111 protein-coding genes and 1 riboswitch (2 of these 112 only partly in view) are annotated in these 111,378 nt (G+C 68.6%); of the genes, 48 read left to right on the forward strand and 63 right to left on the reverse strand.

From position 1 onward, the window contains the following. The 3 genes from ACFVMC_RS00945 to ACFVMC_RS00955 all read right to left on the reverse strand — a co-directional run. Positions 1-1,086, reverse strand: partial view of a GMC family oxidoreductase N-terminal domain-containing protein gene (locus ACFVMC_RS00945; RefSeq protein ID WP_379205735.1) — the 5' portion only. Its footprint begins 870 nt before the window's first position; 1,086 of the gene's 1,956 nt are visible here — the first part of the coding sequence; it begins with the start codon at positions 1,084-1,086; the stop codon falls past the left edge of the window. A 117-nt stretch (positions 1,087-1,203) separates the two neighbouring features. After that, positions 1,204-2,046: an SDR family oxidoreductase gene (locus tag ACFVMC_RS00950; protein ID WP_379205736.1), complete on the reverse strand. Its 843-nt coding sequence runs from the start codon at positions 2,044-2,046 to the stop codon at positions 1,204-1,206. Beyond that, entirely contained in the window at positions 2,043-3,020 is a 978-nt protein-coding gene (locus tag ACFVMC_RS00955; RefSeq protein WP_379205737.1) for a patatin-like phospholipase family protein, read from the reverse strand. The genes ACFVMC_RS00950 and ACFVMC_RS00955 overlap by 4 nt, the downstream gene beginning before the upstream one ends. A gap of 68 nt (positions 3,021-3,088) precedes the next feature. Here ACFVMC_RS00955 and ACFVMC_RS00960 point away from each other — a divergent pair, with 68 nt between their 5' ends. Further along, the gene (locus ACFVMC_RS00960; protein WP_379205738.1) at positions 3,089-3,694 is read left to right on the forward strand and encodes a TetR/AcrR family transcriptional regulator; all 606 of its coding nucleotides are present in this window, start codon (positions 3,089-3,091) and stop codon (positions 3,692-3,694) included. On the opposite strand, the gene ACFVMC_RS00965 is transcribed toward ACFVMC_RS00960, so the two are convergent. Further along, complete coding sequence (locus tag ACFVMC_RS00965) at positions 3,695-4,240, reverse strand: histidine phosphatase family protein (protein WP_379205739.1); 546 nt, start codon at positions 4,238-4,240, stop codon at positions 3,695-3,697. Positions 4,241-4,297: 57 nt separating this feature from the next. On the opposite strand from ACFVMC_RS00965, the gene ACFVMC_RS00970 reads away from it, so the two are divergent. The 8 genes from ACFVMC_RS00970 (at position 4,298) to ACFVMC_RS01005 (ending at position 14,725) form a co-directional block, all read left to right on the forward strand. Further along, the gene (locus tag ACFVMC_RS00970; RefSeq protein WP_379205740.1) at positions 4,298-9,265 is read left to right on the forward strand and encodes a DEAD/DEAH box helicase; all 4,968 of its coding nucleotides are present in this window, start codon (positions 4,298-4,300) and stop codon (positions 9,263-9,265) included. A 24-nt stretch (positions 9,266-9,289) separates the two neighbouring features. Next, a complete protein-coding gene (locus ACFVMC_RS00975) occupies positions 9,290-10,069 on the forward strand; it encodes a DNA-formamidopyrimidine glycosylase family protein (protein WP_379205741.1) in 780 nt (259 codons plus the stop codon). A gap of 114 nt (positions 10,070-10,183) precedes the next feature. Continuing rightward, positions 10,184-10,366 carry a hypothetical protein gene (locus tag ACFVMC_RS00980; protein ID WP_379205742.1) on the forward strand — a complete coding sequence of 61 codons (183 nt, stop codon included), beginning with the start codon at positions 10,184-10,186 and terminating at the stop codon, positions 10,364-10,366. A 66-nt stretch (positions 10,367-10,432) separates the two neighbouring features. Next, positions 10,433-11,794 (forward strand): hydroxysqualene dehydroxylase HpnE, encoded by a 1,362-nt coding sequence (hpnE, locus tag ACFVMC_RS00985; protein WP_379205743.1) that lies wholly within the window; start codon positions 10,433-10,435, stop codon positions 11,792-11,794. Further along, on the forward strand, positions 11,791-12,411 hold the full coding sequence (locus ACFVMC_RS00990; RefSeq protein ID WP_379205744.1) for a TetR/AcrR family transcriptional regulator: 621 nt from the start codon (positions 11,791-11,793) through the stop codon (positions 12,409-12,411). The genes hpnE and ACFVMC_RS00990 overlap by 4 nt, the downstream gene beginning before the upstream one ends. 93 nt (positions 12,412-12,504) lie before the next feature. After that, positions 12,505-12,705, forward strand: a complete 201-nt coding sequence (locus tag ACFVMC_RS00995; RefSeq protein WP_379205745.1) for a hypothetical protein — start codon at positions 12,505-12,507, stop codon at positions 12,703-12,705. Between the two features lie 83 nt (positions 12,706-12,788). Next, complete coding sequence (locus ACFVMC_RS01000) at positions 12,789-13,463, forward strand: response regulator transcription factor (protein WP_379205746.1); 675 nt, start codon at positions 12,789-12,791, stop codon at positions 13,461-13,463. Next, the gene (locus ACFVMC_RS01005) at positions 13,460-14,725 is read left to right on the forward strand and encodes a sensor histidine kinase (protein WP_379205747.1); all 1,266 of its coding nucleotides are present in this window, start codon (positions 13,460-13,462) and stop codon (positions 14,723-14,725) included. Before ACFVMC_RS01000 ends, ACFVMC_RS01005 begins: the two co-directional genes overlap by 4 nt. On the opposite strand, the gene ACFVMC_RS01010 is transcribed toward ACFVMC_RS01005, so the two are convergent. Together ACFVMC_RS01010 and glpD are read right to left on the reverse strand one after the other, a co-directional pair. Next, on the reverse strand, positions 14,722-15,102 hold the full coding sequence (locus ACFVMC_RS01010; protein ID WP_379205748.1) for a VOC family protein: 381 nt from the start codon (positions 15,100-15,102) through the stop codon (positions 14,722-14,724). The two genes, ACFVMC_RS01005 and ACFVMC_RS01010, sit on opposite strands and share 4 nt — an antisense overlap. A gap of 13 nt (positions 15,103-15,115) precedes the next feature. Next, the gene (gene glpD / locus ACFVMC_RS01015) at positions 15,116-16,849 is read right to left on the reverse strand and encodes a glycerol-3-phosphate dehydrogenase (RefSeq protein ID WP_379205749.1); all 1,734 of its coding nucleotides are present in this window, start codon (positions 16,847-16,849) and stop codon (positions 15,116-15,118) included. A gap of 120 nt (positions 16,850-16,969) precedes the next feature. Between glpD and glpK the strand changes: the two genes are divergently transcribed. Beyond that, on the forward strand, positions 16,970-18,469 hold the full coding sequence (glpK, locus tag ACFVMC_RS01020) for a glycerol kinase GlpK (protein WP_379205750.1): 1,500 nt from the start codon (positions 16,970-16,972) through the stop codon (positions 18,467-18,469). Here the strand turns inward: glpK and ACFVMC_RS01025 are convergent. Next, on the reverse strand, positions 18,451-19,638 hold the full coding sequence (locus ACFVMC_RS01025) for a PLP-dependent aminotransferase family protein (protein WP_379205751.1): 1,188 nt from the start codon (positions 19,636-19,638) through the stop codon (positions 18,451-18,453). The genes glpK and ACFVMC_RS01025 overlap by 19 nt on opposite strands. A 215-nt stretch (positions 19,639-19,853) precedes the next feature. Here ACFVMC_RS01025 and ACFVMC_RS01030 point away from each other — a divergent pair, with 215 nt between their 5' ends. Together ACFVMC_RS01030 and ACFVMC_RS01035 are read left to right on the forward strand one after the other, a co-directional pair. After that, the gene (locus ACFVMC_RS01030; RefSeq protein ID WP_379205752.1) at positions 19,854-20,090 is read left to right on the forward strand and encodes a hypothetical protein; all 237 of its coding nucleotides are present in this window, start codon (positions 19,854-19,856) and stop codon (positions 20,088-20,090) included. A 254-nt stretch (positions 20,091-20,344) separates the two neighbouring features. Further along, positions 20,345-20,578 carry a hypothetical protein gene (locus ACFVMC_RS01035; protein WP_379205753.1) on the forward strand — a complete coding sequence of 78 codons (234 nt, stop codon included), beginning with the start codon at positions 20,345-20,347 and terminating at the stop codon, positions 20,576-20,578. Between the two features lie 593 nt (positions 20,579-21,171). Here the strand turns inward: ACFVMC_RS01035 and ACFVMC_RS01040 are convergent. The 3 genes from ACFVMC_RS01040 to ACFVMC_RS01050 all read right to left on the reverse strand — a co-directional run bounded on the left by ACFVMC_RS01040 (position 21,172) and on the right by ACFVMC_RS01050 (position 25,125). After that, positions 21,172-22,410, reverse strand: a complete 1,239-nt coding sequence (locus tag ACFVMC_RS01040) for a hypothetical protein (RefSeq protein ID WP_379205754.1) — start codon at positions 22,408-22,410, stop codon at positions 21,172-21,174. 73 nt (positions 22,411-22,483) lie between these two features. Further along, complete coding sequence (locus ACFVMC_RS01045; RefSeq protein ID WP_379205755.1) at positions 22,484-23,503, reverse strand: hypothetical protein; 1,020 nt, start codon at positions 23,501-23,503, stop codon at positions 22,484-22,486. A 218-nt stretch (positions 23,504-23,721) separates the two neighbouring features. Further along, positions 23,722-25,125, reverse strand: a complete 1,404-nt coding sequence (locus ACFVMC_RS01050) for an NAD(P)H-quinone dehydrogenase (RefSeq protein ID WP_379205756.1) — start codon at positions 25,123-25,125, stop codon at positions 23,722-23,724. 173 nt (positions 25,126-25,298) lie between these two features. Between ACFVMC_RS01050 and ACFVMC_RS01055 the strand changes: the two genes are divergently transcribed. Continuing rightward, positions 25,299-25,775, forward strand: a complete 477-nt coding sequence (locus ACFVMC_RS01055) for a gamma-glutamylcyclotransferase (protein ID WP_379205757.1) — start codon at positions 25,299-25,301, stop codon at positions 25,773-25,775. A gap of 64 nt (positions 25,776-25,839) precedes the next feature. Here ACFVMC_RS01055 and ACFVMC_RS01060 read toward each other — a convergent pair whose 3' ends face one another. From ACFVMC_RS01060 to ACFVMC_RS01070, 3 genes are all read right to left on the reverse strand, one after another. Then, positions 25,840-27,129 (reverse strand): M20 family metallopeptidase, encoded by a 1,290-nt coding sequence (locus ACFVMC_RS01060; protein ID WP_379205758.1) that lies wholly within the window; start codon positions 27,127-27,129, stop codon positions 25,840-25,842. Continuing rightward, on the reverse strand, positions 27,126-28,304 hold the full coding sequence (locus ACFVMC_RS01065; RefSeq protein WP_379207746.1) for a M20 family metallopeptidase: 1,179 nt from the start codon (positions 28,302-28,304) through the stop codon (positions 27,126-27,128). The genes ACFVMC_RS01060 and ACFVMC_RS01065 overlap by 4 nt, the downstream gene beginning before the upstream one ends. Positions 28,305-28,434: 130 nt before the next feature. Then, a complete protein-coding gene (locus ACFVMC_RS01070; RefSeq protein ID WP_379205759.1) occupies positions 28,435-29,139 on the reverse strand; it encodes an enoyl-CoA hydratase-related protein in 705 nt (234 codons plus the stop codon). 115 nt (positions 29,140-29,254) lie between these two features. Here ACFVMC_RS01070 and ACFVMC_RS01075 point away from each other — a divergent pair, with 115 nt between their 5' ends. Beyond that, positions 29,255-30,034: a purine-nucleoside phosphorylase gene (locus tag ACFVMC_RS01075; protein ID WP_379205760.1), complete on the forward strand. Its 780-nt coding sequence runs from the start codon at positions 29,255-29,257 to the stop codon at positions 30,032-30,034. Continuing rightward, positions 30,035-31,528, forward strand: a complete 1,494-nt coding sequence (locus tag ACFVMC_RS01080) for a phospho-sugar mutase (protein ID WP_379205761.1) — start codon at positions 30,035-30,037, stop codon at positions 31,526-31,528. A 2-nt stretch (positions 31,529-31,530) separates the two neighbouring features. Here ACFVMC_RS01080 and upp read toward each other — a convergent pair whose 3' ends face one another. Beyond that, the gene (gene upp / locus ACFVMC_RS01085; protein ID WP_379205762.1) at positions 31,531-32,154 is read right to left on the reverse strand and encodes a uracil phosphoribosyltransferase; all 624 of its coding nucleotides are present in this window, start codon (positions 32,152-32,154) and stop codon (positions 31,531-31,533) included. A gap of 160 nt (positions 32,155-32,314) precedes the next feature. Between upp and ACFVMC_RS01090 the strand changes: the two genes are divergently transcribed. The 5 genes from ACFVMC_RS01090 to ACFVMC_RS01110 are packed head-to-tail and all read left to right on the forward strand — an operon-like array spanning position 32,315 to position 35,750. Next, a complete protein-coding gene (locus ACFVMC_RS01090) occupies positions 32,315-32,635 on the forward strand; it encodes a hypothetical protein (RefSeq protein ID WP_379205763.1) in 321 nt (106 codons plus the stop codon). Between the two features lie 4 nt (positions 32,636-32,639). Further along, positions 32,640-33,770 carry a C40 family peptidase gene (locus ACFVMC_RS01095; protein ID WP_379205764.1) on the forward strand — a complete coding sequence of 377 codons (1,131 nt, stop codon included), beginning with the start codon at positions 32,640-32,642 and terminating at the stop codon, positions 33,768-33,770. Then, positions 33,767-34,111, forward strand: a complete 345-nt coding sequence (locus tag ACFVMC_RS01100; RefSeq protein ID WP_379205765.1) for a hypothetical protein — start codon at positions 33,767-33,769, stop codon at positions 34,109-34,111. Before ACFVMC_RS01095 ends, ACFVMC_RS01100 begins: the two co-directional genes overlap by 4 nt. Beyond that, complete coding sequence (locus ACFVMC_RS01105) at positions 34,111-34,458, forward strand: YbaB/EbfC family nucleoid-associated protein (RefSeq protein ID WP_379205766.1); 348 nt, start codon at positions 34,111-34,113, stop codon at positions 34,456-34,458. The genes ACFVMC_RS01100 and ACFVMC_RS01105 overlap by 1 nt, the downstream gene beginning before the upstream one ends. A gap of 26 nt (positions 34,459-34,484) precedes the next feature. Continuing rightward, on the forward strand, positions 34,485-35,750 hold the full coding sequence (locus ACFVMC_RS01110) for a primosomal protein (protein ID WP_379205767.1): 1,266 nt from the start codon (positions 34,485-34,487) through the stop codon (positions 35,748-35,750). Between the two features lie 61 nt (positions 35,751-35,811). Here the strand turns inward: ACFVMC_RS01110 and ACFVMC_RS01115 are convergent, their stop codons facing one another. From ACFVMC_RS01115 to ACFVMC_RS01125, 3 genes are all read right to left on the reverse strand, one after another. Next, positions 35,812-36,909 (reverse strand): adenosine deaminase, encoded by a 1,098-nt coding sequence (locus tag ACFVMC_RS01115; RefSeq protein ID WP_379205768.1) that lies wholly within the window; start codon positions 36,907-36,909, stop codon positions 35,812-35,814. An 84-nt stretch (positions 36,910-36,993) separates the two neighbouring features. After that, entirely contained in the window at positions 36,994-38,283 is a 1,290-nt protein-coding gene (locus ACFVMC_RS01120) for a thymidine phosphorylase (RefSeq protein ID WP_379205769.1), read from the reverse strand. 30 nt (positions 38,284-38,313) lie between these two features. Further along, positions 38,314-38,715, reverse strand: a complete 402-nt coding sequence (locus ACFVMC_RS01125) for a cytidine deaminase (protein ID WP_379207748.1) — start codon at positions 38,713-38,715, stop codon at positions 38,314-38,316. A gap of 292 nt (positions 38,716-39,007) precedes the next feature. Here ACFVMC_RS01125 and sdhC point away from each other — a divergent pair, with 292 nt between their 5' ends. The 4 genes from sdhC to ACFVMC_RS01145 all read left to right on the forward strand — a co-directional run bounded on the left by sdhC (position 39,008) and on the right by ACFVMC_RS01145 (position 42,467). Next, a complete protein-coding gene (gene sdhC, locus ACFVMC_RS01130) occupies positions 39,008-39,409 on the forward strand; it encodes a succinate dehydrogenase, cytochrome b556 subunit (protein WP_379205770.1) in 402 nt (133 codons plus the stop codon). 74 nt (positions 39,410-39,483) lie between these two features. After that, positions 39,484-39,915, forward strand: coding sequence for a succinate dehydrogenase hydrophobic membrane anchor subunit (locus ACFVMC_RS01135; protein ID WP_379205771.1), 432 nt, complete (start codon positions 39,484-39,486; stop codon positions 39,913-39,915). Positions 39,916-39,945: 30 nt separating this feature from the next. Beyond that, positions 39,946-41,697 (forward strand): succinate dehydrogenase flavoprotein subunit, encoded by a 1,752-nt coding sequence (gene sdhA, locus ACFVMC_RS01140; RefSeq protein WP_379207749.1) that lies wholly within the window; start codon positions 39,946-39,948, stop codon positions 41,695-41,697. Next, on the forward strand, positions 41,697-42,467 hold the full coding sequence (locus ACFVMC_RS01145) for a succinate dehydrogenase iron-sulfur subunit (protein WP_379205772.1): 771 nt from the start codon (positions 41,697-41,699) through the stop codon (positions 42,465-42,467). Before sdhA ends, ACFVMC_RS01145 begins: the two co-directional genes overlap by 1 nt. A gap of 58 nt (positions 42,468-42,525) precedes the next feature. Here ACFVMC_RS01145 and ACFVMC_RS01150 read toward each other — a convergent pair whose 3' ends face one another. After that, on the reverse strand, positions 42,526-43,425 hold the full coding sequence (locus tag ACFVMC_RS01150) for a phenylalanine 4-monooxygenase (protein WP_379205773.1): 900 nt from the start codon (positions 43,423-43,425) through the stop codon (positions 42,526-42,528). Between the two features lie 303 nt (positions 43,426-43,728). Here ACFVMC_RS01150 and ACFVMC_RS01155 point away from each other — a divergent pair, with 303 nt between their 5' ends. Next, the gene (locus ACFVMC_RS01155; RefSeq protein ID WP_379205774.1) at positions 43,729-43,935 is read left to right on the forward strand and encodes a type II toxin-antitoxin system VapB family antitoxin; all 207 of its coding nucleotides are present in this window, start codon (positions 43,729-43,731) and stop codon (positions 43,933-43,935) included. Positions 43,936-43,939: 4 nt separating this feature from the next. Here ACFVMC_RS01155 and ACFVMC_RS01160 read toward each other — a convergent pair whose 3' ends face one another. Continuing rightward, positions 43,940-45,463: an alpha/beta hydrolase gene (locus ACFVMC_RS01160; protein WP_379205775.1), complete on the reverse strand. Its 1,524-nt coding sequence runs from the start codon at positions 45,461-45,463 to the stop codon at positions 43,940-43,942. A 152-nt stretch (positions 45,464-45,615) separates the two neighbouring features. Here ACFVMC_RS01160 and ACFVMC_RS01165 point away from each other — a divergent pair, with 152 nt between their 5' ends. Both ACFVMC_RS01165 and ACFVMC_RS01170 read left to right on the forward strand, forming a co-directional pair. Then, positions 45,616-46,299 (forward strand): RadC family protein, encoded by a 684-nt coding sequence (locus ACFVMC_RS01165; protein WP_379205776.1) that lies wholly within the window; start codon positions 45,616-45,618, stop codon positions 46,297-46,299. Positions 46,300-46,352: 53 nt separating this feature from the next. Next, complete coding sequence (locus ACFVMC_RS01170) at positions 46,353-47,267, forward strand: alpha/beta fold hydrolase (RefSeq protein WP_379205777.1); 915 nt, start codon at positions 46,353-46,355, stop codon at positions 47,265-47,267. Here ACFVMC_RS01170 and ACFVMC_RS01175 read toward each other — a convergent pair. Then, on the reverse strand, positions 47,264-47,863 hold the full coding sequence (locus ACFVMC_RS01175; RefSeq protein WP_379205778.1) for a TetR family transcriptional regulator: 600 nt from the start codon (positions 47,861-47,863) through the stop codon (positions 47,264-47,266). The two genes, ACFVMC_RS01170 and ACFVMC_RS01175, sit on opposite strands and share 4 nt — an antisense overlap. After that, positions 47,853-49,373: an MFS transporter gene (locus tag ACFVMC_RS01180; RefSeq protein WP_379205779.1), complete on the reverse strand. Its 1,521-nt coding sequence runs from the start codon at positions 49,371-49,373 to the stop codon at positions 47,853-47,855. The genes ACFVMC_RS01175 and ACFVMC_RS01180 overlap by 11 nt, the downstream gene beginning before the upstream one ends. A 147-nt stretch (positions 49,374-49,520) precedes the next feature. Here ACFVMC_RS01180 and ACFVMC_RS01185 point away from each other — a divergent pair, with 147 nt between their 5' ends. Both ACFVMC_RS01185 and ACFVMC_RS01190 read left to right on the forward strand, forming a co-directional pair. After that, complete coding sequence (locus tag ACFVMC_RS01185; protein ID WP_379205780.1) at positions 49,521-50,792, forward strand: serine hydrolase; 1,272 nt, start codon at positions 49,521-49,523, stop codon at positions 50,790-50,792. A 172-nt stretch (positions 50,793-50,964) separates the two neighbouring features. Further along, on the forward strand, positions 50,965-51,609 hold the full coding sequence (locus tag ACFVMC_RS01190; protein WP_379205781.1) for a hypothetical protein: 645 nt from the start codon (positions 50,965-50,967) through the stop codon (positions 51,607-51,609). A 13-nt stretch (positions 51,610-51,622) separates the two neighbouring features. Here ACFVMC_RS01190 and ACFVMC_RS01195 read toward each other — a convergent pair whose 3' ends face one another. The 6 genes from ACFVMC_RS01195 to ACFVMC_RS01220 form a co-directional block, all read right to left on the reverse strand. Further along, a complete protein-coding gene (locus ACFVMC_RS01195) occupies positions 51,623-52,576 on the reverse strand; it encodes a hypothetical protein (RefSeq protein WP_379205782.1) in 954 nt (317 codons plus the stop codon). 5 nt (positions 52,577-52,581) lie between these two features. Next, positions 52,582-52,923 carry a WXG100 family type VII secretion target gene (locus ACFVMC_RS01200; protein ID WP_379205783.1) on the reverse strand — a complete coding sequence of 114 codons (342 nt, stop codon included), beginning with the start codon at positions 52,921-52,923 and terminating at the stop codon, positions 52,582-52,584. Next, the gene (locus ACFVMC_RS01205; protein ID WP_379205784.1) at positions 52,913-53,374 is read right to left on the reverse strand and encodes a YbaB/EbfC family nucleoid-associated protein; all 462 of its coding nucleotides are present in this window, start codon (positions 53,372-53,374) and stop codon (positions 52,913-52,915) included. Before ACFVMC_RS01205 ends, ACFVMC_RS01200 begins: the two co-directional genes overlap by 11 nt. Before the next feature lie 147 nt (positions 53,375-53,521). Further along, positions 53,522-54,532, reverse strand: coding sequence for an inner membrane protein YhjD (yhjD, locus tag ACFVMC_RS01210; RefSeq protein WP_379205785.1), 1,011 nt, complete (start codon positions 54,530-54,532; stop codon positions 53,522-53,524). Positions 54,533-54,575: 43 nt separating this feature from the next. Further along, positions 54,576-55,607 (reverse strand): tryptophan--tRNA ligase, encoded by a 1,032-nt coding sequence (gene trpS / locus ACFVMC_RS01215; protein WP_379205786.1) that lies wholly within the window; start codon positions 55,605-55,607, stop codon positions 54,576-54,578. A gap of 22 nt (positions 55,608-55,629) precedes the next feature. Further along, positions 55,630-56,577, reverse strand: coding sequence for an oxygenase MpaB family protein (locus ACFVMC_RS01220; RefSeq protein ID WP_379205787.1), 948 nt, complete (start codon positions 56,575-56,577; stop codon positions 55,630-55,632). A 129-nt stretch (positions 56,578-56,706) separates the two neighbouring features. Here ACFVMC_RS01220 and ACFVMC_RS01225 point away from each other — a divergent pair, with 129 nt between their 5' ends. Beyond that, positions 56,707-57,345 (forward strand): TetR/AcrR family transcriptional regulator, encoded by a 639-nt coding sequence (locus tag ACFVMC_RS01225; protein WP_379205788.1) that lies wholly within the window; start codon positions 56,707-56,709, stop codon positions 57,343-57,345. Here ACFVMC_RS01225 and ACFVMC_RS01230 read toward each other — a convergent pair. From ACFVMC_RS01230 to ACFVMC_RS01240, 3 genes are read right to left on the reverse strand one after another with little or no spacing between them, the layout of a single operon-like run. Then, positions 57,332-57,823 carry a barstar family protein gene (locus tag ACFVMC_RS01230; protein WP_379205789.1) on the reverse strand — a complete coding sequence of 164 codons (492 nt, stop codon included), beginning with the start codon at positions 57,821-57,823 and terminating at the stop codon, positions 57,332-57,334. The genes ACFVMC_RS01225 and ACFVMC_RS01230 overlap by 14 nt on opposite strands. After that, the gene (locus ACFVMC_RS01235) at positions 57,823-58,272 is read right to left on the reverse strand and encodes a ribonuclease domain-containing protein (protein WP_379205790.1); all 450 of its coding nucleotides are present in this window, start codon (positions 58,270-58,272) and stop codon (positions 57,823-57,825) included. Before ACFVMC_RS01235 ends, ACFVMC_RS01230 begins: the two co-directional genes overlap by 1 nt. Then, complete coding sequence (locus ACFVMC_RS01240) at positions 58,269-59,048, reverse strand: exodeoxyribonuclease III (RefSeq protein ID WP_379205791.1); 780 nt, start codon at positions 59,046-59,048, stop codon at positions 58,269-58,271. The genes ACFVMC_RS01235 and ACFVMC_RS01240 overlap by 4 nt, the downstream gene beginning before the upstream one ends. 51 nt (positions 59,049-59,099) lie before the next feature. Between ACFVMC_RS01240 and ACFVMC_RS01245 the strand changes: the two genes are divergently transcribed. Next, complete coding sequence (locus ACFVMC_RS01245; RefSeq protein WP_379205792.1) at positions 59,100-60,035, forward strand: alpha/beta fold hydrolase; 936 nt, start codon at positions 59,100-59,102, stop codon at positions 60,033-60,035. An 87-nt stretch (positions 60,036-60,122) separates the two neighbouring features. Continuing rightward, positions 60,123-60,626, forward strand: a complete 504-nt coding sequence (locus tag ACFVMC_RS01250) for a hypothetical protein (protein WP_379205793.1) — start codon at positions 60,123-60,125, stop codon at positions 60,624-60,626. Between the two features lie 44 nt (positions 60,627-60,670). Here ACFVMC_RS01250 and ACFVMC_RS01255 read toward each other — a convergent pair whose 3' ends face one another. From ACFVMC_RS01255 to ACFVMC_RS01275, 5 genes are read right to left on the reverse strand one after another with little or no spacing between them, the layout of a single operon-like run. Next, on the reverse strand, positions 60,671-61,933 hold the full coding sequence (locus ACFVMC_RS01255; protein WP_379205794.1) for an acyl-CoA dehydrogenase family protein: 1,263 nt from the start codon (positions 61,931-61,933) through the stop codon (positions 60,671-60,673). A 27-nt stretch (positions 61,934-61,960) separates the two neighbouring features. Continuing rightward, positions 61,961-62,839: an SDR family oxidoreductase gene (locus tag ACFVMC_RS01260; protein ID WP_379205795.1), complete on the reverse strand. Its 879-nt coding sequence runs from the start codon at positions 62,837-62,839 to the stop codon at positions 61,961-61,963. Between the two features lie 52 nt (positions 62,840-62,891). After that, the gene (locus ACFVMC_RS01265; protein ID WP_379205796.1) at positions 62,892-63,764 is read right to left on the reverse strand and encodes a MaoC/PaaZ C-terminal domain-containing protein; all 873 of its coding nucleotides are present in this window, start codon (positions 63,762-63,764) and stop codon (positions 62,892-62,894) included. Positions 63,765-63,789: 25 nt separating this feature from the next. Continuing rightward, on the reverse strand, positions 63,790-64,233 hold the full coding sequence (locus tag ACFVMC_RS01270; RefSeq protein WP_379205797.1) for an SRPBCC family protein: 444 nt from the start codon (positions 64,231-64,233) through the stop codon (positions 63,790-63,792). A gap of 23 nt (positions 64,234-64,256) precedes the next feature. Beyond that, the gene (locus ACFVMC_RS01275; RefSeq protein ID WP_379205798.1) at positions 64,257-65,462 is read right to left on the reverse strand and encodes a lipid-transfer protein; all 1,206 of its coding nucleotides are present in this window, start codon (positions 65,460-65,462) and stop codon (positions 64,257-64,259) included. Positions 65,463-65,773: 311 nt separating this feature from the next. Between ACFVMC_RS01275 and ACFVMC_RS01280 the strand changes: the two genes are divergently transcribed. Continuing rightward, positions 65,774-67,447 carry a purine-cytosine permease family protein gene (locus ACFVMC_RS01280; protein WP_379205799.1) on the forward strand — a complete coding sequence of 558 codons (1,674 nt, stop codon included), beginning with the start codon at positions 65,774-65,776 and terminating at the stop codon, positions 67,445-67,447. 66 nt (positions 67,448-67,513) lie between these two features. On the opposite strand, the gene ACFVMC_RS01285 is transcribed toward ACFVMC_RS01280, so the two are convergent. The 4 genes from ACFVMC_RS01285 to ACFVMC_RS01300 all read right to left on the reverse strand — a co-directional run bounded on the left by ACFVMC_RS01285 (position 67,514) and on the right by ACFVMC_RS01300 (position 70,539). Further along, the gene (locus tag ACFVMC_RS01285) at positions 67,514-68,095 is read right to left on the reverse strand and encodes a TetR/AcrR family transcriptional regulator (RefSeq protein ID WP_379205800.1); all 582 of its coding nucleotides are present in this window, start codon (positions 68,093-68,095) and stop codon (positions 67,514-67,516) included. Positions 68,096-68,208: 113 nt separating this feature from the next. Next, a complete protein-coding gene (locus ACFVMC_RS01290; RefSeq protein ID WP_379205801.1) occupies positions 68,209-69,441 on the reverse strand; it encodes an MFS transporter in 1,233 nt (410 codons plus the stop codon). A 65-nt stretch (positions 69,442-69,506) separates the two neighbouring features. Beyond that, on the reverse strand, positions 69,507-69,971 hold the full coding sequence (locus ACFVMC_RS01295; protein WP_379205802.1) for a tRNA (cytidine(34)-2'-O)-methyltransferase: 465 nt from the start codon (positions 69,969-69,971) through the stop codon (positions 69,507-69,509). A 28-nt stretch (positions 69,972-69,999) separates the two neighbouring features. Beyond that, complete coding sequence (locus tag ACFVMC_RS01300; protein ID WP_379205803.1) at positions 70,000-70,539, reverse strand: carboxymuconolactone decarboxylase family protein; 540 nt, start codon at positions 70,537-70,539, stop codon at positions 70,000-70,002. 101 nt (positions 70,540-70,640) lie between these two features. On the opposite strand from ACFVMC_RS01300, the gene ACFVMC_RS01305 reads away from it, so the two are divergent. Beyond that, positions 70,641-71,045 (forward strand): RidA family protein, encoded by a 405-nt coding sequence (locus tag ACFVMC_RS01305; protein WP_379205804.1) that lies wholly within the window; start codon positions 70,641-70,643, stop codon positions 71,043-71,045. Between the two features lie 119 nt (positions 71,046-71,164). Next, positions 71,165-71,410: a DUF3017 domain-containing protein gene (locus ACFVMC_RS01310; protein ID WP_379207751.1), complete on the forward strand. Its 246-nt coding sequence runs from the start codon at positions 71,165-71,167 to the stop codon at positions 71,408-71,410. A gap of 19 nt (positions 71,411-71,429) precedes the next feature. Here ACFVMC_RS01310 and ACFVMC_RS01315 read toward each other — a convergent pair whose 3' ends face one another. Together ACFVMC_RS01315 and ACFVMC_RS01320 are read right to left on the reverse strand one after the other, a co-directional pair. After that, positions 71,430-72,566, reverse strand: coding sequence for a homoserine O-acetyltransferase (locus tag ACFVMC_RS01315; protein WP_379205805.1), 1,137 nt, complete (start codon positions 72,564-72,566; stop codon positions 71,430-71,432). 76 nt (positions 72,567-72,642) lie between these two features. Next, positions 72,643-72,753: riboswitch (SAM riboswitch) on the reverse strand. 66 nt (positions 72,754-72,819) lie between these two features. Continuing rightward, positions 72,820-73,473 (reverse strand): TetR/AcrR family transcriptional regulator, encoded by a 654-nt coding sequence (locus tag ACFVMC_RS01320; RefSeq protein ID WP_379205806.1) that lies wholly within the window; start codon positions 73,471-73,473, stop codon positions 72,820-72,822. A 134-nt stretch (positions 73,474-73,607) separates the two neighbouring features. Here ACFVMC_RS01320 and ACFVMC_RS01325 point away from each other — a divergent pair, with 134 nt between their 5' ends. Beyond that, positions 73,608-75,116, forward strand: a complete 1,509-nt coding sequence (locus ACFVMC_RS01325) for an MFS transporter (RefSeq protein ID WP_379205807.1) — start codon at positions 73,608-73,610, stop codon at positions 75,114-75,116. 285 nt (positions 75,117-75,401) lie between these two features. After that, positions 75,402-76,622 (forward strand): NADP-dependent isocitrate dehydrogenase, encoded by a 1,221-nt coding sequence (locus tag ACFVMC_RS01330; protein ID WP_379205808.1) that lies wholly within the window; start codon positions 75,402-75,404, stop codon positions 76,620-76,622. A gap of 124 nt (positions 76,623-76,746) precedes the next feature. Here ACFVMC_RS01330 and ACFVMC_RS01335 read toward each other — a convergent pair whose 3' ends face one another. The 5 genes from ACFVMC_RS01335 to ACFVMC_RS01355 all read right to left on the reverse strand — a co-directional run bounded on the left by ACFVMC_RS01335 (position 76,747) and on the right by ACFVMC_RS01355 (position 83,032). Beyond that, positions 76,747-76,980, reverse strand: coding sequence for a DUF167 domain-containing protein (locus ACFVMC_RS01335; RefSeq protein ID WP_379205809.1), 234 nt, complete (start codon positions 76,978-76,980; stop codon positions 76,747-76,749). Next, the gene (locus ACFVMC_RS01340) at positions 76,934-77,941 is read right to left on the reverse strand and encodes a DUF4349 domain-containing protein (protein ID WP_379205810.1); all 1,008 of its coding nucleotides are present in this window, start codon (positions 77,939-77,941) and stop codon (positions 76,934-76,936) included. Before ACFVMC_RS01340 ends, ACFVMC_RS01335 begins: the two co-directional genes overlap by 47 nt. 38 nt (positions 77,942-77,979) lie before the next feature. Further along, positions 77,980-79,068, reverse strand: coding sequence for a M48 family metalloprotease (locus ACFVMC_RS01345; RefSeq protein WP_379205811.1), 1,089 nt, complete (start codon positions 79,066-79,068; stop codon positions 77,980-77,982). 66 nt (positions 79,069-79,134) lie between these two features. Then, positions 79,135-82,551: an error-prone DNA polymerase gene (locus ACFVMC_RS01350; protein WP_379205812.1), complete on the reverse strand. Its 3,417-nt coding sequence runs from the start codon at positions 82,549-82,551 to the stop codon at positions 79,135-79,137. Between the two features lie 13 nt (positions 82,552-82,564). Then, positions 82,565-83,032 carry a hypothetical protein gene (locus ACFVMC_RS01355; RefSeq protein WP_379205813.1) on the reverse strand — a complete coding sequence of 156 codons (468 nt, stop codon included), beginning with the start codon at positions 83,030-83,032 and terminating at the stop codon, positions 82,565-82,567. Positions 83,033-83,190: 158 nt separating this feature from the next. Here ACFVMC_RS01355 and ACFVMC_RS01360 point away from each other — a divergent pair, with 158 nt between their 5' ends. Then, entirely contained in the window at positions 83,191-84,138 is a 948-nt protein-coding gene (locus tag ACFVMC_RS01360) for an SDR family NAD(P)-dependent oxidoreductase (protein ID WP_379205814.1), read from the forward strand. 44 nt (positions 84,139-84,182) lie between these two features. Here the strand turns inward: ACFVMC_RS01360 and ACFVMC_RS01365 are convergent, their stop codons facing one another. The 3 genes from ACFVMC_RS01365 to ACFVMC_RS01375 form a co-directional block, all read right to left on the reverse strand. Then, on the reverse strand, positions 84,183-84,698 hold the full coding sequence (locus tag ACFVMC_RS01365; RefSeq protein WP_379205815.1) for a hypothetical protein: 516 nt from the start codon (positions 84,696-84,698) through the stop codon (positions 84,183-84,185). Positions 84,699-84,785: 87 nt separating this feature from the next. Then, positions 84,786-85,721, reverse strand: a complete 936-nt coding sequence (locus ACFVMC_RS01370; protein ID WP_379205816.1) for a sucrase ferredoxin — start codon at positions 85,719-85,721, stop codon at positions 84,786-84,788. Beyond that, positions 85,718-86,509, reverse strand: coding sequence for an alpha/beta fold hydrolase (locus tag ACFVMC_RS01375; RefSeq protein ID WP_379205817.1), 792 nt, complete (start codon positions 86,507-86,509; stop codon positions 85,718-85,720). Before ACFVMC_RS01375 ends, ACFVMC_RS01370 begins: the two co-directional genes overlap by 4 nt. Positions 86,510-86,649: 140 nt before the next feature. On the opposite strand from ACFVMC_RS01375, the gene ACFVMC_RS01380 reads away from it, so the two are divergent. Then, positions 86,650-87,366, forward strand: coding sequence for a class I SAM-dependent DNA methyltransferase (locus ACFVMC_RS01380; RefSeq protein WP_379205818.1), 717 nt, complete (start codon positions 86,650-86,652; stop codon positions 87,364-87,366). Here ACFVMC_RS01380 and ACFVMC_RS01385 read toward each other — a convergent pair. Further along, complete coding sequence (locus ACFVMC_RS01385; protein WP_379205819.1) at positions 87,357-88,934, reverse strand: DNA polymerase Y family protein; 1,578 nt, start codon at positions 88,932-88,934, stop codon at positions 87,357-87,359. The genes ACFVMC_RS01380 and ACFVMC_RS01385 overlap by 10 nt on opposite strands. A 126-nt stretch (positions 88,935-89,060) precedes the next feature. Then, positions 89,061-89,810, reverse strand: a complete 750-nt coding sequence (locus ACFVMC_RS01390) for a hypothetical protein (RefSeq protein WP_379205820.1) — start codon at positions 89,808-89,810, stop codon at positions 89,061-89,063. A 330-nt stretch (positions 89,811-90,140) separates the two neighbouring features. Between ACFVMC_RS01390 and ACFVMC_RS01395 the strand changes: the two genes are divergently transcribed. Further along, the gene (locus ACFVMC_RS01395; RefSeq protein WP_379205821.1) at positions 90,141-91,289 is read left to right on the forward strand and encodes a protein kinase; all 1,149 of its coding nucleotides are present in this window, start codon (positions 90,141-90,143) and stop codon (positions 91,287-91,289) included. Between the two features lie 37 nt (positions 91,290-91,326). On the opposite strand, the gene ACFVMC_RS01400 is transcribed toward ACFVMC_RS01395, so the two are convergent. Together ACFVMC_RS01400 and ACFVMC_RS01405 are read right to left on the reverse strand one after the other, a co-directional pair. After that, complete coding sequence (locus ACFVMC_RS01400; protein ID WP_379207752.1) at positions 91,327-91,962, reverse strand: response regulator; 636 nt, start codon at positions 91,960-91,962, stop codon at positions 91,327-91,329. 78 nt (positions 91,963-92,040) lie between these two features. Beyond that, positions 92,041-93,417 carry a PspC domain-containing protein gene (locus ACFVMC_RS01405; RefSeq protein WP_379205822.1) on the reverse strand — a complete coding sequence of 459 codons (1,377 nt, stop codon included), beginning with the start codon at positions 93,415-93,417 and terminating at the stop codon, positions 92,041-92,043. A gap of 271 nt (positions 93,418-93,688) precedes the next feature. Between ACFVMC_RS01405 and ACFVMC_RS01410 the strand changes: the two genes are divergently transcribed. Both ACFVMC_RS01410 and ACFVMC_RS01415 read left to right on the forward strand, forming a co-directional pair. Continuing rightward, positions 93,689-95,134: a PspC domain-containing protein gene (locus ACFVMC_RS01410; RefSeq protein ID WP_379205823.1), complete on the forward strand. Its 1,446-nt coding sequence runs from the start codon at positions 93,689-93,691 to the stop codon at positions 95,132-95,134. Next, positions 95,127-95,345 carry a hypothetical protein gene (locus ACFVMC_RS01415; RefSeq protein WP_379205824.1) on the forward strand — a complete coding sequence of 73 codons (219 nt, stop codon included), beginning with the start codon at positions 95,127-95,129 and terminating at the stop codon, positions 95,343-95,345. Before ACFVMC_RS01410 ends, ACFVMC_RS01415 begins: the two co-directional genes overlap by 8 nt. Positions 95,346-95,406: 61 nt before the next feature. Here ACFVMC_RS01415 and guaA read toward each other — a convergent pair whose 3' ends face one another. Next, a complete protein-coding gene (gene guaA / locus ACFVMC_RS01420; RefSeq protein ID WP_379205825.1) occupies positions 95,407-97,020 on the reverse strand; it encodes a glutamine-hydrolyzing GMP synthase in 1,614 nt (537 codons plus the stop codon). Between the two features lie 112 nt (positions 97,021-97,132). On the opposite strand from guaA, the gene ACFVMC_RS01425 reads away from it, so the two are divergent. Continuing rightward, the gene (locus ACFVMC_RS01425) at positions 97,133-97,927 is read left to right on the forward strand and encodes an alpha/beta fold hydrolase (protein ID WP_379205826.1); all 795 of its coding nucleotides are present in this window, start codon (positions 97,133-97,135) and stop codon (positions 97,925-97,927) included. On the opposite strand, the gene ACFVMC_RS01430 is transcribed toward ACFVMC_RS01425, so the two are convergent. Together ACFVMC_RS01430 and guaB are read right to left on the reverse strand one after the other, a co-directional pair. Then, the gene (locus ACFVMC_RS01430; protein WP_379205827.1) at positions 97,924-99,084 is read right to left on the reverse strand and encodes a GuaB3 family IMP dehydrogenase-related protein; all 1,161 of its coding nucleotides are present in this window, start codon (positions 99,082-99,084) and stop codon (positions 97,924-97,926) included. The genes ACFVMC_RS01425 and ACFVMC_RS01430 overlap by 4 nt on opposite strands. Before the next feature lie 68 nt (positions 99,085-99,152). Next, entirely contained in the window at positions 99,153-100,697 is a 1,545-nt protein-coding gene (gene guaB, locus ACFVMC_RS01435; RefSeq protein ID WP_379205828.1) for an IMP dehydrogenase, read from the reverse strand. Positions 100,698-100,924: 227 nt separating this feature from the next. Between guaB and ACFVMC_RS01440 the strand changes: the two genes are divergently transcribed. Then, positions 100,925-101,338: a DUF5319 domain-containing protein gene (locus ACFVMC_RS01440; RefSeq protein ID WP_036533470.1), complete on the forward strand. Its 414-nt coding sequence runs from the start codon at positions 100,925-100,927 to the stop codon at positions 101,336-101,338. 96 nt (positions 101,339-101,434) lie between these two features. Here ACFVMC_RS01440 and ACFVMC_RS01445 read toward each other — a convergent pair whose 3' ends face one another. The 3 genes from ACFVMC_RS01445 to ACFVMC_RS01455 all read right to left on the reverse strand — a co-directional run bounded on the left by ACFVMC_RS01445 (position 101,435) and on the right by ACFVMC_RS01455 (position 103,969). After that, entirely contained in the window at positions 101,435-102,535 is a 1,101-nt protein-coding gene (locus ACFVMC_RS01445; RefSeq protein ID WP_379205829.1) for an anti-sigma-D factor RsdA, read from the reverse strand. Next, positions 102,528-103,106 carry a sigma-70 family RNA polymerase sigma factor gene (locus ACFVMC_RS01450; RefSeq protein WP_379205830.1) on the reverse strand — a complete coding sequence of 193 codons (579 nt, stop codon included), beginning with the start codon at positions 103,104-103,106 and terminating at the stop codon, positions 102,528-102,530. The genes ACFVMC_RS01445 and ACFVMC_RS01450 overlap by 8 nt, the downstream gene beginning before the upstream one ends. 137 nt (positions 103,107-103,243) lie before the next feature. Continuing rightward, positions 103,244-103,969, reverse strand: coding sequence for a hypothetical protein (locus ACFVMC_RS01455; RefSeq protein ID WP_379205831.1), 726 nt, complete (start codon positions 103,967-103,969; stop codon positions 103,244-103,246). 709 nt (positions 103,970-104,678) lie between these two features. Between ACFVMC_RS01455 and ACFVMC_RS01460 the strand changes: the two genes are divergently transcribed. The 3 genes from ACFVMC_RS01460 to ACFVMC_RS01470 all read left to right on the forward strand — a co-directional run bounded on the left by ACFVMC_RS01460 (position 104,679) and on the right by ACFVMC_RS01470 (position 106,134). Further along, positions 104,679-104,972: a WhiB family transcriptional regulator gene (locus tag ACFVMC_RS01460; protein ID WP_379205832.1), complete on the forward strand. Its 294-nt coding sequence runs from the start codon at positions 104,679-104,681 to the stop codon at positions 104,970-104,972. A gap of 342 nt (positions 104,973-105,314) precedes the next feature. Further along, positions 105,315-105,890, forward strand: a complete 576-nt coding sequence (locus ACFVMC_RS01465) for a sigma-70 family RNA polymerase sigma factor (RefSeq protein ID WP_379207754.1) — start codon at positions 105,315-105,317, stop codon at positions 105,888-105,890. A gap of 1 nt (position 105,891) precedes the next feature. Then, complete coding sequence (locus ACFVMC_RS01470; protein WP_379205833.1) at positions 105,892-106,134, forward strand: hypothetical protein; 243 nt, start codon at positions 105,892-105,894, stop codon at positions 106,132-106,134. A gap of 214 nt (positions 106,135-106,348) precedes the next feature. Here ACFVMC_RS01470 and groL read toward each other — a convergent pair whose 3' ends face one another. Both groL and groES read right to left on the reverse strand, forming a co-directional pair. Beyond that, complete coding sequence (gene groL / locus ACFVMC_RS01475; RefSeq protein WP_379205834.1) at positions 106,349-107,959, reverse strand: chaperonin GroEL; 1,611 nt, start codon at positions 107,957-107,959, stop codon at positions 106,349-106,351. A gap of 90 nt (positions 107,960-108,049) precedes the next feature. Then, on the reverse strand, positions 108,050-108,349 hold the full coding sequence (gene groES, locus ACFVMC_RS01480) for a co-chaperone GroES (RefSeq protein ID WP_356973903.1): 300 nt from the start codon (positions 108,347-108,349) through the stop codon (positions 108,050-108,052). 564 nt (positions 108,350-108,913) lie between these two features. Between groES and ACFVMC_RS01485 the strand changes: the two genes are divergently transcribed. Next, positions 108,914-110,368: an Hsp70 family protein gene (locus ACFVMC_RS01485; protein WP_379205835.1), complete on the forward strand. Its 1,455-nt coding sequence runs from the start codon at positions 108,914-108,916 to the stop codon at positions 110,366-110,368. A gap of 3 nt (positions 110,369-110,371) precedes the next feature. Here ACFVMC_RS01485 and ACFVMC_RS01490 read toward each other — a convergent pair whose 3' ends face one another. Continuing rightward, positions 110,372-110,782, reverse strand: a complete 411-nt coding sequence (locus ACFVMC_RS01490) for a pyridoxamine 5'-phosphate oxidase family protein (protein WP_379205836.1) — start codon at positions 110,780-110,782, stop codon at positions 110,372-110,374. 66 nt (positions 110,783-110,848) lie between these two features. Continuing rightward, positions 110,849-111,378, reverse strand: partial view of a tRNA (adenosine(37)-N6)-threonylcarbamoyltransferase complex transferase subunit TsaD gene (tsaD, locus tag ACFVMC_RS01495; RefSeq protein ID WP_379205837.1) — the 3' portion only. It continues 514 nt past the right edge of the window; the window shows 530 of its 1,044 coding nt (coding positions 515-1,044); its start codon lies beyond the right edge, outside the window; it ends in the stop codon at positions 110,849-110,851.

A 111,378-nucleotide genomic window follows, 5' to 3' on the forward strand; every position in this document is an offset into this window, starting at 1 on the left:
CTCGATCCGGCGCACGTCCGCGCCGACCACCAGGCGCGCACCCTTGCCCTCGGCATCGGCGAGCCAGGTCTTGGTGACGGACTGCTTGGCGCCCAGGCGGCAGCCGTAGCCGCAACGGCCGCATTCCACGGCGGCATCGCAGGCGTCGGAAACGTTGCGGGGCAACGTTCCCAGATCCCAGCCCAGCTTCTGCACGCCGCGCTCGAGCACACCGTCGCGGCCCGACAGGGGGGATTTGTCGTAGGTGACTCCGAGCCGCTGCTCGACGACGTCCAGCGCGGCGCCGTACTCGTCCTCGGCGAATTGCGCGGCGCCCAGGCCCGCCCATTCGGCCCGCACATCATCGGGGGTACGCAGCGAGGTGCTCCAGTTGACCACCGTGCCGCCACCCAGGCAGCTGCCCGCGACCAGACCGAGCTGACCTTCGGCGGTGGCCGCCGGTCCGGCCGCGTACAGGTTCGCCAGCGCGTCGAGTTCGCCGTCGCCGAAGTCGCCGTCGTCGTAGTACTCACCGCGTTCCAGCACAACGACATTCAGCCCCGCTTCGGCCAGCACGGCAGCCGCCGCGCCACCGCCCGCGCCGGACCCAACGATCACGACATCGCAGTCCAGTTCGGTGTTCTCGGTGTACCGCAGTGGCGTCAGCGCGGGTTTCGGTGCGCTGTCCAGCTTTCCGGGCGGGCCGGGGTAATCCATGGCCTGCCACAACGGATTACGTCCCGTCGGGCCGGGGGTTCCGTAGTAGCCGAGCAGCGTCGCCTGCTTGAGCGCGGAGAAGATGGCGCGCTTGGGCGCCAGGCCGGAATCGCCGAGCTTCAACAGGAATCGCTCGCGCTCGGCCTGATCGCGGGCCGAGAAGCGGCGCAGGCCGGCGCCCGCGAGCAGGCTCATGAGCGGCGAATCCCACAGGCCCAGTAGGGTGGTGAGCTGCTTGCCCTCCTCCGGTCGCGGATTGCGGGCCAGCAGTTGCAGTACCGCGTCCGGCACGCCGAGTTCGCCCGCGGACGGCAGGCCCTGCCCGTCACCGGGGGCGAAGGTGTCGCAGATCAGCTCCAGGGCCGCCCGCTGGCGTGCCGTCAGTTCCATGGTCTCTCCAAACCGCGTGCGTAGCACCAGAATGGCGGCTCACATAGTGCCGCCGATCAGGGACCCTACTCGGGCTCGATTGATCCTGCCAGCCAACGGAATGCAAAGATCACGGGCTTACTTGTCGGTAATGGACCGCACCTGCTTCTCGTATTCGGCCCGGGTCGCGGTGTCGGCCGGATGCAGCGCGCGGTCACCGTCGAAGAGGCGGCGCACCAGTCGCACGGCGGACTCCGGCGCGGCGGCCAGCGCGAGGTCGACCGGACCGAGATAGTTCGGCACGGTCACCTCGGCGCGGCGACTGTCACAGGTGGCCACGACGGCGGCGGCCACGTCCTGCGGATCCACGGTCGGCATGCCCTTGCCCAGCGCCATCCCCGAGGACAGGCGGGTGCGCACCGCCGACGGGAGCACCGCGCTGACACTGACACCGTGCTCGGCGAACTCCAAACGCGTTGCGGCAGAGAGACCGACGGCCGCGAACTTGCTTGCGTTGTAGACGGCCAGCCCGGGCACCGGGATCTTGCCCGCCAGCGAGGCCACATTGACAACGTGGCCGTGGCCGCGCGCGATCATGCCCGGCACCGCCGCCCGCATGCCGTGGATCAGACCCCACACATTGATATCCATGGTGGCGTGCCCGACGGCTTCCGGTTCGTCGAGGAAGGCTCCGGCCGGCATCACGCCCGCGTTGTTGACCAGGATGTCGACCCCGCCCAGCTCGGCCAGCACCCGATCCCACTGCTCGCGGACGCGCACATCGAGTTCGTAGGCGCGAGCGCCGATCTCGGCCGCGGCCGCCGTGGCCGCGGCGGTGTCGACATCGGCGATCACGACATCGGCGCCGCGGTCGGCGAACAGATGCGCGGTGGCCTGCCCGATGCCGCGGCCGCCGCCGGTGATCAGCACCCGGGCCTGCTTCAGGTCGATGGCGGGGTAGCCGTGGCCGAAGATCTTCATGCGATAGCTCCTTGCGGAATGGAACCGGCCGAGTGGGCGCGGTGCGACTCGAGCTCGGCCCGAATGCTGTGCAGACTGTGCCGGAAGGTGTCCGAACGGCGGCTGCCGTCCATGAAATTGGGGCCCATCACCGCCAGATCCGCGGCGGTGGCGCCGAGCAACAGCACCTCGGTGCCCGCCGCGCGCAGACCGGCGATCTCGGCGGCGAGCTTGGCGCTCATGCGGTTTCGCAACTGCCGCTCCAGCAGGTGGCCGGGGCTGGTGGCGGGCACCCGCTCGGCCGAGGCCATCGGCGCGAGCACGATCAGTTCGTCCAGGTCCTGTGCCGCGAGCAGGTCCACCGAGGCGGTCGATCCCGCGCCGCCGTCGATGTATCGTCGCCCGCCGATGGTGACCGGCGGCAGCCAACCGGGAACCGCCCACGAGGCGCGTAGCGCCGCACCGAGCGACGCGGCCGGAGCGTGCGGCGCACCGAACGGAACCCGCTGTCCGGTGGCGTAATCCATGCTCACCAGCCAGGTGGCGGGATGCGGTACCCAGGCGCGGCCGGGATTCAGCCGATCGGCCAGGCGCTGCAACCAGTCGGCATCGCCGCCGCCGACCGGCAGTAGGCCGCTGCCCGCGGTGAGCAGCCGCTGCCCCGACGGTGCCCGCAGCGGCAGCAGCGGCGCACCCAGGCGCGGCCGCGGCAGCGGCGGGAATGTTCCCGGGCCGCACCGCAGATGCGCGGCCAGCACCGGATGCGTACTGCGGCCCTGCTGCATGGCGACGAGTTCGTCGACGGAGACGCCGCTGCCGAGCATGGTCACGTACTCCGCGCCCGCCGAGGTGCCGATCAGGATGTCCGCCTCGCGCGGATCCCAGTCCAGTACATCACGCACGGCGGCCAGCGCCGCGACGATCCAGGCGGCCCCGAGCGTGCCGCCGCAGCCGATGGCCAGACCACGCCGGTGTGGACTGTTTCTGTTACCCATGACTTCAGACACTAACAGAATTCAAATACCCACGGTATCCGGAATCTGCGAGTACGTAGACTCTGGGCATGGCCCGACTGACCCGCACCGAAAGCCAGGCGCGCACCCGCGCCGATCTGGTCGCGACGGCGCGAGACCTGTTCCTGACCGAGGGCTACGCGCGCACCAGCCTGGAACGAGTCGCCGAGGCCGCCGGGTACTCCAAAGGCGCGGTGTACTCCAACTTCCGCACCAAGAAGCAGCTGTGCCTGGAGGTCCTCGACCTCATTCACGAAACCAAATTCGGCGAGGTGACCGCACTGATCAGCACGGCGGACAGCCTGGAGAGCCGGCTCGGCAGACTCCAGGAATGGGCCGAGCGCACCCTCGGTGACGTCGGCTGGACCCTGCTGGAATTCGAGTTCGCGACCGTCGCCCGCGACGATCCGGATCTCCAGGCCGCGCTGGTCTCCAGTCTGAGCGCGGTGCGCGGCGCCGTCGCCGCACAATTGCAGACCCTCGCCGACTCGCTGGGCCTGGAACTGCCCATGCCCGCCGAGGACGCGGCCACCTCGGTGCTGAGCCTGGGCCTGGGGCTGGGCATCCAGCGGGCCATCGATCCGAGCATCTCGGCCAGGCTGATCACCGACGCCGTGCGCCTGCTGGTCAGCCTCGGGACGCCCGCTCGGGCCTGATCAGACCGAATAGTGCAGCGTCCACTCGCCGCGATAGTGCAGGCGGGTGACATGCCCCGGCGGAATATCGATGCGCCAGAACGACTTCGGCGGTGCGTCCAGCGTGACCAGCAGCGCGGCCCGGATCACAGCCGGATGGGTGACCGCGACGGTGGACATCCCCTCCGAGGCGATCTCGGCCATCCAGAACCGGGTCCGCTCGATCACCTCGCACACCGATTCGCCGCCGTGTCCCTTGAACGCGGGATCGGTGAGCCAGGCGTAGAGCTCGTCCTGCGCGACCGACATCAGCTCGCCGCCCCGCCAGGCTCCCGCGTCCAGATCGCGCAGGCGATCGTCCTCGTCGCCGGGCAAGCCCATGAGGGCGGCGGTCTCCACCGTCCGCCGTTCCGGTCCGGTCAGCACCCGCGCCGCCGTCAGCCGGGTGGTGGCGGAGATGGCGCGGCGGCCGGCCGCGGTCAGGGATTCATCGACTGGAAAACGTGCCTTTCGCATCGCCTCGGTCATGCCATGGCTGACCAGGTCGAGTCTGAGCACCTTTTGCACCCCTGGAAGCGTACGGCTAGCGGCTACCTGTCGGTGGCCGGGTGCAAACTGAGGTACATGGCCCCGTTCACCACCGCCGCGTTCTCCCCGGCGACCCGAGCCTGGTTCGACGGCGCGTTTCCCGCGCCGACGTCCGCGCAGCTCGGCGCCTGGCAGGCGATCGCGGCCGGGGAGCACACGCTGGTGGTGGCGCCGACCGGCTCCGGCAAGACGCTGTCGGCGTTCCTCTGGGCGATCGATCGGCTCGCCGGTCGCACCGAGCCGGTGCCGGGCACCTCGGTGCTGTACGTCTCGCCGCTCAAGGCACTCGCGGTGGATGTGGAGCGGAATCTGCGGGCGCCGCTGGTCGGGGTGACCCAGACCGCGAAGCGGCTCGGTCTCGATCCGCCGGAGATCACCGTGGGCGTGCGCTCGGGCGACACCAGCTCGGCCGATCGGCGCGCCATGCAGCGCACACCGCCCGACATTCTCATCACCACGCCCGAATCGCTGTTCCTCATGCTCACCTCGGCGGCGCGGGAGACGCTGCGCACGGTCGGCACCGTGATCGTCGACGAGGTGCACGCCATCGCCGGCGGCAAGCGCGGTGCGCACCTGGCCCTCTCGCTGGCCCGGCTGGACGAGCTGGCGGAGCGGCCCGCGCAACGGGTCGGGCTGTCGGCGACGGTGCGGCCACCGGAGGAGATCGGGCGATTCCTGGCCGGGAACGCGCCCATCACCATCGTGAATCCGCCTGCGCCGAAAACCTTCGACCTCTCTGTACGGGTACCGGTCCCGGACATGGCCCACCCGTCGCCCGACCACCACCCCTCATCGAATCGCTCCGCGATGCTGCGGCAACTCGGCGACGGGGACCAACCAGGTTCGATCTGGCCACACGTGGACGAATCGATCGTGGATCTGGTGCTCGAGCACCGGTCCTCGATCGTGTTCGCCAACTCGCGGCGACTGGCCGAACGGCTCACCGCCCGCCTGAACGAGGCGTATGCCGAGCGGCTCGGTGAGCCGGTCCCACTCGAGCACGCCCCGCCCGCGCAGCTCGGCGCCTCCACCGAGGTGATCCACGGCGCAGGCCCGCTGCTCGCGCGCGCACACCACGGATCGGTGAGCAAGGAGCAGCGCGCCCTCATCGAAGACGATCTCAAGAGCGGGCGGCTGCGTTGCGTGGTCGCGACCTCCAGTCTGGAGCTCGGCATCGATATGGGCGCGGTGGATCTCGTGGTGCAGGTGGAGGCGCCGCCGTCGGTGGCCAGCGGCTTGCAGCGGGTCGGACGCGCCGGGCACCAGGTCGGCGAGATCTCGCGCGGCGTCCTGTTTCCCAAGCATCGCACCGACGTCGTGCACTGCGCCGTCGCCGCGCAGCGCATGCTCACCGGGCAGATCGAAGAGCTGCGCATTCCCGCGCATCCGCTCGATATCCTGGCCCAGCAGACAGTCGCCGCGTGCGCGCTGGAACCGATCGATGTCGACACCTGGTTCGATACGGTGCGCGGTACCGGCAGCTATGCCGCACTTCCCCGCTCCGCCTACGAATCGGTGCTCGACCTGCTTGCCGGGCGCTACCCCTCCGACGAATTCGCCGAACTGCGACCGCGATTGGTGTGGGATCGGGACGCGGGCACGCTCACCGGGCGGCCCGGCGCCCAGCGGCTCGCGGTCACCTCCGGCGGCGCCATCCCCGACCGCGGCATGTTCGCCGTGTACATGGTGGGCGAAGCAGCATTACCGGGTCGCTCCGCAGGCTCCGCTCCGGGCTCCCGCGTAGGCGAACTCGACGAGGAGATGGTGTACGAGTCCCGGGTCGGCGATGTCTTCGCCCTGGGGGCCACCAGCTGGCGGATCGAGGAGATCACCTTCGACCGGGTGCTGGTCACCCCGGCGTTCGGGCAACCCGGCCGACTGCCGTTCTGGCATGGTGACGGGCTCGGGCGGCCCGCCGAATTGGGCGGGGCCCTGGGCGAATTCGTGCGCAAGGCCGGGAAGTCGGGCGATACGGGCGCGGCCGAGGAACTGGTGCGCACCGCCGGGCTGAACGACAACGCCACCGCGAACCTGTTTGCACTGCTGGACGAACAGCGCACCGCCACCGGTCAGCTGCCCACCGACAAGACACTGGTGGTGGAACGGTTCCGGGACGAACTCGGCGACTGGCGGCTGGTGCTGCACTCGCCCTACGGACTGCCGGTGCACGCGCCGTGGGCGCTGGCCATCGGCGCCCGGCTGCGCGAGCGATTCGGCGTGGACGCCGCCCCGAACGCCTCCGACGACGGGATCGTGGTGCGCCTGCCCGACACCACCGATGATCCGCCCGGGGCGGAACTGTTCGTCTTCGCCCCCGACGAGATCGACGAGATCGTCACCGAACAGGTAGGCGGCTCAGCGCTTTTCGCCTCCCGGTTCCGCGAGTGCGCGGCCCGAGCCCTGCTGCTGCCCCGCCGCGACCCCGGTAAGCGGGCGCCGCTGTGGCAGCAGCGCCAGCGCTCGGCACAGCTGCTGGATGTGGCGCGCAAGTTTCCCGACTTCCCGATCCTGCTGGAGACGGTGCGCGAATGCCTGCGCGACGTCTACGATCTGCCCGCGCTGGGCGAGCTGCTGGGCCGGGTGGCGCGGCGGCAGCTGCGCCTGGTCGAGGTCGAGACCGCGACGCCGTCGCCGTTCGCCAGCGCCCTGCTGTTCGATTACATCGGCCAGTTCATGTACGACGGGGACAGTCCGCTGGCCGAACGTCGCGCCGCCGCCCTGTCCCTGGATTCCAGCCTGCTCGCCGAACTCCTCGGCCGGGTCGAACTGCGTGAGCTGCTCGATGCCGACATCCTCGAGCAGACCGAACGAGAACTCCAGCGTCGCACCCCCGAACGCCGCGCCCGTGACCTGGAGGGCTTGGCGGACCTGCTGCGACTACTGGGCCCGTTGACACCGGCCGAAGCCGGCGCCCGCTGCGTCCTTGAAATCGGGAATCCAGCCGCTTCGCCGTGGTCGGACCAGGGTTCAGCCGCTGAACCGGACCGTCCACCGGTGGCGGAGACACCCACGCGGAACGGCACCACCGACGATGCCGAGATCATCGCCCACACGGGCACCACGGCCGAGGGGTCCGGTGACATTATCGACAGCAAATCCGGCCCCGACCTGGCCATAGCGGGCGCGCATCACGAGTGGTTCGCCGAGTTGCTGAAAGCCCGTCGCGCGCTGGAGGTTTCGTTCGCCGGGCGCACCTGGTGGGTGGCCGTGGAGGACGCGGCCCGGCTGCGGGATGCACTCGGCGTCCCGCTGCCGATCGGTACTCCGGCGGCGTTCATCGAACCGGTCCCCGATCCGCTGGGTGACCTGGTCGGCCGGTACGCGCGCACGCACGCGCCGTTCACCACCGAGGCCGTGGCACAGCGGTTCGGGCTCGGCACGGCGGTGGCCGCGGGAGCGCTGCATCGCCTGGTAGCCGAGAAACGAGTGGTGGAAGGGGAATTCACGCCTGCCGCGAGCGGCTCGGAGTGGTGCGACACGCAGGTGTTGCGGCGACTGCGGCGACGCTCGCTGGCCGCCGCGCGGCACGAGGTCGAGCCGGTGGCCACCGCCGCGTTCGGCCGGTTCCTGCCGTCCTGGCAGCATGTGGGCAGTGGCGAGCTGCGCGGCGTCGACGGCGTCGCCGCGGTGGTGGAACAGCTTGCGGGCGTGCCGATTCCGGCCTCGGCCTGGGAATCGCTGATCCTGCCCGTGCGGGTGCGCGACTACTCCCCCGCCATGTTGGACGAGCTGATGGCCACCGGCGAGGTGATCTGGTCCGGGCACGGCTCCATCACCGCCAAGGACGGCTGGATCGCACTGCACCTGGCCGACCAGGCGCCGTTCACCCTGGCACCGCCCGACCAGATCGAGCTCACCGAAACCCAGCTGCGACTGCTCAGCGCACTCGGCGCTTCGATACCGGCGTGGACTCCGCTCACCGAGCCGCCCGCACCACCGGGCCCGATCTCGCTGGACGCACCGGAACCCGGCCGAGGCACCGCGCCCGCGGCGGACGGTTCCGATCGAGCCGCAGTGGGCCGGGGAGCAGCGCGCGACGGTGGAGCACTGAACCTGCCGCCGGTGTTGCAGGGTGGCGGGGCGTACTTCTTCCGGCAGCTCTCCGATGCCACGGGTTTGCTCGATGACGCCACGGTGGCTGCGGCGCTGTGGGAGCTGGTGTGGGCCGGCGTGGTCGCCGGTGACACCTTCGCGCCGGTGCGCGCCCTGCTGTCCGGGACCACCCGCACCAGCACGGCGCACCGCACCCCGCGGCGCACGCCCCGCGGCCGCGCGTATCTGCCGCGGCAGACGCTGCCGACCCGCTCCGGTCCCCCCGCGGTGGCCGGACGCTGGTCGCTGCTGCCCGAACGCGTCGCGGACAACACCGTGCGCGCCCACGCTACCGCCGACATGCTGCTGGAGCGTTACGGGGTGCTGACCCGCGGATCGGTCCAGAACGAAGGCGTGCCGGGCGGTTTCGCGCTGATGTATCGGGTGCTGACCGAGTTCGAGGACCGAGGGCGCTGCCGCCGCGGCTATTTCGTCGACTCGCTCGGCGGCGCGCAGTTCTCCACCACCGACGTGGTCGACCGGCTGCGCTCCTTCGACACCGACCGAATCCGTCCGGCCGACGGCGGACAGCGGGCACCACAGGCACTGGCGCTGGCCGCCTGCGATCCGGCCAACCCCTACGGCGCGGCGCTGCCCTGGCCCAAGGGGGACGGCGCAAGCGGCCACCGCCCGGGCCGCAAAGCGGGCGCGCTGGTGGTCCTGCTGGACGGTGATCTGGTCCTGTACCTGGAGCGCGGCGGCAAGACCCTGCTCACCTTCAGCGAGGATCCGGACGCCCGCCAGGCCGCGGCGACCGCGCTGGCCGGGCTGGTCCGCACCCGCCGGGTCGATGCCCTGGTGATCGACAAGGTCGATGGTGAAACCGTGCACGGCAATACCTTCGCCACCTTCCTCACCGCCGCGGGCTTCTCCGCGACCCCGCGCGGGCTGCGGCTACGCGGTCAGCCGTGAGCCCGCCACGGGTACGGTCGTGCCATGCCTGAAGGCGATGCCGTATTCCTGACCGCCCACCGGCTGCGGCTGGCGCTGGCCGGGAAGACCTTGGTGCGCAGCGATTTCCGGGTACCCGGATACGCCACGGTCGACCTGGCGGGCGAGCTGATCGAGGAGGTCGGCAGCTACGGCAAGCATCTGTTCATCCGCACCCCGCGAGCGAGTATCCACACCCACCTGAAAATGGAGGGCGTCTGGCGCACCTACTGCACCGGCGAGCGGTGGACTCGGCCGCGTGTGCAGGCTCGGGTGGTCCTGGGCACCGACGACACCGAGGCCGTCGGATTCGCACTCGGCACGGTGGAGGTGCTACCCCGCGTCGAGGAGCACACCGTCATCGACCATCTCGGCCCGGATCTGCTGGGCCCGAACTGGGATGCCGCCGAGGCGGTGCGGCGGCTGGCCACACATCCCGAGCAGCCGATCGGGGTGGCCCTGCTGGATCAGCGCAATCTCGCGGGCATCGGCAACATCTACCGCAGCGAGGTGTGCTTTCTGCGCAAGGTGCATCCGGCCACCCCGGTCGCCGCGGTGCCCGATCTGCTCGCGCTGGTCAACGAGGCGCACCGGGTACTGGGCAAGGCCGCGCACGAGCCACCGTGGCGGCAGTTGGTGTACGGCAAGCAGCGGCGGCCCTGCCCACGCTGCGGCACCACCCTGCTCGTGCGCCTGCTCGGCGATTCCGATCCCGCCGACCGGATCACCCAGCGCGAGCGCGGTATCTATTTCTGCCCCCGCTGTCAGCCGGAGCCCGTGGGCTGAGTCCGGATCGCCGCAGCGTGCGATGCGATTTGCCATTGCATTGCTAACATCGGGCCGCCGCGTCCCGACAGCATCTGTGCCTATCGGAATTCGACAGCACAGGAGCAGGACGACATGTTGCGGCACACGGCGATCGCCCGGCGCATCGCGATTGCCGCACAGCTCGTCGTCGCCGTGCTCGCGATCGTCGCCACCGTGGTGTTCATCTATGTGCTGCTGCATACGCCGCCCGCGCCCGGCAGTTCGGAGCAGCCGCGGCCCGCGATCACCCAGGGCGAGGTCGACCGCGGTATGTGAAACCCTTGACGCCCTCGGCGAACCCGCCTAACTTCCAAGTTGTCAGTTACGACGAGGGAGCACGCCATGGGCGATCCGAGGCGGTATGTGGTGATCGGCGGCGGCCTGGCCGGGCTCGCGTCCGCGGTCTGGCTGGCCGAAGCCGGCAAACAGGTCACGCTGCTGGAACGTCGCGGACGGCTGGGCGGCCGCACCCACGCCATGAAGGCCGAAGCCGTCGAGGACCTGCCCGACAACGGTCAGCACGTGATCGCCTCGGGCTACCACCATCTGTTCCGCTACCTGGACAGCGTCGGCACCCGCCGCTTCGTCGCCTTCCCGCACCGCGCCACCCTGCGCTGGCCGGACGGGCGCAAGGTCACCATGCGCACCACCGGCGCGGGCGCCTGGCGCACCTTCACCGGCCCGCACCCCGACGCCACGCCGCTGGACCGGCTGCGCACCGCCCGCGCCACCGTGCGACTGGGCTGGCAATGCCTCAACCAGCCCGCCGACCTCGCCGACCTCACCTCCGAGCAGTGGTTCGACCGGATCGGCATGCCCGCCAAAGCCCGTGAGGCACTGTGGGACTGGCTCGCCCTCGGCGTCGCCGCCGAACCCGTCGAGCAGGAATCGGCGAAGGTACTGGCCGACGTGCTGGCCACCGGGATCCGCCTCGGCATCGCGCACCGCACCCCGGTCACCATCGGCTATCCCACCACCGATCTGGACACGCTCTACGTCACCGGCGCGCAGCAGGTCTTCGCCCGGCACGGCGTCGAGGTCCGCCATCGCGCGGTGGCGCGGCGCATCCATATCGCCGACGGCCGCGTCACCGGTGTGACGCTGGCCGACGGCTCGGTGGTCCCCGCCGACGCGGTGGTGTGCGCGGTGCCCAACTCCAATATCGGCGGGCTGCTCGACGACCTGCCCGAACACGCCGAAATCTACGCGGCCGCGCAGAAACTCGGCTACACCCCGATCGTCAGCACCAACCTGTACCTGGATCGCCCGCTGGGGACCGAGGCCGAATTCGAGGCACTGATCGGTGGCGGCGGCGTCATCGACGAGGTCTTCGACCGCCAGCGGATGACCGGGCGCAGCACCGAGCAGGCCTGGCTGTACTGCCTGACCACCAGCGGCGCCTACGCGCAGATCCACAAAAGTCACGAAGAGGTCGTCACCGAGCAGATGGCGCTACTGCGCCGCTACTACCCCGCCGCCGCGCACGCGAAAATCGTGCAGGCCCAGGTGGTTCCGATGCCCAAGGCGACATTCTCCCAGGTCGTGGGCACGCACGGCCTACGGCCCGCACAGCGCACTTCGATTCCGACGCTGGCGCTGGCCGGGGACTGGACCGCCACCGACTGGTCGGCCACGATGGAAAGCGCCGTGCAGAGCGCAGCGCGGGCGGTGGACCTGCTGCTCGAGTTACCGTCTGTGCCGTGACCACGCAGCGCGCCACATCAGTGCCCGCTAAGAAATCCGGTAAGCGCCGGATGCCCGCGGCCGAAAGGCGTTCCCAGCTCTTGGACGTGGCGCGCGATATCGCCGCCGCGGACGGGTTCGCCGCGGTCACCATCGAACGTGTCGCGCGGCAATCCGATGTCGCCCGCGCGCTGATCTATCAGCAGTTCAGCGATCTGTCCGGCCTGCTGACCACCCTGCTGGACCGCGAGATGGGCATCGCGCTGGCCGGAGTGAGCAGTGTCGATCTCGACATCGACGACCCGGACGCGCTCGCCCACGGCATGCTCAGCTACCTGCACGCCGCACCGACCAGCTGGCGGATCATGCTCAGCCCGCCCGACGGCGGACCGCCGGGCCTGCGCGAACGACTCGAGCTGGGCCGCAACTACGCCCGCCAGATCGGGGCGCGGCACCTGTCGCGCTTCGCCGGGGTGCCCGTCGACCCGGACGGCGCCACCGAACGCGTCATGCTGTGCGCCATCGAAGAACTCGCGCGCCTGCACCTGGCCGACCCGGACCGCTACCCCGACGACCTGTTCCGGTCCTACGTCCGCTCGCTCACCGACTGGGCCACCGGCCTGGAATCCCAGCGCTGACCAGCACTTTCACTGCCCTCACGAAATTCTCACGGTCGAGTTGATGTGCTGTTTCCAGCGCGGAGGCACCGCGCCCGACCGAGAGGAAATCCTATGAAGCTCGAGACCGCGATCGTCGCCGGAATGTTCGCCCTGGGCGCGGTGGCCGCGAGCACCGGTGTCGCGAACGCCGTGTTCATCGGCAACTACGCCACCTACGAGGGCTGTGTCGCCGATGGCAACTCGCCACTCACCGGCGGCACCCAGTGGGAGTGCGTGCCGGTCGGCGACGGCTGGGACCTGCACACCTACTGATCCGCCCGCGCCGAGTGGCTGACGGGGGTCGAGCCACTCGGCCGCGCCGGGTGCCCGTCCGAGATGTCCTATTCTCTGGTCTCGTGCGAGTACTGGTGGTGGAGGACGACGAAGGTCTGGGACTGGAGATCGCGGCGGGCCTGCGTTCGGCCGGATTCGCCGTCGACCTCGCCGCCCGGCTCGCGGACGCGGATTTCAAGATCTCCGTCAACGGCTACGACTGCCTGGTCGTCGACCGCGGCCTGCCCGACGGTGACGGCCTGGCCCTCGTCGCGGCCCACCGCGACCGGGGCCTGCGGGTACCGGTGCTGATGCTCACCGCCCGCGACGGCATCGCCGACCGGGTCGCCGGATTCGAGCACGGCGCCGACGACTACCTCGTGAAACCGTTCGCCCTGGCCGAACTCGCGGCCCGGGTGCGCGCCCTGTGCCGCCGCCGCGAGCAGCCCGCCCCGGCCCGAATCGTCCTGGGCGACATCGATATCGATCTGCCCCGCCGCCGGGTGCAGCGCGCCGGCATCCTGCGCTCGCTGAGCCCCAAGGAATTCGCGGTGCTGGAACTGCTCGCCACCCGGGCAGGCAGTGTCGTCTCGCGCAGCGAACTCATCGAATGCTGCTGGGACGAGATGGCCGAGCCCGCCTCCAATGTGGTCGACGCGGTGATCGCGCAGTTGCGCCGCAAACTCGGCGCGCCGCCGGTCATCGAGACGGTGCGCGGCACGGGTTTCATGATCGGAAGTGAATCATTCGCACGTTGAGTCCGCCCGCTGCCGCGCGCCCCGCGGTCGCGCGCATGCGGCGCACCCGTTGGCAGCTGACGGTACTGATCACCGCGATCAGCACCGTCTGCCTGATCGTGCTCGGCCTGGTCGCCGCGGTCATCGACGCCAGGTCCCGGGACCGCGTCGTGGACGAGGCGATCAGCCGGGTCGCCACCGGCGTCGCCGGCAGCATCACGCTCGACACCGACGAGGTACTCGATCTCACCGACGTCAAGTCCTACGACCTGGCCAACGGCGAGACCGCGGTGCTCGTGGTGAGCAAGTCCGCCGACGGCACCTGGACCGAGGCGTTCGGCCACCTGCGGTCCTGGCTGCCCGGCAAAGAGGTCGCCGCGGGCATCGTCGACGATGCGATCCTGGCCGAGGACAGCGTCTTTCGCGACGGCACGGACAGTCAGGGCCGCTCCGTCCGCCTGGTCGCCCAGCCGCTGTTCTGGGAGGATTCCGAGGTCGAGGTGGTGGTCTTCGCGGGCACCAACCCGCAGACCTTCGGTCCCGAACGCGCACTGCTGATCTGGAGCCTGGTGATCGGCGGCCTGCTGCTGGTGCTGTGCTCGGCCCTCGCCGCGTACTGGCTGTCGGGGCGCAGCATGCGCCAGGTCATCGTGCTGCTCGACGAGCAGGAGAAGTTCCTCGGCGACGCGGCCCACGAACTGCGCACGCCGCTGTCGACACTGCGCCTGGTGACCGCGCCGCGCCACCGCAACCCGCACGAGATCGACCGGGCCCTGCACGAGGCGCACGGGCTCGGCGACCGGATGGAGCGCATCGTCTCCGGGCTGCTGGCCCGGGCCCGCATGCAGTCCGGCCTGGCCGAACCCGAACGCGTGCAGCTGCTGCTGGATCAACTCACCGAATCCGTGATCGAGGGGTTCGGACCGGCGAATATCCTGGTCGAGACGGTTCCGTGCGTCGTGATCGGCGATCCGGGGCTGCTCGGCCTGGCGATCCGGAACCTGGTGGAGAACGCCATCACCCACGGTGCGGTCAATCGCGGCGCGCCGGTCGAGGTGCATGTCGCCGACGGCCGGGTCAGTGTGCGCGACCACGGCCCCGGCCTGAACCCACAGGTGTCGAGCAACCCGTTCGATCGCGGCGTCAGCGCGGGACGTGGCAGCGGCATCGGTTTGGCGCTGGTGGCCTGGATCGCCGATCTGCACGGCGGCTCCGCGGGCATGGAACCCGCGGCGGGCGGCGGCACCATCGCCACCCTTACACTGCCGCGGCCACCGGCCTAACCAGCGAGCTGGATGAGGTTTCCGCAGGTGTCGTCGAAGACCGCCGTGGTTACCTCGCCCATGTTCAACGGCTCCTGAGTGAATCGGACACCGAGCCCGCGCAGCCGCTCGTATTCGGCCCGCACATCCTCGACGCCGAACTGGATGCACGGCAGCCCGGCCTCGCGCAGGCCGGTCTTGTAGGTCTTGGCGATCGGATTCTGGTCGGGTTCGAGCAGCAGCTCGGTGCCCTCGGGCGCCTCCGGCGCGACCACTGTCAGCCACTTGTATGCACCCACCGGGACGTCGTGCTTCTTCTGGAAGCCGAGCACCTCGGTGTAGAACGCCAGCGCCTTCTCCTGGTCGTCGACGAAAACGCTGGTCACTGCGATACGCATGGCAAGTATCCTCTCAGCCGTCCGAGGGCACCGGTTCCAGGATCTCCGGACGCGGCTCCGGGGCCGCGATCCGCAACGCGTCGGCCGACGCGTCGTCGGGTTGGGTCTGCGACTCGATCTCGGCGTCGACCCGCGCCAGATAGGTGCGGATCTCCCGGTCGATATCGGCGTCGTCCCAGCCGAGTACGGGCGCGACCAACTGCGCCACCTCCTCGGCACAGTCGCGACCCCGATCCGGGTATTCGATGGAGATGCGGGTGCGGCGGGCCAGGATGTCGTCGAGGTGCAGCGCGCCCTCGGCGGCGGCCGCGTACACCGCCTCCACCCGCAGATACGACGGCGCGTCGGTAATCGGTTGCAGCAGTTCGGGATAACCGTCGGCGAGCGCGATCACCTCGTCGATCAGCGAGCCGTAGCGGTTGAGCAGGTGCTTGATCCGGTACGGGTGCAGGCCGTACTCCTCGGCCAGCTGCACCGTCTGATTGACCAGCGCGTAGTACCCGTCCGCGCCCAGCAGCGGCACCTTCTCGGTGACCGACGGCGCGACCTTGTCCGGAATATCCTGCGCCGCTTCATCGACCGCGTCGTAGGCCATCACCCGATAGGTGGTGTACTTGCCACCCGCGATCGCGACCAGACCCGGCGCGATCCGCGCGACCGCGTGCTCGCGCGACAGCTTCGAGGTCGAATCGCTCTCCCCCGCCAGCAGCGGCCGCAGCCCGGCGTACACGCCGTCGATGTCCTGATGGGTCAGTGGAGTGACCAGCACCTGATTCACATGGTCGAGCAGGTAGTCGATATCGGCCTTGGTCGCCGCCGGATGCGCGAGATCGAGATTCCAGTCGGTGTCGGTGGTTCCGATGATCCAGTGCGCGTCCCACGGGATGACGAACAGCACCGAGGTCGGCGTGCGCAGGATGATCGCCGCATCGCTGACGATCCGATCCCGGGGCACGACGATGTGCACGCCCTTGGACGCCCGCACATGGAAGTGCCCGCGCGCGTGCGCGAGCGCCTGGAGCTCGTCGGTCCACACGCCGGTCGCGTTGATCACCACATGGGCGTGGATCTCGCCGGTCGCGCCGTCGTCGCTGTCGCGGACCTTCACGCCGGTCACCCGGTCGGCCTCGCGCAGGAAACCCACCACCTGGGTGGAGGTCCGGATGACCGCGCCGTAGTGCGCCGCGGTCCGGGCCACGGTCATGGTGTGGCGGGCGTCGTCGACCACCGTGTCGTAGTAGGTGACCCCGCCGATCAGTGCGTCGCGCCGCATACCGGGCGCCAGCCGCAGTGCCGCCGAACGGGATAGGTGATGCTGTCCCGGAACGGATTTCGCGCCACCCATACGGTCGTAGAGCACCAGCCCCGCCGCCACGTACGGCCGCTCCCAGACCCGATGGGTCAGCGGGTACAGGAACTTCAGCGGCTTGACCAGGTGCGGCGCCAGCGACGACAGCGCCAGCTCGCGCTCCTTGAGCGCCTCGCGCACCAAACCGAACTCCATCTGCTCCAGATAGCGCAGCCCGCCGTGGAACATCTTCGAGGACCGGCTCGAGGTGCCCGAGGCCAGATCCCGCGCCTCCACCAGCGCCACCCGCAATCCGCGCGTCGCCGCGTCCAGCGCGATACCCGAGCCGACCACACCACCGCCCACTACGACGACGTCGAAATGCTCCTTGCCGAACCGCTCCCACGCCTCCCGGCGCTGGCGCGGGCCGAGGAACTGGGTTTCCGGTTTCTTCGTCATGCTCGGCTCCTCGTTCTGCTGTCAGTGCACAAGATCGAGCTCCGGCTACAGGCTAAGCGAGGAACCCGTGTCGTCACGATCTTGACGCGCGGACTCCGGAACGTTTAGTAACCTGCACCAATGCGTCGCTATGTGGCCGCCATCGATCAGGGCACGACATCGTGCAGGTGCATCGTCTTCGACCGGCAGGGCCGGGTCGTCGGCGTCGCCCAGCGAGAGCACGAGCAGATCTTCCCGCGGCCCGGCTGGGTCGAACACGATCCGGAGGAGGTCTGGCGCAACACCGGCCACGTCATCGACGCGGTACTGAAAGAACACGATCTGTCCGCCGGCGACATCGCCGCGGTGGGCGTCACCAATCAGCGCGAGACCACCGTGGTGTGGGAGCGCGACACCGGCAAACCTGTCTACAACGCGATCGTCTGGCAGGACACCCGCACCGGCAAGCTGGTCACCGAGCTCGGCGGCGCGGAAGGGCCGTCCCGGTACCAGGACCGCACCGGGCTGCCGCTGTCCACCTACTTCGCCGGGCCCAAACTGCGCTGGATCCTGGACAATGTCGAAGGGGTCCGGGCGCGAGCCGAGGCGGGGGAACTGTGCTTCGGCACCATGGACAGCTGGGTGCTGTGGCACCTGACCGGCCTGCACATCACCGATGTCACCAATGCCTCGCGCACCATGCTGATGGATCTACGCACCCTGCAATGGGATTCGCGAATCTGTGCGGAGTTCGGCATCCCCGAATCGATGCTGCCCGAGATCCGCAGTTCCTCCGAGGTCTACGCCGAGATCAGTTCGGGTGCGCTGCAAGGCATTCCGGTGGCGGGCATCCTCGGCGACCAGCAGGCCGCCACCTTCGGCCAGGCCTGCCTGTCCCCAGGTGAGGCCAAGAACACCTACGGCACCGGCAATTTCATGCTCCTGAACACCGGCACCACACCGGTGTTCAGCAGGCACGGCCTGCTCACCACCGTCTGCTATCGGCTCGGCGCGCAGGACGCGGTGTACGCGCTGGAAGGGTCGATCGCGGTGACCGGCTCGCTGGTCCAGTGGTTCCGCGACAATCTCGGCATCATCGCCTCCGCCGACGAGATCGAGCCGCTGGCCCGCAGCGTCGAAGACAACGGCGGCGCGTATTTCGTGCCCGCCTTCTCCGGACTGTTCGCGCCCCGATGGCGGCCGGACGCGCGCGGCGTCATCGCCGGGCTGACCCGGTTCGTCAACAAAGCTCATCTGGCGCGCGCGATCCTGGAATCCACCGCCTTCCAGACCCGCGAGGTGGTCGACGCCATGCGCGCCGACGCCGAATCCCAGCGCCTCGACCTGGAATTGACCACCCTCAAGGTGGACGGCGGCATGACCGACAACGACCTGCTCATGCAGTTCCAGTCCGACATCCTCGATGTCCCGGTCGTGCGCCCGGTGGTCAAGGAGACCACCGCGCTCGGCGCCGCCTATGCCGCGGGCCTCGCGGTGGGTTTCTGGGCCGACACCGAGGAGATCCGCACCAACTGGGCCGCCGACAAGACCTGGCAGCCGACCATGTCCGACGCGGATCGGCAAGCGCGCCTGCGGGAATGGAACAAAGCGGTGGAACGCACCTACAACTGGGCGGACTGACCCGCACCGGCCAGCCGGTCCACCGCCTCGGTCAGAGTGGCCGCGTCCGAGGTGGAGAAGCACAGGCGCATCGAGTGCCGATAGCCGCCGTCGACGGCGAACGCCGAACCGGGCACGTAGGCGACACCCGCGTCCAGCGCACGAGGCAGCAGTTCTTGCGCGTCGGTGCCGTCGGTGAAATCGGCCCAGACGAACATGCCGCCCGTGGCATCGGTACAGGTGAGCCGGTCACCGAAGCGGTCGCGCAGCGCGTGCACCAGCGCCTTGGCCCGAGCACCGTAGGCGGTGCGGACGGACTCGATATGGCCGCTGAGCCAGGCGGCGTCCGCGAGCAGGTCGGCGGCGATCTGCTGGGTCAGGGCCGAGCCACACAGATCGGCGCCCTGCTTCAGCAGCTCCACTCCACGAAAGACGCTGGGCGGGGCGGTCATCCAGCCGACGCGCAGCGTGGGCGCGATGATCTTCGACGCACTGGATAGGCGAATCACGTTGCGGGAGTACGCTGCCACGGGTGCCGGGGCGGGCGCGTCGAAGTAGAGCTCGCCGTACGGGTCGTCCTCGATCACCCAGAAGCCGTGCGCGTCGGCGAGTTCGGCGAGCGCGCGCCGGCGCTCGGCACTCATGGTGACGCCGCCCGGGTTATGGAAGTTGCTCACCGTGTGCACCAGCGCGGGACGCTCACCGGAGGCCAGCAGCTCGGCGAGCAGGTCGACACGCAGCCCCTCGGAATCCAAGGGCAGCGCGACGATTCGGGCGCTCGCAGCCCGGAACACTTGCAGCGCACCGACATACGCGGGATTCTCGACAACCACCAGCGCGCCGGGATCGAGCAGCACTTCGGCCAGCAGGGACAGCGCCTGCTGCGAACCGTGCGTCACGAAGACCTCGTCCACACCGACGGCCCGGCCGAGCCGGGCCGATTCACGAGCGGCCAGCACCTCCCGCAGCGGCGCCCATCCGGGCGACTCGGTGTATTGCAGGCACCCCGGCCCGGACAGCGCGTCCGCCGCCGCGGCGGCGATCCGGTCGCGGGGCATCAGCGCGGCATCCGGCAACCCACCGGCCAGGCTGATGACCTCGGCGCGCGCGGTCAGCTTCAAGAGGTCGCGAATCGCCGAGCTCTGGAGGCCGCTCAGCTTGCCGGCCAGCGGCGGGATAGTCGATGACATGGGAACCTCCGAGAAACGCCGGGTACGCGGTGCCTATGGTCGCACAATATTGACCAGAATGTGAAATTTAAATCCTATATAGCGAGATCGTCGCCAGGTTCGACCGGCAGCGGCCGATGATTTCAGGGGTGATCTGCATCACTCGACAGAACCGAGCTGGAGTCAGCGGCGTCCAACTCTTCGTAGACACCATCGACACGAAGGAACGAAAAGCCATGAAGCGCATCGCCTCTGCACTTGCAATCGGCGCAATGACCGTGGGCGCCATCGCCCTTGCCTCGCCGGCTGCGAACGCAAACGTCAAGACCGGAGACGCGTGCAACGCCCCCGGCGCCACCCTGGAACAGTTCCAGCCCGAAGACAACCGCGTGGCGGTGTACAAGTGCATCAGCCCCGTCGGCAGTTTCTACATCTGGGAGTTCAAGACCTTCAAGCAGCCGGGCGTCAACTAGCCACAAGAGCCGACAGCGGAACTCCTGGTCTGGTCCGATCGGCCCACTCGGCAACCCGAACCAGCAGGAGTTCACCTGCCCCACAGGCTGATTCCTTCAGGAAATCGCATATCGCCGAACTCTGGAGATCTTCGGTGAAGATAAGACATCCGGCTCCCGAGTCTCATGTGACCAGCGACACAGAGGGGATCCAAACATCAACTGCCTGCGTCCAATTCGGTGATCGGTACGAATCACGACGAATTGGAGTAACCATGAAATCCATCGCGCGCGGTCTCGCTGTCGGCGCTCTGGCCGCCGGTGCGCTGCTGCTGTCGGTCCCCGCAGCACACAGCTCTCCGGACTTCCCCAACGTCGGCGAAGGATGCGGCACCGTCGGCCTGCGCAAGTCGGGCCACGATCGGGCAGGCAACGAAACAATTCTCATGTGCACGCTCAACGCGCCCGGTGTGCAGCCCGGACTCATGACCTGGCAGGTCGCCCCGTAATCGCAAGCATTACGAAACGCAGTGAACTCCTGGCCGGATCACGACACCGACCAGGAGTTCATCTGCTAGCGCACTGATTGCATTGCATCGCTCAGTGATTCAGCTCAGCGTCTGACATCGCCTCGTGAGCGATTCCTCAATTATCGGATCGAATCACGACGAACGGAGTGGAAATGAAACGCATCGCACGTGGACTCGCTGTCGGCTCGCTGGCCGTCGGCGCACTACTGCTGACCATCCCTGCGGCATCGGCCGAAGGGTACGTCTACCCCACTGAACCCTGCATTGAAGGCAAGGCGGCACAGGCGCGTCAACCGTCCGGAGAAATAGTCACCTTCTATTGCTCGAGCGCTCCGCCTCCAACTCAGCCAGGAATCCTGACCTGGATCCCCCGCCAGCCCGGAATCGGGTGACACAAGTAGGCACAGGGCCGCGACCGTAACGGAACTCCAGGCGCATCAGCGCTCGGTAACACCGATCCGCGAGTCCGGACTCACGACCTTGCAGGTCGCCCCGTAATCGCAAGTACTGCAAAACAAATGAACTCCTGGTTGGAATCATGACGCCGACCAGGAGTTCATCACTGTGTCGGGCTAATGCCCGGCGCGCTTTTCGATGGTGTAGACCAATGTCTTTCCATCCCGGATGACCGTGGTGACCGTTTGTGGGTAGACGATCGGCTGGTTGGAATTCGGGTGAACCGTGGTCAAATCCACCGAATAAGTGTCCGGCCCGACGGCCAGGATCCGCAGACAATGAGTGGTACCCCGGGGGATCTCGTTGTTGATCGCCGTCTGCATATGATCCGCGGTCGCGATCAACGGCGCGTCCGGCGCGACATATTCGCGCGCCTTCTCACCGCTCCGCTCGACATAGAAACCGTACTGGAATCCCAGGATCGCGCCGGTGCCACTGGTGGTATTGCCCACGCCGTTGCCGGTCGTCAAGTCGCCATTGGTAGTGGCGGGGCAGTTCAACGCAGCCGTTGTCGACGGCAGCGGCGGCGCGGCCGTCGGCTTGCCGTCCTCGTCGCCGCCGGGATTGCGGTTCAGCGCGATGACGGTGGCGACCAAGCCGATCACGACCGCGAGGATGCCTGCGGCGCCGAGCATGATCCAGCGGCCTCGGCCATTCTTGGCGGGCGGCTTGGTCGTGGACGCGCCCGGCGCGAGGCGCTGCGCGATCGGATCGTCGTCCCACGAGATCAGCGACGACGATGAGGACGCGCGCGACGGCGCCGGCTCGTCGTCATCGAGGTTGTAATCGTCACGGCCCGACCAGCGCGGCTCGGGCTCGTCGGCGGGCGCGGCCTGGTAGCGGGTGGTCGAGGCGTCCGCGGGCGGAGCGGTCTGGTAGCGGGTGGTCGCCGCGGTCGAGGTGTCCGTGGGCGGAGCGGTCTGGTAGCGGGTGGTCGCGGCCGAGGAAGCATCGGCGGACGGGCTCGCGACCGGCGGTGTCTGGTAGCGGGTCGTGGCCGCCGAGGACGGCTCCGCGGTCACTTCCGGACCGAAGTCGGCGGGCGCCGGCTGTTGCGGGCGCTGCGGCTCCGGCGCGCGGTAGGTCGGCGTGGACGGCGGCGCTACCTCACCGGCGGGCCGCCAACCCAGATCCGGCTGATCGGGTGCGGACGGCACACTCCAGCCGGGACCGGTGCGATCCAGCGGTGGACCGCCGAAATCGTCCACCGGCGGGCCGAAATCACCCACCGGAGCACCGAAATCGTTGACAGGTGCACCGAAATCACCGACGGGCGGGCCGAAATCACCCACCGGCGGCCCGAATTCCGACCGGGACTGGCCGGACTCTTTGTCCCTATCATCCTCGGAGCCCACTACCGATCCTTTCCCCAGGACACACGTGTGGGGCGGTCGAAAACGACCGCCCCACCCGTTGAAACAGCTCGGCTCAGTACTGGACCGAACCACCCCACTGGGTGGTGATTCCACCGACGTTGACCGTCTGCGGCGCCACATCGCCCGCCGGGATAATCGACGGCAGTGTAACGCGCGCGGCGGCTTCGAGTGCAGCGGCGCCACCCGGCTGAGCGGCGATCCACTGCTCGACCGCGGCCTTGGCGGCATTCGCCTGGGTGGTATCCAGCACGAACGAGTTCTTGTTGTCGGCCAGACCTTCGCCACCGGTGTAGCTACTGATCTTGATGCTGTTCGGCGTCAGGTACTCCACCGCCACACCGGCCTCACCCGCGCCGGTGGGCGTGCGATAACCGATGGTGCCGACGTAACCGGCCTCGTTGTTGAAGTGGTGGGTATTGGCCACGAAGCCGGGCAGCACCGGGCCGCCGTCGACATTCGCCGAAACCTCGGTGCGCGGGCCCTCCATCTCCACGACCGGGGCCGCGGGCGCGGCCTGCAGTCGCGGCGCCTGCCAGCGCGGTGGCTCCTGCACCAGGTTTTCCTGTGCCTCAGGCGATTGCGGCGCCGTCGGCGTACCCGGCTCGGCGGGCTTGTCGGCACTCGGCGGCTTCGGCGCGACGGTGCCGGGCTGGACCGGGGCGTCCGATTCCGGATCGGTGGCCACGGCCGGCTTGTCCCCGGCCTGCTGACCCGGAACCGGAAGGGGGGCGACGCGCGGGCTGGTGACACCCGGCTGTGTCGGCGGCAGCTTGGGATCCTTCTTCGGATCCGGCTTCACCTGATCGGGATCCGGCGTGGTGATACCCGGCTGGCTCGGCGTCGGCTGACCCGGATCCTGCTGCTCACCCTGCTCCGGAGCGGTGGTCTCCGGGGTCTCCTCCGGGGTGCCCGGCTGCTGCGGTGCGGGCGCGGGCGTGGTGGGAGTGGTCGGCTCGTTCGGAACCGCCCCAGCCGGAGCTGCGAGAAGTGTCGCCACGGCGGCAGCTGCCGCCAGCGGCATCGTGGTCCCCGCCACCGCCCGCTGCGCCCGGTTCGGCTTACGGTGTTTCACTGTCGTCCCTTTCACGCACGTTCCCCGACGACCCGTGGGCCGTTCGCCGTTCCTGTGCTGAAAGGACTAGCTCCCCCGACAACAGCAACTACGCGACCGCCCGCCGATCGCATCTCCTTCGGGGAGTCAACCACAAGTTCGCGGTATCGGCAACGCGGCGAAAACCCCGCCCCGCCAACCATACTGGCGAACGTGCCGGGAATCACCTCGGGCGGCGGTCAGTCCAGGTCGTCGTGGCGCATGAGCTGGCGGGCCGCCTCGGTGACCGAGCCGGTCAGCGAGGGGTACACCGAGAAGGTCTGGGCCAGATCGTTGACGGTCAGATTGTTCTGCACCGCAAGGGCGATCGGCAGGATCAGCTCCGAGGCGATCGGCGCCACCACGACCCCGCCGATCACCACACCGGTCGCCGGACGGCAGAAGATCTTGACGAAACCGCGCCGCAGCCCGGACATCTTGGCGCGCGGATTGGTGTTCAGCGGCAGCATCACCGTGCGCGCGGGCACCTCGCCGTTGTCGATGGCGGTCTGGCTGACCCCGACCGTCGCGATCTCGGGGCGGGTGAACACGGCGGAGGCAACGGTTTTCAGCCGGATCGGCTGCACACCCTCACCGAGCGCGTGATACATCGCGATCCGGCCCTGCATCGCCGCCACCGAGGCCAGCGGCAGCAGGCCGGTGCAGTCACCGGCGGCGTAGATGCCGGGGACGGTGGTGCGCGAAACCCGATCCACCCGAAGGTAACCGCCGCGATCCAGTTCGATGCCGACCCGCTCCAGCCCGAGCCCCTCGGTATTGGGGGTGGAGCCGACCGTCATCAGCGCGTGCGTGCCGGTGACCGTGCGCCCGTCCGACAGCTTCACCACGATCCCGTCCGCCGTGCGCTCCACGGCGTCCGCGCGCGCGTGCTTGACCAGCTCGACACCGCGCTCGGCCAGCGCCTCCTCCAGCACCAGCGCCGCGTCGGCGTCCTCACCCGGCAGCACCCGATCCCGGCTGGAGACCAGCTTCACCTGCACGCCCATCTCGGTATAGGCCGAGACGAATTCGGCGCCGGTGACACCGGAACCGACTACCACCAGCGTTTCCGGCAGCTCCTGCAGATCGTAGAGCTGACGCCAGTTCAGGATGCGCTCGCCGTCGGGCTCGGCGCCCGGCAGCACCCGCGGGCTGGCGCCGGTGGCGATCAACACCACCTCGGCCTCGATGATCTGCTCGGCGCCGGTGGCCAGCTTGGCCAGCACGCGGTGCGCGGCCAAAGGCCCACCGGCCTCCAGGATCTCGCCGCCGCCCTGCAGCACCGACACCCCGGCGGCCTGCAATTTCGAACGGATATCGGCGGACTGGGCCAGCGCCAGCGCTTTCACGCGAGCATTCACCTCGGGCATGTCCACGGTCGCCTGGCTCGCCTCCAGCGTGATGCCCAGGTCCTTGGCGCGGCGCAGCGACGTGCGCACGCCGGTGGAGGCGATGAAGGTCTTGGAGGGCACACAGTCCCACAGCACGCACGCGCCGCCGATGCCGTCGCAATCGATCAACGTCACCGAGGCGCCGTGCTGCGAGGCGACCAGCGCCGCCTCGTACCCGGCCGGGCCGCCCCCGATGATGGCAATGCGGGTCATGGGTACCTCCGCTCGAGCTGTCGACCGGGATCTCCGGCGCTGACGCCTACGAGGTTATCCGCACGGCGGCAAACCACACCCAAGGACCCAACACGCCGCGTTCCGTGCCGGAAAAAACACAGTCTGGGCCGGATATGGACGGCAGGGGTCGGTCATTGGCTACCCTTTGCTACGTGCCGATCTACGCCGCCTACGGGTCGAACATGGACTCGTCCCAGATGCTCGAGCGCTGTCCGCACTCCCCCATGTCCGGAACGGGCTGGTTGGAGGGCTGGCGGCTCACGTTCGCCGGCGACGATATCGGCTGGGAAGGACCGCTGGCCACCGTCGTCGAGGATCCGGGCTCGCGGGTGTTCGTCGTGCTCTACGACGTGTCCCCGGAGGACGAGGAGCGCCTGGATCGCTGGGAGGGTTCCGATTTCGGGATACACAAGAAGATCCGCCTGCGCGTCACCCGCAACCCGAACAACAACGCCGAGACGGTACTGGCCTGGCTCTACGTACTCGACGCCTACGAGGGCGGCCTGCCCTCCGCGCGCTACATAGGCGTGATCGCCGACGCGGCCGAAAAAGCCGGCGCCCCCGAGGATTACGTGCACGCCCTGCGCACCCGCAACAGCAAGAACGTCGGCCCCGGCACCTTCGGCTAGCCCATCGACCACCGAAGGCCACCTTCCGAAATCCGGAGGTGGCCTTCGCTGTAGGACAGGCGGGTTATCCCGCGTGCAGGATGATGTTGCTGAGCACTCGGACGCCGACCGCGAGCGCGCGCTCATCCAGATCGAAGGTCGGCTGGTGCAGGTCCAGCTGCTCCCCGTGACCGGACCAGACGCCCAGGCGCGCCATCGCGCCCGGCACCTCCTCCAGGTACCAGGAGAAGTCCTCGCCGCCGCCGGACTGCGGGGTGTCGGCCAGCGCGTCCGGGCCGAGCGCGCGGATCGCCGACTCGAACATGCGGGTGGACTGCTCGTCGTTGACCACCGGCGGCACACCGCGGCGGTAGTTCAGCTGGTAGCGCACCCCGGTCGGGGCCAGCAGGCCGTCGACGATCTCGTGCACCATCGGCTCCAGCAGCGACCAGGTCGCGTGATCACCGGTGCGGACCGTGCCGGTGAGCATGCCGGTCTGCGGAATCGCGTTGGGCGCCTTGCCCGCCGACACCGCACCCCACACCATCACGGTGCTGGTGCGCGGATCGATCCGGCGGCTGAGCAGACCGGGCAGACCGGTGATGACGGTGCCGATCGCGTACACCAGATCGCTGGTCAGATGCGGTCGCGAGGTGTGCCCGCCGGGTGAGTCGAGCACCAGCTCGACGGTGTCGGCGGCCGAGGTGATCGCGCCGACCCGGATTCCGACCCGTCCGACCTCCAGGCGCGGATCGCAGTGCAGCGCGAAGATGCGGTCCACACCCTCCATCGCGCCGGCGGCGACCATGTCGATCGCGCCGCCGGGCATGACCTCCTCGGCGGGCTGGAACACGAAACGCACGCCGACCGGCAGGTTCATCTCCGCCAGTGCCAGCGCCGTGCCCAGCAGGATGGTGGTGTGCGCGTCATGGCCGCAGGCATGCGAGACGCCCGGCACGGTGGACGCGAACGGCAGCCCGGTGAACTCCTGCAGCGGCAGCGCGTCCATATCGGCGCGAAGGCCGATGCGCGGGCCGTCGGCGGGTCCGATATCACAGATCAGGCCGGTGCCGCCGGGCATCTTCTGCGGGTTCAACCCGGCCTTGGTGAGCCACGAGGAGACGAATTCGGTGGTTCCGAACTCGGTGCGGGACAGCTCCGGATTGGCGTGGATGTGGCGTCGCCAGCCGACCAGGTCGACGGCGTGTTCGACCAGCCAGGCGTCGACCGCGGCGCGGCCGGCGGCCACGGTATCGATGACGGCGCGCGGCCCCTGCGTGCGTAGCAACGTCTCCGCGGCGTCCACCCCGGCCACCATTGCCTCGTGGTCCGCCGCGGTGCCCGTCGCCGGGGTCGAACCGCCGGTACTACTCACCGAATGTCCTCCTGTCGTTGAACCAGCCGCTGCAACAACCTGCCTCTATGTACGTCATCGCGAGCTATCGCCACCGCGGTACGCGCGAGCGCCAGCGCACCGTCGACGACGGCGCGATCCGCCGAGGCCGTGATGCTCGCCGCGGCGAAACCGGGCTGGTGGGTCACCGCCCCGCCGGCGTCGATGCCGATAACCGGATGGATGCCCGGGACGATGTTGGTGACATTGCCCATATCCGTGCTGCCCAGCGGTCGCTGCGCCTCGAGTTCCGGTGCGATCGGCACCCGGCCGAGGTCGGCGATCTGCTCGCGATAGGCACACAGTAACGCCGGATCGGGCGTCAGCTCGGTATATGTCGGTGCGAGCGTCCGGATTTCGTGGGTGCAGCCGGTCGCGAGGGCGCCCGCCTCGAAACAAGCCGACGCGCGTCGCATCAGTTCGTCGAGGGATGCGGAGTCGACTGCGCGTAGGTAATACAGCAGTTCCGCACGTCCGGGCACGATGTTGGGGGCTACGCCACCGTCGCCGACTATACCGTGCAGTTGCTGGCCAGGCCGGATATGTTGTCGCAGCAACCCGATCGCAACCTGGGCGACGGTGATCGCGTCGCCCGCGTTCCGGCCCTGTTCGGGCGCCGCGCTGGCATGGGCTTCGCGCCCGTGGAACACCACCTCGATATCGGCCAGCGCCAGCGAGTGCGCGTCCACGATGTCGACCGGGCCCGGGTGCACCATCAGCGCCATCGCGACCTCGTCGAAGATGCCGCGCTCCAGCATCAGCACCTTGCCGCCGCCGCTTTCCTCGGCGGGGGTGCCCAGCACCTGGACGGTGAGACCGAGTTCGTCGGCGACCTCGGCGAGACCGAGGGCCGCGCCGACCGAGCTGGCGGCGATGATGTTGTGTCCGCAGGCGTGCCCGAGTTCGGGCAGCGCGTCGTATTCGGCGCAGAGCGCGACGGTCAGTTCGCCGCTGCCGTAGCTGGCGCGAAAGGCGGTGGGCAGCCCGGCGACGCCGGTTTCGATCTCGAAACCGCGTTCGGCCAGCGGTTCGATCGTCTTGGCCGCACTGCGGTGTTCCTCGAAGGCCAGCTCCGGTTCCGCGTGTATTCGATGTGAGAGATCGATCAGCCGCGGCGCGGCGTCTCGAATGGCCCGGTCGGAGCGGGTGCCGTGCATCGACGGGCGCCCGGCGCGGTGGGCGCCGGGCGACTCGGTCGGACCGCTACGCGGTGGTGGCATGGAACACAGTGTCGCACTGACGCGCAAATCGAGCACGGCGTGCGTCCCGGCCCGGGACGCGGCGGAGTTATCCGGCGGCGAACGCCAGGTTCTCCGGGGTGGTCGGCACCGCGAGCCCGGCAAGCGCCTTGGCGTGCAACGCCTGCTTGATCACCGGCAGGTTCGGCTTGCGGTTGCCCGCCAGTGCCGCGGCGCGGGCCACGGCGGTGCTCAGCAACGACTCGGCATCGGCCTGATCGTCCACGATGCCCGCGGCGATGGCCGCCTCGGCCGGGAAGCGATGGCCGGTGGTCATGGCCTGCACGCACACCTGGTTGCTCAGGCGTTCGGTCAGCAGCGCGTTCATGCCGACGGTGAAGGGCATGCCCAGGTTCACCTCGGGCAGGCACCAGAAGCCGCGATCGGCGCGCATCACCCGGAAGTCGTTGCTGGTGGCCAGCATCGCGCCGGCGCCGAAGGCGTGGCCGTTGAGCGCGGCGACGGTCGGCATCGGGAAGGTCAGCAGCCGGGTGTAGAGCGAGTGCACCCGATCCAGGTACCAGTGGATGCGGTCCAGGTTGCCGAACAGCCAGTCGGTGTCCAGGCCGTTGCTGAAGAATTTGCCCGTCGCCGTGGTCACCAGCGCGGCCGGGCCCTCGGAGGCCTCCACCTTGTCGAGCAGGTCGTGCACCTGATCGATCCAGTCCGGGTGGAAGCGGTTCTCGTTGTCGGTCTGGCCCTCGACTCCGAGGTACAGGACGAACACATCACCTTCACGTTCCAGGTAGGGCATGCGTGCAGCGTATCCCCCCGCGCGCGGCTTTCCTACCGACGGGTAGCAACTTCCCGGGCAGTGGGGAGCCGACCGCCCCCGGCGGGTGCGATACAACCCGACTATCGTGAGGTTCATGCTTGCCGAAAAGGCCGCTGAGGCTATCGCCGAACGAACTGGAGTCCGACGTCACCGGATCGCGGTGGTGCTGGGATCGGGCTGGCAGGAGGCGGCCGCGGAGATCGGCGCGCCCGGCACCTCGATCCCGATGCCGGAGCTGCCCGGATTCGGCACCCCGAGCGCGCAAGGCCATGTGGGGATGGTGCATTCGGTCCCCGTGGACGACAAGGACGTGCTGCTGCTGATGGGCCGCCAGCACCTCTACGAGGGCTACCAGCCCGCCGAGGTGGTGCACCCGGTGGCCGCGGCCGTCGCGGCCGGCGCGGAGATCGTGCTGCTCACCAATGCCGCGGGCGGTATCCGCGGCGACCTGAACGTCGGTGAGCCCGTACTGATCAGCGATCATCTCAACCTCACCGGCCGCACCCCGCTGGCCGGCGCCACCTTCGTCGACCTGGTCGACGCGTGGGATCCCGAATTGCGCACGCTGGCAAGGGAAATCGATCCGAGCCTGACCGACGGCGTGTACGCCGGACTGACCGGCCCGCAGTACGAGACCCCCGCCGAGATCCGCATGCTGCGCACCATGGGCGCCGACCTGGTCGGCATGTCCACGGTGCTGGAAGCCATCGCGGCCCGCGCGCTCGGCGCCCGGCTGCTCGGTATCTCGTTGGTCACCAACCTGGCGGCGGGCATCTCCGGCGCGCACCTCTCGCACGCCGAGGTGCTGGCCGAGGGCAAGGCGGCCGCACCGCGGCTGGGCAAACTGCTGCGCGGCGTGCTGGAACGGTTGTAGATGCTGCGGTTCGGCACCGCCGGTCTGCGCGGACCACTGCGCGACGGGCCGGACGGCATGAATGTGGACACGGTGTCGCGAGTGACCGCGGGCCTGTGCGTCTGGCTGCGCGGGCGCTGTCTGGGCGGCGGCACGGTGGTGGTGGGCCGCGACGCCCGGCACGGATCCGCCGAGTTCGCCACCGCCACCGCGGAGATCTTCGCGGCGGCCGGGTTCCCGGTGTTGCTGCTGCCCGAACCGGTGCCGACGCCCGTGGTCGCCTACGCGGTCCGGGAATTGGGCGCGGTGGCCGGCGTGCAGATCACCGCCTCGCACAATCCGCCCGCCGACAACGGCTACAAGGTGTATCTCGACGGCGGCTCACAGCTCATCGCACCCGCCGACACCGAGATCGAACGCTGCATCGAGGCGGTCGGCACACCCGTGGAGCGCTTGCCCGTCGTCCCCGCCGACAACGATCTCGTGCGCCGCTACCTGGATCGGGTCGGCCGGCTCCGCGATCTGATCGGCGGTTTGGGCGAACGCGCCGATATCCGGATCGCTCTCACGGCGCTGCACGGCGTCGGCGGCGCGGTGGCCGTACGCGCCCTGGCCGCAGCGGGTTTCACCGATGTGCACGTGGTGGCCGAGCAATTCGAACCGGACCCGGACTTCCCCACCGTCGCGTTCCCGAACCCCGAGGAGCCCGGCGCCACCGACCTGCTGCTCGAACTGGCCGAACGGGTCGAGGCCGATATCGCGATCGCGCTCGACCCGGACGCCGACCGGTGCGCCGTCGGGGTGCGCGGCGCCGCGGGCTGGCAGCTGCTGCGCGGCGACGAAACCGGTGTGCTGCTCGCCGACTGCGTGCTCGGGCAGGCGCCACCGGACGCGCTGGTCGCCACCACGATCGTGTCCTCGCGGCTGCTGTCGAAGCTGGCGCCCGCCCGCGGCGCCCGCTACGCCGAGACGCTCACCGGCTTCAAATGGCTGGCGCGCGCGGGCAACGGCCTCGTCTACGCCTACGAGGAGGCGATCGGCCACTGCGTCGACCCGGCGGCGGTGCGCGACAAGGACGGCATCTCCGCCGCCGTGGTCGCCGCCGATCTGGTGGCCCGGCTGAAAGCGCGTGGACGCACACTGCTCGACGAACTCGATGACTACGCCCTGGAATTCGGCCTGCACGCGGGCGCGCAGGTTTCGCTGCGCCTGGCCGACGCGGACGCGGCCGCCGCCGTGGTGGACCGGCTGCGCGGCGCACCGCCGGAGCAGATCGCGGGCGAACCGGTGAAGTACACCGATCAACTCCAGGTACGCGGCCGGATGCGCACCGACGCGCTGATCTTCGAGGGCACCGGGCTGCGGGTGGTCATCCGCCCATCGGGCACCGAGCCGAAGCTGAAGTGCTACCTCGAGGTCGTCGAGCCGGTCGCCGACCGGGCCGGGCTGGCGGCAACGCGGACCGCCGCCGCGCACCGGCTCGCCGAGATCGCCGAGTTCTGCCGCCGGCTGTAGCGCTAGCGCGGCCCGAACTGCCGATCGCCCGCGTCGCCCAGGCCCGGGACGATGTAGGCGTTCTCGTTGAGGCCCGCGTCGACCACGGCCGTCACCAGCCGCACCGGAAGACCTGAATCTTCCAGCGCGGCAATGCCTTCCGGTGCCGCGACAACGCATACCGCGGTGATGTCGGTGGCGCCGCGAGCCGCCAGCAACTCCAGCGTGTGACGCATCGACCCGCCGGTGGCCAGCATCGGGTCGAGCACGAAGACCGGCAGCCCGGCCAGATCCGCGGGCAGCGACTGCATGTACGGAACCGGCTGATGGGTGTCCTCGTCCCGGGCGATGCCGACGAAACCGACCCGGGCGTCGGGGATCATCTCCACGGCGGCGTCGATCATGCCCAGCCCCGCCCGCAGCACCGGCACCAGCAGCGGCGGCTGCGCCAGCCGCACCCCCTCGGTGGCCCGCACCGGCGTGGCGATCTCGAATCGGGTCACCGGCGCGTCGCGCAGCGCCTCGTAGATCAGCACCCTGGTCAGATCGCGCAGCGCCGCGCGGAACGCCGCGTTGGGCGTGCGCGCGTCGCGCATGGTGGTCAACAAGGCGGCGGCGAGTGGGTGGTCCACGCTGTGCGTACGCATTCCGAAACGATAAGGTCGAAGCCGAGCTCGACGCGAGCGTTCTTCAGGTGGGGTCATCGAGAATGTTTTTTCGGCGAGCTGGAACCGAATCACGACACGGCGCGTCGAAGTCAGTGGATGGATTACGCTGCCTGGGAACACACGGATGGGGGAAGCACCAATGGCACGGAAGTTTTCGGCCGACGCCGAGGGCATCGCCACTTACAGCGCCAGCGCCGAGGTGATGGCCACCGAGATGGCCGCCGCGGCCACGAGTGCGGCGGGCGGCAATCCCGCCTTACTCGGACCGATCATGGGGTTGATCGGCGGTGATTTCATGGCCGCCTACTCCGCGGCGCACGCCGGGCAGGTCGCGACCATCGCGCAGCTGTCGGCGGTGCTGTCGAGCATGGGCCTGGCCACCGGCTCCGCCGCCACCGCGATCGCCGAACAAGACCTGAGCACCGCGGTCGCGTTCAAGTCCGCCGACCAGGACGGATGAGCCGGTGATCGATATCAATCTGCTGGCCCAGCCGCTGCTCAGCCTGCTGTCCAGCTTCGGTTCCGGAGTGATCCCCTCCGGCGGCGCCTCCGATTCGCTGACCTCGGCCTCCAGCGCGCTCGAGGCGCTGCACACGCTCGGCAAGAGCAGCATCAACCAGCTCAACACCGCCCTGGACGGCATGACCGCCGACTCGGCCACCGCGAAGGCACTGCGCGTGCAGTCCTCCTCGGCGCAGACCTCGGACGCGCTGACCGAGATGGCCGCGGTCGTCAATCAGGCTGCCGCACAGATCGAGACGGGCCAGAAGCAGCTCGACACGGTCGTACAGTCGTTCATCAGCGACGCGACCACCCTGCTGCCCAACATCACCAACCCGGTCGGCCTGACCGCCCTGGTGAGCACCGCGATCGATCACCTGAATCAGGGCATCGCCGTGGTGAACAAGACCCAGACCGAGCTCAGCACCTCCACCGCGAGCATGAACGAGCTGACCCCGGCGCCCTCCACGACGCCCGCGTCCACCGGCACCAACCTGCTCACCACCGCGAAATCCGCCTTGGACAGCCTGACCAGCGGTACCGGTGCCAGCCTGGCCTCCACCGCGCTCAGTACCGGCGCCTCCCTGGTGAGCAGCGCCACCAGCCAGGTCTCGGGGACCAACAAGAACACCACCTCCAGCCCGAGCAGCTCGCTCAAGGCGAACAACGAGGTCAAGACCGAGAAGACGGAGAACGGCGGCGTGAAGGTCACGCTGCCCGACGGCAGCGTGGTCGAGGCGCCGAACGAGAAGGCCGCCAAGGCGGTCACCTCGGCGCTCTCGGCGGTCGGCACCCCGTATCTGTGGGGCGGCAACGACCCCAAGAGCGGCATCGACTGCTCCGGCCTGACGAAATGGGCCTACAGCGAGGCCGGCGTCGAGCTGCCCCGCCTGGCCCAGGAACAGCACATCGGACACCAGCAGATCTCGCCCGGCGATCTACAGCCCGGCGACCTGGCCGTATGGGACGGTCACGTCGCCATGGTCATCGGCAACGGGCAACTCGTCGAGGCCGGCGATCCGGTCTCGGTCAGTTCCATCCGAACGGAGAACATTGGTATGGAGTTCTACGGCTTCTACAGGCCGACGTCATGACCAACCCGCAGGAGATTCCGAACGTCACCCTGGCGGTCAGCCAGAACCGGTCCGGCACCATCGCGGTACGCGCCACCGATCAGGGCATGCCGGTCGAGATCAAGTTCGAGCGCAGCGAATACCGCTACGGCGCACAGGCTCTCGCGGCCGAGATTCTGCGCCTGACCAAGCGCTCCGCGATCGCCGCCCGGGCTCGCCGCCGCGAGGTGCTGGCCGAGACGGGCATGTCCGCCGAGGTGCTGGACAAGCTGGGGCTGCCGACCCGGCAGCAGGCGGTCGACGAACTGGACCGCATCGATGACGCCGACACAGGGCAAACGAGCTGGATGAGGCCGGTCTGATGAGTGCCGAAATGGACGCGCTGGTCGCCAACGCGACGGCGAAGCTGGAAGCCCTCGAGGCCGCGCTGTACGGCCTCAAGCAGGTGCGTGGCGCCTTCACCACCGAGGACGGCGCGGTCAGCGTCGAGGTGGACAGCGACGGTGCCCTGGTCGCGCTACAGCTCTCGGAGACGGTCACGTCGATGGCGCCCGCCGACGTCTCGCAGCTGATCGTCTGGGCCTGTCGGCAGGCCGCGGAGGACGCCGGCGGGCAGCGCTCGAACGTCATTGCCGCACTGAACGAGTCGTTCGTTCCGGCCGGAACGGACGCTTCGGGCACCGTTGGGGGCGGGCCGGATCGTGCCTGACTCGGCGAGTCGTTAGGCTTCCGCTCATGGCTTCTGGAGACATCGTCCCGATCGAGCTCGGCCTGACCGACGGCGATCTCGTCACACTGTGGGCACCGCGCTGGCGAGACGGTGACGACGAGTGGGAGGCGTTCCTCGGACACGAGGATTCGCTCTATGGTTTCGAGTCCGTCGCGGAGCTGGCCGCGTTCATCCGGACCGACTCCGACAACGACCTCGTCGACCATCCCGCGTGGAAGGTCGTCGCGGGTCTGTCGGCGGCGGAACTGGAGCCCGAGGACGCCCACTCCTACGATCTGGTCGCGGTGCCGGAGCTGGCGGCCGGTGATCCCGACGTGGACACCGTCGCCGAGCTCGAGGAGACCCTGTCGATGGTGCGCAATATCGGCGAGGTGTGCGAGCTCCAGGTGGTCACCAAGTTCTTCGGTTCGCATCCCTCGCTCGGTGCGCTCGCCGCGGGCGCACGGTTCTTCGAGGACCGTGAGGGCGAGGAGATCTGGGATCAGATCGGCGCCGCCATCATCAAGGACTGGGACGACGTGCTCGACGCCGTCGATTCGGTGGTGTCCACCCCCGAGGTGGACAAGGCCGCCGTGGCCGTCGCCGAGGCCGAGTTGCTGGCCGCCGAGGAGAACGTCGTCGACGCCGACGACGCGGCCGACAGCGACGAGGAAGAGGAGTTCGAAACCGTCGACCTGAAGAAGGACGACGAGGACGACGAATCCGAGGACGACGAGGACGATTCGTTCTGGCACGAGGTCGGCATCGACCCGGTCAAGATCATCACCTCCGAGGGCACGCACTTCACGCTGCGCTGCTACCTCGACGACGAACCGATCTTCCTCGGCAAGGACGGCACCATCACGGTGTTCGGTTCCGAGCGGGCGCTGGCGCGTTACCTGGCCGACGATCACGAACACGACCTGGCCCAGGTCAGCACCTACACCGAGGTGCAGACGGCGGCGGTGGACGGTTCGCTCGAGGTCGAGGTGACCGACGAGAACGTCTACGTGCTGCCCGGTCTGACCGAGGATCTGGCCGAGGGCCCGGACGCGGTGGATTTCGAGCAGCTGGAGCTGGCGGTCGAATTGTTCACCGACGCCTCCGATTACGCCGACGACGACGCGGTCGAGCAGGCGCTGGCGGTGTCCACACCGCTGGGCTGGTATGTGTCCTATCTGCTGAACCCGGATCCGAGCCGGATGGCCCCGAATCCGCCGTTCGGCGCGGAATCGCAGGCCTGGCGGGAACTGGAGCGCAATTTCGAGGCGCGGCTCGACCAGCACAAGTAGCACGGTGAAAGACCCCGGCCCGCAGCGGTTTCCGCCGCGGGCCGGGGTCTTTTCCGTTCGATCAGCCGAGCAGCACGGCGTAGCCGGGCTTGATGATGTCGTCGATGATGCGCAGCCGCTCCGGGAACGGGATGAACGCCGACTTCATCGCGTTGATGGTGAAGCGCTCCAGATCCGACCAGCCGTAGCCGAAGGTCTGCACCAGCTTCAGCATCTCCTGACTCATGCTGGTATCGCTCATCAAGCGATTGTCGGTGTTGACGGTGACCCGGAACCGCAGCTGCGCCAGCAGGTCGAACGGGTGCTTGTCCAGCGACGGAACCGCGCCGGTCTGCACGTTCGACGACGGGCACAGCTCCAGCGGAATCCGTTGGTCACGCACATAGTTGGCGACCAGGCCCAGCTTCGCGTCCGCGATCGCGCCGGGCACCTCGATGTCGTCGGTGATCCGGACACCGTGGCCGAGCCGGTCGCAGCCGCAGAATGCCAGCGCCTCGTGAATCGAGGGCAAGCCGAACGCCTCGCCCGCGTGAATGGTGAAGTGCGCGCTGTTGGCTCGCATGTACTCGAAGGCATCGAGGTGCCGGCTGGGTGGGAACCCGGCCTCGGCGCCGGCGATGTCGAATCCGCCGACGCCGCGATCACGCCACCGGACGGTGAGTTCGGCGATCTCGCGGGAGCGGGCCGCGTGCCGCATCGCGGTGAGCAGACAGGTCACCACGATCGGGTGGCCCTCGGCGGCCGCGAGCCGCTCGCCCTCCCGGAAACCGGCGAGGGTGTGCTCGACCACCTCGTCCAGGCTCAGTCCCTGTTGCAGATGCTGTTCGGGTGCGAAGCGCACCTCCGCGTAGACGACGCCGTCGGCGGCGAGATCCTGCGCGCATTCGCGGGCGACGCGGCGCAGGCCCTCCGGCGTCTGCATGACCGCGACGGTGTGGTCGAAGGTTTCCAGATATCGCTCCAGGGAACCGCTGTCGGCGGCGTCGCGGAACCAATTGCCCAGGGTGGCGGCATCATCGGCGGGTAGTTGGTCGTAACCGCAATCGGCGGCGAGCTCCAGCACGGTCGCGGGCCGCAGACCACCGTCGAGGTGATCGTGCAGCAGCGCCTTGGGAGCTTGGCGGATCGAGGCAAGGGTCAAAGGCATCGGTCCTGTCATGAACCCACGCTAGCCCCAGATCCGCGCCGCGGCACCTCGGTTGGGCGAGCTCGCACCGCGGCGCCGACTGTGATCCGGCTCTCGTCAGCGGGCGATCCGGCCGAGCAGCAGTGGCGGCGCGGACCATTGGTCCGCGACGCCGATGTCGAACGCCGAGCCCAGCGCCGCGAGCGCGCCGGGGAACGCCTCGGGTGTATCGGTGTGCAGGGTGAGCAGCGGTTGCCCGGCGGTGACGGAATCGCCCGGCTTGGCGTGCATTTCGACGCCCGCGCCGAACTGGACCGGGTCGCCCTGGCGGGCCCGGCCCGCGCCGAGCCGCCAGGCCGCCAGGCCGACGCCCATCGCGTCCAGCCGGGTGAGCACACCGGTGTGCGGCGCCCGCACGGTTTCGGTGTGCCGGGCTACCGGCAGCGCGGCATCCGGGTCGCCGCCCTGCGCGCGCACCATGGCCCGCCAGTGGTCCATGGCGCGACCGTCGGCCAGCACCTCGGCCGGATCCACGTCGAGCCCGGCCAGGCGCACCATCTCCCGCGCCAGCGCCACTGTGAGCTCGACGATGTCGGCCGGGCCGCCGCCCGCCAGCACCCGCACCGATTCGGCGACCTCGAGGGCGTTGCCCGCGGTGTCCCCCAGCGGGGTGTCCATGGCGGTCAGCAGGGCCACCGTGCGGACACCGGAGTCGGCGCCCAGTTCGACCATGGCGGTCGCCAATTCACGGGCATCGTCGATCGACTTCATGAACGCGCCCGCGCCGACCTTGACGTCGAGCACCAGCGACGCGGTGCCCTCGGCGATCTTCTTGCTCATGATCGAGCTGGCGATCAGCGGGATGGACTCGACGGTCCCGGTGACGTCCCGCAGCGCGTAGAGGCGTTTGTCGGCCGGGGCCAGGTCCGCGCCCGCCGCGCACACCACCGCGCCGATCGCCGGATCGGCCAGGATCTCGCGCATCCGGGCGATCGGCACCTCGGCCCGCCAGCCCGGAATCGACTCCAGCTTGTCCAGCGTGCCGCCGGTGTGGCCGAGCCCGCGGCCCGAGAGCTGCGGCACCGCGGCACCGCACGCCGCCACCAGCGGCGCCAGCGGCAGGGTGATCTTGTCCCCCACCCCGCCGGTCGAATGCTTGTCCACCGTCGGCCGGGACAGGCCGGTGAAGTCCATGCGGCTGCCGGAGGCGATCATCGCGGCCGTCCAGCGCGCCGTCTCCCGCCTGCTCATCCCGCGCAGCAGGATCGCCATCGCCAGCGCGCTCATCTGCTCGTCGGCGACTTTGCCGGTGGTGAAGCCGTCCACCACCCAGTCGATCTGCGCGTCCGACAGCTCGCCGCCGTCCCGCTTGGCCGTAATGATCGAAACCGCGTCCAGTGCCGTCACATTCGCCAGTCTCGCACGCGCGACGGCCGGTCAGAGCTGTCCGGCGTCGAGATCCTCGGGGCCGAACGCGTCGGGCAGCAGCGTGGCGAGCGGGCGTGGACCCGCCCGATGATCGACCAGCAGACCTCCGCCGCCGTGTTCGTGCAGGAGCTGACGGCAGCGGCCGCAGGGCATCAGGATTTCGCCGCGAGAATCGGCGACCGAGACGGCAAGCAGCCGTCCCCCACCCCCGGAATGGAGGTTACCGATGAGTACACATTCGGCACACAGGCCCAATCCATATGAGACATTTTCCACATTGCAACCGCTCACAATTCGGCCGTCCGCGGTGAGAGCGGCGGCGCCGACCGGATACCGTGAATACGGCGCATAGGCATTGCGCATGACTCGGATTGCATTGTCACGCAGCACATTCCAGTCGATTTCCGGCACGGGACACCTTCCGTTTACCGCACCGGAGACACCCACGACGCAACCGCGGCGCACCCCGAAACGCAGTGAATGAGGTAAACCTAACTCGGCCCAATGTAGCGCAACGCACGGCACGCCGAATTAGTTCCGGCATTAGTAGGGGATTAGAGTCCACAACAGATCGGTTCAGGTTCCCGGCGGCGGGTCCGCGCTTCAGGAACAAAGCGCGGCCACCTGGGCATTCGCTCCCTCCCGCAGTCGGAAACAGGGCCTGCGACCGGGTCCATCAACGACGTTGGAGGCACCGCACTCTATGACCACGATAGAAGCTCCGGCTCCGCCGAAGCGGAAGTTCACGCTGTATCGAGGCGACCCGGGTATGTGGTCCTGGGCGCTGCACCGGATCACCGGTGTCACCATCTTCTTCTTCCTCTTCGTGCACGTCTTGGACACCGCACTGGTCCGGGTCGACCCCAACACCTACGACCAGGCCATCGCGACCTACAAGAACCCGCTCGTCGCGCTGATGGAGATGGGTCTGGTCGTCTGCGTGCTGTTCCACGCGCTCAACGGCGTTCGCGTGATCCTGGTCGACTTCTGGTCCAAGGGCCCCCGGTACCAGACCAAGATGCTCTGGGTCATCCTCGCGGTGTGGGCCGTGCTGGCCGTGCCCGCCATCGGCCGCATGTTCTTCTACCTGTTCACGGAGCACTGATACATGAGCCTGCGAATCAGCAATTCAGCCGCAAGTGCGGTCATGCCGGAACCGAGCGCCAGCGAGGTGGAGGCATGAGCGCACCTGTCCTTGGGAAGTCCTACGACCGCCCTGCGAGCCTGGACCTGCCGCGCACGCCGCGCGCCCGCTCCAACAACAACTTCGAGAAGTACGCGTGGCTGTTCATGCGCTTCTCCGGCCTGCTGCTGATCGTGCTGGTCCTCGGCCACATGGCGATCATGCTGCTGCTCGACGGTGGCGTGAAGCGCCTCAACTTCGCCTTCGTGGCGGGCCGCTGGTCCTCCCCGTTCTGGCAGATCTGGGACCTCACCATGCTGTGGCTGGCCCAGCTGCATGGCGGCAACGGCCTGCGCACCGTCATCGACGACTACTCGCGCAAGGACTCCACCCGCTTCTGGCTGAAGACCGCGCTGGCCGTCTCCATGATCCTGGTCATGGGCGTCGGCACCTACGTCATCTTCACCTTCGACCCCAACATCAGTTAGGAACAGGCACCCCTCGTGAGTGAATCGCGGATTCAGGAGCATCGCTACGACGTCGTGATCGTCGGCGCCGGTGGCGCCGGCATGCGCGCGGCGATCGAGGCCGGGCCCCGGGCGCGCACCGCCGTGCTGACCAAGCTGTACCCGACCCGCAGCCACACCGGCGCGGCCCAGGGCGGCATGTGCGCCGCGCTGGCGAACGTCGAAGAAGACAACTGGGAATGGCACACCTTCGACACCGTCAAGGGTGGTGACTACCTCGTCGACCAGGACGCCGCCGAGATCATGGCCAAGGAGGCCATCGACGCGGTGATGGACCTGGAGAAGATGGGCCTGCCGTTCAACCGGACCCCCGAAGGCAAGATCGACCAGCGGCGCTTCGGCGGCCACACCCGCGATCACGGCAAGGCCCCCGTCCGGCGCGCCTGTTACGCCGCCGACCGCACCGGTCACATGATCCTGCAGACGCTGTACCAGAACTGCGTCAAGCACGACGTGGAGTTCTTCAACGAGTTCTACGTGCTCGACCTGGTCATGACCGACACCGACCGCGGCCCCGTCGCCACCGGTGTGGTCGCCTACGAGCTGGCCACCGGCGACATCCACGTCTTCCACGCGAAGTCGATCGTGTTCGCCACCGGCGGCTCGGGCCGCATGTACAAGACCACCTCCAATGCCCACACCCTGACCGGTGACGGCATGGCCATCGTCTTCCGCAAGGGTCTGCCCCTGGAGGACATGGAGTTCCACCAGTTCCATCCGACGGGCCTCGCGGGCCTGGGCATCCTCATCTCCGAGGCGGTCCGCGGCGAGGGCGGCATCCTGCGCAACGCCTCCGGCGAACGCTTCATGGAGCGCTACGCCCCCACCATCAAGGACCTCGCGCCGCGCGACATCGTCGCCCGCTCGATGGTGCTCGAGGTGCTCGAAGGCCGTGGCGCCGGGCCGAACAAGGACTACGTCTACATCGACGTGACCCACCTCGGCGAGGACGTGCTCGAGGAGAAGCTGCCCGACATCACCGAGTTCGCCCGCACCTACCTGGGTGTCGACCCGGTGCACGAACTGGTGCCGGTCATGCCGACCTGCCACTACGTCATGGGCGGCATCCCGACCCGGATCCGCGGCGAGGTGCTGCGCAACAACACCGACGTGGTGCCGGGCCTGTACGCCGCCGGCGAGTGCGCGTGTGTGTCGGTGCACGGCTCCAACCGTCTCGGCACCAACTCGCTGCTCGACATCAACGTGTTCGGCCGCCGCGCGGGCATCGCCGCCGCGGAGTACGCGCAGCGCACCGAGTTCGTCGAGATGCCGGAGACCCCGGCGCGGATGGTGCAGGACTGGCTGGCGCTGATCCTGTCCGACCACGGCAACGAGCGTGTCGCCGACATCCGGACCGAACTGCAGTACACGATGGACATGAACGCCGCCGTGTTCCGCACCGAGGACACCCTCAAGCAGGCCCTGACCGATATCCACGCACTGAAGGAGCGCTACACGCGGATCACGGTGCAGGACAAGGGCAAGCGCTACAACAGCGATCTGCTCGAGGCCGTGGAGCTGGGCTTCCTGCTGGAGCTGGCCGAGGTCACCGTGGTCGGCGCGCTCAACCGCAAGGAATCGCGTGGCGGCCACGCCCGCGAGGACTACCCGGACCGCGACGACACCAACTACATGCGCCACACCATGGCCTACAAGACCGGTCCGGAACTGATCTCCGACATCCGGCTGGACTACAAGCCGGTGGTGCAGACCCGTTACGAGCCGATGGAGCGTAAGTACTGATGACTGCTGTAGCGGAACCCACCACGCAGAAGCCCGCTCCGGTTCCCGAGGGCTCGGTCATGGTCACCGTCAAGGTGGCGCGGTTCAACCCGGAGGACGGCCAGGGCGCGCACTGGGAGTCGTTCCAGGTGCCGGTCCTGCCGACCGACCGCTTCCTGAACGTGCTGATCTACATCAAGTCCTACCTGGACGGCACGCTCACCTTCCGCCGGTCCTGCGCGCACGGCGTGTGTGGTTCCGACGCGATGCGGATCAACGGTGTGAACCGGCTGGCCTGCAAGGTCCTGATGAAGGACATGCTGCCCAAGAACGGCAAACCGCTCACCATCTCGGTCGAACCGATCCGCGGCCTGCCCGTGGAGAAGGACCTCGTGGTGAACATGGAGCCGTTCTTCGACGCGTTCCGCGCGGTGAAGCCGTACCTGATGACCTCCGGTAACGAGCCCACCCGCGAGCGCATTCAGAGCCAGGCCGATCGCGCCCGGTTCGACGACACCACCAAGTGCATCCTGTGCGCCTGCTGCACCACCTCCTGCCCGGTGTACTGGAGCGACGGCAGCTACTTCGGCCCGGCCGCGATCGTGAACGCGCACCGCTTCATCTTCGACAGCCGTGACGAGGGCGCCCGCGAGCGCCTCGACATCCTCAACGACGTCGAAGGCGTCTGGCGCTGCCGCACCACCTTCAACTGCACCGACGCCTGCCCCCGCGGCATCGAGGTCACGAAGGCCATTCAGGAAGTCAAGCGCGCCCTGCTCTTCACGCGCTAGACCTCGCACCACGAAGGCCGCCCCTGCTTCGGCAGCGGGCGGCCTTCGTCGTCGAAAGCTACTGCGCTCCGGCGGTTTTGGCGTGGGTGGCGCGGAGCGGGGTGTCGTCGTCCATGGTGGCGAAGAAGGCGCCGACGACGTCTTCGATCTCCGAGATCGATTCCGCGCAGTAGAGAATCGGCTGGTAGTGGGTGATGTCGTAGGTGGCGGTGCCCATGGCCACGACGTCGAGCGGGCGGAGGTCGGCGTCGCGGAATTCGGTGATCTCGCCGAAAGAGGAGAGCAGGCCCGCGCCATAGCAGCGGACTTCGCCGCGTTCGCGGACCACACCGAATTCCAGCGAGAACCAGAAGACATCGGCGAGGAATTTGAGGGCGCGGTCGGTGCTCAAGCGGGCGACGGCCTCACCGACGGTCTGATAGATCGCTGCGAAACGCGGGCTGGCGATCTGATTGGCGTGCCCGATGATCTCGTGAATGGCGTCGGGTTCGGGGGTGTAGAGCGGCGCGGAATGGTGGCGGATGTACTGGGTGGAGTGGAAGACCCGGTCGGCGAAGGAGCCGAAGAATTCGCGCAGCGGCACCAGCCCGGCGGCGGGCACATAGCGAAAACCGCTGAGCGGGAACAGTTTCTCGGACACTTCGGCCAATTGCGGAATGTGGTCGCCGGGCAGATCCAGCCGGGCGGCCGCGTCGAGCACCTCCTGGCACGCGTACGTCTCGTGCTTGCGCGCGAGCTCGTAGGAAACCGTGCGCCACACCTGTTGTTCTTCCTCGGTGTAGGCGATGCTGGGCAACGGCCGGCCGGGTGCGTACTCGAGCGCCAACTCCGCGATGGCGTTGCGGCGGGCGCGGTAGTCGGGATCGCCGACACCGGGGTGCTCGTCGCTGAGATGCACCGTCACATCGCCGTCGCCGCTGCGGGTCACGGGCGAGTACAGCTGAGCTTCGGTGAACATACCTCGATGCAAGCACCGCCCGACCGCCGCGACAACGACAGCCCGTCCAGCTGCGCAATCTGCCTAGTTCCGTTCTCGATCCGACGGGATTACCGGCGGGTACCCGGCCGCGAGCCGAACAGATCCGCGACAACGCGTTTGCCAGCCGCGGGCCGGTCACTGCGTAGCGTGTGCGCGGTGACCGCACCGAGGGTGCTCCCGACACCTTCGCAACCTTCACCGACCGATTTGCCGCGTATGAGCGGGCCCATGCCGGAAGATGACGATCAGTCCTGTGGCGAAGCCACAACGAAGGAGGACAGCATGCGCACCGTACGAATCGATCTCGACCACAAGCTGCTGGCCGCGGCGGCCGCCATCATGGGCACCGACGCCACCGACGCCACCATCAACGAGGCCCTGCGCCGCATCGTGGTGCACGAACGACAGCTGCACACCCTGGAGCGCATCGCCTCGGCGGCCCTGTGCCCGCTGCCGGCCCTGGACACCGGCGCCATGGTCGACGGCTAGCGCGCTATCCGGCGGGTTTCGGCGCCTCGGCGGGTTGCTGCGCCACCGGCTTGGTACAGCGGAGATCGCCCGGTACGACCAGCTCGTTGAGATATCGCATCACCGGCTCGTCGACGCAGGGCACACCGTCGAACACCGCGCCGTGCTGCACCCCCTCGTAGGTGATCAGCGATCCGCCGAGCGCCCGGGCGAGATTCACCCCACCTTGATAGTGCGTGGCCGGGTCGCCGGTGGTCGCCACCACCACGGTTTTCGGCAACCCGGGCGCTTGCAGCCGATGCGGCTGGGTATTCGGCGGCACCGGCCAGAAGGCGCAGGCGTCCAGCGGAATCTGGTCGACGGCCTCGCCTGAATCGAAGATCGGCCCGGCGGCCCGGTAGCGGCGCTCCAGGTCGGTCGCGGTCACCCGGTCGGTCACCCGGACCTCCTCCAGGCACAGCACCGCCTTGTGCACGAAATCGCCGGTCTCACCGCCGAGTTGGAGCGCGCCCTCCGCGATGGCGAACGAGGCGCCGGTCTTGACGGCCGTCAGCAATCGGGTCAGGTCGGGCCAGAAGCGCGGGTGGTACAGCGAATTGATCACTATGGGCAGCACATCGAAGTAGGTGAGCTTCGAAGGATCGGCGAACACCTCGGGCGCCAGCAGCGGGCGGGTCAGCCCGTGGAACGCCTCGGTGGTGCGCGCCGGATCGGTGCCGAGCGGACAGTCCGGCGCTTTGGTGCAATCCGCCGCATAAGCGTCGAAGGCCTGCTGGAACGCCGCGCCGTCGATGACCGGGTCGGCGATGTTGAGCGCCGGGTCGATGGCGCCGTCGAGCACCATGGCCCGCACCCGGGTCGGGAACATCTCGGCGTAGGTGGAGCCGATCCGGGTGCCGTAGGAGACGCCGAAATAGGTGAGCTTCTCGTCGCCGAGCACCGCGCGCAGCACGTCGATATCGCGGGCGACATCGACCGTGCCGATGTGGGCGAGCAGGTTCACACCGGAGCGCTGCACGCAGGAGTTGACGAAGCCCTCGTTCTCCTCCTCGACCTGATCGATCTCCCCCCAGGCGTGGCTGAAGCCGAGTAGTTGCCGCTCGACCGCCAGCTGTTCGCTGCTGCGGCAGTCCAGGCGGGGCAGCGAGGCGCCGAGGCCGCGCACGTCCATGCCGATCACGTCGAAACGGTCGGCCAGCGGGCTGTCGGCCAGCACGGCCGGCATCTCGAGGCCGGGACCGCCGGGACCGCCGGGATTGGTGACCAGCGACCCGATCTTGGCGCCCCGGGAGCGCTGGCGCGACAACGCGATCCGGGCGGTATCGCCGTCGGGCCGGCCGTAGTCGATGGGTACCAGCATCCGGGTGCATTCCATCCCGGCCTTGATGGCGGCCTCGGCGCCCGCGAAGTCGGCGCAGGAACCCCAGGTCAGCTGCTGCTGATAGAAACGGTCCAGCGTCGGCTTCGGCGGTTCGGCGACGGGCGCGCTGGTGCAGGCGGCGGCGAGCAGTGCGGCCGCGACGACGATTGCCTTGCGGCGTTTCAACATTCGCTTATCCCTCAGATCCGGCTGTGCTCAGTCTGCCCGACGGCTCGCGCGGCGCAATCGGAAGGCCCCGCCGGACCGTTGGTTCGCCGGGCCCGGGGATGTCGGTGGAGCCTGGCATCATTCGGGTCGTCCACTACGCGAGGGGGTTTGCGATGTCGGTGCCGATTGCGAATCTGCCGTTCCGGCAGCGGCCACGCGAGCGCCTGCTCGAGCTCGGCCCACACGCGCTCACCGACGGCGAGTTGCTCGCGCTGCTGCTGGGGCAGGGGCGGCGCGGGGCGAGCGTGCTCGAACTGGCGGCCGAGCTGCTGGCCGAGCACGGCGGGGTCGGCGGGCTGGCGGCCGCGCGGCCGGAGGAACTGGCTCGGCGCACCGGCATCGGCCCGGCCAAGGCGGCCACCATCATCGCGGCCTTCCACCTCGGCGCGCGGGTCCGGCACAGTGTCGACACCGCGGTCCAGCTCGAGAGCGCGTCCGATGTGGCGAACGCGGCCCGGCCGCTGTTCGCGGGAGCCCGGGTGGAGCGGCTGCTGGTGCTGGTCTGCGACGCCCAGAATCGGTTGCGGCGCAGCGTTTTCGTCGCCGAGGGCGCCATCGATCAGGTGGCCGTCCCGGTCCGCGAGATCCTGAACACGGTGCTGCGGCACGACGGCCGGGCCTTTGCCATGGTGCACAACCATCCCTCCGGCGACCCGTCCCCCAGCCTGGACGATCGCCGGGCCACCGCGCTGCTGATCGATGCCGCGAACACCGTCGGCCTGCGCTTTCTCGACCATGTCGTGCTCGCCGGCGAGCAGTGGGCGTGCGCGGCGCCGCTGCTGCGGGTGGCCGATTGAGCGACCCGCGTCCGTAGACTGCTGCTGCGCCCAGGCCGACAGGAGAGGTGGTCATGAAACAACCCGAGGGTTCACGTGAGCTCGGCCCGGTGGGCGCCCCACCGATCGGGCAGCGCGTCGACCTCGCGGACCGGCGGTTGTTCCTGCACAGTTCCGGCAGCGGCGGTCCCGCAGTGGTGTTCCTTCCCGCCGCCGGCGCGGTCGGGCTGGATTACCTCCGAATCCACGAACAAGTCGCCGAATTCGCCTGCTCGGTGCTCTACGACCGCGGCGGCACCGGCTGGAGCGATCCGATTACCCTGCCGCGCACCGCCGCCGAGGTCGCCACCGAATTACACGCGCTGCTGCGCGTAGCCGCCGTCCCCGGGCCGTATGTGCTGGTGGCGCACGGGCTGGGCGGAGCGTATGCCCGCCGTTTCGCCCAGCTCTTCCCCGATGACTTGGCGGGCCTGGTCGCCGTGGAGTCCTTCCACGAGGACTGGGACGACTACATGCCCGAAACCCTGCATCTGGACCGGACACCCACCGCGCTGCCCGGCCGCGTCCAGACCACCCTGATCCGCACGCTGTCGAAACCGTTCTACCGCAAGATGTTCGCCGCGTGGCCGCCGGAGGTGCGCACCGCCCTGGTGGCAGGTCACGTGCGGCCGGCCTGGATGGTCAGTGGCGCCCGGGAGCGCCGCAGCCTGCCCGCTCTGGCCACGGAACTGCGTGCGGGCGGCCCCTTTCCGGATGTTCCGGTGATCGCGCTGGGTGCGCTGGCCAGTGATCCCGGGCAGCGCGGCGGCTTCTCCAAACAGGCCGCGCGCGAACTTTCCGTGAGCAAACACCGGATGTACACCGCACTTGCCGAGTCGGTCTCCCACGGTGAATACCGGGAGCTCCCCATCGCCCGGCACAGTACCGTGCACCTGGACGCACCCGAGGAGATCGTGCGAGCGATCCGGGAGGTCAGCGCCCGCGGCTAGCCGTCCAGCGGCATCCCCCGGTCCAGGAATTCCAGTGCACGCCCGACGTTCTCGTCGTTGACCGGAGTGGTCATGGCCACGGCCAGACCGGCGCCGGCCAGCGCACCGGCGGCCACCCGGATCTCGAAATCGTCGACCGAGCGCCCGGTGCGTTCGGCGAGCATCCCGGCGATCATGTCGATGCCGCGCTCGAGTTCCATGCCGATGGCCGGGCGCAGCTCGGGCACGTGATAGAGCAGGGCCTGGCGTTCCTGCTCGAACGCGATCTCCTCGGGAGACAGCGTGGCGTAGACGATGTCGATCGCGTTCCGCAGGGCCAGGAACGGGCTGACCTCCGGCGGCTGAGCGCGGAATTCCGCGAGCATCGGCGGGTCGAGATCGTCGGCGACGACCAACTGCTCCTTGCTCGGAAAGTAGCGGAAGAAGGTGCTCGGCGATACCTCGGCGGCCGCCGCGATCTGCTCGATGGTGGTCTCGCTGTAGCCCTGCTCGCGGAACAGGCGGAAGGCCTCCGTGCGGATGGTGCGCCGGGTGCGCTCCTTCTTGCGTTCGCGCAGGCCCGGCGCCGCGGGGGTCTCGCCTGGTTCAACCGACATACGTCGATTCTGACGCATCGGGTGCGTCACGGGTCGCATCGTCGGCCCGACTCGACCGCCGCGGCAGCACCCACAGCGCCAGCGGCGCCGCGACCACGCAGATGGCCGTGCATAGCCACAGCATCAGGCTCATACCGCTGACGAACGCCGACCGCACCGCGTCGAGGGTCGCGGCGTCACCGGCGGCGGCCGCCACACCGCTGCTCACACCGTCATCGAACGGCGCGCGGTCCAGTGCGCCGAGTTCGCCGCGATAGCGGGTGGCCAGCACGGTGCCGAGCAGGGCGACGCCAATGGTGCCCGCGGCCTGGCGCAGTGCCTGCAGCAGTGCCGAACCGACGCCCGCGCGGTCGACCTCGAGGTCGTCGACGGCGACGGACAAGCCGACCGGCATGGCCAGCCCCATGCCCGCGCCGACCACGGTGATCCAGCAGGCGGTGAACCAGTACGGGCTGTCCACCCCGGTGAGCGCACCCTGGCCGAGCCCGAGCGCCAGCACCACCAGCCCCAGCGGGAGTACCACGCGCGCACCGGCTTTCGGCAGCAGCCGATCGCTGATCCGCGCGCCGAGGATCAATCCGCCGATCATCGGGAGCAGGCGCAGACCACTGCCCAGCGCGTCGACGCCGAGCACCGCCCGGAAGTACTGCGGCACCGTGAAGAACATGCCGAACATGGCGAAGGTGATCAGCACGGTGAACACCGTGCCCCAGCGGAAGCCGGGCCCGGCGAACAGGGCCAGGTCGATGAGCGCGGACCGGCTGCGCCGCTGCCAGATCAGGAAGACCGCCAGCAGCAGCACACCGGCGGCGAGCAGCAGCCAGCCGCGACCGTCGTCCCAGCCGACCTCGCCGAGGCGGATGAATCCGTAGGTGAGCGCGGACATTCCGGTCATCGACAGCACCACCCCGGCGAGGTCGATGCGGCGGCGGATCGGATTGCGGGATTCCGGGACCAGCAGCGCGACCGCGACCGCGGCCAGGACCGCGATCGGCACGTTGATCAAGAACACCGACCCCCACCAGAAGTTGTCGATCAGCCAGCCGCCGAGCACCGGGCCCAGCGGCAGGCCGAGGGCGGTGGCGGTCACCCAGATGGTCATGGCGCGGGCGCGCTGATCCTTGTCCGGGAACAGGATCGGCAGTACCGCGAGCGATAGTGGCGTCATGGCCGCGGCGGCGATGCCGAGCACCACGCGGGCGGCGATCAGCTGACCGGAGGTCGTGGCGAAGGCGCACGCGAGCGAGGCCGCGCCGAACAGCAGGAGCGCGCCGAACAGGAGCTTCTTGCGGCCGTAGCGGTCGCCGAGCGCGCCCGCGGGCAGCATGACGGCGGCCAGGGCCAGGGTGTAGGAGGTGCTGAACCATTGCAGCGCAGCGGTATTCGCGTTCAGGTCGAGCGCGAGTGTGGGCAGCGCGATGGTCAGCACGGTGATGTCGAGGCCGATGACGAGCATGGCGAAGGCCAGGGCGCCCAGGGCGAGCCAGCGCCGGGTGGTTGCGGGTTCCATTACCCCTCCAGAAATGAAAGCTACTTTATTTTGATAGTAACCACCATTTTGGAGTTCATGTCAATATCTCCGGATGCGGCTGTGGCGCGCCGGAAGCCACCGCGCAGCACAGGCCCACGCACGCTCGGGCCGTTAGGCTCGCTACCGATGAAGATCCAGGGCACCTCTCTCCTCACCGCGCTGTGTGTCGGCGCCGCCGTCCTCGCCGGCAGCGGCGCAGCTGTCGCGCAGCCGGCGCCGCCGAGCTCGGTGACGAGCACACCGTTCACCACACCCGATACCGACCGCTGCCCACAGCAGACGACGCCGCCCGCGGCGGTCGACTCCTCGGAGGTGCCCGCGCCGGGCTCGACCACGCCCACACCGCTCGCGGTCCCGACCCCCGCGGTCGGCGGCACCCGGCTCGCGGAATGCGGTCTGGTGCTGCCGAACGGCGCTCCCGCTGTCCCACAGGACATCTCGTCGACCGCCTGGCTGGTGTCCGACCTGGACACCGGAGCGGTCCTCGCCGCCAAGGACCCGCACGGCCGCTACCGCCCCGCCAGCACCATCAAGGTGCTGCTCGCGATCGTCGCGCTGCGCACCCTGAATCTGGACACCGTGGTCACCGGCACCCAGGCCGACGCGAATGTCGACGGAACCCGCGTCGGTATCGGGCCGGGCGGCCGCTACACCAACCGCCAGCTCATGCAGGCCCTGATCATGGCCTCCGGCAACGACGCCGCGCACGCCATCGCCGCGCAGCTCGGCGGTGACGACGGCGCGGTGGCGAAGATGAACGAGCTCGCGAAATCGCTGTACCTGCTCGACACCCGCGTCGCCACCCCGTCCGGCCTCGACGGCCCCGGCATGAGCACCTCCGCCTACGACCTGGCCGCCGCCTTCCGCGAAGCCATGACCATCCCGCTGTTCGCCGAACTCGTCCACACCGAGCAGGTCGACTTCCCGGGCTACCCCAAGGATCCCGAGATCCCGGACGACCAGGACCATCCCGGTTTCGTCATCGCCAACGACAACCACCTGCTCTACAACTACGAGGGCGCGATCGGCGGCAAGACCGGCTTCACCGACGACTCCCGGCACACCTTCGTCGCCGCCGCCGAACGCGACGGTCGCCGCCTGTGCATCACCCTGCTCGCGGGCGAGGTGAAGCCGATCCGGCCCTGGCAGCAGGCCGCGCGCCTGCTCGACTACGCCTTCGCACTCCCCCGCACCGCCGAGGTCGGCGACCTGCCCAGCCGCAACGGCCACGCGCCCGACCCCACCGCGGCGCTGGCCTCTCCGCCTCCGAAGCACGAGGCCGCCCCCGAGGGCGACTCCGGCGGTTCCGGTCTGCGCACCGTCCTGCTGGCCGCGGGCATCCTCGCGGTGCTGGCCCTGGTGCTCTACGTGCATCGGCTGACCAGCCGCCGCCGCTGACCCCCGCGCGGTCGGTGTCCACCCTGCTCCGGACACCGACCGCCTCCAGACGCCGACGACTCCGACCAACCTCGAAGCGCGGCGTCACAGGATTGGACGCACCCTGCGCCCTTCCGGTTCCATCGAATTCCGCTCGAGCACAAACACTTCCCGCTGTGCCATGCTGACCGGTGTGAGCTTCCGAGAGTGGGCCCAGCGCGTCCGCGACCCCGACCCGCAACCTCGCTACCACGGTGACGACCGCGACCCGCGCTACCCGTCGCCGCGCGAGCTGCGCAAGGTCTTCGCCTACCTTGCCGACGTAGCGCTGCATCTCGCCGTCGCGTTCGCGGTCTTTCTCCAACTCGACGACCGGGGAACGCTGCTCGCGATCGGCGCGACAGTGCTCGCCTACCTCACGGCATCGTTCACCAACCGGGTCGTCGTCCAGCGAATCCTGCACGGCACCATCGGTAAAGCCCTGTTCGGCCTGGTGCTGATCCGCCGCGACACCGGCGGCCGGGTCCGGCTCGGCCAGCTCCTGGGCATGTTCTTCGTACGTGGACTGGTCACCATCGTTGCCGTAATCGTCCTTCAAGACGTGCCCGATGCCGAAGACGAATCGGACAACACCTCCGTTGTCCGGCGCCGCGACGTCACAGCGCTCCGACGGACCGGTCGCACCGGCCAGCAACCTCCCGCACCCCCGCAGCCGCAGTACCCGCCGCCGAATCAGCATCCACCGCAGCACTACTCACCACAGCACCGGTACCTGCAACAGCAGTACCCACCACAGCACCGGTACCCACCACAGCAGTTCCCGCCCCGCGGCCGGTGACCGTCTCGAACACCTACTTCTGCACCGGTAGATCCAGACTCGACCCCTGATCCGCAGTCGACGGCTTTTGCGAGTTGGGCTGGGCCTGATTCGACTGCTCGGTCAATTCCTCGACGATCTCCTTACGAATCACCTTGGTCCCCACCTCCTTCGAACGTTCAGCGATCCCTTCGTCTTCCCAGACCGTACCGACGACTTTGTTTCCGATCGTCTTCGCAATCATGGCGGTCGGTCCGAAAGTGTCACCGACCTTCCAACCGATGTTGTCACCAGGGAGATTTCCCAATCCCTGGTTCTTCAGCATTTGCTGGACTGGAGCCGCAATGGCACCGACGACCGCGCCGCGAACGGAATCGGATGCGAGCTCCCCCCAGTCGTAGCCATCACGCACGCCGAGAAACTTCTCCAGGCTCTGGAAGCCGAACTCCTTGCCGAACCCAACACCCGCGCCGAATACCGCGCCCTTGATGATGGTCCACTTGGTGATGTTTTCCAGCAGCTTCTTCAATGCTTGGGTAATCATGGTTCGCACCGAGACCTGCACCGCGGCGCCGGCAGCGGCGCTGGTACCGCCGGAGGGAATCGCGGCCGCCGCCGCGATCGCCAATTGCACAACCAGATAGACCAGCATCGAGATGATGAAGAGCTTGACCGCAAGCACGAGCGCGGCCATGATCCGCAACGCCGTCGCCAAGTTCTCGCAGAATTCCTGTAGGTCCGCGAGAGCTCCGTCGTCCCCACCGGCTTTGTTCCAGAACTGCTCGATACTGTCGTGGGTCTCGCCCTGGGTGTTCGCGAGCACGACTTTGACGACATCGCCGCCATAGTCGTTGACCTGCCCTATCAGGGACGCCATCTCGTCCCACTTATCCGCCGCTTCCCAGAGGCTGGTTTCGTCGGTCTCCGGCCACTGATAAACGACCAGCGAAGCAACGGGTTTCAGCGCATCGGGTATTTCGATTCCCACCCCGGTCAGTCCTTGTCGTCGATCTTGCTGGTGATCTTCGTGATTGCGCTCTGGAATTCCTCGTCTAGATTCTCGAACGTCTTCCCCGTGGTATCGACGCCCTTTTCCAAGAACTGGAACATCTGCACCGCACCCTCGATCGCGCTGAGCGCGTCGGCAGCCTTCGAGGTGTAGTTGGCGGCGAACCGCTGGCCGAATTCATCATCGCCCCAGGCATTTCCGATGCTGTCCAGCCCGGACCTCAACGCGGACAGCCCAGTGGATAGATCGGTTGCCAACTCGGCGAGCTTGGGCGCCTGCGCCTTGACCTGCTCGGGATTGATCTTGAAGTCGTCGTTACCAGCCATTGTTCGATCCCAAACCCTTCCAGTGCGGCCCTTCGTCCTCATCGAGCAACGGCACGGGCTCGGTTACACTCGGCGCATGGCCGACCTCGGGTTCCGGCGGGGGCGGCAGGATGTCCCCGATGGGTTGGCCCATGAACGGCAAATCCTCGAACACATACTCCTGCGGAGCGAAGTCCGCGGCCGCGGCAGTGACCGGACCGAGCACGGCTTCGATCTCGGATTTCGCTGCACGCGCGGCAAACTGAGCCGCCTGCAGGAACGACTTTGCCAACTTCTCCGGGGCTGACCGCCGGAAAGCGCCCGAATCGACCCAGACATCGATCGGCACGCCCGCCGAATTCGTGGTGACCCGGACCAGACTGTCATCCGACCAGCCCTCAGCCGTCGCGGTCGCCAGCGCATCCCGCGCCTTGCCGATATCCCGCATCTGCTGCTCGTAGGTGGAAAGCATGGTGTCGACCTGCCCCTGCAGCGCCGCGGCGCGGGCTTGTAACCGGTCCTGCTCGTATGAACTCACACCGAATCCTCAGATCGCAAATTGTCCCGTTAGTTATTGGACGCTACAAGTGCGATCTCGGTTCCGTCGAGTTCGGATAGATCAGCGGCGGCGGAGGGCGGATACCAAGGTGGTGGTGAGTGCACCCGCAGTGAAAAGAACGACGGCGGTCATCTTGGGGAAGGGCGGGGTGACGACGCGGGGGCGGATGATGGCCGGGGGTGTGGGGTGGGGCGCGGGGCGGGCGGATTCGCTGGCTTCGGCGGCCCAGGCGGTGGCGAACAGGACAATACGGTAGGTGATGTAGCTGAACACCATGAGGCCGATGATGGAACCGAAGGTGGCGCCGGCCGGCGTGCGCAGCACCATCTGCAGGTAGAACGACGCCACGTATTTGAAGAGTTCGAAGGCGACGGCGGCGAGCAGTCCGGCCTTGGCGGCACTGGCCAGCGAGACCGGTTCGCGGGGCAGACGCGCGATGATCCAGGCCATGACCGCCCAGGTGGCCAGCAGCGCGACCAGGGCCGATACCACGATCAGGACGAACCGCGCACCCGGAACATGCGACAGCCCCACCGCGTTCAGCAGGCGTGCGCCGAGCGTGCTCGACGACAGCGCGGACAGTCCGAGCGACACCAGGAACGCCAGCGCCAACCCGACCAGCCCGCCGAGATCGGAGAGCTTGCTCGTGAACCAATTCGCTTCCCGGACAGGCTGTTCCCACTGCTCGGTCAGCGCGGCCCGCAAATTCGCCATCCAGCCGAGCCCCGCGTACAGCGCGCCCAGCAAACCCAGCACGCCGACCGTGCCGCGCGCGTCGATGGCCTGATCGATCAGCTGATTGACCTGCCCGCCGAGTTCACCGGGAATCGCGTCGACGATCTTCTGCTGAATCTCGACGAGCAGATCCGGGTGACTGCTCAACACGAACCCGACGATCGCGAAGGCCACCATCAGCAGCGGAAACAGGGACAGCACAGTGAAGTAGGTGATCCCGGCGGCGTAGTAGTCGCCGCGCTGCCGGGTGTAGCGCCCGCCCGCGCGGACCAGGTGGTCCAGCCACGGGCGGGCCTGAATGCGCTGTTCGATACCGGCTTTGAGAGTCTCGAGCACCAGTCCGCCTCCGCCTGTCGCACGCGGCAGGTGCTGTCGCGAGCTAGCGGGTCAGGAACCCGACCCGCTCGTAGACCTGCGCGAGAGTGTTGCCGGCGATCTCCCGCGCCCGCTCGGCACCGGCGGCGAGGATGCGGTCGAGTTCGCCCTGATCCGCCAAGTACTCTTCCACCTTCGCCCGCAGCGGCGTGACAAATTCCACCAGCGCGTCGGCGACATCGGATTTCAGGTCGCCGTACCCCTTGCCCGCGTAGTCCTGCTCCAGCGTGACGATCGGGGTCCCGGTCAGCGAACTCTGGATCACCAGCAGATTACTGACGCCCGGCTTGGTTTCCGGGTCGTGGCGGATCTCGCGTTCGGTGTCGGTGACCGCCGACTTGATCTTCTTGGCGGTGATCTTCGGATCGTCGAGCAGGTTGATCAGGCCGGCGTCGGAGGACGCCGACTTGCTCATCTTCGAGGTGGGGTCCTGCAAGTCGTAGATCTTCGCGGTGCCCTTGACGATATGCGGCTCGGGCACGACGAAGGTCTTCTTGAAGCGGGTATTGAAGCGCTGCGCCAGGTTACGGGTGAGTTCCAGATGCTGGCGCTGATCCTCGCCGACGGGCACCTGCTGCGGACGGTAGAGCAGGATGTCGGCGGCCATCAGCACCGGGTAGGTGAACAGGCCGACGGTCGTGTTCTCGGCGCCCTGCTTGGCGGACTTGTCCTTGAACTGGGTCATCCGGCTGGCTTCACCGAAACCGGTGATGCAGGACAGCACCCAGCTCAGTTCGGCGTGCTCGGGCACCTGACTCTGCACGAACAGCGTCGACTTCGTCGGGTCGATACCGAGCGCGAGCAGCTGGGCGGCGGCGGCCTTGGTCCGTGCCCGCAACGTCTTCGGATCCTGCGCCACGGTGATGGCGTGCAGGTCGGGGATGAAGTAGAGGGCGTCGTAATCGTCCTGCAAGGTCACCCAGTACTGCAGCGCGCCAAGGTAGTTGCCGAGGTGGAAGGACTCGCTGGTGGGCTGGATCCCGGAGAGCACGCGCTGCTTGCGTTCAGCGGCCGGGGCCTGTGCAGGACTGGACATACCCGCGATCTTTCCATGCCGATCAAGCGGAATTTCGCGCCGCCCAGCTCTGCGGGTCCACCCCGGGCATGCTCGGCAGGCCGGCGCGGGCCAGTTCACGTTCGCGGTCGGCGACGAGTTTGTAGAGCGGCGCGCTCGGGCCCGCCAGGTGACCGCGCAGCAGCGGCGGCAGCAGCGGCAGGTCGACGTGGGCGGTCCGCAGGCCCTGGGCGAGCGTGCGGAACGCGCTCTCCTCGACCAGGCTCCAGCGCATGCCGTAGATCTCGCGCACCCGCTGCGGCAGGCTGCCCTGGACCAGCAGGTAGAACGCGGACAGCACCTGTTGCAGCGGCGCGCGCTGCGGATACGGCACCCGGGATCCGGCCAGGTAGGAGCCGACCAGGCGCGCCTCGTCGGTGAGGAAGGGTTCGTCCGAGGCCAGGTAGTCGTCGAAGTAGCGGCGGAAGGCCGGGTAGTCGGCGGGCGCGGCCGTGGCGGGCATGCCGAACAGCTCGCCCCAGCGCACGTAGTCCTGATACAGGCCCTCGCGTTCTCCCGGCGTGAGCTTGCGGACCAGCAGGTCGTGCATGACTTCGGCCGAGTCGAAGGTGAACGCCATGGTCATGAACATCAGGTGCGGATCGCGCGCGGAGTAGGCGGTGCCCGCCGGATTGTGGGCGCCCGCGTCCTCAGGGAGCGCGCCGTGTACGGGTTCGTGCCGCTTGCGGGTGAACTCCAATGCGCGGTCGGCCTCGTCGCGGCTGCCCAGGAAGACGGCTTCGAACAGCTTGCCGGTCAGCGCGAGCCGGGTGTACGGGGTCATCCGGTGTGCGGAGTTCTCGGCGGTGCCGACGTAGAGCAGCGGATGCACAGCCCCGATGACCAGCGCGCGCTGGCCGTAGGTGAGTCCGACCGCGCGTTTGCGCATGACCCGCCGGATCATCGAATGGTCGTCGAAATATCCCGGAGTGGCCATGGCTACGTCCCTCATCAGTGGAGTCTCCGCATCGAGACCCGCTGTCATCAGGATCGCCCTCCGGACACATTCTGGCAAGAGGCAATGCCAGAATTCTGCCGAGGCCCTCGCCCAGAACCCGGCCCGCACTGCGACAATCGAGGCGTGGCAGCCCGGACCTACGGTGGAGTCTCCGCCGACGAGCGACGCGCCCAGCGCCGCACCGCCCTGATCGACGCCGCCCTCGAACTCATCGGTACCCAGGGGCTGGCCAAACTCACCGTGTCCGGCCTCTGCGCGCAGGCCGGACTGAACGAGCGGTACTACTACGAGAACTTCGACAGCCGCGACGCCGTGCTCACCGCCCTGATCGACCGGGTCACCGAGGAACTCGCCGTCGCCATCGCCGAGGGTCTGCGCACCGCGCCGCCGGATACCCGGGGCATGGCGCGCTCGGCCATCACCGCGGGTCTGCGCCTGCTCACCGACGATCCCCGCAAGGCGAAGGTCGCGCTGGTCGCCGGGCAGGCGACCCCCGAACTACGCGCTCGGACCACCGAGTCCATCCGGCTGTTCGCGCGCATGGTCGCCGCGCAGGGCATCGACTTCTACGGCCTGACCGACCGGCACCCGGACCCGGTGATCGACTTCCGGGCCACCTACCTGGTCGGCGGCCTGGTCCAGACGCTCGCCGCGTGGTTGCAGGGCGAACTCCCGATCACCCGCGACGAACTGATCGAGCACACCACCGACGTCTTCGTGCTGCTCGGCGAGGACCTGGCCGGTCGGCTCAGCCCGGGCTGAGCCGAACCACCCGCGCGGCCTCCGAAGCGGGCGCGCTCGGCGCCTGCCCCTGGAGCACCACCCGGAAGCTGACCCCGTGCCGCGCCCAATATCCGGCGCAGTCGGCGATCGCGCCTGTGAACCACTCCCGCTCGCGTGGCTCCGCGGCCAGCAGCTCGGCCGAATCCCGAACCACCGCGACATATCCCGGCGCGTCACCCACGAATTCGCCCAGATCACGCAGGCATTCGTCGAAGGCGTCCTTGTTCTCGCCGAAGTAGTACGGGAATTGGAAGGCGGCCGCGAACTCGTCGAAAACGCCCGCGGTGGTGCGCATCTTGCTTCCGCGCAACTCCCGCACCACGTAGCCCGGCGGCGCGTCGTAGCGGAGGCCGCTGAGCTCGGCGGCGTCGACCGGGAGCGCGCCCAGCGCGGGTGCGGACGTGGGCGGTCGGGTGTCCGGCGCCAGGAAGCGCGACAGCGGGATCGGTGCGGGCATCAGCGCATCCTCGTGAAAGTCTTGTAGTGATCGCCGGTATACCAGGCCGTTCCGTCGCTACCGGTGACGATGCGCTCGGCATCACGAGACCGGTTGCGCTGCTTGGGATTCACATCCCACTCCTGATATGTGATGGCGCCCCCCGCCGCATCGGTGCGGGAGAGCTGGTTGTCCCGGTTCATCCATTGCTCGCCGCCCTTGGTGCCCGGCGAGTTCGCCGACTTCGGCCAGCGGCCGGCATCGATCTCGCGCAAGGTCGCGTAGGCGCGATCGGGCACGCCGGCGACCTGGGTCGGCCCGGCCGACGTGGACGTGGCCGTCCGCGCCGCGGTGGTACCAGGCGCCGAGGCCGGTGTGGTGTCGGTGCCGCGCGCCGCGAGAATCCCCAGCAGCACGACGACCACGATCGCGGCCAGTGCGCCGAATGCCCGAACGGGCGTAAGTCTCATCGGTACTGCACCGTCACCGGAGCATGATCGGACCAGCGCTGATCGTAGGCGGCCGCCCGCTCCACCACCGCCTGCTTCGCCCGCTCGGCCAATCCGCCGCGCGCCAGCTGAAGATCGATCCGCCAACCCGAATCGTTGTCGAAAGCGCGGCCGCGATAGGACCACCAGCTGTAAGGGCCATTGACGCCGGGATGCAGCTGCCGCACCACGTCGGTGTAGCCCGACGCCAGCAGATCGGCGATCCAGGCTCGCTCCTCGGGCAGGAAGCCGGCCGACTTCAGATTGCCCTTCCAGTTCTTCAGATCCAGTTCGGTGGGAGCGATATTCCAGTCACCGCACGCGACGTACGCATCGCCGCGCGACTTCAGGTAGGCGCCGAACTCGGCCAGGAAACGGTACTTCTCATCCTGGCGCGCAGTGTTCTCCTCACCCGAGTGGACATACACGCTGGCCACGGTGGCGTCCTCGAAATCGGCTTCGAGATAACGGCCGGAGGCACCGAACTCGGCGCTGCCGAACCCGATCCGCACCTCGCGCGGCGGGCGCCGCGAGAGGATGCCGACCCCGGCCCGGCCCTTGGACTCCGGCTCCGCGTGCGCGAGGAACCAGCCGCTGTCCAAGGCGGGCGCCAATGCCGCCCGGGTCTGCTCGTCGGTCGCGCGCGTCTCCTGGACGCAGACGATGTCGGCCTCGGTGACCGCCAGCCATTCGAGCATCCCCTTGCCCGTGGCCGCGCGGACACCATTCACATTCACGCTCGAGATGATGTACGGCACTTGTCGACCGTACAATGCTGGTCAGACGAAACTCCCGAAAGGGCGACGACGATGATGTCGGATTCCACCGAGCCCCCGCAGCGCCATGGCGCCGAAGTTTCGCGCATCGGACAATCCGCGCGCATCGAGCCGGAAAAACCCGCACCGCCGCGCACATCCGCCCGGCCCGAGCCGATCGAAGCGCTGCACCTGGGTTCCGGTGATCCGCTACTCCTGCTGCACGGGTTCATGCTCTCGCCGCACTGCTGGGAGCAGACCGCCCACCGCCTGGCCGCCCGGTGCGAGGTGTTCGCTCCCGCGTTCGCGGGCCACTGGGGCGGCGCGCCGAGCAGGGGCTGGTCCACCGATATCCACACCCTGGCCGACCGGATCGAGGAACAGCTCGACGAAATGGGCTGGCGCACCTGCCATATCGCGGGCAATTCACTCGGCGGCTGGGTGGGCATCGAGCTGGCGCGCCGCGGGCGCGCCCGGACGCTCACCCTGATCGCGCCCGCCGGTGGGTGGAACGCGCCCTCGTTCACCCAGGTGCGGATCGGCCTGAAATTCCTGTCCCTGGTGCCGATCATCGAAATCGGTAAGCGCACGGGCAGATTCGTCCGGCACAATCCGCTCACCCACCGGCTCACGAAAATGCTGCTGGTCAAGAATTCCGCCGCGGTCGCGCGCGCGGACACCACGGCGGTGGTCGAGGCGGCGCTGCACTGCCCGGTGATGCTGCCGCTGATCTTCGGCGCCATGCGCGCCCCGGGGCTGTCCCCGCTGTCGGACCTGTCCACGCCCGTGCGCCTGCTGCTGGCCGAGCACGACCGGGTCATCCCCAATCGCGTCTACGCTCGCCGGTTCCTGCGGGAACTCCCCGAGTCCGCGGACCGCATCCTGGTCAACCAGGTCGGGCACGTCCCGATGCTGGAGGCCCCCGACCGGATCGCGACTCTCATCGCCGAACATGTCTACGCCAGCCGCGGCCACCTCCGCGCCATCTGAATCAGCCAATATCCACAGCTCAGCGAGTTATCCACAATACGCATGAGAGGTCTGGCGGGTCTCGGTGCCGACTTCTACTGTGGCCGCATGGAAACCGAACAGAGCGCGCTCACCCTGCGGCGGATCTGCAAGGACGTCAACGGCATCTACGAGATCGTGGGCGACGTGCGCAAACACGCCAGGGCAACCGATGGCACCACCACCGAGACCTATCGCCGCCTCCGCCAGGGCCAGCGCGCCACCGGCCGCATGCTCGGCATCCTGCTCACCAATCACCACACCATCATGGCGAACCAACACCGCCACGAACACCAACTCAACGCCCTCACCGGCAAGGTCGATGCCCTCACCGGCAAGGTCGGCTCCATCGATGCCGACGTCGAAACGCTCAAAACCAACGTCGAAACGCTCAAAACCGACGTCGCCACACTCAATACCGACGTCGCCGAACTCAAAACCGACGTCGCCACACTCAAGGAGGATGTGCGTGTACTCAAGGAGGATGTGCGTGTCCTCAAGGAGGACATGGGTGGGGTCAAACAGCGGCTGGAGGATATCGTCGCACTTCTGCAGGTGCGGCAGGCCGGGTGATCGGTTGTGCCCGTGCGGAGTTCGCGCGGGCACAACCGGGATCATCACTGGCCGAGCAGGCCCTTGGCGATGTGGGTGACCTGGATTTCGTTGCTGCCCGCGTAGATCATCAGGGATTTGGCGTCGCGGGCCAGTTGCTCGACGTGGTATTCGGTCATATAACCGTTGCCGCCGAAGAGCTGCACGGCTTCCATGGCGACCTCGGTGGCGGCCTCGGACGCGTACAGCTTGATAGCGGAAGACTCGGCCAAGCTGGGTGGCTTGCCCGCCCGGCTCCGCTCCAGCACGTTGAACACCATGTTCTGCACGTTGATCCGGGCGATCTCCATCTTCGCCAGCTTCAACTGCACCAACTGGAAGCGGCCGATCTCCTGCCCCCACAGCTTGCGATTACGCGCGTAGTCCAGACACAGCCGGTGACATTCGTTGATGATGCCCAGCGCCATGAACCCGACGCCGATCCGCTCGGCGGTGAAACTCGCACGGGCGCTTTCACGTCCGTCACCGCCCCGATGCTCCTCGGTCTCACCGAGCAGCCGGTCCCGGCCCAGACGCACATTGTCGAAGAACAATTCACCGGTCGGCGAGGAGTGCAGGCCCATCTTCTTGAAGGGCTTGCCCTGGGTGAGCCCGGGCATGCCCTTGTCCAGGACGAAGGTCAGTACCTTGCGCTCGCGCCGGTCCGCGCCGTCTCCCTCGTCGAGCTTGGCGTACACCACCATCACATCGGCGAACGGACCGTTGGTGATGAAGGTCTTCTGCCCGTTGAGGATGTAGTCCGCGCCGTCGCGCCGGACGTAGGTCTTCATGCCGCCGAACGCGTCCGAGCCGGAGTCGGGTTCGGTGATCGCCCACGCCGCGATCTTCTGCAAGGTCACGATGTCTTTCAGCCAGCGTTCCTGCTGTGCAAGCGTGCCGCGCGAGAGGATGGTGGTGGCCCCCAGCCCGATCGACACCCCCATGGCGGTGACCAAACCCATACAGACACCGGACAATTCGCCGACCAGCACCGCCATCAGCGATTCCTGCCCCGCGAACGGCCCGCCACCGGACGACTTCGCCTTGCGCTCCGGTTTCGGCTCACCGGCCGCGACGGCATCTTCGATCGTGCGCCGCCGGCTCAGCAGCTTGTCGACCGCCTCCCCGCCCATGGCGTCGATCCCGAACTCGCTGAACAGCTTCCGGATGACCGGGTACGGCTGCATCTCGCCGCTGTCGAGCGCCTCGAGATGGGGTCGGACCTCCTTGTCGATGAACGCCCGCACGGCGTCGCGGATCAGCACATCGGTCTCGGACCATTCGAACATCGTTGTTCTCCTACCTGTCTCGGCGCTTCAGGGCAGCCGGGCCGCGATGTCGTCGATCAGCCAGGGCCCTTCGGTCTCGATCGTCTTCACGTCGTGCCAGCCGGCCAGTTCCGAGATCGCACCACCCTGCACGGCGAACACCTTGCCGGTGATGGCGCACTTGTCCGAGGCCAGGTAGGCGACCAGCGGGGAGATATTGGCGGGGCTGAACGCGTCGAAGTCGCCCTCCTCGAGGTATTCGGCCTCGGCGGCCATGATCTCGCCCATACCGGGGGTGGCCAGGGTGAGCCGCGTGCGCGCGATCGGCGCGATGGCGTTCACCCGGACCCCGTAGCGCTGTAGTTCGTCGGCCGCGACCAGCGTCAGCGCGGCGATGGCGGCCTTGGCGGCACCGTAGTTGGCTTGGCCCGCGTTGGGCACGGTGACACCGGACGCGGAGGAGGTGTTGACGACCGCGGCGTTGGGCTGGTTGCCCGCCTTGCTCTGTTGCTTCCAGTACGCGGACGCGTGATGCAATACCGCGGCGTGCCCTTTCAGGTGCACCGCGACGACCGCGTCCCACTGTGTCTCGTCCATGCCCGCGATGAACGCGTCCCGCAGAATGCCGGCGTTGTTGATCACGATGTCGAGGCCGCCGAACTCCGAGACAGCCTGATCGACCAGTTTCTTCGCGCCGTCCCAGTGCGCGACGTTCTCGGTGTTCGCGACCGCCCGCCCACCCGCGGCGATGATCTCGTCGGCGACTTCCTGGGCCGGGCCGACATCGGATCCCTCACCGGCATTGCTGCCGCCGAGATCGTTGACGACGATCGCCGCGCCCTCACGGGCGAACAGCAGCGCGTGTTCCCGGCCGATACCGCGGCCCGCGCCGGTGACGACGGCGACTTTTCCTTCGAGAGCACCCATGGTGTGCGGCTCCTCTTGCTGTGGATCCCGGTTGTGCGCCGGAATGTGTTGGTCAGTCGGCGATTTCGGCTAGGCCGTCGCTGAGCACGATGTCCGCGCCGCGCGCGGTCTCGAAGACGTAGGTGGTGACGCCGTTCTCCGATCCCACCTTCCAGATGCGGGTCTCCAGGTCGTCGCCGGGAAAGACCATTTTCGCGAAGCGCACCGCGAACCGCCGGAGCCGGTTGACGTCCGATCCGCCGACGGCGCCGAGTACCGCCCAGGAGGCGAACGCCTGGGTGCACAGACCGTGCGCGATGATGCCGGGCAGCCCGGCGTCCTTGGCGACCTGCTCGTCGAGGTGCAGCGGCACCGGATCGCCGGAAGCCGGTGCGTAACGGTAGGTCTGGTCCAGGTCCACGTGCTGCGGCACCACGGCCACCGGATCCTGGTGCCGTAGCGCCTCGTCGAACTTGTGCGCGGGCGCGGGCGCGCCCACGGTCCGACCCGCGTCGATGCCGCGGAAGAAGGCGGTCAGGTACTGCTCGTTGACGAGTTCGCCGGCGTCGGTGCGGCATTCGACAAGAATGGTGATCGTGCTGCCGTTGGACCGGCTGGTGTAGCCGATGCCCTTGGCTCGCGACACCAGCCGCTCGCCCGGCCGAATCGCGCGGTGGAAGTGGAAGTCCTGCTCTCCGTGCACGACTCGGCCGAAGATGTCCATCGGCGCGATGTCGATCACCGGCATCATCATCGCCTCGAACACCGGGACGATGGCGAATACCGGGGGGGCGAGCCTCCCAGCCAGGTGGGCTTCGATGGGATCGTTGGTCGCCGCCGCGTATTCGGCGATCCGTTCCCGGGTGACCTCGAAATGCTCGTCGTCGCACCAGGTTTCCAGCCCGGAGTCGTCGAACTCCACCGGGCGTGCGGTCGTTTCGGTCATCGCGCGCTCTCCTCGGCTGGGACGGTCAGGCGGCCGTGGCGGCCAGGGCGTCGAGCTGTTCGAGCGACTTGTCGAGCTGCTTGAGCCCGTCCTTCTCGACCGCTTTGCCCAGCGCCCCCTTGATCAGCGCGCCTTCGAAGTCACCGGATACCTTCACCACCGAGCCGCCCTCGGCCTTGGGCTGGATGTCGAAGGTGAACTCGGTCTTCACTCCGGCCATGCCGACACCGCCGAGGGTGAGCGTGTTCGGCGAATCCACCGCCACCACAGTCCATTCCAGTTTGTTGGCCATGCCGAGCATGACGATCTTGGCGACCAGTTTCGAGCCCGCGGTCAGTTCGGCCGGCGGTTCCTCCATGAAACGCTCGTGGATGGTGAACCACTTGTCCCAGGTCTGTGGGTCGGCGACGACGGCCCAGAGCGCCTCGGGCGCGGCGTTGACGTCCTTGGTGGCTTCGATATGTCCCATGTTGTTCTCCTTCGGTTGCTGGTTCAGCGGTCGGCGCGCTGGTAGGCGGTGACGACCGCGGCCCCGCCGAGTCCGATGTTGTGCTGTAGAGCGGCGGTGACGTTGTCGACCTGCCGCCGCTCGGCGGTGCCGCGCAGCTGCCAGGTGAGTTCCGAGCACTGGGCCAGGCCCGTCGCGCCCAGCGGGTGTCCCTTGGAGATGAGCCCGCCGGACGGGTTGACCACCCAGGTACCGCCGTAGGTGGTCTGGTTCGTGTCGATGAGCTGCCCGGCCTCGCCTTCGCCGCACAGACCGAGGGCCTCGTAGAGCAGCAGTTCGTTGGCGGAGAAGCAGTCGTGCAGTTCGATGACCTGGAAGTCGCCGGCGCCGAGCCCGGCCTGTTCGTAAACCCGCTGGGCGGCACGGACATTCATGTCGTAGCCGATCAGGTTCTTGGCGGTGCCGTCGAAGCTGGAGGCGAAGTCGGTGGTCATGGCCTGGCCGACGATCTCCACCGCCTGGCCCGCGAGGTCGTGCTTGTTCACGAAGTCCTCGCCGGCCAGGATGACCGCCCCGGAGCCGTCGGAGGTGGGCGAGCACTGCAACTTGGTCAGCGGGTCGTAGATCATGCGTGAGCCCAGGATGTCGTCGAGCGAATACTCGTCCTGGAACTGCGAATACGGATTGTTGACCGAGTGCTTGTGGTTCTTGTGGCCGATCTTGGCGAAATGTTCGGCCGTGGTGCCGTACTGCTTCATGTGTTCACGTCCGGCCGCGCCGAACATCCACGGCGCGACCGGGAACAGCACCTCGGAGATTTCGGCGAGCGCCATGATGTGCTTGGCCATCGGCTGTTCGCGATCGTCCCAGGTGGATCCGAGCGATCCGGGCTGCATCTTCTCGAAGCCGAGCGCCAGGGTGCATTCCGCGAGACCGCCGCGAATCGCCTGGGCCGCGAGGTAGAGCGCGGTGGATCCGGTGGAGCAGTTGTTGTTGACATTGACGACCGGAATGCCGGTCATGCCGAGTTCGTAGACCGCGCGCTGGCCGGAGGTGGACTCGCCGTACACGTATCCGACGTAGGCCTGTTCGACCTCGCGATAGTCGATCCCGGCGTCGGCGAGCGCCTTGGTGCCGGACTCGCGCGCCATGTCCGGGTAGTCCCAGTCGGTGCCGTCCTCGTTCTTGCGGCGGCCCGGCTTCTCGAACTTCGTCATCCCGACGCCGATCACATAGACCCTGTTCGTCATCGATCTCCTCAGAGTTCTCTCGATCCGTGCGAACTGACACAAACATACAGAGATGCATGTAACTCCACAAGAGTTCGGTGGCGGCGTAACGCAGATGGGCCGTATAGCCAGGCAGTAGCCACACTCGACACATACAGCTGATCGTGTATGTAGATCAATACAACCGGTCGTCATGCTGTCGAAACGCACCCGACCCCACCTCGCAAACCGCGATCGTGTGACCTCACTCACGACCGGACTCGATTAACAGATACGTAATAGTTCGGAAATTCCACGTCCACATCGGCACGCGAAGTTCACAGGGTTGCTTCATGTTTGGTGAGGAGAAGAACGTGGTCGATGTCGACACCCGCTCGACGAACGCGGATGGAATAGCGGCGGCGAAGGAGACACTGGAGGACTACACACTCCGTTTCGCGCCGCGCAGCTATCGGAAATGGAGTCCGGCGGTCGTCGGCATCTCGGCCCTGGGCGGCATCGCCTACCTGGCCGATTTCGCGATCGGCGCGAATATCGGAATCGCGCACGGCACCGGGAACGCGCTGCTCGGCATCGCCATCTTCGCGGTCGTGGTCATGCTGACCGGATTTCCGCTCGCCTATTATGCGGCCCGCTACAACATCGATCTCGACTTGATCACGCGCGGTAGCGGATTCGGCTATCACGGCTCGGTGATCACCAATATCGTATTCGCGTCGTTCACGTTCATCTTCTTCGCGCTCGAAGGTTCGATCATGGCCCAGGGCCTGGAACTCGGGCTCGGAATTCCACTGTGGCTGGGTTATCTGCTGTCCACGGTGCTGATTTTCCCGCTGGTCATCTACGGCATGAATACGCTGGCCAAACTCCAGGTGTGGACCACCCCGCTGTGGCTGTTGCTGATGGTGCTGCCCTTCGGCTTCCTGGTGGTGCGCCACCCCGATTCGGTCGACGCGTTCTGGTCCTACGGCGGCAAAGACGGTGCGGGCGTGAGCATTTCCGGCACGCTGCTGGCCGCCGGCGTGTGCCTGTCGCTGATCGCGCAGATCGCCGAGCAGATCGACTACCTGCGCTTCATGCCGCCGCGCACCCCGGAGAACTCCCGCAGGTGGTGGACCTGGATGCTGCTGGCCGGCCCGGGCTGGGTGCTCTTCGGCGCGATCAAGCAGGTCGTCGGCCTGTTCCTGGCGGTCTACCTGATCGCGAATCTGCCCGCCGCCCAGGACATCGCGAATCAGCCGGTGCACCAGTTCCTGGAGATCTACCGCGATATGGTGCCGGGCTGGCTGGCCATGACGCTGGCGGTGGTGCTGGTGGTGATCAGCCAGATCAAGATCAACGTGACCAATGCCTACTCCGGCTCGCTGGCCTGGACCAACTCCTACACCCGGGTCACCAAGACCTACCCGGGCCGGTTGATCTTCCTGGGCGTGAACCTGGCGATCGCGCTGATCCTGATGGAAGCCAACATGTTCGACTTCCTGAACAACATCCTCGGCTTCTACGCCAACTGCGGTATCGCCTGGATCGTCACCGTGGCCACGGACATCGCGATCAACAAGTACGTCCTGAAGCTCTCGCCGAAGGTGCCGGAGTTCCGGCGCGGCATGCTCTACGACTTCAACCCGGTCGGCCTGGTCGGCTTCGGCCTGTCGGCGGTGCTGTCGATCATGGCCTTCTTCGGTCTCTTCGGTGAGCTGCTGAAGCCCTACTCCCCGATCGTGGCCGTGCTGGTCTCGTTCGTCGCGACACCGCTGACCGCGATCCTCACCAAGGGCAAGTACTACCTGCGCCGCACCGACGACGGCATCGACCTGCCGATGTTCGACGAGCACGGCAATCCGTCGGGCGCCACGCTGACCTGCGCGGCGACCGGAATGGAGTTCGAACGTCCGGACATGATCGCCTCGGCGGCGCCGGGTCCGGAGGGCGAGATCCAGTACATCAGCTCGCTGGCGCTGTCCACGGACAAGCACGGCGTGCATATCCTGCCGCCCCAGCGGTAGACCCCGTTCAGCACGAAGGCCGCGGCAGGCGAACAGGATTCGCCCGCCGCGGCCTTCGTCGTCGGATCAGTCGAGCCGGATGCCGGGCAGCGACACCTTCGCGGCCGCACGCAGGTGCCCGCAGGCACGCCGCCAACGCCGGTGCGCGCGTTCGGGATCGGAGTCGATGAAGCTGGACACCAGGATGCCGCGCAGCGCGTCCATGGCGGTATAGACGAAATCCCGGGCGTCCCTGCGGGTCACCTCGTCCGGCACATAATGGGCCAGGGCCATCAGCACGGCATTGTTGACGAACGGCTCGACCTTGCCGGCCGCGGCGGCCAGCACCGGGTCGGTCCGCCCGGCTACCCAGAGTTCGATGGCGGCGATGAACAGCGGGCCCTGGTGCAGTTCCCACAGGAAGTCCAGCACGGTGGCGATAGGATCCGCACCGACCTTGATCCGGCCGATCTCCCGCATGGCGGCCTCGGTGCGGCGCTGGGCGAGATGACTGATCGCGGCGATGACCAGGTCGTTCTTGGATCCGAAATGATGCACCTGGGCGCCGCGGGTGACACCGGCGCGCTCGGCGACCCGCGGTGTCGTGGTGCCCGCGTAGCCGAATTCGACCAGACAGTCGATGGTGGCGTCGAGCAGCCGGGTGCGCATCTCGCTGCTACGCTGCTCCTGCGTCCGGCGCGGTCGATTCTCGCCACCCAAAGTCCTGGGCCCGCCCGTCGCCCGACCACCACCCCCCACGGAATCGCTACGCGATGCTGTCATCATGGAATTCTAGCATTTACATACACACCTGTATGTTCTCGGCGTCCCGCCCACACCGTCACGGCGAACAGCAGCACACCGGCCACCGCCAGCCCCGCGCCCACCAGCGCGGGCGCGGTGTAACCGAGCCCCGCGGCGATCACCAGACCACCCAGCCAGGCGCCCGCCGCATTGGCGATATTGAGGGCGGCGTGGTTGAGCGCCGCGGCCAGTGTCTGCGCGTCGGCCGCGACATCCATCAGCCGGGTCTGCAGACCGGGCGCCAGTGCCGCACCGGAGGCGCCGACCAGGAACGCGCCCACGCCCGCGGTGATCGGATGGTGCGCGGCGGCGACGAACCCGGCCAGGATCACCGCCATCGCGACCAGCGCCAGGAAGATCGAACGGTCCACGCCCCGATCGGCCAGCACGCCCCCGGCGATATTTCCCGCGATCATGCCCAGGCCGAACAGCATCAGCACAATCGGAACCAACCCGGCCCGCAGGCCCGCCACATCGGTGAGCGTGGTGGTGATGTAGGTGTACACGGCGAACATGCCGCCGAAGCCGATCGCGCCCACGGCCAGGGTCAGCAGCACCTGCGAACGTCGCAGCGCGCCGAGTTCGGTGAGCGGACTGGTGGTCTTGAAACCGGTGAGTTCCGGGACGACCGCGAGAATAGCGCCGATCGTGGCCAAGCCGATCACGGTGACCACCAGGTAGGCGTCGCGCCAGCCCAGATGCTGGCCGAGCCAGGTGGCCCCGGGAACGCCGACGACATTGGCGGCGCTCAACCCGAGCATAACCGCGGCAACCGCCTTGGCGCGCTGGCCCACCGGCGCCAGGCTCGCGGCGGCCAGCGAGGCGACACCGAAGTACGCGCCGTGCGGCAGCCCGGACACGAACCGGGCGGCGAGCAATGTCTGGAAGGTCGGCGCGACCACTGTGGCCGCATTACCCAGGGTGAACGCCACCATCAACAGCACCAGCAGCCGTTTGCGCGGCACCCGCGCGCACAGTGCCGCGATGATCGGTGCGCCGACCACGACACCGAGCGCGTAGGCCGAGACCGCGTGCCCCGCGGTCGGCTCGGACACGTCCATGGCCTCGGCGATATTCGGCAGCAAACCCATGGACACGAACTCGGTGGTGCCGATCCCGAACCCGCCCAGCGCCAGCGCCAGCATGGCGGGCACGTGCCAGGTCGTCCGCTCGGCGTGCGGCGAAACGGTGGCTGCGGTCGGCGTAGTCACACCGTGGTCAACTATCCGGCGGCCGGATTCCCTCCCCACCCGGCGGTGAGCTTGCCCACGCGTTGCTAGCGGCCGCCGGGAAATCCGTGCTGCCGCCAGGCCTCGTAGACCGCCACGGCCGCGGCATTGGACAGATTCATCGAGCGCCGCCCGGGCAGCATCGGAATGCGGACCTGCGTGGTGAGTCGCGGATCATCGAGGACTTCGGCGGGCAGACCGGTGGGCTCGGTGCCGAACAGCAGGACATCGCCCGCGCGGTACTCGACCTCGGTGTAGTGCGTGGCCGCCTGGGTGGTGAAGGCGAAGACCCGCTCGGGCCGCAGCGCCGCCCACGCGGCGGCCAGGTTCGCGTGCACCGTCACCGAGGCCAGGTCGTGGTAGTCCAATCCGGCCCGGCGCAGCTTCGACTCCGACAGATCGAACCCGAGCGGTTCGATCAGATGCAGTTCGCAGCCGGTCCCCGCGACCATCCGGATCGCATTGCCGGTATTCCCCGGGATCGCGGGCTCATGGAACATCACTCGAAACACAACGCACCAGTCAACCAGGGCGCTGCGGTTACGACCGCTCCGGGAGCGCGCAGGCCCCGCCTTCACTCATCCCCGTGGGGCGTACTCCCAGGCCCTGGTTGATGCGGGCACGCTGGTTCTCCCAGGCTATCGCGGCGGCCAGTTCGGCCAGCTGCGCCTTGGACAGGTGCACGAGCAGGTCGGCGCGCACCTGATCGAGGTCGACCGCGGGGGTGACGGTCATGGCTTCGGCGAAGGCGAGTACCGATTTCTCCAGCTCGCTGTAGGCACTGCTGGCCCGGTAGCGCGGCAGGTCGGCGAGCTGCTGTTCGGTCAGCCCGGCCGAACGGGCCAGCGCCGATCCGATGTCGAGGCAGAACTCGCAGTTGATCAGCCCCGCGGTCTTCAGCTCGGCGAGTTCCTTGAGTCTCGGGTCCAGCTGATTGCTCAGCACCAGCACGCTCTCGTAGACGGCGACGCCGAACCCGATCAGGGGCCGGCGCAGCAACCAGCCGGGCAGGTCGGATCGATGCCGCTTTGCTTGTCTAAAAGCGTTGATGTAGTGACGAATTCGGGTGATTGCACGCATGGCCGGTACCCCTTCCATCGGTTTCCTGTTCCCACCGTACGCCTTAACTACGCTTTGTAGTAGCACTGCGCCGCCACGCCTTCTCGAATAGGGTTTCGACCATGACGAGCACTGCGCACAATCCAGCCGGATCCGAACCGCCCGCACCGGGTTTCGCGCACGCCACGGTCGCCACCGGTAGCCGGATCGTGCACCTGTCCGGGCAGGTCGGGGTCGACGAAGCGGGGCAGGTGGTGCCCGGGGGCCTGGCCGCCCAGACCACGCAGGCGCTGATTAATCTCGGGCGCGCACTCGAAGCGGCAGGTGGCAAGGCCGCGGATCTGGTGAGTGTCCGCTTCTATGTGGTGGATTGGGATCCCTCGAAGTTCGAGGCGCTCGGCGCCGCGGGCCTGGCGGCGCGCGAACACTACGAATTCCCGGAAACCACTGTCACTTTGGTGGGTGTGGCCGCGCTGTTCACCCCGGAGCACCTGATCGAAGTCGAAGGCGTCGCCGTCCTGGACTGACGCGGGGGCGCTGGCCGCGCGCCGGGTGCGCCTGCAAGAATCGGTGCGTGAACGACGTCGACTCCGCCGAACGGCAACCCAGCAGCGCGGGCGCGCAATTCCTGCGCGTGCACCTGCCGATGGTGGCGGTCGCCGTGGTCGTCGTCATCGCCGTGGTGTTCGTGGCCGGTGATCGATGGCGGCGCGGCGCGTTCTTCTTCGGCGGCGCCACCCTGCTGGCGGCCGCGCTGCGCCTGGCCCTGCCCACGGCGCGAGTCGGCCTGCTCGCGGTGCGCGGCAAGCCGTTCGACGTCGCGGCGCTGACCCTGCTCGGGTCGGCCATTCTCTTCATCGCCGCCACCATCAGCAGCCTCGGCGTGCAGTAGCGCGCCGAGTTCCGGTGCGTCAGCGGTTCTCCCGCGCCAGCCGCATGGTCTCGATGAGCAGCTTGGATACCGCGGCGGCCTCGGTGAGGAAGCCGTCGTGGCCGTCGCGGGAATGCACGACCTCGAGTCGCGCGCAACCGGGCAGCCCGTCGGCGAGCTCCTGCTGGGTACGCAGCGGGTAGAGCCGATCGGAGTCGACGCCGCCGACCACGCACGGCACCGGGGTCGACGCCAGCGCCGCCGCGATCCCGCCGCGACCGCGGCCGACATCGTGACGGTTCATCGCCTCGGTGAGCAGCACGTAGGTGGCGGGATCGAACCGGCCGCACAGTTTGCGGGCCTGATGCTCCAGGTAGCTCTGCACCGCGTAGCGACCGCCGCGCCACGGGTCCTCATCGCCCTGCGCGTGGTTCTCGAAACGGTGGTCCAGTTCGCCTTCGGTGCGGTAGGTCAGGTGCGCGATGCGCCGGGCCAGCCCCATGCCGCTCATCGGCGCCCGGCCGGTGCCGTGGTAATCACCGCCCTGCCAGTCGGGGTCGGCGGTGATCGCGGCGATCTGGGTGGTCTGGGTGCCGATCTGGTCGGCGGTGGCACGGGCGCCGACCGCGAGCACGAGCGCCGCGGACACTCGGTCCGGCGCCCCGATCATCCACTCCAGGACCCGCATGCCGCCCATCGAACCGCCGACGACCGCGGCCAGGCGGTCGATGCCGAGCAGGTCCATCAGCGCGACCTCCGCGGTCACCTGATCGCGAATCGAGATCTCGGGAAACCGCGAACCCCAGGGCTTTCCATCCGGAGCCGGCGAGGACGGGCCGGTGCTGCCCTTGCATCCGCCCAGCACGTTGGCCGCGATCACACACCACTCGTCGGTGTCGATGGGCGCGCCGGGACCGACCATGCCGTCCCACCAGCCGGGCAGCCGATGCAGGGTGTCGGGGGCGCCGACCACGTGCGAGTCACCGGTCAGGGCATGCTCGACCAGCACCACATTGTCCAGCGTGGGCGAGAGCTCACCCCAGCGCTGTACCGCGAGATGCACATCCGGGACCACGGCGCCGTTCTCCAAGCGCACGTCCCCGATCGGAACGGTGCCCAGACGGCCGTCCGGCGCGGGTAGTAGGCAGCGGGCGCTCGGTTCGGTCTCCACGGTCACGCCGGTCGGCCGATCACGGGGGAATACGCCGCTACCGCACCGCGGTGAAGATTTGCACACATGGGGGACCTCCTGAACAGCGCGCTTGCCCTCGTCCCTCGAGAGCCGGGTCATCACCCGGAGCACCCCACCGCTGCTGGAGGGTTGCCGACCAGCGAGCCGGGGCTTCGCGCTGGCACTCATGACCTAACGAACATGGTAACCGGCGGTCGGTCGACGTTTGAAATCACGTCGATCCGATTGGCGGGCGGGCTCAGTTCGCCGATGTCGCGCCGCAGATCCGACGCAGTTCGGCGAGGGCGCCGAGCACCGTCGCCCGGGTGGCGCGGGCGGCCTCCTCCGGATCGCCGGTCAGGATCAGTTCCTCGTCGGCGGCGAAGGCGATATGGCACATCATCTGCCAGGTGCCGATCGCCAGCCGCACGGTGAGCGAATCCGGTGCGACGCCGAGGCGATCGGCCAGGGCTCGCATGAGCGCGGCGGACTTGCGGTCGCCGTATTCCATCGCCCGGGTGTTGACCGCCGGGCTGCTGCGCGCGATGCGCTGCATCTTCTGGAATCGGCGTAGTGAGATGGGCGCGTCGGCGTCGGCGTGCGCCCCGGCCTCGACCATGTCCAGGAAGGCGGTGCACAGCCCGTCCAGCGGGTTGACGACCTCCGGCAGGTCGCGGAGCCGGGCCGCGACGGCCTGACCGAAGTCCTCCACCGGGCCGAGAATGATGTCCTCTTTGATCTCGAAATACCGGTTGACGGTGCGCGGCGAGACATCCGCCGCGTCGGCGATCTGCTCGACGGTCGTCGCCTCGAAGCCCTGCTCGTCGCACAGGTCCAGCGCCACCTTGATGATCCGCAGCCGGGTCTGCTGCTTCTTGCGTTCCCGCAATCCGGTGGGCGCTGAGTCGAACATGCCGCCACCTTAACGCAAGCCCGACATAGTCATGGCCGAATGAGTCAAATGTCGCATCGCGACATTTTTCTCTTGACGACAAAAGTCGTGCGATGCCAGGATCGACCTCGTCCTTCCGAAACAGCTCGTCCCAGATGAGGGAGAATCCCGTGACTCAAACTGCTCCTGCGGTGGACGTCCCCGAAAAACAGAGCGGTTCGGCACGGTGGTGGGCGCTCGGCGTGATCGCGCTGGCCCAGCTGATGGTGGTGCTGGACGCCACCATCGTCACCATCGCGCTGCCGTTCGCCCAACGTGACCTGCACATCAGCGACAGCAACACCCAGTGGATGCTGACCGCCTACACCCTGATCTTCGGCGGCCTGCTGCTGCTCGGCGGCCGCCTCGCCGACTACATGGGACGGCGCACGATCTTCATGGTCGGCCTGGTCGGCTTCGCCGCCGCCTCGGCCCTGGCCGGCCTGGCCCAGAACGGCCCCCAGCTGTTCGCCGGACGCGGTCTACAGGGCGCCTTCGCCGCGCTACTCGCCCCGGCCGCGCTGTCGCTGCTGTCGGTGACCTTCACCGAAGCCAAGGAACGAGCCCGCGCGTTCGCGGTGTTCGCAGGCATCTCCGCCGGCGGCGCGGCGATCGGCCTGATCGCGGGCGGCGCGCTCACCGAGTACGCGTCGTGGCGCTGGACGCTGCTGGTCAACACCCCGATCGCGATCCTTGCCCTGATCGGCGCGGTCGGCGTCATCGCCAAGGATGTGCCACTGCCCCGCACCGGCGGCTACGACGTGCCCGGCGCGATCACGGTCACCCTGGGCCTGATCGGCATCGTGTTCGGCTTCAGTCGCGCGGCCGAGCACGGCTGGACCGACATCACCACGATCCTGCCGCTCGGCGCGGGCGTCGTGCTGCTCGCGGCCTTCGTCGCCATCGAACGGTGGGTCGCCAATCCACTGCTGCCGCTGCGTATTCCGGGTGAGATCAACCGCGGCGGGGCACTGCTGGCGGCCCTGCTGATCCCGATCGCAATGTTCGCAATGTTCCTGTTCCTGAGCTTCTACTTCCAGAACGTGCTCGGCTACTCGCCGCTGAAGGCCGGTATCGCGTTCCTGCCGTTCCCGGTGGGCATCGCGATCTCGGCGGGCGTGACCAGCGCGCTGCTGCCCAAGCTCGGCCCGCGGCCGCTCATGGTCGCCGGCGCCGCACTGGGGGTGCTCGGCCTGCTGTGGCTGGCACAGCTCGGCTTCGGCGACAGCTACGCCGTGAGCGTGCTGCCCGCCCAGTTGCTGATCGCGCTCGGCATGGGCCCGCTGTTCGTCGGCATGCAGGCCGTGGCGCTGCACCAGGTGGAGGAGGCGGACTCCGGCGTGGCCAGCGCGCTGCTGAACGCGGCCCAGCAGGTCGGCGGCGCGGTCGGCACCGCACTGCTCACCACGATCTCGGTGCAGGCGGCCAAGGACTACGTGGCGGCGCATCCCGGCATCGACGATCTGGTGGCCCGGGCCTCCATCCACTCCTACGATGTCGCGTTCTATGTCGGTGCGGGCTTCTTCGCGGCCGCCATCCCGGTGATCGCGCTGATGATCCGGGACAAGCCGGAGAACCTCATCGAGGGCGCGGAGGACGAGGTGAAGATTCCGGTCGGAGTCTGATCCGGTTATTCGGTCCGCGTATCGTCGAGAACTCGCGATACGCGGACCTTGCCGTTCTCAAATAATGGACAAAAATACTGCTCAGTAACCTTTATCACGATTCTCACTGGGGGGTACTGACGCGCGGTGAGATCGTTAGCAGCAGTACGCTTGTTCTGTTTGACCACATGACCCGCCGACAACGCGGGGCATATACGTTGTCTGTTGGAACAGCTGGGGTCCGCTCACAAGCGTGTTCACCTGGCCGTGCAATGAGGGCACCATCCTAGGAGGACACGAAGATCCATGTCCAAGATCAAGGTTGAAGGCACCGTCGTAGAACTCGACGGCGACGAGATGACCCGGATCATCTGGCAGTTCATCAAGGACAAGCTGATCCACCCGTATCTCGACGTGAACCTCGAGTATTACGACCTCGGCATCGAGTACCGCGACAAGACAGACGACCAGGTCACGATCGACGCGGCCAACGCCATCAAGCAGCACGGCGTCGGCGTGAAGTGCGCCACCATCACCCCCGACGAGGCGCGGGTCGAGGAATTCGGGCTGAAGAAGATGTGGCGGTCGCCCAACGGCACCATCCGCAACATCCTCGGCGGCACCATTTTCCGGGCCCCGATCATCATCTCCAACGTGCCCCGCCTGGTGCCCGGCTGGACCAAGCCGATCATCATCGGCCGCCACGCCTTCGGTGACCAGTACCGCGCCACCGACTTCAAGGTGCATCAGGCCGGCACCGTCACGCTGACCTTCACCCCGGAGGACGGCAGCGAGCCGATCGTGCACGAAGTCGTGAAGATGCCCGAGGACGGCGGCGTCGTCATGGGCATGTACAACTTCAAGAAGTCCATCGAGGACTTCGCGCGCGCCTCGTTCAACTACGGCCTGCAGCAGAACTACCCGGTGTATCTCTCCACGAAGAACACCATCCTGAAGGCCTACGACGGCATGTTCAAGGACACCTTCCAGGACATCTTCGACGCCGAGTTCAAGACCCAGTTCGACGCGGCCGGGCTCACCTACGAGCACCGCCTGATCGACGATATGGTCGCCTCCTCGATGAAGTGGGAGGGCGGCTACGTCTGGGCCTGCAAGAACTACGACGGCGACGTGCAGTCCGACACCGTGGCCCAGGGCTTCGGCTCGCTCGGCCTGATGACCTCGGTGCTGCTCACCCCGGACGGCAAGACCTGTGAGGCGGAGGCCGCGCACGGCACCGTCACCCGGCACTACCGTCAGCACCAGCAGGGCAAGCCGACCTCGACCAACCCGATCGCGTCCATCTTCGCTTGGACCCGTGGGCTCGAGCACCGCGGCAAGCTGGACAACACCCCCGAGGTGATCGGCTTCGCCCAGGCGCTCGAGGACGTCGTCATCAAGACCGTCGAGGGCGGGCAGATGACCAAGGACCTCGCGCTGCTGGTCGGCGGCGATCAGGGCTACCTGAGCACCGAGGAGTTCCTCGGCGCGCTGGACGTCAATCTGGCTCGCGCGCTGCGTAAGTGAAGTATTCGCCGGGCAGAGCTGAGACGCTCGCCCGGCACCCCGGCGCTGGGATCACCCAGCGCCGGGTCGAACGGCTGACGTTCGAGCCACGGGCACCCGCTGACGGCGGGTGCCCGGACTGTTTTCAGCGGTCTACTTCGAAGCGTTTGAAACGGGATGTGGTGCCCGCGGCCAAGCGCACCGAACTCTTCGGGACATCGAAGTGCGCGGCGAGCAGTTCGATGGCAGCCCGGTTGGCTTTGCCTTCGACGGCGGGGGCGCGGACGAACAGGATGAGGGTGCCGTCGTCGGCGGTCTCGACCAGCGGTCCCTTACGACTGTTCGGCTTGATCGTCGCCCTTACTACCGTCGGGGGCACTGGACTCTCCTGTCGCGACACTGGATTCGGCCGGTTCGGCCGTTGGCTCGGCGACCGTATGCCGGGGCCGATGCAGCAGTGTCACCAGCCCCCACACCACGGCCCCGATCACCGCCAGGAAGCCCAGCCACGGAATCGCCTTGCCGGCGAACACCACCGCGTCCTGCAACCAGTCGACCAATGAGTTCCAGCCGTCGACGAGGCCGTCCCAGAAGTTGCTCGGCCCGTCGTCGGAGTGCTCGGCGTCGGTGCTGATCGAGATGGTGAGTGTGGACAGCGCGACCTGATCGTCGAGCCTCCGCTTCTGCGCGGTGAGACTGTCGAGTTCGCCCTGGCGGCCCGACAGCGCCTCCTCGGCGGTGATGAGATCCGCGGTGTTGGTCGCGCCGGCGATGAGGGCCCGTAGGCGATCCACCGAGGCCTGTAGCGCCTTGATCCGGGCGTCGAGATCTTCCCACTGCATGGTGACGTCGTCACGCTCGGTGGTGATCTCGGCGAGTTCGCCGATCGAGCCGAGACCGTCGATGAACGCGTCGGTCTTGTCGGCGGGTACCCGCACCGTCAGCCGGGCGCTCGGGCGTTTGCCGTCGTCCTTGGTGCCGGGTTGTTCGGTGCGCGAGTCGATTCGGCCGCCCGCGGCGATCACCTGGTCGGCGACCGCACCCGCCGCGGCGACCGGGTCGGCGGCGACCACCTTGACGCTGCCGGTGACAACTTCCTTGCGGGACAGCGTTTCTCCGCCGGGCTGTTTCCCGTCACCTGGCGACTGCTCCCGGAAACCGGGCGCGATTGCCGGTGCGGGCGCGTCGGGCGCGTAGGAGGCCGACGCACCCCGGCTCTTGGAAGCCGCGGGCTCGTCGGACCCGCAGCCCGCGAACACGGTCAGGCCCAGCAGGGCGATACAGAGCACCGCGAGACTGTGCCGCCGTGACGGAACCGAGCGCCGACGAGGGGGAGTCATGCCCGCAGCGTAGTCGCTACGGTGGCGGGGGTCACTCATCACAGACCTCTCGGTGGATTGGATCCGGTCGCGGAATGGCGGTGCTCGTGGATGCGGGCTTCTACGGCCTCGATCCGGGTATCGCTGTCGGGATGCGTGCTGAACCAGCGGCGGTACACCGCGGCGGAGGCGTCGTCGTGTTCGCTCAGCCACTCGTCGAGCACCTCGCGGTATTCGCGGCCGTATCCGAGGTCGACGGCGACGCGGTCGGCGCGCAGTTCCTCACGCTGCGAAAGCCGGGCTTGCCCAAGGGGTTCGGCCACGAGCAGAAGCAGCAGAACGGCCGCGGCCAGCGGGCCGATCAACAGCAGCAGGGCCGCGACCAGGGGTGTGAGCACCAGCGCGCCCATACCGAGCCCGCCGACCAGCACCAGGACCGAGGCGAACCCCGGCGCGTCCTCGGCCACGGACTCGGCCACCGCGGTCAGCCGCGCCAGCCCGGACCGGAGCATGCGGCCGATCAGCATGACCGGCACCGAATACCAGCGGGCCAGGATCGCGGTGTGCTTCGCGCCCTCGAGGTGATGCCCCAGCTCGTGGGCGAGTACGCCTTCGAGCTGGCGGCTGTCCAAGGTCTCGAGCGCCCAGCTGGTGACGCAGACGATGCCGCCGGGCGCCGCGAAGGCATTGAGCTCGTCGGCGTCGTGTACCCACAGCGAATACCCGGTGCCGTCGATTCCCGCTGTGCGCGTGATGTTCTCCCACGCGGCCGCGAGCACGACCTGTTCCTCGGCGCCGGGGCGGCGGAAGCCGAAGGCCACACGGGCCAGCACGGCGCCGTCGTCCGGGAACAGCACCGCGGCGCCGGAGGCCAGCCACAGCACCCCGGCGCCCACCGCGCCCCACGGGCCGAACGTCGCGAACGGCACGCACAGCAGCACCGCGCTCAGCACGATCGAGGGCAACGCGACCAGCAGGGAAGCCGCAGATTCCAGCCGCCGCCGCCAGGTTTGCACCGGCCACAGCAGCGGATCGGGAGTGTATTCGAGGAACTCGTAGATCGGTTCCGGACGTTGCGACCGCGGCTCGGGCCGCAGAATCGCCCTGAGCCGCGCCCAGAGTGCCGCGCCGAGGACCCCGTGTGCCATGACGCCTCCCCGCTGACTGGATCGCTGCCAGACTACCCATCGAAATCCCGCGCGTAACCTGGTTTTTCAGCGGAAGTCGCGGGATTTCGCGGTGATCCGGAGATCCAGTGGCCGCAGCTGCTCGGCGACCACGCTGACCGCACCCTCGGCGTTCTGCACCCGGCCACGCACGAGCAGGGCCGACGCCGATTGGGCGAGACGACGATGCCGGGCCCACAGGCCGACCGAGCAGACGATATTGATCATGCCGGTCTCGTCCTCGAGATTCAGGAAGGTGACGCCGCCGGCGGTGGCGGGCCGCTGCCGGTGCGTGACCGCGCCGCCGACCAGGACGCGGGAGCCGTCCGGTACCGAGAGCAGGCCGGAGGCCGGGACGACGCCGAGCGCGTCCAGCCGCGGGCGCAGGAACTCGGTCGGATAGCTGCCCGGGGAGACGCCGGTGGCCCACACGTCGGCGGCGGCGAGTTCCAGATCGCTCATGCCGGGCAGTACCGGTGCCTCGGTGGCCGCGCCGGTACCGGGCAGCCGGTCCGGGCGCTCCCCCGCGGCGGCGCCCGCGGCCCACAGCGCCGCGCGGCGAGTAATGCCGAGACTACCGAGCGCGCCCGCGGTGGCCAGCGATTCCGCCTGTGCGACAGTGAGTTCCACGCGACCGGTGAGATCGAGAAAGGACGTGTACGGCCCGCGCGCGCGGGCCGCGACGATCCGCTCCGCGAGCGCGTCGCCGATGTGCCGCACGGTCGCCAACCCGAGCCGGACCTCCAGTCCATGGTTTTCCAGGGTGGGTTCGGCCCGGCTGGCATTGATGTCCGGGCCGTGCACCACCACGCCGTGCCGTCGCGCGTCGGCCACCAGCGACTGCGGGGAGTAGAAGCCCATCGGCTGGGCGCGCAGCAGACCGGCGCAGAACGCGGCCGGATGATGCAGTTTGAACCAGGCCGAATAGAACACGATCGAGGCGAAGCTCTGCGAATGACTTTCCGGGAAACCGAAGTTCGCGAAGGCGTAGAGCTTCTCGTAGATGCGGTCGGCGACCGCGCCGGTGATGCCGTGCTGGTCCCACATGCCCTGGTAGAAGCGATCTTTCAGACGTTCCATGCGTTCGGGTGACCGCTTGGATCCCATGGCGCGGCGCAACTGGTCGGCCTCGGCGGCGGAGAAACCGGCCACGTCGACGGCCATCTGCATGAGCTGCTCCTGGAACAGCGGCACCCCCAGCGTGCGCTGCAACGAATTCTCCAGTGCCGGATGGTCGTAGGTGATCGGCTCGAGCTCGTTGCGGCGGCGGATGTAGGGGTGCACCGAGCCGCCCTGGATCGGCCCGGGGCGGATCAGCGCGACCTCAACCACCAGGTCGTAGAAGGTGCGCGGCTTCAGCCGGGGCAGGGTCGCCATCTGGGCGCGGGACTCCACCTGGAAGACACCGATCGAGTCGGCGCGGCACAGCATGTCGTAGACGGCCCGCTCGGCCAGGTCCAGCCGGTGCAGTTCGACGGTCTCGCCCTTGTGCTCGCGGACCAGGTCGATCATGTAGTGCAGCGCCGAGAGCATGCCGAGGCCGAGCAGGTCGAACTTCACCAGACCTGTTGCGGCACAGTCATCTTTGTCCCATTGCAGCACGCTGCGGTCGGCCATGCGCGCCCATTCCACCGGGCAGACATCGGCGATCGGCCGATCGCAGATCACCATGCCGCCGGAGTGGATGCCCAGATGCCGCGGCAAACCCTCGATCTCGCTCGCCAACGCGATCACCTCGGCGGGAATGCCGGTGTCGGTTTCGGCCGCGATACCGCTCCACCGGCTCACCTGTTTGCTCCACGCGTCCTGCTGGCCCGGCGAAAAGCCCAGTGCGCGTGCGGCATCACGTACCGCCGACTTGCCCCGATAGGTGATCACGTTCGCTACCTGGGCCGCGTAGTCGCGGCCGTACTTGGCGTAGACGTGCTGGATGGCCTCCTCGCGGCGATCGGATTCGATATCGATATCGATATCGGGCGGGCCGTCTCGCTCCTGGGACAGAAAGCGTTCGAACAGCAGCTCGTTGGCGACCGGGTCGACATTGGTGATGCCGATGGCGTAGCAGACCGCGGAGTTGGCGGCCGAGCCACGGCCCTGGCACAGGATGTCGTGATCCCGGCAGAAGGTGACGATGTCGTGCACCACCAGGAAATAGCCGGGGTATCCCATCGTGGTGATCACCGCCAGCTCGTGCTCGAGCTGCCGATACGCCCGCGGGTTTCGCTCCGGCGGGCCGTAGCGTTCCGCCGCACCGCGCCGGGTGAGTTCGCGTAGCCAGGAGTTCTCGTCGTGGCCCGCGGGCACCTGGAAGGGCGGCAGGTTCGGCGCGATCAATCGCAGGTCGAAAGCGCATTCCCGGGCCAGCGCAACGGCATTCGGCACCGCCTGCGGGCAGGCGGTGAACAGTTGCGCCATTTCCGCGCCGGAACGCAGATGCGCGCCACCGGCGGGCGGAAGCCACCCGGCGATGTCGTCCAGGCTGGCGCGCGCCCGGATCGCGGCCAGCGCCATGGCTCGGCGCCGATGCGCGGGAGCGGCGAAATGCGCTCCGGTGGTGGCGATCACGGGGACATCGCAGCGCTCGGCGAGCGCGAGCAGGTAGGCGTTGCGCTCGTCGTCGGTGGGGATGCCGTGCTGGGTCAGCTCCACATTCACCCGGTCCGCGCCGAAGCGTTCCATCAGCTCGCGCAGCGCCGCCTCGGCCAGCGGCAGCCGGGTGTCGCCGGAACTCAGATCGCGATCCAGCGCCTGGCGCACCTGACCTTTCCGGCAGCCGGTCAGGATGTGCCAGTGCCCGCCCGCCGCGGCGGCAAGGGTGTCCAGGTCGTAGCGGAGAATGCCCTTCTCCCCCGCCGCCAGGTGCGCGGCGGCGATCTCGCGGGAGAGCCGGCGATAGCCCTCCTGACCGCGCGCGAGCACCAGCAGGTGCGGCCCGGCCGGGTCCGGCGCGCCGGTGCGCGGCGCGGAATCGGGCGCGTTCGCATGTCCCCCTTCGGATTTCGCCGACCCGTGTTGCGCCGCCATCCCCTTGCGACGCAACACGGCCGACGCGGGGGCCGGACCCGGCAATCCGGTCCCCAGCGAGAGCTCCGACCCGTACACGGTCGGCATGCCCCATCCCTTGGCCGCCTCGTAGAAGCGCACCGTCCCGTAGAACCCGTCGTGGTCGGTGAGCGCGATCGCCTCCAGACCGAGCCGCACCGCCTCCTCGACCAGTTCCTCGGGCTGGCTGGCGCCGTCCAGGAAGCTGTACGCCGAGTGCGCGTGCAACTCCGCGTACGGCACCGTCGGGCCCTCGGGCCGCGCGATCGGCTCGGCCCGGTACTCGCCGCGCTTACGCGACCAGGCCGGGCTGTCGCCACCGTCGCCGGGGTGCATGTCCTCCGGTGTCCGACCGCTCGGCCGCCCGGACAGGACCCGCTCCAGCTCCGCCCAGCTCGGTGGCCCGTTCTCCCAGTTGCTCACCTCCTCGCCCGGTTCACAACGGCTCGCCGCCGCTCGGCAGACGGTCGGTGGAGCCGGCGTCGAGCGCGGCTTCCACCCGGTCCAGGCCGGAGCGGATCATCGCGCCGTAGGCGTCGTACACCAGGACCGCCAGGTGCCCGCGCGCGATGGTCAGCTGCATGCGCGCGGTCTCGAAATCACCGACCCGGCGGTGGCTGTCGGCGAGATTGAGATACAGCGAGGGCAGGAAGCAGCGCAGGCCCTCGTCCAGCGGGATGCCCGGGCCGAAGACCGCGGCCAGGGCGCGCTGATCCCAGATCAGCGCCTGCGGATCGTCGTCCTGCAGAACGGCCAGATGATGCGCTATCACGCAGCGCTGCAACGGATCTCCACTGCGTCCGAGCTCGTCCCACAATCGTTCGAGCGCGTGCCGCGCCGCCTTCCGATTGTCGCTGCCGAGCCGCACCGCGGCAAAGATTTCCGCCATCCGATCGTCCGCCATGGGCAGAAGTATCGCACACATGTTCGATCGATTCGAGGGTGATTCGAACAGGTTTGCGAACGAGTTGCGATCGCATCGAAATGTGGCGCGCGGCACCCTGGCGGGTAAACTTACTTCAGAGTAAGTTCGTGCCACAGCAGATCTGCAAAGGAGCAGTAATGGCCACAGCATCGCGCCGCGACCTGGCCGGAAGGCATGTCCTGATCACCGGCGCCTCCTCCGGCATCGGCCGAGCCGCCGCCCTGGCCGTGGCCGGCAAGGGCGCCACCGTCTTCCTGCTCGCGCGCCGCGGCGACGAACTCGCCGAGGTCGTCGCGGAGATCCGCGCCGCGGGCGGCGCCGCACACGGCTACCAGTGCGACATCACCGACAGCGACTCCGTCGATCACACCGTCAAGACCATCCTGGACGAACACGGCCACGTCGACATGCTGGTGAACAACGCGGGCCGCTCCATCCGCCGCGCCATCCACCGCTCCACCGACCGCATGCACGACTTCGAGCGCACCATGGCGGTCAACTACTTCGGCGCGCTCCGGATGACCCTGGCACTGCTACCCCAGATGCGCGAACGCAAGTTCGGCCACATCGTCCAGATCAGCAGCGCCGGAGTGCAGGTCGCGACGCCCCGGTTCTCCGCCTACCTCGCCAGCAAGGCCGCCCTGGATAAGTTCACCGAGGTCGCCGCGGTCGAAACCATGGCCGACGGCGTCACTTTCACCACCATCCACATGCCGCTGGTGCGCACCCCGATGATCACGCCCAGTGGCGAGCAGGGGCCCTCGGAATCACCCGAATGGGCAGCCGCCACCATCGTGCGCGCACTCGCCGAACGTCCCAAGCGGATCGACGTACCGCTGGGCACCCTCGCCGAGTACGGCGCGCTGGTCACCCCGAAGATCCGAGATCGCATCCTGCACCGCTACTACCGAGCGCTGCCCGACTCCCCCGCCGCCAAGGGCGAGCAGCTCGAACCACCGGCCGCGGACACCGAAACCGCTGCGCCGCAACTGGAACCGCTCCCGCAGACCCGGTCCACCGCGCGACGGGTCACCGGCACCGCGTTGCGCCGCGCCGCCCGCTGGGTGCCCGGCACCCACTGGTGACGAACTCCGGGCCCGTCGCGCAGGGGGCGACGGGCCCGGCCCTCTCACACCGTGCGCGACCGCGCGCCCCACAGCGCACCCGAACCCCACAGCGCGACCGCGATATAGACGATCTGCTCGGGTATCCGGAACCACAACGGCGTCGCCGGATCACCGTCGAGCGGGATATCGTTCAGCGCCGCATGGATATTGGCGGGTAGCAGCAGCACGAACAGCGCGGCCAGCCCGATCCCGGCGCGCCGCCGCGTCGCCGGGATCACCAGCCCGATCGCGCCGCCGATTTCCAGGACACCGGTGAAGTAGACGGTGAAATCGGGGAACGGTACGAAATCGGGCACCATCGCCACCAGATCGTCGTGGCTCGGCATCACCGTCACGCTGTCCGGAACGAAGTGCGCGCTACCGGTCAACAGCAGTAGCACGGCCAGGCCGTGCACAGCGCTGGAACGCCAAGTGCCGAACCGGCTTACACCGAACGCACCGAGCCCGCGAAACACCAGGGTCGGCACGACGAGCAGCAGCAGGGTGGCGAACAGATCCATATCGGTTCCTCGATCCATATTCCACATTGGAAGGTAAGATAATGCTAATCCTCCACTTTGGAATGTCAAGAGATGGAACGATGCCGCGGCCGGCTCGAATTCGGATCAGGGCAGCGGCTGGATCCGGTCGGCGACCAGGGCCGTAGCGGGCTTGGGGGCGGCGCCGCAACTGGCCTGGCGCGGAGCGAATCCGACCGTACGGACGATGACCCGCCAGCGGCGGCCGTCGCGGTGGGTGACGAGCGCGACGCCCGCACGGGTGGGATCGGAAGGGCCGGAGGCGGATTCGACGTCGACGGTGAGATCGTCCAGCGCGGCCGGGATCTGTTCCCGGACAGCGATTTCCGCGACCTGCTCGATCGGGGACTGATGGCTTCGGCCGCGGAAACCGGTCGGTGACAGGGCCCCGCGGTGAACGGCTTCGACCGCCGCCGTAGCGGATTCGGTATCGACGCGGCCGTAGGTGAGACCAGTGGGCAGCAGCACCATGGCGGGCGCGAAGCGGTGGCCGCCGGTGTGCGAGCACTCCCACACCCGGTCGGGATAGGCGGCGGCCAGATTCGCCGCGATCGGGCGGCCCAGACGCGCACAGCACTGATCGCGTTTACCGTGCGCGCAGACCAGGATCACCGGATTCTGCACGCGCACACCGAGTCCCGGCGGCGGACCGTTGAGCAGACTGAGGTCGAGGTCGAGCAGCTGCTTCGGATCGGTGATCGCCAGGCGTTCACACCAGAAGTTCCCGGGGTGCGAACTGGCGAGCAACACCGTCCGCGTGCCGGTGAACTCGGCGCGACCGGGGCGGCGGATCAACGTCGGGCGCACCCCGGCGGCGGCGGTGCGGGCCGCCAGCTCGGGCGTGAGCTCCGGGCCGAGCACGGCGTCACCGAGCACATCGCGGCCCCAAGCTCCCGGCTGCTCGACACACAACCAGCCGCCGACCCGGGTCGCGCTACCGGGCAGCGGAACCCCGAGCGCGGCGGCGGAACAGGTCAAACCCTCGAAACTCACGGTGGCGCTCGCAGATTCGGCCGCGCTCATGCCGGCACGTCGACCGGACCGTCCAGCACCGACCGGCTCAGGAACGGCAGCACCGCGCGCTCGAACTCCCGGTACCGATCGCGATGGATGCTGTGCCCGCAGGTGAAATCCACGACCGTGCAGTCCGGCATGGCCGCGCTCAGCACGGCCAGCTTCGCCGGATCCACCATGCCGCCCGGCCCGCCGCGCAGCACCAGGGTGGGCGCGGTGATGTCGGCCAGCCGCTCCCACCATTCCGGATTCGGCTTGCGGAACTGTTCCAGCGCCGTCCGCGTCATGCCGCGATCGAAGGCCAGCACCGCCCGCGGATGCCGGATCAGGCTGGTGCCGGCGTGCCACAGCTCCGGCACGGTCGGGAAGCGGCGCGTCAGGGTCTGCTGTTCGTCGCCGGAGCGCAGCGGCAGCGGGCACTCCTCCATGACCAGCCGCCGCACCAGCCCCGGTCGCTCCTGGGCGACACAGGACACCGCGTAGCCGCCCAGCGAATGACCGACCAGATCGGCCGAGGAGATCTCGAGCCGGTCGAGCAGACGAACGACATCGGCTCCGAAGTCGCCGAACAGGTAGGAATCGGAGTGGGCACTGCGGCCGTGACCGCGCAGATCCGGAATGATCACCCGGCGTCCGGCGTGGCGCAAGCGGCGGGCGAACCGGTCCCAGGTGTAACCGTCGCCACCCATGCCGTGCACCAGCACGACCGGCACGTCGTCCGGACGTGCGCCGGGCCCGCCGGAATCGCGATAGGCGATCCGCAGTCCCCCCAGCGTCACATTCCGAGTCGTATCCACGAGGATCGAGGATACGGACAGTTATCTGCTCGGTGGCGGGGATTTGTCCAGCGTCACAGGCCGGCGCCGCCCCTGGCCGGTGCGATTTCCGGGCCACAAACCCGTGGCGCGGATCGGCCATCCGCGAAATACTCCCGGGCATGCCGACTTTCGCGGATTTCGATCGACGCAACTATCCGACCGTGGACGTGGCCGCCGGATACGACGGCTGGGCGCCGACCTACGAGCGGACTGTGCTCGACATCATGGATCTGGCCCTGCTGGACCGGCTGCGCCGACCGCGCTGGGCACAGTTGCGGCGGGTCGCGGACCTCGGCTGCGGTACCGGACGGACCGGGGCTTGGCTGCGGCGGCAGGGCGTGCGGCGCATCGACGGCGTCGACCTCAGCGCGGGCATGCTGGAACGCGCCCGGGAACGCGGCGCGCACGCCTCGCTCACCCAGGCGGACGTCCGCGAAACCGGGCTCGCGAGCGGGAGTTACGACCTGGTGATCGCGTCACTGATCGATGAGCACCTGCCCGATCTGGAACCGTTCTACACCGAGGCCGCGCGGCTGGCCGCGCCCGGCGGCAGCTGCGTCATGGTCAGCTTCCACCCGCAGTTCATCATGGTGACCGGCATGCCGACGCACTACACCCCGGACGCGGGGGAACCGGTGGCGATCAGCACCCACCTGCATCTGCTCAGCGAGCACATCACGGCCGCCCTGAACGCGGGCTGGGCGCTGACCGAGATCACCGAATCCGTGGTGGACGACACCTGGCTGGCCGCCAAACCCAAATGGACCGACCTGCGCGGGCATCCGTTCAGCGTCGCCATGGTCTGGTCCCGCCCCGAGCCGGGCGCTCAGTCGTAAATGCCTTCGGCATGCCAGATTCCGGCCCGATAGAGCAGCAGTAGCACCCGGGTGTCGGCGGGCGCGCCGTCGAGCTGGACCTGGGCGCGGGCGGTCGCCGCGGCCCCGGGTGTCCACCAGAGTTCGTCGAGGGGCCAGGGTCCGGCCCAGCCGGACAGCGACCAGCCGCGGCGGCCCCAGGTGAGCCGGGCCGGCGGGGCGGCGAACAGGCCGCGCGCGGTGATCCGGACCGGGTCGCCGTCGGCCGTGTGCAGCAGCACCGCCGGGCGGTTCAGCAGGAGCACGGCCGGCGCCGGTCGCGGGAGGCTGCCCGGCCAGGGCTGCTCGGGGTCGGCGGCCGGAACGGGTTCGTCGCCGAGCACCACCATGGTGATCCGTTCGGCGGGCCCGCGACCGCCGCTGAGCACGCCGAACCGCACCGCCTCGCCGCCGAGCAGGCCCTGCACGCGGATCAGGGCGCGGCGGGCGCGTTCGGTATCCGCGCCGACCCCGCCCCACAGGCCGAGTTGCAACGCACCCGAACGAGCCGTCTCGACCGGTTCGAGGCGCAACCGGATGATGGGCGCGGTGGGACGGTCACGGCGGGTCAGCCAGCCGTCCAGCTGCCAGCGCACCCGATCGGCGGTGCTCGCCGGGGTCAGCGGTGCCGCGCAGCGCCAGATGCGGGAGAGCTGTTCGCCCGCTTCGGTTTCGGCGACGACCGACAGGCGGGTGCAGGACAGCGACGCGGCCAGCAGCGCGGCATGCAGCCGGGCCGCGAGCATGCGGCCGGCGAACGCGGCGGCGTCGACGCGGTCGATGGGCGGATCGCAGTGGTATTCCACGCTCAGTTCCGGTGGCGGGCGACGCGCGGACGGTGGGCGTTCCGGGACCGCACGGGCACAGCGGTGCGCCAGGACCGCGTCGCCGCCGAACCGTGAGGCGACATCGGCCGGGGGCAGCGCGGCGAAGTCGCCGATACGGCGTAATCCCAAGCGGTGCAACAGGTCGACCAGTTCACCACGTTCCGGCGCGGCCAGGCTCGGTTCGGCGGCGAGCTCACCGATGGGCAGCGGCGCCAGGAAAACCGCGCCCGCGCCGGGCGCGACGAGTGCGGCGCGTCTGGCCGCGATCACCGCGGTGGACAGCTCGTCGGCGATCCCGATCTGGGCTTCGGCCCCGACCGCGGCCACCGCGTCGACCAGCCGCTCCGCCGCCGCCGCCTCGGATCCGAAGAACCGCGCGGCCCCGCGCGCGCCGAGCACCAGCAGTCCCGGCCGCAGGACCTCCACCCCGGGCACCGTTTCGTCCACGGCGGCCACCACCGGTTCGAACAGGCGCGCGTCCCGATCCGGATCCGCCTGCGCCAGAAACAGTTCCGGGCAGCGCGCCTGGGCTTCCCGGCGGCGCAGCCCGCGCCGCACCCCCTCGGCCCGCGCCGTCGCCGAACTCGCCACCACCCGATTCCCGAACAGCACCGCGACGGGCCGGGTCGCGGGCAGTTCCGCCACCGCAGCGGCCGCCACCGCGGGCCAGTCCGGGCACCACACCGCCACCACCCGCCCGGCATCGGTAACCGGGCTACTCACGCTGTCGATCGCATACCGGCCGAACGGTGCCGGGAGCATACCCTGCCGATCCGATGAACAGCCTGTTCGTGCGACTCCCCGGTGCGAGCGAATTCGCTTGGCGCACACGATCTACCGGTAGCCGGTTCACGAGGCCGCACCCCGGGCTCGGAACAGCTCGGTGTCGCCGGAGTCGGCGGGGCGGGTGAACCAGCGGACGCGGTCGGCGGTGGGGCGGAGGTCGAGGTGGCCGCGACCGGGAACACCGGCCTTGCCGCGCACCTCGACCTCCAGGGTCAGGGAGTGCAGGCGGCCGTGACCGGTGCCGAGGCCGACATAACCGGCGATGCGGGCGTCGATGCGCAGGGCCGGGTGGGGCCAGGCGCCGTCGGCGACCACCAGGGTGGCGCCCTTGTTGCGGGCGCGAGCGGCGAGCACCCGGGCGCGAGCAGGCGCGACGGAGCCGCCGTCGAGGCCGAGCACCACCAGATCCAGACCATCCAGCAACACCGAAGCAATCTCGAGTGGGTCGGGCCCGGGATCGGCGACCACGGCCAGGCGCTCCAGATCGGCGCCCATCTCCGCCGCGGCGAGCAGGCCGAAGCGAGGCACACCGACCACGGCGGCATGGCCACCGGCCGCCGTGACGGCCGCGAGCATCCCCGCGAGCAGCGAGCGGGCACCCGTGTAGGCGATCACCGACCCCTTGGCCAGGCCGCCATCCGGAAGCAATGCCGCGAGTGCGGCGGGCACGGGCAACACCTCCCGCCCCGACCCGGCAGCGTCCGGCACCCGCTCGACGGCGGACTCGCCGCGCCCGGGCACGGCGGCCATCTTCCTGCGGAGCTCGGCCAGCATCTGTTGTTGTGTCGCCCCCACGCGTCCGTCCGAACTCATCACCAACACCTACTTCCCGCGATGCCCCGGCCGGAGATCAAAGGGGCGGAGCCCCGCAGCTACCGGCGAAGCGAGCAGACCAGCCAGCACCGATCCAGCTATCGATTCGTATCGAATATACGTTCGATACGAATCCAGTAGAAGCCCGCCCCCGGCATCACGTCAAGCGCACCGCGCGGTTCGGTTACCACACCGTTGTTCGAGCTCAGGACTTCGCGGTCGCGGTGCAGCTCACGGGACTGGTCGGTTGTTATCGAAATCGTTTGGCACGTTTCGCCTTATCACGGTTCGACCGGGAAGGAATTCGCCGCGTCGGCTACCCTGCACTGCATGATCGAGCGCCCCCGACCCATCGTCGGCCCCGACTATCTGGTCGCAGGCCGCTACCGCCTCCAGTCGAAAGTCGGCGGCGGTGGCATGGGCGCGGTCTGGCTGGCACGCGACCGGCTGCTCGACCGCGACGTCGCAATCAAACAGGTGCTCTCCACGTCCGGCCTCGACGAGCGTCAGGCCACCGAGATCCGCAACCAGATCATGCACGAGGGCCGGGTCGCGGCGAAGTTATCCCACGAGCACGCCATCGCCGTCTACGACGTGGTGCTCGAGGCCGGCGAACCCTGGCTGGTGATGGAACACCTGCCCTCGCGCAGCGTGGCCAAGGCGATGTCGGTCTTCGACACGCTGCCGGTGATCGAGGTGGCACAGATGGGCGCGCAGGTCGCCGACGCGCTGGCCGCCGCGCACGCGGTCGGCATCACCCACCGCGACATCAAGCCCGGCAATATCCTGGTGGCCGACCGCGGCGAAGGCATCGGCATGGCCAAGCTCAGCGACTTCGGCATCTCCCGCGGTGCGGGCGATCTGTCCGACGAACCCGAAGGCATGATCACCGGCACCCCCGCCTACCTCCCGCCAGAGGTGGCCCGCGGCGCCCGGCCGACCGAGGCCAGCGATGTGTTCTCCCTCGGCGCCACGCTGTACACCGCGCTCGAAGGCCAACCGCCGTTCGGCCTGGACGACGACGCCGTGCTGGTCGAGCGGGCCGCCATGGCACAGATCATTCCGCCGCAGAACTGCGGCGTGCTCACCAGCGCGCTGCTACACATGATGGAACCGGCGCCGCAGCGCCGCCCCACCATGGCCGAGGCCCGCGACGAAATCCTCACCGCCGCTTTCGGCCCCGGCACCGGGCCCTACATCCTCGGCGCGCCCGTGCGCACCGAGGACGGCACCATCCCGGCCTGGGCCACCCGCAATTCCGCGTCCGGGGTACGCAGCACACACCCGGCGCCGCTGCCGCGCCCGCACCGCCCGCAGCAGCAGACCGCCACGCCGGCGGCGAGCGCGCAGCGTGCGGCCGGTCCGCGCAACACCATCGGCCAGCGGCCGCCGCAGTCCGGCAACGCGCCGCTGGCCATCGCCATCGGCCTGCTGGTCGGCCTGGTGCTGATCATCGCCATCGTCATCGCGCTGATCTGATCCCGATCGAAAGTAGCTGCCGGGATAATGGATTCGGCTAGTCGATCCGGCGGCGGTGCGCCCAGCGGGTCAACGCGTTGCGATTGGACTGCTGGGTCTTGCGAAGCACGTTGGAGGCGTGGGTCTCCACCGTCTTCACCGAGATGAACAGGTTCTCGGCGATTTCGCGGTAGGTGTAGCCGCGGGCGAGCAGCCGCAGCACCTCGAGCTCACGGGGCGTCAACGAATCCAGCTCCGGATCCAGCGGCGGTTCGGGCACCGGGGACTTGCCGGTGAACGAATCGAGGACGAAACCGGCCAGCCGCGGGCTGAACACCGCGTCCCCACCGGCGACCCGGCGCACGCCGTCGGCCAGCTCGGCGCCGGAGATGGTCTTGGTGACATACCCGCGCGCGCCCGCGCGGATCACCGCGATCACGTCCTCGGCGGCGTCGGACACGCTGAGCGCCAAGCACACCGGGCCGGCTTCGATGCCCTGCAGCACCGCGACCCCGCCGCCGTCGGGCATGTGCACGTCCAGCAGCACCACGTCCGGAGTGCTCGCCTTGATCCCGGCGATCGCCTCGGCCACACCGCCGGCCTCGCCGACCACTTCCATATCGGCCTCGCGGCTCAGCTCCGCCCGCACACCGGACCGGAACACAGCATGATCATCGACGAGAAAAACCCGCACCGTCACCTAGCTTCTCCTCACCCGTGGACCAACCCACCGGACTGCACTCATCGGTACCACACCGCCCGCCCGCGCGGGCTATTCACCGAGCACCGGGCGGGCGATCCGTGCGGTCGGCGCGTCGGCGGAGATCGGTGCGAACTCCGGTATTTCCTGCGGATCCGGCTCGATGGCCGCGCCCGCGTCACTGCGCGGCATGATGATGCGGACCTCGGTACCGCGGCCGGGAGTCGACACGATCTCCACCTGCCCGCCCCGCCGTTCGATCCGCCCGCGTATGGACTTCGCCACGCCCTGTCGATCCTGCGCCACCGCGTGCACGTCGAACCCGGTGCCGCGATCGCGCACGAACACGCTGACCTGATGCGGCTCGGCCTCGGCGAACAGGTCGATCTCGGGCACCCCGGCGTGCTTGGCCGCGTTCACCAGCGCTTCCCGGCTCGCGCCGAGCAAGGCCGTGAAATGTTCCTTGGGCAGGCCGTTTCCGCTCTCCTCGGTGTCCATCGTGACATCGCCGACGGTCACCGGGGTCACCTTCACCCCGTGCTGGTCCTCCACCTCACCGGCGATGGTGCGCAGCGCGGCGGCCAGGCTCGATTCCGCCGGGCCGGAGTCCTCGAACAGCCACTTGCGCAGTTCGCGTTCCTGGCTGCGGGCCAGCCTGGTCACCTCCTGCGGGTCGGCGGCCTGGCGCTGGATCAGCGCGAGTGTTTGCAGGACCGAATCGTGCAGGTGCGAGGCGATCTCCTCGCGCTCCTCGTTGCGAATCCGCGCGGCGCGTTCGGTATTCAGCGCCCGCATCATGCGCAGCCACAGCGGGACCGTCAGCAGGCCGGCGCCGATCAGGGTGACCCCCACGGCCAGTAGCGCGGAGCCGAGCGAACTCAGATCGATCCGGGCCAGCACGACGACACCGAGACCGGCCACGATCATGGTGGTCCCGGCGACGATGCGCGCCCAGGTGATCACCGAGGGATGCGCGGGCAGCCCGAGCAGCGAACGCGGGCCGTCGGTGTCGTACTCGCGCCAGACCAGCGCGGCGCCGACCGCGACCACGACGATCGGCACGATCACCTTGGCTGCCACGGTGCCGTTCATCAGCCAGGACACCGCGATGGTCAAGCCGAGCCCGAGCAGCGCGAGACCGATCGAGCGACGCCGCTCGATGGCGGAGGGTTTCAGTTCGTCGGTGCCGCCGGGCGTGAAGATCCACAGCAGCCCGTAGGCGAGAATGCCCGCCCCGGCCAGCGCCGACAACAGGACGAAGGCCATTCGCACCTTGAGTGCGTCGACCCCGAGGTGGTCGGCGATACCGCCCGCCACGCCGCCGACGATCCGCCCGCCCGAGCGCCGCTCCAGTTTCGGCTGCGGCACCCCGGCATGGACCACGAGTGTCGGCCTGCCGCGTGGATCGCTGCCACGGGCAGCATCGAACGCGGGCATGGGCGGGTACATGTCTTCGATAGTGGCATGCCGCTGTGACAAGCGGCATCGGGAATCACCCTGATCTCGCGGCACGGCGGCCGCGCGGGATCAGTCCTTGGGGAATCCGATGGAGAACAGCCCGGCGATGACGACGCAGCTGATAACGGAGGAAACGGGGATGATCCACAAAGCCATGACTTGAAGACTACAGAGTGTAGTAGGTCACACCGCATCGAGCGGTCCGAAACCGGGACGGATTCAGGGTTCACCCCGATGTGCCCGAGCCGCGTACCCGGTCACCATGGAGGTCATGACGAGAACGAGCTTCGGCGATCAGCTCCGGCAGATGTGGCAGACCCGCCCCGTCCGATTGCCGCGGCAGGGCCCGGTCGCCGGTGTCGCGGCCGGATTCGGCCAGCGGTACGACATAGACCCGGTGCTGGTCCGGGTCGCGTTCGTGGTGTCGACGATGTTCGGCGGCGCCGGGATCGTCCTGTACCTGCTGGGCTGGCTGCTGCTCAGCGCCTCCGGCGACCAGACCTCGCGGGCGGAAGGGCTTTTCGGCCGCGGCCACGGCTCGCAATCGCACACCAAGACCATCGTGCTGATCGTGGCGCTGTGTATCGCGGTGAGCTCGCTGGGCCCGTTCAGCTCGGGCCTGGCCGGCTCCGGGGTGATCAGCCTGGCGCTGATGCTGGCGGGCTGGTGGATGCTGCATATGCGGCTGCCCCAGCCGCCGACCGGCACCAGCGCGCTGGACAGCGACCCCGGGTTCGGCGGCGCCGGGCTCACCGCCACCGGATATCCGGGCGCGGCGTTCCCGGCCACCGGGAACTACTCCGATGTCATGCCGGTGTATTCGCCGTACACCAAACTGCCGGACGCCTACGAGCCGGATCCACCGGCCGAAAACCCCGCGCCCGCAACGGATGCGGAGCCCGCCGTGACACTGGACAAGCGTGAAACGTCGAGTCCGGCTGCGGGAACACCGGTTTCGCCGCCCGAACCGACTCCCCCGGCACCGGCCGAGTCCTCGCCGAGCCGAGTCCTCGCCGACGCCAACCTGTTCGGCGGCGTCACCCCGCCGTCCTGGGACCCGCTCGGCGTCGCCCCGCTGGCCTGGGACCTGCCCGAGCCCGCCCCGGCCCGGCCGATCGCCACGGTGAACCGCCCGCCCCGCTCCCGGCTCACCCCCACCGTGATCGGCCTGGCCATCCTGGCCGCCGCCGGTGCGGGCGCGGCCGCGATCTCCGGCGTGGAATGGATGACGCCCGGGCGGATCGCCGCCATCGCGCTGGCCGTGGTCGGGCTCGGCCTGGTGCTCGGCGGATTCCTGCGCCGCGGCCACGGCCTGCTGGTGGTGACGGCGCCGCTCGCCGGTTTCGTCCTGCTGAGCGCCCTGATCGGCCCGGTGGACTTCGACCGGGCCACCATGGGCGATCACACCTGGGCCCCGAACTCCCTGGCCGACCTGCGAACCGAGTACGAGATATCGATGGGCTCGGGCACCTTGGATCTGCGTTCGCTGAACCTGACCGAGAACCGTACCGTGGACGTGTCCGTGCGGATGGGCGAGGCCAAAGTCCTGCTCCCGCAGACGATGACCGTCGACACCACCTGCGATGTGAACCTGGGTGATGTCATCAGCTGCCCGACCGGCCGTACCGGCCCGAACAATCCGAACGCACCGGTGCTCACCCTGAACGTGGACGTGCACATGGGCGATGTGGAGGTGACCCGTGGCTGACCAGTCCGAAACCAACTCCGGCCGCAAGCGCGGCCCGTCCGTCCCGATGCTGGTCATCGGATTCCTCGCACTGTCGATCAGCGCCTGGGCCCTGGCCGCTCCCGGCGGATTCCGGGACCCCAGTGGCGGATTCAGCATCGGCTGGACCCTGGTGATCGGCGCCATCGTCGCCGGCGTCCTGCTGGTGATCTCGCCCCGCAAACGCCGTTAGACCACCCGAATAGCGAAAGGCCCGCCCCGGGAGGCGGGCCTTTCATGTGTCTACCGGGAGATCATTCCCATTCGATGGTGCCCGGTGGCTTGCTGGTCACATCGAGCACCACCCGGTTGACCTCGGCCACCTCATTGGTGATCCGGGTCGAGATACGCTCGAGCACCTCATAGGGCAGGCGCGTCCAGTCCGCGGTCATGGCGTCCTCGCTGGACACCGGCCGCAGCACGATCGGGTGACCGTAGGTGCGGCCGTCACCCTGGACGCCGACGCTGCGGACGTCGGCGAGCAGGACTACCGGGCACTGCCAGATGGACTTGTCCAGCCCGGCGGCGGTGAGCTCCTCGCGCGCGATGGCATCGGCCTGGCGCAGCAGTTCCAGCCGCTCGAAGGTGACCTCGCCGATGATCCGGATACCCAGGCCGGGGCCCGGGAACGGCTGGCGCGCAACGATTTCCTCGGGCAGGCCGAGTTCCCGGCCGACCGCGCGGACCTCGTCCTTGAACAGCAGCCGCAGCGGCTCGACCAGATCGAACTCCAGATCGTCGGGCAGGCCGCCGACATTGTGGTGCGATTTGATGTTCGCGGTGCCGGTGCCGCCACCGGATTCCACGACATCGGGGTACAGCGTGCCCTGCACCAGGAATTCGACCTTCGGGGAAGCACCGTCGACGGCGCTGAGCTCACCCACCCCGCCGGGGCCGGCTGCCACCCGCGAATGTTCGGCGACGACGCCCGCCACGGCCTCCTCGAAGGACCGGATGAACTCCCGGCCGATGATCTTGCGCTTCTCCTCCGGGTCGGTGACGCCCTTCAGCTCGCCGAGGAACTTCTCGACCGCGTCGACAGTCACCAGCTTGGCGCCGGTGGAGGCGACGAAATCCTGCTGCACCTGCTCGCGCTCGCCCGCCCGCAACAGGCCGTGGTCGACGAATACACAGGTCAGCCGGTCACCGATGGCGCGCTGCACCAGCGCGGCGGCGACGGCGCTGTCCACGCCGCCGGACAGGCCGCAGATGGCGTGCCCGTCACCGATCTGCGCACGCACCTGCGCGACCAGCGATTCGGCGATATTGGCGGGAGTCCAGGTGGCCTTGATCCCGGCGATCTCGTGCAGGAAGCGGCTCAGCACCTGCTGCCCGTGCGGCGAGTGCAGCACCTCCGGGTGGTACTGCACACCGGCCAGGCGCCGGGCCCGGTCCTCGAACGCGGCGACCGGCGCACCCGCGCTGGTGCCGGTGACCTCGAACCCGGCCGGGGCAGCGGTGACCGCGTCACCGTGGCTCATCCACACCGGTTGCTGCACCGGCAGGCCACCGTGCAGCAAACCGCCCTCGACCTTCAGGTCGGTGCGGCCGTATTCCCGGGTGCCGGTATGCGCGACGGTGCCGCCGAGCGCCTGGGCCATGGCCTGGAAGCCGTAGCAGATACCGAAGACCGGGATGTCGTACTCGAACAGCGCCGGATCCAGCTGCGGCGCGCCCTCGGCGTACACACTGGACGGTCCACCGGACAGGATCACCGCCAGCGGTCGCTTCGCCGCGATCTCGGCCACCGACATGGTGTGCGGGATCACCTCGGAGTACACACTCGATTCGCGAACCCTACGGGCGATCAGCTGGGCATACTGCGCACCGAAGTCGACAACAAGGACCGGTCTCTGGGATTCTGCCACCGGCTCAGTCTAGTTCCGTGATACCGGACACTGATCAATGGGCACGCGCTACGGCAGCAGCAGCCCAGCAAATCGGCACTTACCGCGCGTCGAAGCTGATTACTCTCTCTATGTGCCATTCGCCAGCGCGATAGACGCCGACATCCACTACGAGGACAGCGGCGGTGACGGTCCGGTGGTGTTACTCGCCCACGAGTTCTTCATGGACCGCACCATGTACGCGTCTCAAATGGCCGCGCTGGCACCGGAATTCCGCATTGTGTCCTGGGATGCGCGCGGGCATGGACGCACCACCGATCAGGGGCTGCCGTTCACCTATTGGACCGCCGCGCGCGACGCGCTCACCGTCCTGGATCAACTCGGCGCCGAACGCGCGGTCATCGGCGGCACCGCGCAGGGCGGATTCACCGCACTGCGCGCGGCCCTCATTGCGCCGGAACGAGTTTCCGCACTCATCCTGATCAGCACCGAAGCGCACGGACCCACGCGCGAACAGTCCACGGCGACACAGAAATTCCTGGACCAGTGGTACGACGAGGAATCGCGCCGACAGGCGGTGAACCAGTTGGCGCACTGGCTGATCGGCGACGACAACGGATACCGCGAGGTCTGGACCGAACGCTGGCTGACCCGCGACCGCCAGGGCATCGAGGTGGCCGCGGGCTGCCTGCTCGCCCGCGACTCGGTCCTCGAGCGCCTGACCGAAATCACCTGTCCCGCTTTGGTTGTGCACGCCACGGCCAGCGGGATGGCGCACGACCGTGCCCGGCACCTGGCAGGCGGGCTCGCCCGCTCCACCTATGTGGAGATCTCCGGAGCGCGGCTCGCCGTCACCGTGACCCATCCGGATCCGGTGAACCGGGCGATCCGGCAATTCCTACGCGAACACCTCACGCAGGCGCGCTAGGCGCGCACGGACAAACCGACCCGCTGGAACTCCTTGAGGTCGGAGTATCCGGCCTTGGCCATCGAACGCCGCAGGCCGCCAACCAGATTCAGCGAACCGAACGGATCGTCGGACGGGCCGTAGAGCACGCGCTCCAGCGACGGGCGGGCGGGTTCGGTGGCCTCGCCGCCGAGATCCCACGGATCGTCCACGTGCAGCATGGAGCCGCGCGGCACAGACGGATGCGCGGCCGAGGACGGCCAGTACCAGCCGCGTCCCGGCGCCTCGGCGGCCAGGGCCAGCGGGACGCCGAGCATGGCGGCGTCGGCGCCGCACGCGATGGCCTTGGCCAGCTGCCCCGAGGTGGCGATATCGCCGTCGGCGATGACATGCACGTAGCGGCCGCCGGTCTCGTCGAGGTAGTCGCGGCGCGCGGCGGCGGCATCGGCAATGGCGGTGGCCATCGGCACGCCGATGCCGAGCACCTCACCGGTGGTGGTGGCGCCCGGGTAGGAGCCGTAGCCGACGATGACGCCGGCCGCGCCGGTACGCATCAGATGCAGCGCGGTCTTGTGATCGCTCACCCCGCCCGCGACCACCGGCACATCCAGTTCGGCGATGAAGGTCTTGAGATTCAGCGGTTCACCGTCGCCGACGTGCTCGGCGGAGATGATGGTGCCGTGCACGACCAGCAGATCGATGCCCGCCTGCACCAGCGCGGGAGTCAGCGTCCGCGCGTTCTGCGGGCTGACCCGCACCGCGACCGTCACGCCCGCGGCCCGCACCTGCGCCACCGCGGCGGCGAGCAGGTCCGGGCGCATCGGTGCGGCATGCAGTTCCTGCAACAGCGCGATGGCCCGCTCGTACCCGCCCTTGGCGACGAGGTCGAGCAACTGCTCGAGCTTCGTCTCCACATCGGAGTGCCGGGCCCACAGCCCCTCACCGTTGATCACACCGAGCCCGCCGAGCCGGCCGAGCTCGATGGCGAACTGCGGCGACACCAGCGCGTCGGTCGGATGCGCCAGGAACGGGATCTCGAACCGGTAGGCGTCGAGCTGCCAGCCCAGCGACACCTGCTTGGACGAGCGGGTCCGCCGCGAGGGCACGATGTCGACATCGTCCAGCTCGTAGGTCCGCCGGGCGGTCCGGCCCATGCCGATCTCGACCATGTCGCGCACGTGAACTCCTTGATTGTGTGTGATAGCCGCGCCGGTGGTCGCGCGCGGTGCAGGACTGTCGAAGCCGGCTAGCCGCGGCCGGTGTAGTTCGGCGCCTCGACGGTCATGGTGATGTCGTGCGGGTGGCTCTCCTTCAGGCCCGCGGCGGTGATCTGCACGAACTGCGCTTGCTGCAGGTGCTCGATCGAGCCGGAGCCGGTGTAGCCCATGGCCGCGCGCAGACCGCCGACCAGCTGATGGATGACCTGGCTGACCGGACCGCGGAACGGCACCCGGCCCTCGATGCCTTCGGGCACCAGTTTGTCCTCGGCGAGCACGTCGTCCTGGAAGTAGCGGTCCTTGGAGTAGGACTTGCCCTGCCCGCGGCCCTGCATGGCGCCCAGCGAGCCCATGCCGCGGTAGCTCTTGAACTGCTTGCCGCCCACCAGGATCAGCTCACCCGGGGATTCGGCGGTGCCCGCGAGCAGCGAGCCGAGCATCACGGTGGACGCGCCCGCGGCGATGGCCTTGGCCACATCGCCGGAGTACTGGATGCCGCCGTCGGCGATCACCGGCACACCGTGCGGCTTGCAGGCGGCGACGGCCTCGAGGATGGCGGTGATCTGCGGCGCGCCGACACCGGCGACCACCCGGGTGGTACAGATCGAGCCGGGGCCCACACCCACCTTCACCGCGTCCGCGCCGGCCTCGACCAGCGCGAGCGCGCCGGCGCGGGTGGCCACATTGCCGCCGACCACCTGGATGCGCTCACCGACCTCGGCCTTGACCTTGGTGACCATCTTCAGCACGCCGGCCTGATGCCCGTGCGCGGTATCGACGATCAGCACGTCGACGCCGGCGTCGGCCAGGGTCATGGCGCGCGACCAGGAGTCCTCACCGACACCGATGGCGGCGCCGACCAGCAGGCGGCCGTCGCGGTCCTTGGTGGCATTGGGGTACTGATCGGTCTTGACGAAGTCCTTGACGGTGATCAGCCCGCGCAGGCGGCCGTTGCCGTCCACGATGGGCAGTTTCTCGATCTTGTGGCGGCGCAGCAGACCCAGCGCGGCCTCGGCGGTGACGCCCTCCTGCGCGGTGATCAGCGGCGCCTTGGTCATCACGTCGGCAACGCGGCGGTTCTGGTCCACCTCGAAGCGCATATCGCGGTTGGTGATGATGCCCACGAGCGCGCCGGTCTCGTCCACCACCGGCAGGCCGGAGATGCGGAACCGGGCGCACATGGCGTCCACCTCGGCGAGGGTGTCGGACGGACGGCAGGTCACCGGGTCGGTCACCATGCCGGCCTCGGAGCGCTTCACGGTCTCCACCTGGGCGGCCTGGTCGGCGGCGGCGAGATTGCGGTGCAGCACGCCCATGCCGCCGGAGCGCGCCATGGCGATGGCCATGCGGGCCTCGGTGACGGTGTCCATGGCCGAACTCACCAGCGGGGTGCGCAGGCGGATCTCCCGGGTCAGCTGGCTGGAGGTCTCCACCGAGCTGGGGATGAGATCCGATGCGGCGGGCAGCAGCAGCACGTCGTCGAACGTGAGGCCGAGCATGGCGATCTTGTTCGGGTCGTCGCCACCCGTAGGGGGGCGGACTGCGAGCCGTTCGCCCGGTACGGGATTACTCATTCGGATCGACCCCTCCTGGACGTCGAAAGCGAGAGACACCGGTGAACCGGGGTCACGCACAACTGATGGGATGGACGGCAGCGGCGCCGGGCTCGAAGCCCGGGAGCCTGGCCACCATGGTATCTGCCGAGCAAACGCGACCTTCCCGCAGGCGCGGTTCGCGCCGCGCAGAAACTTGCCCGCCACATAGCTGGCGCAGACCGCCCTGTTCTGCGTACCGTGGGTGTGTGCGTGACCATCTACCACCTGGCTTGCCGCCGGATCCCTTCGCCGGAGACCCCTCCGACCCGTCCGCCGCGCTCGATGCCATCGAGCCCGGTGAGCCGCTGGATCCCCACGAGCGCCTCGCGGTCGAGGAGGATCTCGCCGATCTCGCGGTCTACGAGGCCCTCCTAGGGCACCGCGGCATCCGCGGGCTCGTGGTCAGCTGCGAAGACTGTAGACAAGATCACTATCACGACTGGGACATGTTGCGCGCCAACCTGTTGCAGCTGCTGGTCGACGGTACGGTGCGCCCGCACGAGCCCGCCTACGACCCGACGCCGGAAGCGTACGTCACCTGGGATTACTGCCGGGGCTACGCGGACGCCTCGATGAACGAGGCCTTCCACGGCGACGGCTTCGACGGTTTCGACAGCTGAGCGGTCCAGTCGCACACCCGAACACAGCGCGGCGCTCCCGAATACAACAAAACGCCGACCAATCGGGTCGGCGGTCGTTGTCTGGATTGTTTCCGGCTAGTTGGTACCCGGCAGGCTGGGCACGTTCGGAATCGTGAACGTCGCGGTGGTACCGGGAATCGACGGCACCGTCTGCTGCGGCTGCGTGGGAATCGTCACGTCTCCACCGGCGGTGGGTGTGACCTGGGTGGGCGGGGTGACGATCGTCGTCGTCGGCACCGCCGTCGACGGCACCGTGGTCGGTGCCGTCGGAGGTTCCACGTCCACCGGGGACGGCGTGGTCGGCAGTGTCGCCGAAGGCTCCGGCGTGGTCGAGCTCTCGGAGCCCGACGACGAACGCGGATCCGGCTTGGTCGTGGATTCACCACCGGGCGTCACCGGCGCGGTAGTGATACTCGTCACCGGGGGCGGGGTGGAGGTGCTGCCGGTGGGATCAGCGGGATCGGTGGGCGGGTCCAGCAGGGCCGCGAGACGAGCACCTTCTGCCGAGGAGACACGCAACTCATTGACCAGCCGCTTCCACTCGGTATCCAACTCGGCCTTCTTGCCCGAATCGCTGACCTGGTCGACAGCATCCTTGGCCTTACCCAATTGCGCGGCGGCCTGAGTCGGATTCGACTTGTCGATCGCCTGCTGTGCTTCACCCATCGGGCCGACGGCCCGATTCACCACGGTGGTCTGGGCCTGTTCGCTGAACACGACCTCTTTGACCTTCCACAGCGGATTTCCGGGCTCGGCGTTGTAGGAGAAAGCGGTAACGCCACCGAAGACCAGCGCGAGAGCGGCGGCGGTCCCGAGTATCGGTCGCACCAGGCGCAAATGCCCGCCTGCCTGGGCGCCGACGCGCACTTTTCGCGCGCCGATTTCCTGGTTCACCGCCGCGGCGACCTCGTCCAGATCCGGGCTGCTGGGCAGCGGCGGCGCGAGTAGTTCCGCGCGCCAGTCCGCCAGCAGCGTCGCGAGCTGGAATTCCTGCTCACTGTCGGTCTGCACGGGGCCGTTGCCGGAGATAGCGTCGATCAGCGCGTCATCGTGGCGTACTGCCGCGATGTCCACCGGGCCGGATTCGCCGCCATTTCCCTCGGCGTAGGGACCGCTGTTTCGCGATCCACGTCGCGCCTTCCAGTCGCCCCGACCGCGCTCGCCATCCCTAGCCATACATTTCACCTGCCCTCGCCACTTGAGACTTGAGTTTCGCGAGTGCCCTGTGCTGGGCGACTCGTATCGCACCCGCCGTACTGCCCACGGCGACTGCGGTTTCTTCTGCTGACAAACCCATGACCAAGCGGAGGACCAGGATCTCCCGATGCTTTTCAGGCAACGTGGCGAGCAGACGGTTCATCTGCCTGCTCGCTTCCGATTCGAGAGCTCGCTGTTCCGGACCGTGGTCGGTGGATATGACATCTGGTACTTCGGCCATCGCCTCCGCCTTGTTACGGGCGGCGTTGCGATGGGCGTCGGCGACCTTGTGCGAAGCGATTCCGTATACGAAAGCCATGAAGGGCCGGCCCTGGTCTTGATACCTGGGCAAGGCGGTCATCACGGCCAGACATACCTCCTGCGCGACATCGTCGGCGGAGAGCTGTCCGCGCTCCGCGGCCCCGATCCGTGCACGGCAGTAGCGGACTACCAACGGACGGACCAGTTCGAGTACCTGAGCTAAAGCGGCCCTGTCGCCCTGCGCAGCGGCAGCGACGGCGAGGTCCAACTCTTCGCCCGTGTTCGTCATCGTCAGCGAGATTCCTGGCGTTACAAGTGGCACCGGTCAGATGACCCGCGCTTCCGCCCGACCGGCGGAACGGCTCTAACAATAGCGATAGACCGCGACCATCTGGGCAACACGGTGGGTTGTGGCGTCAACCGAGCTCAGCGAAAGTGCCCGCCACGACGGGAAATAACGTTTTCGCAGGTCTGCGCTTCGGTGGCGGCGGCGGAGTCGGACAGGCCGGTACGCAGCATGGCGCAAGCCCAGCGCAACGGCACCAGGCCGTGCTCGCGACACTGCGCGGCGACCAGCTCGGCGTTCGAGCGGGCGAGATCCGGCTCGCCGGAGGCGAGCTGTGCGGCCGCGCACAGCAGCCGGGATTTCACCTGGTGCCGCACCGAGGGCGCGGCCACGGCGAGCTCGAGTCCGAGTTCGGCCTCCTGGCGGGCGGTGGCGGCGTCACCACCGGCGAGCGCGGTTTCCGCGCCGACCCAGTGCCGGCGCAGCCGCGCCCGCCAGTCCGCGTCGCCCAGCGTCTGCTCGGTCCGCCGCAGCAGACGCGCGGCCAGGGCGAGCCGGCCGGTACCGAGCGCGTCGGCGGCCAGGCCGGTCAGCGCGTCGCAGACGGCCGCGGCGCGGCCCGGGGTCGCCGGGTCCAGTGGCAGCGCGAGTGCCGCGGCTCGGCCGTCGTAGGCGGATGCCGCGGCGTGCCAGCCGAGTTGACGGAGAAATGAACCCTCGGTGCTGGCGGCCAGCGACCGCAGCACCGGATCGGAGGTGTGCCCGGGCAGCCGGCGCAGTTCGGCTCGGGCCGCCGCGTAATACCCCTGACCGCCCAGGGCGACCGCGCGATGCCAAGAATCGAGCCCGTCTGAGGCAATCGGCAACTCGGCAGCGGCATGCCCCGGCGTGGCACCGAAAGCTGCCGTAGCGAGGACTTCAGAACGAGTATCCAGGGACGAAACCGGCGCGCGCACCGCGAAACCCTATCCCGGACCGCGACGACGCATCGCCACCCGGTCACGATTGCCGATCTGGCAAACATTCAGCATTTCCCGCGGCGTGCGTGTTTCTATCAGGTAAATCTCCGCGGACAATGCGCGAGTACCTGCGACGCATATTCACACGCGTTTCTCGCAATTAACCTGAACGCCCCGTTTCGGCCATCTCCATCGCCCCCGGCTCGAGCCGTCAGGGTGGCTCGGATCACCGCTCGAACAGTACAGCTACCGCTCGAGACGGGCGTCACAGGGGGGCAAAAGCCTTGCCCACCAGCGGAGATAGTGATGTTCAGAGGCCATGCCGAGGCCGAACGCGAACTAGTCAACCGAACAGTATTACCGGCAACGTCGTAAGAAGTAAACAGCTGGAAGGTTAAATCTCACCATTGAAGATTTCTCGAACCGGTGCGTCGAACTATTGACGGAATTTCGCGGCTGGACCTAACGTAGCTCATCGCCACGGTCGGCGCCGCGCGAAATTGCAGCGACCGAGATGGGCGAGCCTCGGTACACCACCGACCCGGCCGTGCACCGACCACTTTGCAGAACCAACTGCTCGACAATGCTGACGAGCTCGCGTCATGAGGAGTTCACCGTGCCAATGCCGACCCACCTACCGGGACCGAATGCCGATGTCTGGGACTGGCAGATGCGAGGGTCCTGCCGCGGACAGGACTCCGCGGTGTTCTTCCACCCCGACGGCGAGCGCGGTCGCGCCCGCACCGCGCGCGAGATGCGCGCCAAGGAGATCTGCCGCAGCTGCCCGGTGCTCATGCAGTGCCGCAGCCACGCGCTGAAAGTGAGCGAGCCCTACGGCATCTGGGGTGGAATGTCGGAGACCGAGCGCGAGATGCACGCCCGGCGCAATCGGCGTCGTCTGGCCGTGTGAGCTCGGCCGAGTTCGCTCCCATCCAGACGGCGCGGCGCGCCGAATGCCTAGCAAACAACCGGCCACTGCAACATCGTCGAGCAACGACGATCGCGTAGTTGTCGGCCCGGCGTTTCGCGATGGCTATCGGTGTGTCACGGCGTGTTCCTCAAGAACAGCCAGGCGTGTCGGAAGTTACCGCAAAGTCGCTGAGCCGCAGCCGGTTTCCCCGTGACCCCACCGGAAGGGAGTCGATAGCGGCCCGCTACGGTGGTGACCGATGACACAGAATGGAGCGTTGTGACGACGCGGCCGTCGGCCGCAGAAGGCGACTCGTACCGAAGAGAAGCCGTTCCACCCAGCGTGGATTCTGCGGTGTCGGCCCGCGCAGCCGAAAGCATCGAGCTCGCCGCCCTTTTGCATCGTTGCGGCAAGTCCGACCAAGAGGCTTTCGCAGAACTGTACGACCGGACGTGTGCGCGCGTTTTCGGTCTGGTGCTCCGGGTCCTGCATGACCCGGGGTACGCGGAGGAGACCACCCAGGAGGTCTACCTTCAGATCTGGCGTACCGCTGCCAGTTTCGATCCCGCCAAGGGGTCGGCGGTGACCTGGTTGATGACGCTCGCCCACCGGCGTGCGGTCGATCGAGTTCGCGCCGAGCAGGCCCATACTCAGCGCGAAGTCGCCTACGGGATACGAGTGCTCGGCAACGAGTTCGACGAGGTCACCGAAGAGGTGGAACGCAGGCTCGAACAGCAGGCTGTCCGACAAGGGCTGAGCACGCTCACCGAGACCCAGCGGGAGGCCATCTCGCTCGCCTACTACGGCGGGCGCACCTATGCAGAGGTAGCGACCCATCTTGGCGTAGGGTTACCGACCGTCAAGTCCCGTATTCGGGACGGACTCACTCGACTGAAGAAAAGTTTGGGGGTGACGTGAGATGAACGAAGGCCAGATCGATCTCGCGCACGCCGTCGCGCTCGGATCGATCGACGACGAAGACCACAATTCCGTACAAGAGCTGCTCGACAGCGAAGACCCCGCGCTACGCGCCGCGTTCGTCGCCGAAGTGCAGGACACCAGCGACGTCTTGGCGGCGCTGGCCGAGGTGACGGCAACGGCGCCGCCCGCCTCCCTGCGCGACCGCATCCTCGCGGGCGTCAACTCCAGACCGAGCCTGTAATCAACGCCCCGCGTCCAGCAGCGCGGATTGTCCTTACGCGATAACTGATTTCGCGGGAACATGGGTAACTCGCCGGGTACGGGCCAACCCTGCCATTCAATTCACCGCCAGCCGCCGACACGACTCGGGCACGCTCCCAAGTCTGGCCTGAAGTCGCGGAGAGGCGGGAAAGCCCCCTGGACACTTGGTCCAAGGGGCCTTCGCTGCGTTCGGTCTAGTGGGAATGACCGTGGTGGCCGTGGTCGTCCGCCTCTTCGGCGGGCTTGTCCACGACGGCGCTCTCGGTGGTGAGCACCATTCGCGCCACCGACGCCGCGTTCACGACGGCGGAGCGAGTCACCTTGACCGGGTCGACGACACCGTCGGTGAGCAGGTCACCGTAGGTGAGGGTGGCGGCGTTGAAGCCTTCCTTGCCCTCGCCGACCTTGCTGACCACGACCGCGCCGTCCAGGCCCGCGTTGGTCGCGATCCAGAACAGCGGTGCCTCCAGGGCCTTGCGGACCACCTCGACACCGACCGCCTCGTCGCCGGACAGCGACTCGCGCAGCTCGACCAGCTTGGCGGCCGCGTGCACCAGCGCGGTGCCGCCACCGGGCACGATGCCCTCCTCGACCGCGGCCTTGGCCGCGCTGACCGCGTCCTCGACCCGGTACTTGCGCTCCTTGAGCGCGGTCTCGGTGGCCGCGCCGACCTTGATCACCGCGACGCCGCCGGCCAGCTTGGCCAGGCGCTCCTCCAGCTTCTCCCGATCCCAGTCGGAATCGGTCGCCTCGATCTCGCGACGCAGCTGCGCACCGCGGGCCGCGATGTCCTCGGCGGTGCCGGCGCCATCGATGATGGTGGTGTCGTCCTTGGTGACCACGACGCGCCGTGCCTTGCCCAGCACCTCGAGCCCGGCCTCACGCAGCTGGATGCCCAGATCCGGGTTCACCACGGTGCCCGCGGTGACCACGGCCAGGTCATCCAGGAACGCCTTGCGCCGGTCACCGAAGAACGGCGCCTTCACCGCGACGGCCTTGATCGTCTTGCGGATCGCGTTGACCACCAGCGTGGACAGGGCTTCGCCCTCGACGTCCTCGGCGATGATCAGCACGGCCTTGCCGCCCTCGGCGATCTTCTCCAGCAGCGGCAGCAGGTCCGGCAGGGAGCTGATCTTCTCGCGGTTCAGCAGGATGTAGGCGTCCTCCAGGACAGCCTGCTGGGTGTCGGCGTCGGTGACGAAGTAGGGCGAGAGGTAGCCCTTGTCGAACTGCACGCCCTCGGTGACGACGAGCTCGGTCTGCAGCGTCGAGGACTCCTCGACGGTGACCACGCCGTCCTTGCCGACGGTGGTGAGCGCCTTGCCGACCATTTCGCCGATCTCCTCGTCGCGCGAGGAGACGGTGGCGACCTGGGCGATGGCCTGCTCACCGGAGACCGGGGTGGCCAGCTCCAGCAGCGCGGCCGAGACCGCGTCGGCGGCCAGGGCGATGCCCTTGCCGACCGTGATCGGGTTGGCGCCGGCGGCGATGTTCTTCAGGCCGCCGCGCACCAGCGCCTGGGCCAGCACGGTGGCGGTGGTGGTGCCGTCGCCCGCGACATCGTTGGTCTTGGTCGCGACGCTCTTGACCAGCTGCGCGCCCATGTTCTCGAAGGGGTCCTCGAGCTCGATCTCACGCGCGATGGTGACGCCGTCGTTGGTGACGGTCGGGCCGCCGAAGGCCTTCGCGAGCACCACGTGGCGACCGCGCGGGCCGAGGGTGACCTTGACGGCGTCGGCGAGCTTGTCGACACCGCGTTCCAGAGCCCGGCGAGCCTTCTCGTCGAACTCGATCTGCTTTGCCATAAGTCTTATTCCTCTGGGTTCAGGAGCGCCGGAAACGTGTGCTGCCCCGGCCCCGCGCAGCGGAAACCGGGGCAGCACACGTTTACTGGGTCACTTGGTGACGACGGCCAGCACGTCGCGCGCCGACAGGATGAGGTACTCCGCACCCTGGTACTTGATCTCGGTGCCGCCGTACTTGCTGTAGATAACGGTGTCACCCTCCTTGACGTCGACCGGGATGCGGTCGCCCTTCTCGGAGACGCGTCCCTCGCCCACGGCGATGACGGTGCCCTCCTGCGGCTTCTCCTTCGCCGTGTCGGGGATGACCAGGCCGGAGGCCGTCGTCGTCTCGGCCTCGTTGGCCTGGACGAGGATCTTGTCCTCGAGCGGCTTGATGTTCACGCTCGCCACGTTGAGCCCTCCACTTTCAGGGGATTTATGCGCCGGACTGTTGTCCAGGCGCATCGGTTCGGTCATGGTGCCGACCCTGCGCACAGCCCCGTCGTCGCGGGTGCCGGAACCCTGCTCAGATGTCCGCGGTGGCACGGCATCAGTGCCGACTAGCACTCTATACAGCAGAGTGCCAGCGCTCAAGGGCGGGGGAGTGCCAACGTCGCAAATCGGCAATATGACATGGGGAATCTGAGGGCTTTCCATTAGTTCGGGAAAACTGTAACGTTCGGATAACGGATTGTGACAGTATGGACGACGGTCGCTTGTCCGGCAGCCAGCTTCGTCTCGAACCGGCGTCGCCCGAGCACCTTTCGCGTTACCGAGCAGCCCAGCGTTACCACCATCTTCACAGCGTCAACCAGCTTCACCAGAGGGCAAGTCCACACGTGAGCCAAGGCCGTCACCCCCACCGCACCCGGATCGAGGGCCGACCGGATCACGAGCCCGGAGCAGCGCGCCACGCGACGGTCCGGCAGCCATTCGAGATGGTCGGGGACCATCCGCTCGAAGGGAGGTGAACACATGCGAACGTCTCTTGGCATTTCCGCCGGGAACGAGGTTGTCTGCTCGGCGCTTGTCGCCACCGCGCCCAACGGCGCCCAAAGCTTCGACTACCGTGTCGTTTCCGCCGACGCGGCCCATTCCGACCTCGGCGATCTGGTCGCCTCCTCGATCGAGCTGATGACCACTCAGCTCCCCTCCGCGCAGCACGTGTCCTTCGACATCGCCTGGCCCACAACACCGGTCGGGGTCGGCTTCAGCAGCAGGCCCGCCCCGAGCGCCGCGGTGTCCCGCCCGACCAATGTCGCCGTCGCCTACCGCAGCAAAGAGCAGGCCCAGGTGATCCGCTCGGCCACCGGCAAGCAGCGCGATCTGCGGCTGGTCCCGGAAAGCACCGCGGCGCTGACCTTCCTGCGGCACACCGGCCTGCTGGACCGCTACGAGACCGTCGCCATCATCGATCTCGGAGCCACCGGTCTCAGCGTCACCGTCGCCGATCAGGCCGACGGCGCCGTGCTGCGCACCGAGCGCACCACCACGATCAGTGGCAACGCCATCGACGAACTCATCTACCACCACCTGGTCGACCTGCACTACGCCCGCCGCGGCACTCGTCCCAACCGCGGCATGCTCACCAACCGCGGCCGCGCGGCCAAGGAACACCTCTCGGTCACGCCCGCGGTCACCATCGACCATGTCGCCGGTCGCCCGCTCAAGCTGACCAGAGCCGACTTCGAGGAACTGATCGCCGACCTGCTCGACGATCTGGCCGAGTTCACCGGCTCGGTGTTCGCCAGAGCACCACGGCATCCGCAGGCGATCGCCGTCATCGGCGGCGGCGCGAACATTCCGTGCGTGCTGGCGGTGCTGGCCGACGAGTTCGCGGTGCCGGTGCTCAGCGTCGACGATCCCGAGGCGGTCATCGCCAAGGGCGCCGCACTGGTCGCGGACGCGGCGCAGCCGTCGATCCTGCCCGCGCTGGGCAACGACGCGCCGGTCGGCACGTTCACCAAGGTGGTCGGCACGCTGGCGGGCGCGATCGTCGTGGTCGGCTTGGTCGTCGGCTACGGCGTCAAGACCCTCGCGCCGACCTCCGACGACGAGGTCTCCCCCGCCGGCACCACCAACAGCTCACAGCTGACCAGCCCGCCGACGACACCGCCCAGCACCGGCGTCCCGCGCACCGGCAATATCCCGCCGGTCACCCAGGACCGCAGCACCCCACCCTCCGGCACCGGTTCCACCACCGTTCCGAGTTCGCCGCAGTCCACCACACCGCAGCCCACGCTCCGCCCCGATCCCAATCTGCCGCCGATCCCCTTCCCGGAACTCCTCGGTCCACTGCTGGGCACCCAGCCGACGCCTACCCCGGCACCCGGAAACAGCACACCCCCGCCCCCGACCACGGGCCCGGCACACACCAGGATCCCGATCCCGCTGCCGCACAACAATTCCGGCTCGTCCAACGGCCGTTGAGCTTCACGATCCGGCCAGCGCCAGGAAGACGGTGGGGCTGATGGTGATCAAGGTGCGGTCGACCGGCGGCGGATCAGCGTCGACGCGGAGGTATTTCTCGCGGATCCGCGCGGTCCACTGACCGTTGTGGTCGGTCGCGAGTTCGGCGTCGCCCAGGATCCGGATCTGCCGGTTGGGGCGTCGGCCACCGCGGCGGTCGAGTTCGCGATCGACGACCAGGCCGACGCGCGGGTTCGCGTGAATCCGGCGCACGTGCGGGCGGCCCGGGCGACTGGTCAGCCGGAACGCCGAACCGTCCCACAGGAACCAGATCGGGGTGATGTGCGGGTAGCCCGCCGGATCGAGGGTGGCCAGGTGAGCGACGGCGTCGTCGGCCAGCAATCCTGCGATCTCGGCCTGGCGGAGCGGTCGCATACTTCCGCACCTCCCGACTCGAATATTCGAACTCATGTTCGATTCTAGCTCGAATCGGCGTGCGAATCAGCCCACGCGGCTGACCGATACCGGCAGGCCCGGATCGGTGGCCACCGTCAGTGGCGAGGGCGGCGCACCGCCCGCGATGACGTGGGCGCCGAGCGCCGCGATCATCACCCCGTTGTCGGTGCACAGTCGCGGCTTGGGCACCCGCAGCGTCAGCCCCGCCGCGGCACAGCGCTCCTCCGCCAGCGAGCGGATCCGGGAATTCGCGGTGGCGCCGCCGCCGAGCACCAGCGTGTCGACGCCGACGTCCTGAGCCGCGCGCACCGCCTTCATGGTGAGCACGTCGGCGACCGACTCCTGGAACGAGGCCGCGATGTCGGGGATCGGCAACCGCTCCGGCGTGATGCCTTGACGCTGAGCCGCTTCGACATGCCGGGCGACCGCGGTCTTGAGCCCGGAGAAGGAGAAGTCGTAGCGCGGGTCGCGCGGCCCGGTCATGCCGCGCGGGAACGCGATGGCCTTCGGATCGCCGGACTGTGCCGCCGCATCGAGCGCGGGACCGCCCGGATAGCCGAGGCCGAGCAGGCGCG

Origin of the sequence: Nocardia sp. NPDC127579 (assembly GCF_042672005.1) — a bacterium.
Classification (GTDB): domain Bacteria; phylum Actinomycetota; class Actinomycetes; order Mycobacteriales; family Mycobacteriaceae; genus Nocardia.

What these genes read in the sequence shown, in the direction of transcription:
- ACFVMC_RS01445 (WP_379205829.1), bottom strand. Translation starts at nt 102,535, where the DNA reads ATGGCTAGGGATGGCGAGCGCGGTCGGGGCGACTGGAAGGCGCGACGT.
- ACFVMC_RS01145 (WP_379205772.1), top strand. Translation starts at nt 41,697, where the DNA reads ATGACTGCTGTAGCGGAACCCACCACGCAGAAGCCCGCTCCGGTTCCC.
- ACFVMC_RS01175 (WP_379205778.1), bottom strand. Translation starts at nt 47,863, where the DNA reads ATGTCGGTTGAACCAGGCGAGACCCCCGCGGCGCCGGGCCTGCGCGAA.
- glpD (WP_379205749.1), bottom strand. Translation starts at nt 16,849, where the DNA reads ATGACGAAGAAACCGGAAACCCAGTTCCTCGGCCCGCGCCAGCGCCGG.
- ACFVMC_RS01365 (WP_379205815.1), bottom strand. Translation starts at nt 84,698, where the DNA reads ATGGATCGAGGAACCGATATGGATCTGTTCGCCACCCTGCTGCTGCTC.
- ACFVMC_RS01155 (WP_379205774.1), top strand. Translation starts at nt 43,729, where the DNA reads ATGCGCACCGTACGAATCGATCTCGACCACAAGCTGCTGGCCGCGGCG.
- ACFVMC_RS00975 (WP_379205741.1), top strand. Translation starts at nt 9,290, where the DNA reads ATGCCTGAAGGCGATGCCGTATTCCTGACCGCCCACCGGCTGCGGCTG.
- ACFVMC_RS01320 (WP_379205806.1), bottom strand. Translation starts at nt 73,473, where the DNA reads ATGTTCGACTCAGCGCCCACCGGATTGCGGGAACGCAAGAAGCAGCAG.
- ACFVMC_RS01035 (WP_379205753.1), top strand. Translation starts at nt 20,345, where the DNA reads ATGAAATCCATCGCGCGCGGTCTCGCTGTCGGCGCTCTGGCCGCCGGT.
- ACFVMC_RS01360 (WP_379205814.1), top strand. Translation starts at nt 83,191, where the DNA reads ATGGCCACAGCATCGCGCCGCGACCTGGCCGGAAGGCATGTCCTGATC.
- guaB (WP_379205828.1), bottom strand. Translation starts at nt 100,697, where the DNA reads ATGAGTAATCCCGTACCGGGCGAACGGCTCGCAGTCCGCCCCCCTACG.
- ACFVMC_RS01370 (WP_379205816.1), bottom strand. Translation starts at nt 85,721, where the DNA reads ATGAGCGCGGCCGAATCTGCGAGCGCCACCGTGAGTTTCGAGGGTTTG.
- ACFVMC_RS01030 (WP_379205752.1), top strand. Translation starts at nt 19,854, where the DNA reads ATGAAGCGCATCGCCTCTGCACTTGCAATCGGCGCAATGACCGTGGGC.
- ACFVMC_RS01075 (WP_379205760.1), top strand. Translation starts at nt 29,255, where the DNA reads ATGCTTGCCGAAAAGGCCGCTGAGGCTATCGCCGAACGAACTGGAGTC.
- ACFVMC_RS00955 (WP_379205737.1), bottom strand. Translation starts at nt 3,020, where the DNA reads ATGGGTAACAGAAACAGTCCACACCGGCGTGGTCTGGCCATCGGCTGC.
- ACFVMC_RS01065 (WP_379207746.1), bottom strand. Translation starts at nt 28,304, where the DNA reads ATGCACGGCACCCGCTCCGACCGGGCCATTCGAGACGCCGCGCCGCGG.
- trpS (WP_379205786.1), bottom strand. Translation starts at nt 55,607, where the DNA reads ATGTCCAGTCCTGCACAGGCCCCGGCCGCTGAACGCAAGCAGCGCGTG.
- ACFVMC_RS01270 (WP_379205797.1), bottom strand. Translation starts at nt 64,233, where the DNA reads ATGGGACATATCGAAGCCACCAAGGACGTCAACGCCGCGCCCGAGGCG.
- ACFVMC_RS01170 (WP_379205777.1), top strand. Translation starts at nt 46,353, where the DNA reads ATGAAACAACCCGAGGGTTCACGTGAGCTCGGCCCGGTGGGCGCCCCA.
- ACFVMC_RS01180 (WP_379205779.1), bottom strand. Translation starts at nt 49,373, where the DNA reads ATGGAACCCGCAACCACCCGGCGCTGGCTCGCCCTGGGCGCCCTGGCC.
- ACFVMC_RS01490 (WP_379205836.1), bottom strand. Translation starts at nt 110,782, where the DNA reads ATGCGACCGCTCCGCCAGGCCGAGATCGCAGGATTGCTGGCCGACGAC.
- ACFVMC_RS01115 (WP_379205768.1), bottom strand. Translation starts at nt 36,909, where the DNA reads ATGACAGGACCGATGCCTTTGACCCTTGCCTCGATCCGCCAAGCTCCC.
- glpK (WP_379205750.1), top strand. Translation starts at nt 16,970, where the DNA reads ATGCGTCGCTATGTGGCCGCCATCGATCAGGGCACGACATCGTGCAGG.
- ACFVMC_RS01235 (WP_379205790.1), bottom strand. Translation starts at nt 58,272, where the DNA reads ATGAGACTTACGCCCGTTCGGGCATTCGGCGCACTGGCCGCGATCGTG.
- ACFVMC_RS01275 (WP_379205798.1), bottom strand. Translation starts at nt 65,462, where the DNA reads ATGACGAACAGGGTCTATGTGATCGGCGTCGGGATGACGAAGTTCGAG.
- ACFVMC_RS01470 (WP_379205833.1), top strand. Translation starts at nt 105,892, where the DNA reads ATGAACGAAGGCCAGATCGATCTCGCGCACGCCGTCGCGCTCGGATCG.
- ACFVMC_RS01450 (WP_379205830.1), bottom strand. Translation starts at nt 103,106, where the DNA reads ATGACGAACACGGGCGAAGAGTTGGACCTCGCCGTCGCTGCCGCTGCG.
- ACFVMC_RS01050 (WP_379205756.1), bottom strand. Translation starts at nt 25,125, where the DNA reads ATGACCCGCATTGCCATCATCGGGGGCGGCCCGGCCGGGTACGAGGCG.
- ACFVMC_RS01150 (WP_379205773.1), bottom strand. Translation starts at nt 43,425, where the DNA reads ATGTTCACCGAAGCTCAGCTGTACTCGCCCGTGACCCGCAGCGGCGAC.
- hpnE (WP_379205743.1), top strand. Translation starts at nt 10,433, where the DNA reads ATGGGCGATCCGAGGCGGTATGTGGTGATCGGCGGCGGCCTGGCCGGG.
- sdhC (WP_379205770.1), top strand. Translation starts at nt 39,008, where the DNA reads ATGACCACGATAGAAGCTCCGGCTCCGCCGAAGCGGAAGTTCACGCTG.
- ACFVMC_RS01100 (WP_379205765.1), top strand. Translation starts at nt 33,767, where the DNA reads ATGACCAACCCGCAGGAGATTCCGAACGTCACCCTGGCGGTCAGCCAG.
- ACFVMC_RS01025 (WP_379205751.1), bottom strand. Translation starts at nt 19,638, where the DNA reads ATGTCATCGACTATCCCGCCGCTGGCCGGCAAGCTGAGCGGCCTCCAG.
- ACFVMC_RS01165 (WP_379205776.1), top strand. Translation starts at nt 45,616, where the DNA reads ATGTCGGTGCCGATTGCGAATCTGCCGTTCCGGCAGCGGCCACGCGAG.
- ACFVMC_RS01405 (WP_379205822.1), bottom strand. Translation starts at nt 93,417, where the DNA reads ATGTACCCGCCCATGCCCGCGTTCGATGCTGCCCGTGGCAGCGATCCA.
- ACFVMC_RS01245 (WP_379205792.1), top strand. Translation starts at nt 59,100, where the DNA reads ATGATGTCGGATTCCACCGAGCCCCCGCAGCGCCATGGCGCCGAAGTT.
- ACFVMC_RS01200 (WP_379205783.1), bottom strand. Translation starts at nt 52,923, where the DNA reads ATGGCTGGTAACGACGACTTCAAGATCAATCCCGAGCAGGTCAAGGCG.
- ACFVMC_RS01255 (WP_379205794.1), bottom strand. Translation starts at nt 61,933, where the DNA reads ATGTTCGAATGGTCCGAGACCGATGTGCTGATCCGCGACGCCGTGCGG.
- ACFVMC_RS01010 (WP_379205748.1), bottom strand. Translation starts at nt 15,102, where the DNA reads ATGCGTATCGCAGTGACCAGCGTTTTCGTCGACGACCAGGAGAAGGCG.
- ACFVMC_RS01395 (WP_379205821.1), top strand. Translation starts at nt 90,141, where the DNA reads ATGATCGAGCGCCCCCGACCCATCGTCGGCCCCGACTATCTGGTCGCA.
- ACFVMC_RS01110 (WP_379205767.1), top strand. Translation starts at nt 34,485, where the DNA reads ATGGCTTCTGGAGACATCGTCCCGATCGAGCTCGGCCTGACCGACGGC.
- ACFVMC_RS01345 (WP_379205811.1), bottom strand. Translation starts at nt 79,068, where the DNA reads ATGGCACACGGGGTCCTCGGCGCGGCACTCTGGGCGCGGCTCAGGGCG.
- ACFVMC_RS01160 (WP_379205775.1), bottom strand. Translation starts at nt 45,463, where the DNA reads ATGTTGAAACGCCGCAAGGCAATCGTCGTCGCGGCCGCACTGCTCGCC.
- ACFVMC_RS01135 (WP_379205771.1), top strand. Translation starts at nt 39,484, where the DNA reads ATGAGCGCACCTGTCCTTGGGAAGTCCTACGACCGCCCTGCGAGCCTG.
- ACFVMC_RS01330 (WP_379205808.1), top strand. Translation starts at nt 75,402, where the DNA reads ATGTCCAAGATCAAGGTTGAAGGCACCGTCGTAGAACTCGACGGCGAC.
- ACFVMC_RS01230 (WP_379205789.1), bottom strand. Translation starts at nt 57,823, where the DNA reads ATGCCCGCACCGATCCCGCTGTCGCGCTTCCTGGCGCCGGACACCCGA.
- ACFVMC_RS01355 (WP_379205813.1), bottom strand. Translation starts at nt 83,032, where the DNA reads ATGGCGGACGATCGGATGGCGGAAATCTTTGCCGCGGTGCGGCTCGGC.
- ACFVMC_RS01205 (WP_379205784.1), bottom strand. Translation starts at nt 53,374, where the DNA reads ATGCTTTCCACCTACGAGCAGCAGATGCGGGATATCGGCAAGGCGCGG.
- ACFVMC_RS01250 (WP_379205793.1), top strand. Translation starts at nt 60,123, where the DNA reads ATGGAAACCGAACAGAGCGCGCTCACCCTGCGGCGGATCTGCAAGGAC.
- ACFVMC_RS01070 (WP_379205759.1), bottom strand. Translation starts at nt 29,139, where the DNA reads ATGCCCTACCTGGAACGTGAAGGTGATGTGTTCGTCCTGTACCTCGGA.
- ACFVMC_RS01185 (WP_379205780.1), top strand. Translation starts at nt 49,521, where the DNA reads ATGAAGATCCAGGGCACCTCTCTCCTCACCGCGCTGTGTGTCGGCGCC.
- ACFVMC_RS01390 (WP_379205820.1), bottom strand. Translation starts at nt 89,810, where the DNA reads ATGAGTTCGGACGGACGCGTGGGGGCGACACAACAACAGATGCTGGCC.
- ACFVMC_RS01090 (WP_379205763.1), top strand. Translation starts at nt 32,315, where the DNA reads ATGGCACGGAAGTTTTCGGCCGACGCCGAGGGCATCGCCACTTACAGC.
- ACFVMC_RS01285 (WP_379205800.1), bottom strand. Translation starts at nt 68,095, where the DNA reads ATGCGCACCCGGCTGCTCGACGCCACCATCGACTGTCTGGTCGAATTC.
- ACFVMC_RS00995 (WP_379205745.1), top strand. Translation starts at nt 12,505, where the DNA reads ATGAAGCTCGAGACCGCGATCGTCGCCGGAATGTTCGCCCTGGGCGCG.
- ACFVMC_RS01325 (WP_379205807.1), top strand. Translation starts at nt 73,608, where the DNA reads ATGAGGGAGAATCCCGTGACTCAAACTGCTCCTGCGGTGGACGTCCCC.
- ACFVMC_RS01310 (WP_379207751.1), top strand. Translation starts at nt 71,165, where the DNA reads ATGGTGGCGGTCGCCGTGGTCGTCGTCATCGCCGTGGTGTTCGTGGCC.
- ACFVMC_RS01280 (WP_379205799.1), top strand. Translation starts at nt 65,774, where the DNA reads ATGTTTGGTGAGGAGAAGAACGTGGTCGATGTCGACACCCGCTCGACG.
- ACFVMC_RS01410 (WP_379205823.1), top strand. Translation starts at nt 93,689, where the DNA reads ATGGAGGTCATGACGAGAACGAGCTTCGGCGATCAGCTCCGGCAGATG.
- ACFVMC_RS01265 (WP_379205796.1), bottom strand. Translation starts at nt 63,764, where the DNA reads ATGACCGAAACGACCGCACGCCCGGTGGAGTTCGACGACTCCGGGCTG.
- ACFVMC_RS00960 (WP_379205738.1), top strand. Translation starts at nt 3,089, where the DNA reads ATGGCCCGACTGACCCGCACCGAAAGCCAGGCGCGCACCCGCGCCGAT.
- ACFVMC_RS01220 (WP_379205787.1), bottom strand. Translation starts at nt 56,577, where the DNA reads ATGAGGGACGTAGCCATGGCCACTCCGGGATATTTCGACGACCATTCG.
- ACFVMC_RS01380 (WP_379205818.1), top strand. Translation starts at nt 86,650, where the DNA reads ATGCCGACTTTCGCGGATTTCGATCGACGCAACTATCCGACCGTGGAC.
- groL (WP_379205834.1), bottom strand. Translation starts at nt 107,959, where the DNA reads ATGGCAAAGCAGATCGAGTTCGACGAGAAGGCTCGCCGGGCTCTGGAA.
- ACFVMC_RS00950 (WP_379205736.1), bottom strand. Translation starts at nt 2,046, where the DNA reads ATGAAGATCTTCGGCCACGGCTACCCCGCCATCGACCTGAAGCAGGCC.
- ACFVMC_RS00970 (WP_379205740.1), top strand. Translation starts at nt 4,298, where the DNA reads ATGGCCCCGTTCACCACCGCCGCGTTCTCCCCGGCGACCCGAGCCTGG.
- ACFVMC_RS00980 (WP_379205742.1), top strand. Translation starts at nt 10,184, where the DNA reads ATGTTGCGGCACACGGCGATCGCCCGGCGCATCGCGATTGCCGCACAG.
- ACFVMC_RS01260 (WP_379205795.1), bottom strand. Translation starts at nt 62,839, where the DNA reads ATGGGTGCTCTCGAAGGAAAAGTCGCCGTCGTCACCGGCGCGGGCCGC.
- ACFVMC_RS01305 (WP_379205804.1), top strand. Translation starts at nt 70,641, where the DNA reads ATGACGAGCACTGCGCACAATCCAGCCGGATCCGAACCGCCCGCACCG.
- upp (WP_379205762.1), bottom strand. Translation starts at nt 32,154, where the DNA reads ATGCGTACGCACAGCGTGGACCACCCACTCGCCGCCGCCTTGTTGACC.
- ACFVMC_RS01300 (WP_379205803.1), bottom strand. Translation starts at nt 70,539, where the DNA reads ATGCGTGCAATCACCCGAATTCGTCACTACATCAACGCTTTTAGACAA.
- ACFVMC_RS01080 (WP_379205761.1), top strand. Translation starts at nt 30,035, where the DNA reads ATGCTGCGGTTCGGCACCGCCGGTCTGCGCGGACCACTGCGCGACGGG.
- ACFVMC_RS01340 (WP_379205810.1), bottom strand. Translation starts at nt 77,941, where the DNA reads ATGACTCCCCCTCGTCGGCGCTCGGTTCCGTCACGGCGGCACAGTCTC.
- ACFVMC_RS01105 (WP_379205766.1), top strand. Translation starts at nt 34,111, where the DNA reads ATGAGTGCCGAAATGGACGCGCTGGTCGCCAACGCGACGGCGAAGCTG.
- ACFVMC_RS01485 (WP_379205835.1), top strand. Translation starts at nt 108,914, where the DNA reads ATGCGAACGTCTCTTGGCATTTCCGCCGGGAACGAGGTTGTCTGCTCG.